100 protein-coding genes and 5 pseudogenes (1 of these 105 cut by a window edge) are annotated in these 114,199 nt (G+C 63.5%); 46 read left to right on the top strand and 59 right to left on the bottom strand.

Annotation, left to right across the window (positions count from 1 at the left end):
• Positions 1-981 carry the 3' portion of a DUF1835 domain-containing protein gene (locus tag CKW40_RS13535; RefSeq protein ID WP_095200413.1) on the top strand. The gene continues 9 nt to the left of window position 1, outside the view, so only the last 981 of its 990 coding nucleotides appear in the window; its start codon lies beyond the left edge, outside the window; its stop codon occupies positions 979-981.
• Positions 982-1,111: 130 nt separating this feature from the next.
• On the opposite strand, the gene CKW40_RS13530 is transcribed toward CKW40_RS13535, so the two are convergent.
• Positions 1,112-2,113, bottom strand: coding sequence for an NADP-dependent oxidoreductase (locus CKW40_RS13530; protein WP_095200688.1), 1,002 nt, complete (start codon positions 2,111-2,113; stop codon positions 1,112-1,114).
• A 103-nt stretch (positions 2,114-2,216) separates the two neighbouring features.
• Positions 2,217-3,074 carry an oxidoreductase gene (locus tag CKW40_RS13525; protein WP_439330982.1) on the bottom strand — a complete coding sequence of 286 codons (858 nt, stop codon included), beginning with the start codon at positions 3,072-3,074 and terminating at the stop codon, positions 2,217-2,219.
• A 62-nt stretch (positions 3,075-3,136) separates the two neighbouring features.
• Here CKW40_RS13525 and CKW40_RS13520 point away from each other — a divergent pair, with 62 nt between their 5' ends.
• Both CKW40_RS13520 and CKW40_RS13515 read left to right on the top strand, forming a co-directional pair.
• Positions 3,137-3,703, top strand: a complete 567-nt coding sequence (locus CKW40_RS13520) for a TetR/AcrR family transcriptional regulator (protein ID WP_095200411.1) — start codon at positions 3,137-3,139, stop codon at positions 3,701-3,703.
• A gap of 627 nt (positions 3,704-4,330) precedes the next feature.
• A complete protein-coding gene (locus CKW40_RS13515; RefSeq protein ID WP_095200410.1) occupies positions 4,331-5,164 on the top strand; it encodes a methyltransferase domain-containing protein in 834 nt (277 codons plus the stop codon).
• Positions 5,165-5,383: 219 nt separating this feature from the next.
• On the opposite strand, the gene CKW40_RS13510 is transcribed toward CKW40_RS13515, so the two are convergent.
• The 10 genes from CKW40_RS13510 to CKW40_RS13465 form a co-directional block, all read right to left on the bottom strand.
• On the bottom strand, positions 5,384-6,370 hold the full coding sequence (locus tag CKW40_RS13510) for a branched-chain amino acid ABC transporter permease (RefSeq protein ID WP_095200409.1): 987 nt from the start codon (positions 6,368-6,370) through the stop codon (positions 5,384-5,386).
• Positions 6,371-6,375: 5 nt separating this feature from the next.
• A complete protein-coding gene (locus CKW40_RS13505) occupies positions 6,376-7,272 on the bottom strand; it encodes a branched-chain amino acid ABC transporter permease (RefSeq protein WP_095200408.1) in 897 nt (298 codons plus the stop codon).
• Positions 7,269-7,976, bottom strand: coding sequence for an ABC transporter ATP-binding protein (locus CKW40_RS13500; RefSeq protein ID WP_244571176.1), 708 nt, complete (start codon positions 7,974-7,976; stop codon positions 7,269-7,271). Before CKW40_RS13500 ends, CKW40_RS13505 begins: the two co-directional genes overlap by 4 nt.
• A gap of 1 nt (position 7,977) precedes the next feature.
• Positions 7,978-8,715: an ABC transporter ATP-binding protein gene (locus CKW40_RS13495; RefSeq protein ID WP_095200407.1), complete on the bottom strand. Its 738-nt coding sequence runs from the start codon at positions 8,713-8,715 to the stop codon at positions 7,978-7,980.
• A gap of 98 nt (positions 8,716-8,813) precedes the next feature.
• Positions 8,814-10,022, bottom strand: a complete 1,209-nt coding sequence (locus CKW40_RS13490; RefSeq protein ID WP_095200406.1) for an amino acid ABC transporter substrate-binding protein — start codon at positions 10,020-10,022, stop codon at positions 8,814-8,816.
• Positions 10,023-10,078: 56 nt separating this feature from the next.
• A complete protein-coding gene (locus tag CKW40_RS13485) occupies positions 10,079-10,468 on the bottom strand; it encodes a nuclear transport factor 2 family protein (RefSeq protein ID WP_095200405.1) in 390 nt (129 codons plus the stop codon).
• A gap of 17 nt (positions 10,469-10,485) precedes the next feature.
• Positions 10,486-11,280 (bottom strand): MoaF C-terminal domain-containing protein, encoded by a 795-nt coding sequence (locus tag CKW40_RS13480; RefSeq protein ID WP_095200404.1) that lies wholly within the window; start codon positions 11,278-11,280, stop codon positions 10,486-10,488.
• Between the two features lie 32 nt (positions 11,281-11,312).
• Positions 11,313-12,101 carry an SDR family NAD(P)-dependent oxidoreductase gene (locus CKW40_RS13475; protein WP_095200403.1) on the bottom strand — a complete coding sequence of 263 codons (789 nt, stop codon included), beginning with the start codon at positions 12,099-12,101 and terminating at the stop codon, positions 11,313-11,315.
• A 185-nt stretch (positions 12,102-12,286) separates the two neighbouring features.
• The gene (locus CKW40_RS13470; protein ID WP_244571189.1) at positions 12,287-12,868 is read right to left on the bottom strand and encodes a YceI family protein; all 582 of its coding nucleotides are present in this window, start codon (positions 12,866-12,868) and stop codon (positions 12,287-12,289) included.
• Positions 12,869-12,908: 40 nt separating this feature from the next.
• Positions 12,909-13,808: a hypothetical protein gene (locus CKW40_RS13465; protein WP_143748284.1), complete on the bottom strand. Its 900-nt coding sequence runs from the start codon at positions 13,806-13,808 to the stop codon at positions 12,909-12,911.
• 209 nt (positions 13,809-14,017) lie between these two features.
• On the opposite strand from CKW40_RS13465, the gene CKW40_RS13460 reads away from it, so the two are divergent.
• The 3 genes from CKW40_RS13460 to CKW40_RS13450 all read left to right on the top strand — a co-directional run bounded on the left by CKW40_RS13460 (position 14,018) and on the right by CKW40_RS13450 (position 18,118).
• A complete protein-coding gene (locus tag CKW40_RS13460) occupies positions 14,018-15,520 on the top strand; it encodes an aldehyde dehydrogenase family protein (RefSeq protein WP_198421147.1) in 1,503 nt (500 codons plus the stop codon).
• A 4-nt stretch (positions 15,521-15,524) separates the two neighbouring features.
• Positions 15,525-17,111, top strand: a complete 1,587-nt coding sequence (locus tag CKW40_RS13455) for a GMC family oxidoreductase (RefSeq protein WP_095200685.1) — start codon at positions 15,525-15,527, stop codon at positions 17,109-17,111.
• Positions 17,112-17,305: 194 nt separating this feature from the next.
• Positions 17,306-18,118 (top strand): PfkB family carbohydrate kinase, encoded by an 813-nt coding sequence (locus CKW40_RS13450; protein WP_095200401.1) that lies wholly within the window; start codon positions 17,306-17,308, stop codon positions 18,116-18,118.
• Between the two features lie 73 nt (positions 18,119-18,191).
• On the opposite strand, the gene CKW40_RS45355 is transcribed toward CKW40_RS13450, so the two are convergent.
• Positions 18,192-18,314 (bottom strand): hypothetical protein, encoded by a 123-nt coding sequence (locus CKW40_RS45355; RefSeq protein ID WP_280175386.1) that lies wholly within the window; start codon positions 18,312-18,314, stop codon positions 18,192-18,194.
• Between the two features lie 31 nt (positions 18,315-18,345).
• Between CKW40_RS45355 and CKW40_RS13445 the strand changes: the two are divergent.
• Positions 18,346-19,564: pseudogene (locus tag CKW40_RS13445) on the top strand (alpha-D-ribose 1-methylphosphonate 5-triphosphate diphosphatase).
• A 126-nt stretch (positions 19,565-19,690) separates the two neighbouring features.
• Here the strand turns inward: CKW40_RS13445 and CKW40_RS13440 are convergent.
• Complete coding sequence (locus tag CKW40_RS13440) at positions 19,691-19,891, bottom strand: hypothetical protein (protein ID WP_095200683.1); 201 nt, start codon at positions 19,889-19,891, stop codon at positions 19,691-19,693.
• A gap of 396 nt (positions 19,892-20,287) precedes the next feature.
• On the opposite strand from CKW40_RS13440, the gene CKW40_RS13435 reads away from it, so the two are divergent.
• Positions 20,288-20,608 carry a hypothetical protein gene (locus tag CKW40_RS13435; protein ID WP_244571174.1) on the top strand — a complete coding sequence of 107 codons (321 nt, stop codon included), beginning with the start codon at positions 20,288-20,290 and terminating at the stop codon, positions 20,606-20,608.
• Between the two features lie 118 nt (positions 20,609-20,726).
• Positions 20,727-22,745 (top strand): amidase, encoded by a 2,019-nt coding sequence (locus tag CKW40_RS13430; protein WP_095200682.1) that lies wholly within the window; start codon positions 20,727-20,729, stop codon positions 22,743-22,745.
• Positions 22,746-22,965: 220 nt separating this feature from the next.
• Here the strand turns inward: CKW40_RS13430 and CKW40_RS13420 are convergent, their stop codons facing one another.
• Together CKW40_RS13420 and CKW40_RS13415 are read right to left on the bottom strand one after the other, a co-directional pair.
• Entirely contained in the window at positions 22,966-23,613 is a 648-nt protein-coding gene (locus tag CKW40_RS13420) for a ThuA domain-containing protein (RefSeq protein ID WP_095200400.1), read from the bottom strand.
• Positions 23,614-23,665: 52 nt separating this feature from the next.
• Positions 23,666-24,688, bottom strand: a complete 1,023-nt coding sequence (locus tag CKW40_RS13415) for an LLM class flavin-dependent oxidoreductase (protein WP_095200399.1) — start codon at positions 24,686-24,688, stop codon at positions 23,666-23,668.
• A gap of 105 nt (positions 24,689-24,793) precedes the next feature.
• Between CKW40_RS13415 and CKW40_RS13410 the strand changes: the two genes are divergently transcribed.
• Positions 24,794-25,891 (top strand): CaiB/BaiF CoA transferase family protein, encoded by a 1,098-nt coding sequence (locus CKW40_RS13410; protein ID WP_095200398.1) that lies wholly within the window; start codon positions 24,794-24,796, stop codon positions 25,889-25,891.
• Between the two features lie 89 nt (positions 25,892-25,980).
• On the opposite strand, the gene CKW40_RS13405 is transcribed toward CKW40_RS13410, so the two are convergent.
• Both CKW40_RS13405 and CKW40_RS13400 read right to left on the bottom strand, forming a co-directional pair.
• On the bottom strand, positions 25,981-26,283 hold the full coding sequence (locus CKW40_RS13405; RefSeq protein WP_095200681.1) for a hypothetical protein: 303 nt from the start codon (positions 26,281-26,283) through the stop codon (positions 25,981-25,983).
• A 125-nt stretch (positions 26,284-26,408) separates the two neighbouring features.
• Positions 26,409-27,905 (bottom strand): aldehyde dehydrogenase family protein, encoded by a 1,497-nt coding sequence (locus CKW40_RS13400; protein ID WP_095200397.1) that lies wholly within the window; start codon positions 27,903-27,905, stop codon positions 26,409-26,411.
• Between the two features lie 190 nt (positions 27,906-28,095).
• On the opposite strand from CKW40_RS13400, the gene CKW40_RS13395 reads away from it, so the two are divergent.
• Both CKW40_RS13395 and CKW40_RS13390 read left to right on the top strand, forming a co-directional pair.
• Entirely contained in the window at positions 28,096-30,198 is a 2,103-nt protein-coding gene (locus tag CKW40_RS13395; RefSeq protein ID WP_095200396.1) for an oxidoreductase, read from the top strand.
• A gap of 67 nt (positions 30,199-30,265) precedes the next feature.
• Entirely contained in the window at positions 30,266-31,804 is a 1,539-nt protein-coding gene (locus CKW40_RS13390; protein ID WP_095200395.1) for a trimethylamine methyltransferase family protein, read from the top strand.
• A gap of 72 nt (positions 31,805-31,876) precedes the next feature.
• Here the strand turns inward: CKW40_RS13390 and CKW40_RS13385 are convergent, their stop codons facing one another.
• From CKW40_RS13385 to CKW40_RS13375, 3 genes are read right to left on the bottom strand one after another with little or no spacing between them, the layout of a single operon-like run.
• Positions 31,877-32,500, bottom strand: coding sequence for an HD domain-containing protein (locus CKW40_RS13385; protein ID WP_095200394.1), 624 nt, complete (start codon positions 32,498-32,500; stop codon positions 31,877-31,879).
• 33 nt (positions 32,501-32,533) lie between these two features.
• Entirely contained in the window at positions 32,534-32,911 is a 378-nt protein-coding gene (locus tag CKW40_RS13380; protein WP_095200393.1) for a Rieske (2Fe-2S) protein, read from the bottom strand.
• The gene (locus tag CKW40_RS13375; RefSeq protein ID WP_095200392.1) at positions 32,911-33,996 is read right to left on the bottom strand and encodes an amidohydrolase family protein; all 1,086 of its coding nucleotides are present in this window, start codon (positions 33,994-33,996) and stop codon (positions 32,911-32,913) included. The genes CKW40_RS13380 and CKW40_RS13375 overlap by 1 nt, the downstream gene beginning before the upstream one ends.
• 175 nt (positions 33,997-34,171) lie before the next feature.
• Here CKW40_RS13375 and CKW40_RS13370 point away from each other — a divergent pair, with 175 nt between their 5' ends.
• Positions 34,172-35,017: a LysR family transcriptional regulator gene (locus CKW40_RS13370; protein WP_095200680.1), complete on the top strand. Its 846-nt coding sequence runs from the start codon at positions 34,172-34,174 to the stop codon at positions 35,015-35,017.
• 71 nt (positions 35,018-35,088) lie between these two features.
• Here CKW40_RS13370 and CKW40_RS13365 read toward each other — a convergent pair whose 3' ends face one another.
• From CKW40_RS13365 to CKW40_RS42885, 8 genes are all read right to left on the bottom strand, one after another.
• On the bottom strand, positions 35,089-35,727 hold the full coding sequence (locus CKW40_RS13365; protein WP_244571173.1) for a TetR/AcrR family transcriptional regulator: 639 nt from the start codon (positions 35,725-35,727) through the stop codon (positions 35,089-35,091).
• A gap of 88 nt (positions 35,728-35,815) precedes the next feature.
• Complete coding sequence (locus CKW40_RS13360) at positions 35,816-37,378, bottom strand: ABC transporter substrate-binding protein (RefSeq protein WP_095200390.1); 1,563 nt, start codon at positions 37,376-37,378, stop codon at positions 35,816-35,818.
• Position 37,379: 1 nt separating this feature from the next.
• Positions 37,380-38,408 (bottom strand): oligopeptide/dipeptide ABC transporter ATP-binding protein, encoded by a 1,029-nt coding sequence (locus tag CKW40_RS13355; protein ID WP_095200389.1) that lies wholly within the window; start codon positions 38,406-38,408, stop codon positions 37,380-37,382.
• Positions 38,405-39,370 (bottom strand): ABC transporter ATP-binding protein, encoded by a 966-nt coding sequence (locus CKW40_RS13350; RefSeq protein ID WP_095200388.1) that lies wholly within the window; start codon positions 39,368-39,370, stop codon positions 38,405-38,407. The genes CKW40_RS13355 and CKW40_RS13350 overlap by 4 nt, the downstream gene beginning before the upstream one ends.
• Positions 39,367-40,254, bottom strand: a complete 888-nt coding sequence (locus CKW40_RS13345; protein WP_095200387.1) for an ABC transporter permease — start codon at positions 40,252-40,254, stop codon at positions 39,367-39,369. The genes CKW40_RS13350 and CKW40_RS13345 overlap by 4 nt, the downstream gene beginning before the upstream one ends.
• Positions 40,238-41,188: an ABC transporter permease gene (locus CKW40_RS13340; protein ID WP_095200386.1), complete on the bottom strand. Its 951-nt coding sequence runs from the start codon at positions 41,186-41,188 to the stop codon at positions 40,238-40,240. Before CKW40_RS13340 ends, CKW40_RS13345 begins: the two co-directional genes overlap by 17 nt.
• A 130-nt stretch (positions 41,189-41,318) precedes the next feature.
• Positions 41,319-43,328 carry a CocE/NonD family hydrolase gene (locus CKW40_RS13335; protein ID WP_095200385.1) on the bottom strand — a complete coding sequence of 670 codons (2,010 nt, stop codon included), beginning with the start codon at positions 43,326-43,328 and terminating at the stop codon, positions 41,319-41,321.
• A gap of 127 nt (positions 43,329-43,455) precedes the next feature.
• Positions 43,456-43,686, bottom strand: coding sequence for a hypothetical protein (locus CKW40_RS42885; RefSeq protein ID WP_143748283.1), 231 nt, complete (start codon positions 43,684-43,686; stop codon positions 43,456-43,458).
• Here CKW40_RS42885 and CKW40_RS13330 point away from each other — a divergent pair.
• A complete protein-coding gene (locus CKW40_RS13330) occupies positions 43,670-44,884 on the top strand; it encodes a pyridoxal phosphate-dependent aminotransferase (RefSeq protein ID WP_095200384.1) in 1,215 nt (404 codons plus the stop codon). The genes CKW40_RS42885 and CKW40_RS13330 overlap by 17 nt on opposite strands.
• Positions 44,885-44,922: 38 nt before the next feature.
• On the opposite strand, the gene CKW40_RS13325 is transcribed toward CKW40_RS13330, so the two are convergent.
• The 4 genes from CKW40_RS13325 to CKW40_RS13310 are packed head-to-tail and all read right to left on the bottom strand — an operon-like array spanning position 44,923 to position 50,000.
• Positions 44,923-45,597, bottom strand: coding sequence for an aminomethyltransferase family protein (locus CKW40_RS13325; protein ID WP_095200383.1), 675 nt, complete (start codon positions 45,595-45,597; stop codon positions 44,923-44,925).
• Between the two features lies 1 nt (position 45,598).
• On the bottom strand, positions 45,599-48,493 hold the full coding sequence (locus CKW40_RS13320) for a glycine cleavage T C-terminal barrel domain-containing protein (protein ID WP_095200382.1): 2,895 nt from the start codon (positions 48,491-48,493) through the stop codon (positions 45,599-45,601).
• A 1-nt stretch (position 48,494) separates the two neighbouring features.
• Positions 48,495-48,746, bottom strand: coding sequence for a sarcosine oxidase subunit delta (locus CKW40_RS13315; protein WP_095200381.1), 252 nt, complete (start codon positions 48,744-48,746; stop codon positions 48,495-48,497).
• A gap of 12 nt (positions 48,747-48,758) precedes the next feature.
• A complete protein-coding gene (locus tag CKW40_RS13310) occupies positions 48,759-50,000 on the bottom strand; it encodes an FAD-dependent oxidoreductase (RefSeq protein ID WP_095200380.1) in 1,242 nt (413 codons plus the stop codon).
• 129 nt (positions 50,001-50,129) lie between these two features.
• Between CKW40_RS13310 and CKW40_RS13305 the strand changes: the two genes are divergently transcribed.
• A complete protein-coding gene (locus CKW40_RS13305) occupies positions 50,130-51,017 on the top strand; it encodes a LysR family transcriptional regulator (RefSeq protein WP_095200379.1) in 888 nt (295 codons plus the stop codon).
• A gap of 13 nt (positions 51,018-51,030) precedes the next feature.
• Here CKW40_RS13305 and CKW40_RS42880 read toward each other — a convergent pair whose 3' ends face one another.
• Positions 51,031-51,186: a YjiS-like domain-containing protein gene (locus CKW40_RS42880; protein ID WP_143748282.1), complete on the bottom strand. Its 156-nt coding sequence runs from the start codon at positions 51,184-51,186 to the stop codon at positions 51,031-51,033.
• Positions 51,187-51,421: 235 nt separating this feature from the next.
• Between CKW40_RS42880 and CKW40_RS13295 the strand changes: the two genes are divergently transcribed.
• A complete protein-coding gene (locus tag CKW40_RS13295) occupies positions 51,422-52,291 on the top strand; it encodes a LysR family transcriptional regulator (protein WP_095200377.1) in 870 nt (289 codons plus the stop codon).
• A 122-nt stretch (positions 52,292-52,413) separates the two neighbouring features.
• Here CKW40_RS13295 and CKW40_RS13290 read toward each other — a convergent pair whose 3' ends face one another.
• Positions 52,414-53,316 (bottom strand): GNAT family N-acetyltransferase, encoded by a 903-nt coding sequence (locus CKW40_RS13290; RefSeq protein ID WP_095200376.1) that lies wholly within the window; start codon positions 53,314-53,316, stop codon positions 52,414-52,416.
• A 238-nt stretch (positions 53,317-53,554) separates the two neighbouring features.
• On the opposite strand from CKW40_RS13290, the gene argE reads away from it, so the two are divergent.
• From argE to CKW40_RS13260, 6 genes are all read left to right on the top strand, one after another.
• Positions 53,555-54,679 (top strand): acetylornithine deacetylase, encoded by a 1,125-nt coding sequence (gene argE, locus CKW40_RS13285; protein WP_095200375.1) that lies wholly within the window; start codon positions 53,555-53,557, stop codon positions 54,677-54,679.
• 10 nt (positions 54,680-54,689) lie between these two features.
• Entirely contained in the window at positions 54,690-55,613 is a 924-nt protein-coding gene (locus tag CKW40_RS13280; RefSeq protein WP_095200374.1) for a 2-hydroxyacid dehydrogenase, read from the top strand.
• Positions 55,614-55,740: 127 nt separating this feature from the next.
• Positions 55,741-56,094 carry a cupin domain-containing protein gene (locus CKW40_RS13275; RefSeq protein WP_095200679.1) on the top strand — a complete coding sequence of 118 codons (354 nt, stop codon included), beginning with the start codon at positions 55,741-55,743 and terminating at the stop codon, positions 56,092-56,094.
• Between the two features lie 144 nt (positions 56,095-56,238).
• Positions 56,239-57,702 (top strand): aldehyde dehydrogenase family protein, encoded by a 1,464-nt coding sequence (locus CKW40_RS13270; protein ID WP_095200373.1) that lies wholly within the window; start codon positions 56,239-56,241, stop codon positions 57,700-57,702.
• 10 nt (positions 57,703-57,712) lie between these two features.
• Positions 57,713-58,756, top strand: coding sequence for a tartrate dehydrogenase (locus CKW40_RS13265; RefSeq protein ID WP_095200372.1), 1,044 nt, complete (start codon positions 57,713-57,715; stop codon positions 58,754-58,756).
• A 17-nt stretch (positions 58,757-58,773) separates the two neighbouring features.
• Positions 58,774-60,231: an NAD-dependent succinate-semialdehyde dehydrogenase gene (locus tag CKW40_RS13260; protein ID WP_095200371.1), complete on the top strand. Its 1,458-nt coding sequence runs from the start codon at positions 58,774-58,776 to the stop codon at positions 60,229-60,231.
• Positions 60,232-60,270: 39 nt separating this feature from the next.
• Here the strand turns inward: CKW40_RS13260 and CKW40_RS13255 are convergent, their stop codons facing one another.
• Together CKW40_RS13255 and CKW40_RS13250 are read right to left on the bottom strand one after the other, a co-directional pair.
• Complete coding sequence (locus tag CKW40_RS13255; RefSeq protein ID WP_095200370.1) at positions 60,271-61,545, bottom strand: NAD(P)/FAD-dependent oxidoreductase; 1,275 nt, start codon at positions 61,543-61,545, stop codon at positions 60,271-60,273.
• A gap of 16 nt (positions 61,546-61,561) precedes the next feature.
• Entirely contained in the window at positions 61,562-62,230 is a 669-nt protein-coding gene (locus CKW40_RS13250) for a haloacid dehalogenase type II (RefSeq protein WP_095200369.1), read from the bottom strand.
• 320 nt (positions 62,231-62,550) lie between these two features.
• Here CKW40_RS13250 and CKW40_RS13245 point away from each other — a divergent pair, with 320 nt between their 5' ends.
• The 7 genes from CKW40_RS13245 (at position 62,551) to CKW40_RS13215 (ending at position 70,945) form a co-directional block, all read left to right on the top strand.
• A complete protein-coding gene (locus CKW40_RS13245) occupies positions 62,551-63,390 on the top strand; it encodes a GNAT family N-acetyltransferase (protein WP_095200368.1) in 840 nt (279 codons plus the stop codon).
• 10 nt (positions 63,391-63,400) lie between these two features.
• Positions 63,401-64,774 carry an aspartate aminotransferase family protein gene (locus tag CKW40_RS13240; protein WP_095200367.1) on the top strand — a complete coding sequence of 458 codons (1,374 nt, stop codon included), beginning with the start codon at positions 63,401-63,403 and terminating at the stop codon, positions 64,772-64,774.
• 237 nt (positions 64,775-65,011) lie between these two features.
• The gene (locus tag CKW40_RS13235) at positions 65,012-65,734 is read left to right on the top strand and encodes an HAD-IA family hydrolase (RefSeq protein WP_095200366.1); all 723 of its coding nucleotides are present in this window, start codon (positions 65,012-65,014) and stop codon (positions 65,732-65,734) included.
• 63 nt (positions 65,735-65,797) lie between these two features.
• Positions 65,798-67,408: an ABC transporter substrate-binding protein gene (locus tag CKW40_RS13230; RefSeq protein WP_095200365.1), complete on the top strand. Its 1,611-nt coding sequence runs from the start codon at positions 65,798-65,800 to the stop codon at positions 67,406-67,408.
• Positions 67,409-67,494: 86 nt separating this feature from the next.
• Entirely contained in the window at positions 67,495-68,445 is a 951-nt protein-coding gene (locus CKW40_RS13225; RefSeq protein ID WP_095200364.1) for an ABC transporter permease, read from the top strand.
• A 2-nt stretch (positions 68,446-68,447) separates the two neighbouring features.
• Positions 68,448-69,293, top strand: a complete 846-nt coding sequence (locus CKW40_RS13220) for an ABC transporter permease (protein ID WP_095200363.1) — start codon at positions 68,448-68,450, stop codon at positions 69,291-69,293.
• Positions 69,290-70,945, top strand: coding sequence for an ABC transporter ATP-binding protein (locus tag CKW40_RS13215; RefSeq protein ID WP_095200362.1), 1,656 nt, complete (start codon positions 69,290-69,292; stop codon positions 70,943-70,945). Before CKW40_RS13220 ends, CKW40_RS13215 begins: the two co-directional genes overlap by 4 nt.
• Positions 70,946-71,076: 131 nt before the next feature.
• On the opposite strand, the gene CKW40_RS13210 is transcribed toward CKW40_RS13215, so the two are convergent.
• Positions 71,077-71,553, bottom strand: a complete 477-nt coding sequence (locus tag CKW40_RS13210; RefSeq protein WP_095200361.1) for an Lrp/AsnC family transcriptional regulator — start codon at positions 71,551-71,553, stop codon at positions 71,077-71,079.
• Positions 71,554-71,562: 9 nt separating this feature from the next.
• Positions 71,563-73,611: an oxidoreductase gene (locus CKW40_RS13205; protein ID WP_244571172.1), complete on the bottom strand. Its 2,049-nt coding sequence runs from the start codon at positions 73,609-73,611 to the stop codon at positions 71,563-71,565.
• Positions 73,612-73,710: 99 nt separating this feature from the next.
• Between CKW40_RS13205 and CKW40_RS13200 the strand changes: the two genes are divergently transcribed.
• A complete protein-coding gene (locus CKW40_RS13200) occupies positions 73,711-74,652 on the top strand; it encodes a LysR substrate-binding domain-containing protein (protein ID WP_095200359.1) in 942 nt (313 codons plus the stop codon).
• Positions 74,653-74,696: 44 nt separating this feature from the next.
• Here the strand turns inward: CKW40_RS13200 and CKW40_RS13195 are convergent, their stop codons facing one another.
• Positions 74,697-75,173 carry an Lrp/AsnC family transcriptional regulator gene (locus tag CKW40_RS13195; protein WP_027167818.1) on the bottom strand — a complete coding sequence of 159 codons (477 nt, stop codon included), beginning with the start codon at positions 75,171-75,173 and terminating at the stop codon, positions 74,697-74,699.
• A 223-nt stretch (positions 75,174-75,396) separates the two neighbouring features.
• Between CKW40_RS13195 and CKW40_RS13190 the strand changes: the two genes are divergently transcribed.
• Positions 75,397-76,722 (top strand): NAD(P)/FAD-dependent oxidoreductase, encoded by a 1,326-nt coding sequence (locus CKW40_RS13190; protein WP_095200358.1) that lies wholly within the window; start codon positions 75,397-75,399, stop codon positions 76,720-76,722.
• Between the two features lie 38 nt (positions 76,723-76,760).
• Here CKW40_RS13190 and CKW40_RS13185 read toward each other — a convergent pair whose 3' ends face one another.
• The 5 genes from CKW40_RS13185 to CKW40_RS13165 all read right to left on the bottom strand — a co-directional run bounded on the left by CKW40_RS13185 (position 76,761) and on the right by CKW40_RS13165 (position 83,497).
• Positions 76,761-78,128, bottom strand: coding sequence for an FAD/NAD(P)-dependent oxidoreductase (locus tag CKW40_RS13185; protein ID WP_095200678.1), 1,368 nt, complete (start codon positions 78,126-78,128; stop codon positions 76,761-76,763).
• Entirely contained in the window at positions 78,119-78,421 is a 303-nt protein-coding gene (locus tag CKW40_RS13180) for a (2Fe-2S)-binding protein (RefSeq protein WP_095200357.1), read from the bottom strand. Before CKW40_RS13180 ends, CKW40_RS13185 begins: the two co-directional genes overlap by 10 nt.
• On the bottom strand, positions 78,418-80,403 hold the full coding sequence (locus CKW40_RS13175; RefSeq protein ID WP_095200356.1) for a hydantoinase B/oxoprolinase family protein: 1,986 nt from the start codon (positions 80,401-80,403) through the stop codon (positions 78,418-78,420). Before CKW40_RS13175 ends, CKW40_RS13180 begins: the two co-directional genes overlap by 4 nt.
• Before the next feature lie 4 nt (positions 80,404-80,407).
• A complete protein-coding gene (locus tag CKW40_RS13170) occupies positions 80,408-82,486 on the bottom strand; it encodes a hydantoinase/oxoprolinase family protein (protein WP_095200355.1) in 2,079 nt (692 codons plus the stop codon).
• A gap of 105 nt (positions 82,487-82,591) precedes the next feature.
• Positions 82,592-83,497, bottom strand: coding sequence for a LysR family transcriptional regulator (locus CKW40_RS13165; protein ID WP_095200354.1), 906 nt, complete (start codon positions 83,495-83,497; stop codon positions 82,592-82,594).
• Between the two features lie 115 nt (positions 83,498-83,612).
• On the opposite strand from CKW40_RS13165, the gene CKW40_RS13160 reads away from it, so the two are divergent.
• The 7 genes from CKW40_RS13160 (at position 83,613) to CKW40_RS13130 (ending at position 93,208) form a co-directional block, all read left to right on the top strand.
• Positions 83,613-84,737 (top strand): NAD(P)/FAD-dependent oxidoreductase, encoded by a 1,125-nt coding sequence (locus CKW40_RS13160; protein ID WP_095200353.1) that lies wholly within the window; start codon positions 83,613-83,615, stop codon positions 84,735-84,737.
• Between the two features lie 168 nt (positions 84,738-84,905).
• Positions 84,906-85,931 carry an alpha/beta fold hydrolase gene (locus CKW40_RS13155; RefSeq protein WP_095200352.1) on the top strand — a complete coding sequence of 342 codons (1,026 nt, stop codon included), beginning with the start codon at positions 84,906-84,908 and terminating at the stop codon, positions 85,929-85,931.
• 291 nt (positions 85,932-86,222) lie between these two features.
• Complete coding sequence (locus CKW40_RS13150) at positions 86,223-89,309, top strand: ATP-binding protein (RefSeq protein ID WP_179297951.1); 3,087 nt, start codon at positions 86,223-86,225, stop codon at positions 89,307-89,309.
• Positions 89,310-89,338: 29 nt separating this feature from the next.
• Positions 89,339-90,496: a YcaO-like family protein gene (locus CKW40_RS13145; protein ID WP_095200350.1), complete on the top strand. Its 1,158-nt coding sequence runs from the start codon at positions 89,339-89,341 to the stop codon at positions 90,494-90,496.
• A 4-nt stretch (positions 90,497-90,500) separates the two neighbouring features.
• Entirely contained in the window at positions 90,501-91,229 is a 729-nt protein-coding gene (locus tag CKW40_RS13140; RefSeq protein ID WP_179297950.1) for a TfuA-like protein, read from the top strand.
• An 84-nt stretch (positions 91,230-91,313) separates the two neighbouring features.
• Positions 91,314-92,513, top strand: coding sequence for a gluzincin family metallopeptidase (locus CKW40_RS13135; protein WP_095200348.1), 1,200 nt, complete (start codon positions 91,314-91,316; stop codon positions 92,511-92,513).
• A 29-nt stretch (positions 92,514-92,542) separates the two neighbouring features.
• The gene (locus CKW40_RS13130) at positions 92,543-93,208 is read left to right on the top strand and encodes a hypothetical protein (RefSeq protein WP_095200347.1); all 666 of its coding nucleotides are present in this window, start codon (positions 92,543-92,545) and stop codon (positions 93,206-93,208) included.
• Positions 93,209-93,595: 387 nt separating this feature from the next.
• Here the strand turns inward: CKW40_RS13130 and CKW40_RS13125 are convergent, their stop codons facing one another.
• From CKW40_RS13125 to CKW40_RS13100, 6 genes are read right to left on the bottom strand one after another with little or no spacing between them, the layout of a single operon-like run.
• Complete coding sequence (locus CKW40_RS13125; RefSeq protein ID WP_095200346.1) at positions 93,596-94,267, bottom strand: VOC family protein; 672 nt, start codon at positions 94,265-94,267, stop codon at positions 93,596-93,598.
• Positions 94,264-94,698: a VOC family protein gene (locus CKW40_RS13120; protein ID WP_095200345.1), complete on the bottom strand. Its 435-nt coding sequence runs from the start codon at positions 94,696-94,698 to the stop codon at positions 94,264-94,266. The genes CKW40_RS13125 and CKW40_RS13120 overlap by 4 nt, the downstream gene beginning before the upstream one ends.
• Positions 94,695-95,951: an NADH:flavin oxidoreductase/NADH oxidase family protein gene (locus CKW40_RS13115; RefSeq protein WP_095200344.1), complete on the bottom strand. Its 1,257-nt coding sequence runs from the start codon at positions 95,949-95,951 to the stop codon at positions 94,695-94,697. The genes CKW40_RS13120 and CKW40_RS13115 overlap by 4 nt, the downstream gene beginning before the upstream one ends.
• 10 nt (positions 95,952-95,961) lie before the next feature.
• Positions 95,962-96,915, bottom strand: a complete 954-nt coding sequence (locus CKW40_RS13110; protein ID WP_095200343.1) for a fumarylacetoacetate hydrolase family protein — start codon at positions 96,913-96,915, stop codon at positions 95,962-95,964.
• Positions 96,916-96,944: 29 nt separating this feature from the next.
• Positions 96,945-98,879: an acyl-CoA synthetase gene (locus CKW40_RS13105; protein ID WP_095200342.1), complete on the bottom strand. Its 1,935-nt coding sequence runs from the start codon at positions 98,877-98,879 to the stop codon at positions 96,945-96,947.
• Between the two features lie 31 nt (positions 98,880-98,910).
• Positions 98,911-99,519 carry a TetR/AcrR family transcriptional regulator gene (locus CKW40_RS13100; RefSeq protein ID WP_210200199.1) on the bottom strand — a complete coding sequence of 203 codons (609 nt, stop codon included), beginning with the start codon at positions 99,517-99,519 and terminating at the stop codon, positions 98,911-98,913.
• A gap of 100 nt (positions 99,520-99,619) precedes the next feature.
• On the opposite strand from CKW40_RS13100, the gene CKW40_RS13095 reads away from it, so the two are divergent.
• Positions 99,620-101,254: a bifunctional 3-(3-hydroxy-phenyl)propionate/3-hydroxycinnamic acid hydroxylase gene (locus CKW40_RS13095; RefSeq protein WP_095200341.1), complete on the top strand. Its 1,635-nt coding sequence runs from the start codon at positions 99,620-99,622 to the stop codon at positions 101,252-101,254.
• A gap of 650 nt (positions 101,255-101,904) precedes the next feature.
• Here the strand turns inward: CKW40_RS13095 and CKW40_RS13090 are convergent.
• The 4 genes and pseudogenes from CKW40_RS13090 to CKW40_RS13075 all read right to left on the bottom strand — a co-directional run.
• Positions 101,905-102,485 (bottom strand): annotated as a pseudogene (locus tag CKW40_RS13090) (SDR family oxidoreductase); the annotation flags it as partial.
• A gap of 60 nt (positions 102,486-102,545) precedes the next feature.
• Positions 102,546-103,409, bottom strand: a complete 864-nt coding sequence (locus CKW40_RS13085; RefSeq protein ID WP_095200340.1) for an aldo/keto reductase — start codon at positions 103,407-103,409, stop codon at positions 102,546-102,548.
• 141 nt (positions 103,410-103,550) lie between these two features.
• Positions 103,551-104,663, bottom strand: a complete 1,113-nt coding sequence (locus CKW40_RS13080; protein ID WP_198421145.1) for an alcohol dehydrogenase catalytic domain-containing protein — start codon at positions 104,661-104,663, stop codon at positions 103,551-103,553.
• Positions 104,664-104,873: 210 nt separating this feature from the next.
• Positions 104,874-105,086, bottom strand: coding sequence for a hypothetical protein (locus tag CKW40_RS13075; RefSeq protein WP_095200338.1), 213 nt, complete (start codon positions 105,084-105,086; stop codon positions 104,874-104,876).
• A 207-nt stretch (positions 105,087-105,293) separates the two neighbouring features.
• Here CKW40_RS13075 and CKW40_RS13070 point away from each other — a divergent pair, with 207 nt between their 5' ends.
• The 5 genes from CKW40_RS13070 (at position 105,294) to CKW40_RS13050 (ending at position 110,908) form a co-directional block, all read left to right on the top strand.
• Positions 105,294-106,730 carry an FAD-dependent oxidoreductase gene (locus CKW40_RS13070; protein ID WP_095200337.1) on the top strand — a complete coding sequence of 479 codons (1,437 nt, stop codon included), beginning with the start codon at positions 105,294-105,296 and terminating at the stop codon, positions 106,728-106,730.
• A 4-nt stretch (positions 106,731-106,734) separates the two neighbouring features.
• Entirely contained in the window at positions 106,735-107,679 is a 945-nt protein-coding gene (locus tag CKW40_RS13065; protein WP_095200336.1) for a PDR/VanB family oxidoreductase, read from the top strand.
• Positions 107,680-108,068: 389 nt separating this feature from the next.
• Positions 108,069-109,169: an alpha/beta hydrolase gene (locus CKW40_RS13060; protein WP_095200335.1), complete on the top strand. Its 1,101-nt coding sequence runs from the start codon at positions 108,069-108,071 to the stop codon at positions 109,167-109,169.
• A 60-nt stretch (positions 109,170-109,229) separates the two neighbouring features.
• Positions 109,230-109,625 (top strand): (R)-mandelonitrile lyase, encoded by a 396-nt coding sequence (locus CKW40_RS13055; protein WP_095200334.1) that lies wholly within the window; start codon positions 109,230-109,232, stop codon positions 109,623-109,625.
• Between the two features lie 281 nt (positions 109,626-109,906).
• Positions 109,907-110,908: a LysR family transcriptional regulator gene (locus CKW40_RS13050; RefSeq protein WP_095200333.1), complete on the top strand. Its 1,002-nt coding sequence runs from the start codon at positions 109,907-109,909 to the stop codon at positions 110,906-110,908.
• A gap of 63 nt (positions 110,909-110,971) precedes the next feature.
• Here the strand turns inward: CKW40_RS13050 and CKW40_RS42875 are convergent, their stop codons facing one another.
• Positions 110,972-111,289 (bottom strand): hypothetical protein, encoded by a 318-nt coding sequence (locus tag CKW40_RS42875; RefSeq protein ID WP_143748281.1) that lies wholly within the window; start codon positions 111,287-111,289, stop codon positions 110,972-110,974.
• Between CKW40_RS42875 and CKW40_RS13045 the strand changes: the two genes are divergently transcribed.
• Positions 111,282-111,932, top strand: a complete 651-nt coding sequence (locus tag CKW40_RS13045; protein ID WP_095200332.1) for an NAD(P)-dependent oxidoreductase — start codon at positions 111,282-111,284, stop codon at positions 111,930-111,932. The two genes, CKW40_RS42875 and CKW40_RS13045, sit on opposite strands and share 8 nt — an antisense overlap.
• 56 nt (positions 111,933-111,988) lie before the next feature.
• Here the strand turns inward: CKW40_RS13045 and CKW40_RS13040 are convergent.
• Positions 111,989-112,944: pseudogene (locus tag CKW40_RS13040) on the bottom strand (PQQ-dependent sugar dehydrogenase).
• A 367-nt stretch (positions 112,945-113,311) separates the two neighbouring features.
• On the opposite strand from CKW40_RS13040, the pseudogene CKW40_RS13035 reads away from it, so the two are divergent.
• Positions 113,312-113,426: pseudogene (locus CKW40_RS13035) on the top strand (helix-turn-helix domain-containing protein); the annotation flags it as partial.
• 91 nt (positions 113,427-113,517) lie between these two features.
• On the opposite strand, the pseudogene CKW40_RS13030 reads toward CKW40_RS13035, so the two are convergent.
• Positions 113,518-114,003, bottom strand: a pseudogene (locus tag CKW40_RS13030) (MFS transporter); the annotation flags it as partial.
• On the bottom strand, positions 113,978-114,199 hold a 222-nt coding region (locus CKW40_RS44410; RefSeq protein ID WP_210200197.1), incomplete at its 5' end, for a hypothetical protein. The pseudogene CKW40_RS13030 and the gene CKW40_RS44410, both read right to left, overlap by 26 nt.

Genomic DNA, 114,199 nt, shown 5'->3' with positions numbered 1-114,199 from the left:
TTTGTTGGCCGCTGGATTGCCGGGAACGACCGGCACACGACCACGACGATCGAGATCAAGATTGTCGATGGCCACCTCGTCGTGCAGGCCATCGATGGCTCCAGCGGCGAACGCGCGGAAATCCAAGACCTGACCCATGGGAATGATGAAATCCGTTTCGTCGCCCATTGGTCGTCCGGCAAAACCACCGCGTACCGGCTTCTGCTGTCGGACGGACGGTTGATCGTCCATTTCACGTTTTCCGAAACCGACCATTTCAAGCGAGATTTGAACCCGGATGGGACGCAGAGGTGGCGCAGCGGCATACTGCACATCGCGCCCGGCCATTCGGCGGGTGGTTCGCTTCGCCGGGCGATCCGCACGAGCGGGCGTACCGACGATGTGATCAGTTTTCGCGACGATCTCAGCTGCGGCCCGATTGATTCCCAGGAGTCCTCGGCACGGGTGGGCTGGTGGGCGTCGATGTATGACGAATATGACGAGCACGACGTCGATCTCGACGGTTTCTGGAAGCAAATCATGTCGACCACGGACCGCCTCGTCGTCTGGTTCGGACGCCACAGCGCCCATGAGCATGCTTTCTTCCTGGCCCTGGCGGATCGCCTCGGTGACCGCCCCTACGACATCATCGACGTCACCGGGCTGCAAATGCCGATGACGCGGCCCGACAGCAAACCGCGATTGTCGAGCCCCAAACAGGCCGTTTCGCTCATGAGCGAAACGGAGCTTGCCTTGTTGTTCGGCACGGAACGCGCGATGACGAGCCAGGAACGAGAGGATGCCGCGCGACGCTGGCGAACGTTGAAATCCGAGAACGCACCGTTCCGCATCGTCACCGATTCTGGGCTCGTCTCGGCGCCCGCGGATGTCTTCGATGCGCTCCTGCTGGAGCGAGCTAGCAAGGATTGGCGCAAGATTGCACGGGTCATCCCGAGGTCATGGGACATAATATGGAGCCGTATATCCAGGTCGGCGACTTGATGCTGCTGAGCCGTGTCGTGGCCCTTGTCGATCAGGGAAAGCTCATGGCCCATGGTGATCCCTGGCTTATGCAAAAATGCGAAGTGCGGCTGCCGGGTTAGCAGGATAAGCGTCTGCTTCTTTTGGCCTTCTATCTGACCTTGATGACGACCTTGCCTTTGGCGCGACCGCTTTCGACGTAGGCCAGAGCCTCATTGGTCGCTTCGAAGGCAAAGATCCGATCGACAACCGGGCGGATCGCTCCGGATTCGATGAGCGCGGTGATCTTGCCCAGCTGGTCACCTTGCGCCCCCATGAAAAGGAACGAAAAACTCACGCCACGGCGCCTGGCTCTGGACCGGATGCCGCGGCTTAGCAGGCGAAGAACCAGCCTCAGCACCACGTTCAGTCGCTTTTCCCGGGCGAATTCGGGATCCGGCGGACCGGAGATGGAGATGAGCTTGCCGCCCGGTTTCAGCACAGTGAGCGATTTCTCAAGCGTTTTGGCGTCCTGGCTGTTCAGGACGACGTCGTAGCCCGACAGGATTTTTTCGAAATCGTCTTTCCGGTAGTCGACGACGACATCGGCGCCGAGCCCCTTGACCAGACCCGCACTCGCCGCGCTCGCCGTCGTTGCCACGATCGCGCCGAGGTGCTTTGCCAGCTGGATGGCGAATGTGCCGACGCCGCCGGAGCCGGCCTGGATGAAGACCTTCTGGCCTTTCCTCAAGCCCGCCCTTTCGACGAGCACCTGCCAGGCGGTCAGGCCGACCAGCGGAATAGAGGCCACCTCTTCCATACTGAGATTTTTGGGCTTCAACGCCACGTCGGCTTCATCCATGGCGATGAACTCCGCGAACGCCCCGATCCGGCCGTCGCGCGGCCGCGCATAGACATCGTCGCCGGGTTTGAACTTGCGGACCTTCGAGCCCACGCGGATGACCTTCCCGGCCACGTCGTGGCCCAGGATGAACGGCCGGCGATAGGGCAGGATGAGCTTGAACTCTCCGGTCTTGACCTTGGAATCGAGCAGGTTCACCCCAGCGGCATGGACCTCGACCAGGACATCGCTGTCCCCGACTTCCGGTTCCGGCATCTCGGCCAGCCGCAGAGTGCCCTTCTTGCTGTATTTATCGACGACGAATGCCTTCATGGCAGTGACTTTCTGAAAGTGATTTGGCGTGTCGCCCATGCGTGAAATCGTCTGCCTTCAGACCGGCAGACGGAACTGCTTGCGCAAGCCCATCCAGCCTGCTTCAGGCCGGCAGCTCGTTGATCTTCCGCAGGCTCTTGTCGACCACGGATTCGGGAAGGAAACGGCGCAGGAACCGAACCTGGCCCGCCTGTTTTCCAGCGGTGTAGCGCCTGCGCGGCATTGCATCCGTCGCGGCTTTCACCACCGCTCTTGCGACAATGTCGGGGGCATCGCCGCGTTCTATCCACTTTCGCATCAACGCTTCCATGCGAGGGCGCACCGTATCATAGACCGGAAGCAACCGATCAGGTCTCGTAACATTTTCTTCGAACGACGTTCGGGTAACGCCGGGCTCGACTAGCACCACCCGAATTCCGAACGTGCGTAGCTCGTGGTCGAGCGACTCGGAATAGCCTTCGATGGCATGCTTCGTCGATGCGTACAGCGCGTTAAAGGGAGATGGGATCAGACCCAGAATTGAACTCATGTTGATGATCCTGCCCTTTCCTTGACGTCGCATGATCGGCAAAACCGCGTTCGTCACCCGCAGGACACCGAAGACGTTCACGTCGAACAGCGCGTGAGCTTGGGTGCTTGAGGATTCTTCCGCACCTCCGAGCAAACCGATACCGGCATTGTTGACGAGCAGGTCAATGCGTTTGGCCTTGGCCAGCACCTCGTCGACCAGTTTTGCCACGGAGGCTTCGTCGGTCACGTCGCAGGCCAGCATGGTAACGCCGTCCGGGCCGTTGCCGGCCGCACGGCGACTCGTCCCGAAGACGGTGAATCCTGCTCGCGCCAAAGCCTCGGCGCTGGCGCGGCCGATGCCCGAGGAGGCCCCGGTCACAATGGCGGTCTTTCCGGAATTCATAGTCATGTCACGCTCCAAAGCCACGAGGGCTAGCTTTTTCTCATTGATTGAATTACGATCATAATATCAAATTACGACCATAATGCAATAGCAGAAAGGCAGGAGCAGCCATGCGCTACGAAAAGGGCCGCAAGGACGCGTCACGCGGTAGGATCATGGAAGTCGCCGCCGACCGTTTCCGGGGTGACGGCATCGCCGCGTCCGGACTGGCGACCATCATGAGCGACGCCGGACTGACCAACGGCGCCTTCTACCCGCATTTCCAATCCAAGGCGGAGCTTGTGCGTGAAAGCGTGGCGGCGGCCATGGAGCTTCAGGCGCAGCAATTGGCGCAAGCACTCGCCTCGGGAGGCCCAGAGGTGGCCATAGAGGCCTATCTGTCGGCCGAGCACCGGGACAATCCGGGACAAGGCTGCGCGTCCGCCGCGCTGTTGCCGGAGCTGGCGCGTCAGCCACCGGAAACACGCGCCGTCTATACCGACCGCTTGCTGACCCTGGCGCACCAGCTGGCCGCCGCAATTCCACAGGCCAAGGATCCGGAAGGCACGGCGCTGGCTGTCTTTGCGACACTCATCGGCACGCTGCAACTGGCCCGCGCCGTCGAAGGGACGGAGTTATCGGATCGCATCCTCGCGGCGGGCAAAGATGCGGCACGGACGCTGATGCAGTCGCGTTAGCGCGGCGCCAATCGCGGGCACATAAGGGACGCCTCAGGCGGATCGGGTAGGACCTCCAAAGTTCTGCATTACCCCCATTCGGCAAGACAGCTTTATCCGGCACGCGATGCGCGCCAATTCATCGGTATCCAGTGCCGCGACCGAAAGATCCGGCGGGGGGCCGCGATATCCGGAGGTGGTGGCAGTCCGAGATTTGCTGGTAGCGTTGGCGATGCGGTGGAGCAGGTTCACGATGAACATGCACGCGGCGGCTAGGGGGCCGAAAGCGGAATGGCGGCTTACGGCTACGCAACGATGATATTAGACCGTCAGCTAGGTCGCCTGGCGCGCTGACGTGGCATTCGGGCCAAAAAGGCGGGTTGGAAGCTCGGATCACAGTTGGGGCGCCTCGAAGCGGGTTGGAACCGTCTACCTGTGAGACAGCCTATATAGACGGAGGCCCCAAGGAGTGCAGGACTGTCCCCCGAGGTTGCTTCGTGGCTATCGGCCGAGATTGGGCGCACCTTGTCCATCAGCATCAAATGATGAGGGCAATGGACCGGCCCGGTTCCACATAGATTCGCACCGCCATTGCGCGGTGCGATTCGGTACGCTTTTATCTTCGATGCGCCATAACGGGGTAGTCATTTGTCTGGCAGAAACGAAACGTCCACCGGTCACGAAGCGAGCGACGCCAGCTGGCTCGATCTTCATTTCGAATCGTCGCGGCCCGAATACGAGGCGGCCTTGCTCGACGCCGGTATCCGCCCGGGCTGGAGCGTGCTCGACGCCGGATGCGGCAGCGGCGGCTTCCTGCCGCTCATCGCCAGAGCCGTCGGCCCATCCGGCTTCATCGCCGCGCTCGACCTCGCGCCTGAAAACATCGGCCGAGTCGAGGTGCTCGCGGGCACGCTGCCCGAGCCGCCGGAAATTGCCACGCGTGTCGGCAGCATCCTGTCGCTGCCATTCGCCGACGCATCGTTCGATTGCGTCTGGTCCGGCAATGTCATGCAGTATCTGACACCGGCCGAGTTCGAGCTTGCCGTCGGCGAGGCCAGGCGCGTGCTGAAGCCGGGCGGCATCTTCGCCGTCAAGGATTTCGATTCGACTATCCTGCAGATCCTGCCCATGGACCGGACCCTGCTGGCGCGCTTCATGGCCGCCAGGCTGCAGGGGTTTCGCGACCGGGGCGTGCTCGGCACCGATTGCGGTTCGACGCTTCCGGCGCGTCTGCGGCAGGCGGGCCTGGAGGTCGTCAGTCGCAAGGGCTGGCTGGTCGAGCGCTGGGCGCCCGCGCCTCGCTTCACGCGCGACTATGTTCGCGACCTGCTGGCCTATTTTGCCAGCGTCGCTTCGGGCTACGCTCTGCCTGACGCCGACCAGGCCTATTGGCGAGAGCTGAAGCAGCGGCCGGATCGCCTGCTCGACGATCCGGACTTCTGCTACCGCGAGTTCTTCGTCGTGGCGGTCTGCCGGATTTAGCGCTCTGCTGCCGCGACCGCTGACGCGGGCGGTTGCGCGGAATTTCATCGAAGATCGTGCGTGACAATTCAAGCATGTGGGCGTTGTAGTCCCGGTTGCGCATCGCGTTGACACCAGTGATGTCCGCTTCTGGAGGTCGGAGGGGCCGGCGGAAGGACCGAGATCAGGCGCATTGCTGACATCAGCAACCATTTTATTTGAGCCTACGCTGAGCCTCCCTCAAACCACCCGCACCCTCCCTCCAAAACTCCGCATCAGTCCCTTCGGCAGGAACAGCATCGCCAGGATAATCGTCAGCCCCGAAATAACCGGGTGATAATCCGGCACGACGATGCGCGCGAGGTCGAACACCGCGTACATGACGAAAGCGCCGAGGATCGGGCCGAGCAGCGTGCCGGTGCCGCCGACCACGGTCATCATCAGCGGCAGCAGCATCCAGTCGAGGTCGAAGACCGAGTCCGGCCCGACATGGAAGATGTAGTAGGTGTAGAGGCTGCCGGCGATGCCGGCGATGAAGGCGCTGCCGGCGAAGGCGGCGACCTTGACCCTCAGCACATCGATGCCGTTGGCCGACGCCGCCATCTCGTCGTCGCGCACCGCAATCAGCGCCAGGCCGTAGCGCGAGCGCATCAGCAGGCGGATGGCGAGTGCTACGCCCACCATCAGGCCGAGCCCGACCAGATAGTGCGGCAACAGCGTGTCGAAGGTGCCGGCGGGCGCGACGACGCCGAAGGCGCCACCGGTGAAGTCGCCGCCATTGATGAACATCACCTTGACGATCTCGCCGAAGCCGAGCGTGCCCAGCGCGAAATAGTCGCCGCGCAGTTTGGACAAAAGCGGCAGGCCGATGATGATGGCGGCGACGGCCGCGACCAGCCCGCCCAGCACCATCGTCACCGGGTCGAAATAATAGATGCGCGGATAGGCATCATAGAGCGAGCCCCAGAGATAGTTGCCGCTCCACAGGATGGCAGTGGTGTAGGCGCCGAGCCCGAAGAAGGCGTGGTTGCCCAGGCTGATCTGGCCACCGAAGCCGGCGACGAGGTTCCAGCCTTGCGCCATGATGGCGTAGATGAAGACGAAGAACAGGAACGAGAAGGCGTAGCTGTCGATCGCGCCGGGCAGCAGCGGCAACAGCGCGAGCGCCGCGACGACGGCAATGGCGATCCACATCCAGGCTTGTTTTGGCACGGCTTGCTTCAACATGGCGCTCAAGCCTTCTTGTAGGGCCGGCTGAACAGGCCTTCCGGCTTGAACATCAGCACCGCCAGGAACACGCCGTAGGCGATGGCGTTGGTCCAGCCGCCCGAGATGAAATACTGCACATAGGCCTCGATCAGACCGAGGATGATGCCGCCGGCGAGCGCGCCGGCGACATTGCCGATGCCGCCCAGCGCCAGTGCCACCAGCGCCTTGAGGCTGAAGATGAAACCGGCGAACGGGTTGAACGGGAAGGTGGTCGCCACCGCCACGCCCGCCGCTCCGGCAAGCGCAATGCCGATGGCGAAGGCAATCGCATTGACGCGGTGCGGGCTGATACCCATTAGCGTCGCCGCTTCCATGTCCTCGGAGGCCGCGCGCACCGCCTTGCCGACCAGCGTCTTGCGCAGGAACAGCACCACCAGCCCGGTGCCGGCAAGCGCGATCAAGAAACCCATCGAGCGCGTGAAGGAGGTGCGCACGCCCAAAATCTCGATGCCGCTCGCCGTGTAGGAGGTGACCACAGCGGCGGTGTTGCCACCCCAGACCACCGTCATCAGATTCTGGACCAGGAACATCAGGCCGACGGCGATCAAGAGCGAGATGTTGCGGTCCTCTTCGGCGGCCGCGCGGCGGAACAGGCCCTGATAGACCAGCCAGCCGACGCCGAGCCCGACTGGCACGACGATCAGCAGCGACAGGAACGGGTCGATGCCGAGCCCATAGAACAGCGCCCGCACGAAATAGGCGGCAAGGATGATCATCGCGCCCTGCGCCAGGAAGATCAGCCGCATGGTGCCGAAGATCAGGCTGAGGCCCACGGCGGCGACGCCATACATGGCACCGCCCAGCGCGCCATTGAGCGATAGCTGCAGCAGGATTTCGGGAGGCGGAATGGCCTGCATCATTGCACCTCCAACACGCCCATATAGGCCTTCTGGATTTCGGGGTCGGCGATGAGCTCGGCGCCCGTGCCTTGCATGGCAAGCTCGCCGGTCTTCAGCACGAAGCCATAGTCGGCAACCTTCAGCGCCTGATGGATGTTCTGCTCGACCAAGAGGATAGTGACGCCCTGTTTGTGCAAGGTCTCGATCAGCGCGAACATCTGCTGCACCACGATCGGGCTGAGGCCCAGCGACGGCTCGTCGAGGATGAGCAGCGATGGGTCCGACATGGTGGCGCGCGCGATCGCCAGCATCTGCTGCTCGCCGCCGGAGAGCGAGCCGGCCTTCTGCCCTGCACGCTCCTTCAGCCGTGGAAACAGCACGTAGGCTTTCTCCAGCGACTGCTTGAAATGCTTTCGCACCTTGGGCTGGAAAGCGCCGAGTTCGAGGTTTTCCAGCACCGTCATCTGCCGGAACAGGCCGCGCCCTTCCGGCACATGCGCAATGCCCATGCCGGCGATCTCCTCCGGCGCCTTGCCGGCCAGCGGCACGCCCGCAAGAAGGACCTCGCCGCGCCTCGGCTTCAACAGGCCGGAGATGGTCTTCAAGAGCGTCGTCTTGCCGGCGCCATTGGCGCCGACGATGGCGACGATGGTGCCGGGGTCGACATGGATCGACACGCCCCACAGCGCGCCGACATCGCCATAGGCGACTTCCAGGTTTTTCACGTCAAGCAGCCGGTTCGCCAAGATAGGCCTCGATCACTTTGCGGTTGGCGACGATGTCGCGGGGCGTGCCGTCGGCGATCTTCTCGCCATGGTCGAGCACGATCACCCGGCTGCACACTTTCATGATGGCGTCGACCTTGTGCTCGACCCACAGGATCGACACGCCCCGCTCGCTGCGCACCCGGCGGATGACATCGACCATGCGCTGGATCTCGGTCGGGTTCAGCCCCGCCATCGGCTCGTCGAGCAGGAGCAGCGCCGGGCTGGAGGCGACTGCCCGCGCGATCTCCAGCAAGCGCCGGTCGGACAGCGTCATATGCGCGGTACGGACATCGCGTTTTGCGGTCAGCCCGACAAGCTCCAGCGCTTCTTGCGCTGCCGCCGTCGCATGCTTGACGCGCCCGCCTGATCCATAGACCGCGCCGACCATGATGTTCTCGAACGCCGTCATGGTGAGGAACGTGCGCACCAGTTGGAAGGTGCGCGCAATGCCGAGCCGGCAGATGCGGTGCGGCGCCGTGCCGGTGATGTCCTGGCCACGGAAGCGGATGCGCCCTTGCGTCGGCGTGTAGAGCGCCGTGATCAGGTTGAACAGCGTCGACTTGCCGGCGCCATTGGGACCAATCAGCCCGATCAGCTCATTGGCGCCGACGGCAATGTCGATGTTGTTGAGCACGACAAGCCCGCCGAACCGCTTCTGGACCGCCTCGAGGCGAAGCAGGGTTTCGTCAGGCTGCATCGTGTTTCCGTTTCTCCAGTCAGGTTCTGTGGGTCGGCAGACGGATGCCTGGCTTCGCAATCAGGCACCCGCCTCCCCTGTCCGCTGTTTTCAGCCGCTCAGCGCTTGTCCCAGGCAGGAGCCGGCTTGTAAGTCCAGTTGCCGTCCGGGAAGATCAGCTGGTGCTTGCCTTGCCACCATTGCGTGGCGACGCTGGGGATGAGGGCAAAGCCGGTCTGGTCGAATTTGAGATCGCCGACCACCGTGTCCTTGAACTCCTGGCCGAAGATCGCGTCGTGGATCGCGCCGGCATCGGTGGAGCCGGCTTTCTCGATCGCCTGCGCCAGCACCTGCGCGTTGGCGTAGAAGGCGCCGACGGTCACCGAGTCCTTTTTGAACTCGGCCTCGTAGCGGTCGCCGAGTTCCTTGGCGCCCTTATAGGGATAGCTCGACGACCAGAAGCCGTCGGTCAGGATGTAGTCGGAATCCGCGCCGAGCGCTTCGTGGAACTCACCCGTCCAGGTACCCTTCCAGCCATGCAGGTAAGGCACGGAGAAGCCGAGCTCCTTCATCTGGCGCAGCAGCGTCACCGTGTCGGCCGGCGAGCCGAACACCAGCATGGCGTCGACGTCTGCCGCCTTGAGCTTCGTGATCAGCGCCGAATAGTCGGTGGCGCCGATCGCCCAGGGATCGTCGACGGCAAAGGTGTAGCCATACTTCTTGGCCGCCGCCTCGAAGGCGCCGCCAAAGCCCTTGCCGTCTGGCGAATCCTCGGAGACCAGCGCCGGGTTCTTCGGCTTCTCATTGGCCGGCAGCTTGTCCCAGATCTCGAACGGCACTTCCGCGCCCGGCCCCGGATGGAAGAAGAACAGCGCCGAATATTTCAGCTTCAACGGCTGCCATTCGAACGGAAAGGCCGTCGTGATCATGTAGAATTTCTTGTATTTTTCCGCGACGATGGCGCCGGCAATGTTCATCGGCCCGGAATGGGTCGACAAAAGCGCATCGACCTTCTGCACCTTGATCAGGTTTTCCAGCGCCGACGCCACCTTGCCTTCCGAGCTTTCATCGTCGGCGACGACGAGGCGCACCGGCAGCTTTTTGCCGGCCGACTTGACCATGATGCCGCCGGCCTTGTTGATGTCGGCCACCGCCTGCTCATAGGCCCATTTCTGTTCCTTGCCGTCGCCGGCCAGCGGCCCGGTCAAGGAGATCGGCGCGCCGATGACGATCTCGGTGTCGCCGGCATTCGCCAGGCTGGTGTCGCCGGCCGCGAACGCGGCCGACAGGGCCAGGCCCGCCAGCATTGCCTTCAGACTGTTTCCCATTTCATCCTCCCAGGTTTTTCGATCGGGCGGACACGGTCGTGCCCGGCCGCATGCCCTCAGACCGTCGCTGCCGCGACCAGGCTGGTGTCGGTGAACTGCTCGAAACTCAGTGCCTTGCCATCCTCCATTTCCCAGACATGGACGACGCGCGCCGACATCGGCTTGCCGGTCTTTTTGTAGACACCCGAATAAGTGCCGATGCCGACGATGGTGGTGCCGCCATCGACCAGTTTTTCGAGCTTCAAGGCGTAGCCGTCCCACTCCTCGCCGATGCGCTTGAAGACGCCATCGATGATGGCGTTAGGGCCGACATAGGTGCCGGCATAGGGAAAGCCCGCCATCTCGGTCCAGGCGGTGCGGCTGGTGACCGGCGCCATCATCGCCGCCAAATCCTTGGCGTCGGAGCCGGCATAGTGCGCCTTGATCGCTTCGTAGTTTTTATTCATGGCGTTCCCCCGCGCGGTCAGACCGGCGCCTTGCCTTCGTCGTAGGCGGTTCTGGATTTCTTCTCGATGTGGGCGCCGGCCGGCTTGTTCTCGATCTTGCCCTGGCTGGTCACGCCGAGGAATTTCCCCGTCGAGTGCATGACGTCCCAATTGTAGAAGAACAGCGAGGCGACCGGGATGATGAACTCGCGGAAGCCGAACACATACTGGTTCTCGGCGAACTTCCAGGTCGTCGCCAGATCGACGTCGCCATGGCCGCGCTGGATGCCGACGAGGTTCTGCCAGGCATAGCGCTCGGAAGAGAGATAGATGTGCTCGTAGACGTGGTTGGGGCTGTATGTGTAGTGCGCGGTGAGCCCGATCAGGTCCCGCGTCGGCGCCGGCGCGGTGCCGGTAGGCAGCACCGAGGGATCGCCGAGCACGCCGGCCGACCAGGTCTGCGCCACGCGCGGCTCGCCGGGTGCCTCGCCGGCTTCACGCACCCTTTCGCGCACCGACAGCACGCGGCGCGTGCTGGTGTTGATGATGAAGGCCTCGTCCTCATCAGGCCGGGCCGAGAAAATCATATTGATGAAGTACACGTTGGAGGCGACTTCGAGCGCCTCGTACCAGTCGGCGCCCGCCTCGCTGCCTTCGCTCCACGCCACCGTGTCGAGCGATGTGAAGGCGAGGTCGATGGTGCGGCCGGTGTCGAGCGTGACCTTGAAGGTCTGGCCGCGCAGCGCATCCGTCGTCGCCAACCGGTTGGTGGCGATGCCGGCCGCGAAATCGTCGAAGTGCTTCCAGTCCGCAGGTCTGTTCTGGTCGTTCATCGCACTCTCCACATCAATCGACAAAGCCCCAATCAATCCGCGAAAGCCAACGTCGGCAGGTCGACGACGGTGGCGCCGCCATCGACGGTCAGGATCGACCCGTTCATCATCGCCGCCTCGCCGGAGGCGACGAAGCAGATGACGTTAGACACCTCTTCCGGCGTCGCCGGCCTGCCAAGCGGTACGTCCTTGGTGACGAGGCGATAGGCCTCGTCGATCGAGCCGAGCCCGTGCTTTTCGACGATTACCTCCATCTGCTCGTCGGCCATGTCGGTCGACACCCAGCCCGGGCAGATGATGTTGGTGCGCACACCCTTGCGGCCATAGTCGCGCGCCAGCGATTTGCCGAAGCCGATGCAGGCATGTTTCATGGTGACGTAGCCTGCCGCATCCGGCCCGGCGAACAGGCCGGCGATCGAGGCGACGACGACGATGTTGCCCTTGCGCGCAATCAGGTCAGGCAGGCATTCGCGGGCGCAGACGAAGGCGGTGTCGAGATTGCTGCGCGTCGCCATGCTCCAGGTCTCATCGCTCATCGAAATGGTCGGGCCGACGCCATGACCGCCGGCATTGGCGACGAGGATGTCGACCGGTCCGATCTTGTCATGCACTTCGGCGAGCGCGGCGCGCACCGCTTGGGGATCGGCGGCATCGCCCTGCACCACCAGCCCGCCAATATCCCTGGTCACGGCTTCCAGCGGCTCGCGCCGCCGGCCCATCAGCACCACCTTGGCACCGTCGGCCGCCATGCGCTTGGCGACAGCCGCACCGATGCCGGTACCGCCGCCGGTGATGAAGGCCGTCTTTCCAAGAAATCGCATGGTTCCATCCCGATTGCTGAGCGCGCCGGCTAAGCGCCGATCTTCGCTGGGGATAGTGCGGCATCCCCGATTTCTCGTCTTGTCCGAGCGGGAACTTTGTTTTGACTGAGCGCGCACTTCGCGCCTGTCTGGTGAAATGCCGCGCGACCTTTCGGCCGCGCGGCGCCCCGCCAACTGCCGGCGGCCTATTTCTTCACCGCTTCAAGGTCGATGACGATGTCGACATCCGGGCCGAGGCCGAAGCCGGTGGCGGCCTTGGCCATCGGGAAGTCGGCGGTGCTGACTTTGCCGGTGGCGGTGAACGCCGCCTTGGTCAGCGTCGCATCCCACGGCGCCGGCGCTTCGTTGACCAGCGTCACGTCGAGCGTGATCTCCTTGGACACGCCGCTGATGGTGAGGTTGCCGGTGACCTTGCCGGTCTTGTCGTCGACCTTCTCGACCTTGGTGCTTTCGAAGGAGATCGCCGGGAATTCGGCGGCGTTGAAGAAGTCGGGGCCTTTGAGATCGCTGTCGCGCTGGTCATAGGCGGTGTGCACCGAGCCGACATCGAGCTCGGCCTTGACGCTGCTCTTCGACGGGTCGGCCTTGTCCATCACGATGGCGCCCTTCACCGCATCGAACTGGCCATGCGCGGTGCCATAGATGCCATGCTTGATGGTGAAGGTGACCCAGGCGTGCTGGCCGTCGATCTCGTAGTTCTCGGCGTGAGCCGCCGATGCGAAGGCGCACATCGAGGCAAAGGCAAGCGCGGCCGTCAGTTTTCTCATCGTCACGTCAGTCTCCCTATTGTTGGTTGTCATTCTCTGCTCAGGAAAAGCCAAGCGCGGCTCCGTGCGGCGCAAACAGCAGCGCCGTCAGGATCGCCAATATCGCCGGTAGGGCGATCAGCAGACCGGCAACCAGCGGCCGCAACGGCCGGGCACCGGAAACAAGGCCCCGCAGCGGACCGGGCACCAAGGCGGCCACGGCAAGCGGCAAGGGCGAAAGCATGAGCGCCACCGGGTTGGCCTTCGGCGCCAGCAGCGCCACCTGGATCAACACCGTGGCGGCGGCAAAGATGAGGATCAGCTCGGCGCCCTTGCTCCAGCCGGCGGCCGTGCCGCCGCGCAGCACCGCGATGTACTGGACGAGGCACCAGCCGCCGGCGAGCGCGGCCAGCGATCCCAGCAATTGCCCGGTGACGATCGAGGCGCCGAGCACCGAGATGATGGCGCCGGCCAGGCATAGGGCCAGCATGGCTGCAGGCGCCAGGAACGGCTCTTCAGCCGCAGGCGATGGCGAGGCGCGCAACGACAGCAGCATCGCGACGCCTACAATCGCCACCAGGCCGGCAATGAGGGCTGCGATCATCTGCAAGTCGAGCGCACCGCCGGCAAGACGGCGCCAGCCGAGCCACAGCAGCGCGGCCGCAAACATGGCGGCGACAAGCTTGCCTGCCACGGCAGCGCTGAGCAGGCGTTCAGGCAACAGCCCCGCGACAATCCCGGCAAAGGCAAGATAGATCAGCTTCTGGCTGGCGGCGACCGGCGGCACCACGGGCGGGCCGAGCGTGTCCCAGTAAAAGAACAGCAGCAGCGCGGCCACCACCAGCGAAAGCACGGGCGAGGACGGCGGCAGGGCAAACCGCGCCAACAGCGCCATCACCACGCCGAGCACAAACGGCAGCGCCGCCGTTGTGACCATCGGATTGCCCAGCAATGCGCTCAATGGCCGATACCTCTTTGACATCTGGCAGGCTCGCGCAAAACGCGCGGCTTGATGCGACCTTGGTCTAGGCCAACCGATCGCAAGGCGTCTTGTCCGAGCGGGAACTTTGTTTTGACTGAGCGCGCACTCGCGCCGTCTTCGGCTTGAAGCCGGCGGATGCGCTCCATAACCCTCGGCACAACTGTTCATCAGCAATCGAGGAGGATGGCGTGAACGAGAGAATTGTGCCGCCGATCAGCGCCGCAGCAGCCGCCTTCCTGGCGCGTTCGCACCGGCCCTTCATCAATGGCCGTTTCGTCGATGGTCTCGCCGGTGAAGGCCTTGCCGTCGACGATTCCGCTTCCGGCGAGATCGTCGCCCATGTTCCCGAAAGCGGCCCCGAACTTGTCGATCAGGCGGTGCGCGCCGCGCGTGCAGCACTCGATGGTCCATGGGCAACGATGCGGCCGGTCGACCGTCAGAATTTGATGCTGAAACTCGCCGACGCCGTCGAGGCCGACGCCGATCTGCTCGCCGAAATCGAAAGCATCGAGAACGGCAAGTCGCTCGGCGTAGCCCGCATGTTGAGCGCCGGCGGCACCGTCGACTGGCTGCGCTACTATGCCGGCTGGGCGACCAAGATCGAGGGTTCGACCTTCCAGGTCTCCATTCCCGTGCCGCCAGGCGCCAGGCACCAGGCGATGACGGTGATGGAGCCGGTCGGCGTCGTCGGCGCCATCGTGCCGTGGAATTTTCCGCTGCTGATCGGCATGTGGAAGATCGCGCCGGCGCTGGCCTGCGGCTGCACGGTGGTGCTGAAGCCGCCGCAGGAAACGCCGCTCGGTCTGCTGAGGCTTGCTGAACTGATCGAAGCGGTCGGTTTCCCGCCCGGCGTCGTCAACATCGTCACCGGCAGCGGGTCCATCACCGGCGAGGCGCTGATCCGCCATCCCGGCATCGACAAATTGACCTTCACCGGCTCGACGGAAGTCGGCAAGCGCGTCGGCCATGCGGCGGTCGACCGTGTTGCCCGCTTCACGCTGGAGCTCGGCTCGAAATCGCCGATGATCCTGCTCGCCGACATGGAGGACGGCGTCGAGCCGCTGATCGCCGGGCTCGGCATGTTCTTCAACCAGGGCCAGGTCTGCACCTCGGCCTCGCGGCTGCTCATCGAGAAGTCGATCTACGACCGCACGCTTTCGCGGCTGGCCGAGATCGCCGACAACATGACGCTGGGCGCCGGCCGCGACGCGGGAGCTGAGATCAACCCGCTGGTCTCGGCCAAGCATCGAAAAAGCGTCGAGGGCTTTGTCGAGCGTGGCCTGGCGGCAGGCGTTGAACGGGTCAGCGGCGCACGGCCGGTGCCGGCCAGGGGCCACTATGTGGCGCCCACCATCCTGCACAATGTTCGCCCCGACATGGAAATCGTACGCGAGGAGGTGTTCGGCCCGGTGGTGGCGGCAATGCCTGTCGCCGATCTCGACGAGGCGATCCGCATCGCCAACGACACGCGCTATGGTCTCTCGGCCTCGATCTGGACCCGCGACATGGGCAAGGCGATGACCGCCATCCACGGCCTCAAGGCCGGCACGGTGTGGGTCAATTCGCACAACACGCTCGACCCCGCGGCACCGTTCGGCGGCTTCAAGCAGTCCGGCATCGGCCGCGAGCATGGCCACGCCGCCATCGACGGTTATCTCGAGACCAAGACCGTCATCATGCGCTATGCCTGACACGATGAGCGCCGAGTACGACTATATCATCGCCGGCGCCGGTTCCGCCGGCTGCACCCTGGCCAACCGGCTGGTCTCTGCCGGCAAGCGCGTGCTGGTGGTCGAGGCCGGCCCGGCCGATAACACGCGCCTGATCGACATGCCCGCCACCTTCGCCAAAGTGATCGGCACGGCGCGCAGCTGGATCTACGAATCCGAGCCTGAGCCCAGCGTCGGCGGCCGCCGGCTGCCGGTGCCGCAAGGCCGCACGCTGGGCGGCGGCTCCTCCATCAACGCCATGCTCTACATCAGGGGCCAGCCGCAGGATTACGATGGCTGGCGCGACCTCGGCTGCCCCGGCTGGGGCTGGGAAGACGTGCTGCCGGTGTTCCGGCGGCTGGAGCGCAATGAGCGCTTGGCCGGCGAGCGCCACGGCACCGAGGGACCGCTGCCGGTCTCCGATCCCCGCCACCGCCACCCGCTCTCGCTGGCCTATGTCCAGGCAGCACAACAGGCCGGCTACCGTTACAATGACGACTTCAACGGCGCCGCGCAGGAGGGCGTCGGCTTCTACCAGACGACCACGGCGAATGGGGAAAGACAGTCGGCGGCAAAGGTGTTCCTGCGGCCGCTGGCCGGCAACGCCAACCTCACCGTGATCACCGATGCGCTGGTCACAGGCGTGACGCTGGAAAATGGTGCCGCCAGCGGCCTCGCCTACATCAGCTCGGACGGCCAAAACCATGCGGCGACGGCAAAGGCCGAAGTGATCCTCACGGCAGGCGCGCTGGCGACCCCAAAACTGATGATGCTGTCGGGGCTTGGCCCGGCCGAGCACCTCGCCGGGCTCGGCATTCCCGTCATCCGCGACATGCCTTCGGTCGGCCGCGACCTGCAGGACCATGTCGCCGCTCCCGTCTATGCGCTGACGCGGCAGCCGATCTCGCTGCTGGGCGAAGATCGCGGCTTGCGGGCGCTGCGCCACGGCCTGCAATATCTGATGTTCCGCACCGGCCTGCTCACCTCCAACGTGGTCGAGAGCGGCGGTTTCTTCGACACCGACGGCGACGGCCGCCCCGACATCCAGTTCCACGTCCTGCCGGTGATGATCGAAAGCGCCGAGCACGGCTCGATCGAGCGCCACGGCATGGAGCTCAACCCGTGTGTGCTGCGGCCAAAATCGCGCGGCACGGTCAACCTGCGCTCGCGCGATGCGGCCGACCCGATCCGCTTCACCACCGGCTTCCTGTCCGACCCTGACGATCTCGCTCTGCTGCTCGCCGGCATGAAGATCGCCCGCACCATCCTGCGCCAGCCGGCGCTGCGGGCGGTGGTCGCCGAGGAACTGTCGCCCGGCGAGGCCGCCGACCTCTCCGACCAGGCGATTACAGACCACATCCTCGAACACGCCAAGACCGTCTATCACCCCTGCGGCACCTGCCGCATGGGCAGCGATGACGACGCCGTGGTTGATCCGCAACTGCGCGTGCGCGGCGTCCCGCGCCTGCGCATCTGCGACGCCTCGATCATGCCGCGCCTGATCAGCGGCAACACCAACGCCCCGGTGATCATGATCGCCGACCGCTGTGCCGATTTTATTCTCGGCGGGTAAAGCGGCTGTTCAAGCCCTGCCGTTCGCAGCCTGTGCCGGCACGTTGAGCAACTGGCTCGTATTGTCGATCGAGAACTACACACGCCCGCTGGCGCTCCGATGGCCGCCAGCCTGCTGTCCCTGGTGCCGGTCATGGTGCTAAGCCTGCTCGCGCAGCGCTTCATCGTCGATATGCTGCGCGAAAAGCAGGGACCATGAGCACAGTCATCGTTGTCGGCCATGTCAATTACGATCAGGTCTGGTCGCTGTCCTCGCCCCTCGCCTCGGGCGCGCGCATCGTCTATTCCGGCCGCAACGTCAGGCTTGGCGGCGGCGGTTTCCACACCAGCACCCAGCTGGCCAGGCTCGGCAACCATGTCCGGCTGATCAGCAATGTAATGGACGACGACCATGGCCGGGCAGCGCTCACTACCTTACAGGCGAGCGGCATCGATACCGGCTACATCACCATTTGGCCCGGCGAAACCCGGTTCACCGAAATCCTGCTCGAGCCGAATGGCGAGCGCACCATTTTGAACCCCGGCGGCCAGATGCGCCCGCCCTTCGCCGCACCGGAGCCAGTCAGCGGCGACGCCGCCTATCTCAACGCCCTGGTGCTCGATGCCGGCCTCGTTGCCTCGCTACGGACGATCCCGCTTGTCATCTCGCAGTTTCCGCTGCGCAGCGCCTCGCCGCGCCCGGCCGACATCGTCATCGGATCGCGCGCCGACTTTCCCGGCGAGGACACGCCAGCGATCTGGGAGCGCGCCTCACTGATTGCCGGGCCACGCCTGAGGACGCTGGTGCTGACCGACGGAACGCGGCCGATCTCGCTCTATGACGGCAAGGTGCTCAATCACGTCACCCCGCTGAAGCAGGTCTCCGTGCCCGATACGATCGGTGCCGGCGACTGCTTTACCGGGATCTTCCTGCACGGCCTGCTGCAGGGGCTGAGCCTTGAGCTTTCCGCCGAACAGGCCAGCCAGCAAACCGCCGAATGGCTGTCACAACGATCCCGTACCGGCTGAGGCAAGCGTTCCGGCAAGGCCGGCCTTCATGAAAATGTCATAAAAATCAAATGGAAACCGGCATTCGGGTGAACTAGAAAACATGTCCTGGAGAGATCGTGACCGAGGCGGCGGCAAGCCGGCGCAATCGTCGCCATGGGTCGGCGTCCTCCATCACCCCGACGATGTCGCCGACCTTGTCGCCCGCGAAATCCATCTTGAAACCGCTGCCTTGCAAGAGACATGATATGTGGCTGAGTGAATTCGAAATCGTCCTGCGCGACCGCGTCATTCCGAACGGCGCCGTCAGGATCGAAGACGGCCGGATCGCCGAGATCCGCGACAAGCCGGTCGAGCACGCCGACATACAGGGTGGCGGCCGCCTGTTGCTCCCCGGCTTCATCGACATGCATGGCGACATGGTGGAGAAGGAAGTCGAGCCGCGCACCGGCGTCCACGTGCCGATGCGGATCGGCATTGCCGAGCTCGACAAGAAGCTCGCCTCCTGCGGCATCACGACAGCCTATGCCGCGCTTTCCTTCATCGGCGCCAGCGTCACCAGCGGCGTGCTGCGCTCGGAAGGTCATACGAATGCGATCATCGACACCATTGCCGGGATGAAGGACGATTTGCTGGTCGACCATCGCATCCATGCCCGCTTCGAAGTGACCTTCACCCCGGCGATTCCCAGGCTGCAAAAGCTGATGGACGCCGGCAGGCTGCATCTGATCTCGCTGATGGATCACACGCCCGGACAGGGGCAGTATCGCGACGTCGAACTCTACATCGCCCGCATCGCCAAGGAGCGCGGCATGTCCGTCGCGGACGCATCCGAGGTCGTCGGCAAGCGCATGGCCGGCCGTAACGGTCAGGGTGATGTGTTGAACGCCCTGCAGGATCTGTCGGCGCGTGCGCAGGCTGCCGGCATCGTGCTTGCCTCGCATGACGACGACACGCTGGAAAAGGTGGAACTGGTCCACGGCCTGGGTGCCGCGCTCTCGGAATTCCCGGTGACCCTGGAAGCGGCACAGGAAGCCCGCAGGCTCGGCATGCACACCGCCATGGGCGCGCCCAACGCGCTGCGCGGCGAGTCCTATTCCGGCAACCTTTCCGCCCGCCAGGCCTATGAGGCCGGGCTGCTCGACATGCTGGCCAGCGACTATCACCCGGCCTCGATCCTGCCGGCCGTGCTTGGCCTTTCGGAGTTGCGGGGCGATGGCCGCGGCGGCACTGACCAGCGCCAACCCGGCCGCGGCCCTGGGGCTCACCGATCGCGGCGCCATCGAGCCGGGGCTTTTGGCCGATCTCGTCGTGGCCGACCGCCATCCCGTGCCACGCGTGCGCGCCACCTTCCGCGCCGGTCGCATGATCTACGGCGATGGCACGCTTGCACAGGCGGGGAGAGTAGAACGCCTTGGCCCCGCCATGGCTGAACGGCTACCGGCTGCCTCCCGGGAAAGCGCGTAGCGCTTTCTCTGGGAATTGCGTCAAAACCAAGAGATGGAGCAAGAGCAATTCCAGGAAAGTATGAGCGGTTTTCCCGGGAAAAGTGTGAAACGGTTTTCGCACAGAAGTTGCGTCAAAACAAAGAGTCTAAACGTCGAGCACGACCATCATGCCGCGCACTTCGGCCATTTCCAGCAGCATGTCCTGCAGGGTTTCGACGGTCAGCGCTGCACCCGTTATGGCCACCAGCTCGGTGATACTCTCTCTCATGGAAATGACCGCGACTCCGGTTTTCTCGGAAAGCAGTCGTCCAATGGCTGCTCGGATCTGGGCATTCTGGTCAGGCATGATTCCCCCTTCATGCTGGATGACGATATAAGTTTTCTCCAACGGTATGCTTTTTTCGCAACTTCTGCGAGCTTTAGCCTAGGCTTGCAAGCCGTCTTGGCATGTCTGATCTCTATTATTTGTCCGACAGTTGCTTAGCGACGACAGTGACGGCGGCGCCCACGGCTTGCCGTCCGCTTCCATGACCGCAAGCAGGGCACTTCGTGCCGACTGAGCCCAATGAGGGTCTTGTCTTGCGCCGTTATCGGCAATTCCGTGGATGTGTCGAAAATGCAGCACATGCCTGTCGGCTCGTTCAGAATCTCAAAACGGTCCAATGCAAGCCTCTCCATCCCCGGGAGCCTTGTAACGCGCGCGTCCATCAGAGGTTGCATGAGGGTGGACGTTTTTTTTGCAGTGAACCGCGGATCGTACGGCATGCGGCCCGCCATGATCGAGGTTCGCTCCAACACCAGGCGCGTGCGCATCATCTACGACACGCCCTACATTCGCAGCCTGCCGACCCGGCTTGAGGTGACCGAAGCCGGCCCGCTCGGCCCGGTGACGAAAAGCTTCGGCCCGCTTTACGGCGACGCCTTCTCCAACGAACTGGAGATTTTCCATCGCCACATCGCGGAAGGCACCAAGCCGCTGACCGATCTAGCCGACTCGCGCCGCGACCTGGCGCTAATGGCCGGGATCATCGAGAAGATGAAGGAGAGCAGCGGAGACGCCTGAGCCCTGACGGCAAGGTGTGGGCAGGAGCAACGCGTTCCGACAAAGATTGACCGCTGGCTCTTGCCGAAGCTGGCGGCCTCGCTCATCCATGGCGGGCGACAACAGCCTGGGAGCAATGATGACCGACGCCAGCCTTCATCTCGTCGAAGCGACGATCGAGCAACTGCGCCGAGCGCTCGATGAAGGGACGATGACCAGCGTCGAACTGGTCGCGGCGTATCTCAGGCGCATCGCGCATTTCGACCGGCATGGCATCAGCCTCAACGCCGTCCCGGTGCTCAACCCTGATATGTTCGAGGAGGCCGCCGCCTCCGACCAGCGGCGCCGCGACGGCGCAGTACTCGGGCCGCTCGACGGCATCCCCTACACCGCCAAGGACAGCTACAAGGTCAAAGGCCTGACGGTCGCCGCCGGCTCGCCGGCCTTCGAGCGTCTCGTCGCCAATGAGGACGCCTTCACCATCGCCCAGCTGCGCGCCGGCGGCGCGGTGCTGATCGGCCTCACCAACATGCCGCCAATGGCCAATGGCGGCATGCAGCGCGGCGTCTATGGCCGCGCCGAAAGCCCCTACAATGCCGACTACCTGACCGCCGCCTTCGCCTCGGGCTCGTCCAACGGCTCCGGCACGGCAACAGCGGCCAGCTTCTGCGCCTTCGGCCTTGGCGAGGAAACCTGGTCGTCCGGCCGCGCGCCGGCCAGCAACAACGCGCTGGTCGCCTACACGCCGTCGCGCGGCGTGATCTCGGTGCGCGGCAACTGGCCGCTGGTGCCGACCATGGATGTCGTGGTGCCGCACACGCGGACCATGCCCGACATGCTGGAGCTGCTCGACGTCATCGTCGCCGACGATCCCGAGACGCGCGGCGATTTCTGGCGCGCGCAGCCCTGGGCCGCCCTGCCGAAGAGTTCTGAGGTACGGCCGCGGCGCTATACCGATCTGACGCTTGCCGGCTCGCTGAAAGGCAAGCGGCTCGGCGTGCCCCGCATGTATATCGGCCGCGACAGCGGAGCCGACCGGCCGATCGAAACCCGTGCCTCCGTGCTCGCCCTGTGGGAGCAAGCGGCAGCCGATCTGAAGCGACTTGGAGCGGAGGTGGTGGAGGTCGACTTTCCCGTCGTCTCCAATTACGAGCGCGACCGTCCCGGGGCGCGCACGATGATCGAGCGCGGGCTGGTGCCGCCGGATTTCGCCGACCGCGAACTCTGGGATCTCTGCATCTGGGGCTGGGACGATTTCCTGCGCGCCAATGCCGACCCGGCGCTGCCCGATCTCGCCTCGGTCGAAGGCCCGAAAATCTTCCCGCAGCCGCCCGGCACGTTACCTGATCGCTACGAAGGTGGCTTCGACCTGGGGGAGTATGTCGAACGAGCGAAATCCGGCGTCACGCCCTTCAAGGCTATCCCGACCATTGCAGAGGGCCTGAAGGGGCTGGAAGCGACACGGCGCATCGATTTCGAGGACTGGCTCGACGCGCAAGGCATCGACGCCGTGGTCTTGCCCGCCGCCGCCGATGTCGGCCCCGCCGATGCCGATGTCAACGAGGCGTCGGCTGATCTAGCCTGGCGCAACGGCACATGGGTCGCCAACGGCAACCTGGTCTGGCGCCATTTCGGCATCCCGACCGTCACCGTGCCGATGGGCACTATGGCCGACATCGGCATGCCGGTCGGCCTCACCTTCGCCGGCAAGGCGTACAGCGACGAAAGCCTGCTGCGCATGGCCGGCGATTTCGAGCGCGCCACCCGGCGCCGCACGAGCCCGGCACGCACACCGGAACTGGCTGATGATGTGTTTTCAGGTCGGTCAAGCCAAGCCGGTAACGGCAAGGCGCCACCACTGGCAATCGCGCTCGCTGCCGAGACGCGGGCTTCGGGCGATCAAGATGAGATCGCCATCACGCTCGACCTGGCGGTCAAGGCGGAGAACGCCAGCGTCAAGGTGCATGTCAACGGAGAAGCCGTCGCGATGCAGCGAACCGGCACGCGCTTCAGCGGGCGTGCGCTGGTGCCGGCCGCCGAGCATCGGCGCTTCCACAGTGTCTGGCGCGGTTCGTATGGTTCGATCGTGACGGCGGTGGCGCGGCTGGAGGATGGGCGCAGTGCTGGCGCCTATGTGGTTACGGGTGGGATTGGGTGAGCGGAGCGGAAAAGCCAACACCCACCGTCGAGTTCCGTCACGCCCCCCTCTGTCCTGCCGGACATCTCCCCCACGAGGGGGGAGATTAGCAGCTTTGGCGCCTCGCCTTTTCCTGCAACTTTGAAAATTCGCGAAGGCCGTGATGACAGCCGATCTCCCCCCTCGTGGGGGAGATGTCCGGCAGGACAGAGGGGGGCGCCGTAGAGCGCCAACATCGCTGCTACCCCCGCGCGGCCCACACCAACCCACGCTCCACCATCAGCGCCATCTCAGGCACCGCGAACTCATCCGCCGTGTGCCCAAGCGAACTGTAAAACACCTTCCCCGCGCCATACCGGCGCTTCCACACCACCGGCATGACAACCCCGCCAATGCCTGGGAAATGCGCGGCGCTGAAAGTCGTTGTCGCCAGCACCTCGTTGCTCGGGTCGACATGCATGTAATACTGCTCCGACCGGTAGGCGAAATCGCTGATGCCACTGGTGATCGGGTCGTCCGGTTGTGTGATCACCACACGATAGTCGATGATGTTGCCGGGATGCGCGACCCATTGGCCGCCGGTCATGAACTGGTAGTCGGGCTCGTTGCGGAAACTGTCGCCCATCGTGCCGTGGAAGCCGCCGAGCCCGCTTCCCCCGCGAACGGCCTGCGTCAGGTTCTGCAGCTCGGCCTTCTCGATCGTGGACATCGTAATGACAGGCACGATGAGATCGAACGACGACAGCTCCGGATCGGCGAACAGCGCCGTGCCTTGGCCCAGCGTGACATCAAACCCGTTGCGTTGAAGCAGCGCGCGGATGACATCGGCGCTGCGTTCCGGCGTGTGGCCTTCCCAACCACCCCAGGCAATGAGGGCCCTCTTCGCCATGCCGTGAACCTCCTGAATCGCCGCCGCGATCGATGGTTACATGGCGCGGCCGTCAGCGCCAGCCCAGCGCCGGCGCGACATGGGTCAGGATCGCCTCGATGACATGGGCGTTGTAGTCGACGCCGAGCTGGTTGGGCACAGTGAGCAGCAGCGTGTCGGCCTCGGCGATCGCCTCGTCCTGCGCCAATTCCTTGATCAGCACATCCGGCTCGGCGGCATAGCTGCGGCCGAAGATCGCCCTTGTGTTCTCCTCGATGAAGCCGATCTGGTCGCGGCTCTCATTGCCACGGCCGAAATAGGCGCGGTCGCGGTCGTCGACCAGGGCGAAGATGCTGCGGCTGACCGAAACGCGCGGCTCGCGCTCGTGGCCGGCCGCTTTCCAGGCCTCGCGATAGATCCGGATCTGTTCGGCCTGCTGGATGTGGAACGGCTTGCCGCTCTCGTCGAATTTGAGCGTCGAGCTCTGCAGATTCATGCCGAGCTTGGCCGCCCACTCCGAAGTGGCGTTGGTGGCAGCGCCCCACCAGATGCGCTCGCGCAGGCCCTCCGAATGCGGCTCGAGCCTGAGCAGGCCGGGCGGGTTGGGGAACATAGGCCGTGGGTTGGGCTGGGCGAAGCCGACCCCGCGCAGCGTGTCGAGGAAAACCTCGGCGTGATGCCGCGCCATGTCGGCGTCGCTTTTGCCTTCCTGCGGCTGGTAGCCGAAATAGCGCCAGCCATCGATGACCTGCTCGGGCGAGCCACGGCTGATGCCGAGCTGCAGCCGGCCGCCGGCGATGATGTCGGCGGCACCCGCATCCTCGGCCATGTAGAGCGGATTCTCATAGCGCATGTCGATGACCGCGGTGCCGATCTCGATGCGGCTGGTCTTTGCGCCCACCGCCGCCAGCAGCGGGAATGGCGAAGCGAGCTGGCGGGCAAAATGATGCACACGGAAATAGGCGCCGTCCGCACCAAGCTGCTCGGCCGCGACGGCAAGATCGATGGACTGCAGCAGAGCGTCGGAAGCAGAACGCACTTGCGATTGCGACGAGGGCGTCCAGTGCCCGAATGACAAGAAACCGATTTTTTTCATGGCCCTGAAGTATATGCGGGCGGCACGTGCTTCAATGCCAAAACAGCGGGGTTACACACCGTCACCTCGCGCCATACTCTGGGGTTGAACGCCGTGGAGGGTGGAATGCTGAAGGGGACGCGAATCGTCGAGATCGAGGCACTCGGGCCGGCACCCTTCGCCGGCATGCTGCTTGCCGATCTCGGCGCCGATGTCATCGTCGTGCACCGCAAGCAGGCGCCCATGCCGGGCCTGCCCGAACGCGCGCTGCTCGATCGCGGCAAACGCTCCATCGCGCTCGACCTCGGGGATGCCGAGGATGTCGCCCTGGTGATGCGCCTCATCGCCACCGCCGATGGGCTGATCGAGGGATTCCGGCCCGGCGTCATGGAGCGTCTCGGCCTCGGCCCGGATGCCTGCCTGGCGGCCAACCCAAAGTTGGTCTACGGCCGCATGACCGGCTGGGGGCAGCACGGACCGCTCGCCCACACCGCCGGGCACGACATGAACTATATCGGCGTGTCGGGCGCGCTCTGGTACGCCTCCTTGCCAGGCGAGCCGCCCATGGCGCCGCCGACGCTGGTCGGCGATATAGGCGGCGGCGCGCTCTATCTGGTGATCGGTATGCTCGCCGGCATCATCAACGCGCGCGCCGGCGGTCAAGGCACCGTGGTCGACGCGGCAATCGTCGATGGCTCGGCCCACATGATGAACCTGTTGATGGCGCTCGGCCAAATCGGCGGCCTCTCAGCCGAGCGGGGCACCAGCCTTCTCGACGGGCCGCATTGGTGCCGCGTCTACCGCACATCCGATGGCGGCTTCATCAGCGTCCAGTGCGTCGAGCCGAAATTCTATGCGCTGTTCCTCGCCATGCTTGATCTCACCGGCGATCCGCAATTCGCCAGGCAATTCGACCGCGATCTCTGGCCGGAGCTCGGCAATCGGCTGGCGGCGATCTTTGCCGAAAGACCGCGCGACGAATGGCCCAGCCTCTTCGAGGGCTCGGACGCTTGCGTCTCCCCGGTGCTCAATCCATGGGAGGCAGCGCTGCATCCGCACATGGCCGCGCGCGGCTCGTGGCTGACGATGGACGGCATTTTGCAAGCCGCCGCCGCTCCGCGTTTTTCCGTATGGGCGCAAAAGACGCCGGCGAAACGTCCGGCACGCGACGAACATGGCGCAGAGATTCGTGCCGAACTGGCGGATCCAACGGCACTCCGTTGAGGCCGCTCTGTCGGTTCCAGCCTTTCCATGATTCGCTGGCCTCATGGACAATTGCCCACGCCGGACCCTGCCCTCGAGCGGCCCGCTTCCTATTTCCCGCAATGGTGGTCGTTGATCTTGTTTATCGCATTCGCGTCCGGCCCCACCCGATTGTAGGAGCAGGCGCCGGCGGAGGTGGTGAACAGCTGCTGGTCATAATAGCGCGGGCCGCCGAACAGGAAGCCGATGAGATCGTCATCGGCGGGAACATAGCGTTCCGGCTCGGCCTGATTGTAGTAGTGGTTCTGAGTGTGGTGATGGTGGCGGTGCTTGGCCCCGGCGGATGCCGGCGCGGTCATGCCGCAGGCCGTCGCCAGGGCAAGAGCGCAGATCGCAAAGCGTTTCGTCGTCATCGGCAACACCCTCCTGGCCGTTCACACTTCCTATATAGGCAAAATCACCAGCCGAACAAAGGTTCCCTGGCAAGGGTTCGCCTGCCCCGCGATTTGCATGCCTCACCTGAATATCGGCATACCCCTCAGTCGGTCTGGATCCAGACCGACTTGGTCTCGAGATACTCGTGCAGATGCTCGATGCCGCCCTCGCGGCCATAGCCGGACATCTTCATGCCGCCGAACGGCACGGCGGGGTCGATGGCATGGTACATGTTGACCCAGACCGAGCCGGCCTTGATGCGGCGCGCGAGCTTGTGCGCGGTGCCGAGATGGGTGGTGAAGATGCCGGCGGCCAGGCCATAGGGCGTCGCATTGGCGCGCGCCACCGCTTCATCTAGCGTGTCGAAAGGCATGGCGGAAATGACCGGCCCGAAAATCTCCTCGCGCGCGATCGTCATCTTGTCCGACACGGCACCGAAAACGGTCGGCGCGATAAAGTTGCCGCCATCATAGAGCGCGCCCGTCAGCCGCGAGCCGCCGGCGACCAGTTTCGCGCCCTCCTCGCTGCCGGCCTTGATGTAACCCTCCACCTTGCCGGCCTGCCTGGCATTGATCAGCGGCCCGATTTCCGTCTCCGCCTCGATGCCGTGGCCGATGCGCAGCCTGCCGGCGAACTCGGCGACGCGGCGCACGAACTCGTCATGGATTTCGCGCGCCACGAACAGCCGCGAACCGGCAATGCAGATCTGGCCCGAATGCACGAACACCGCCATCGCCGCGACCGGCACCGCCTTGTCGATGTCGGCATCGCGGCAGACGATGATCGGCGACTTGCCGCCGAGCTCCAGCGAAACGCGCTTGAGGTTGGTCACCCCCGCCCGCGCGATCGCTTGTCCAGTCAGCGTCGAACCGGTGAAGACGATCTTGTTGACGTCGGGGTGTTCGGCAAGCCGCGCGCCGGCCTCGGCTCCCGTGCCGGTGACGATGTTGACGACGCCGTCCGGCACGCCGGCTTCCTGCATCAGCCGCGCGATCAAAAGCGGCGTCAGCGACGCATCCTCGGAGGGCTTCAGCACGACGGTACAGCCGGTGGCGAGTGCCGGCGCGATCTTCCAGATCGAGGCGGCGGTCGGCGCATTCCAGGGAATGATCGCGCCGACGACACCGACCGGCTCGCGCCTTGTGAAGGAGACGATCTCGCCGGGAATCGAATTGTCGATCGCCTCGCCATGCAGCGCCGTCGCCATGCCGGCGTAGAAGCGCAGCATGCCGATGACGCGGCGCCGATTGGCCAGCGTGCGGGTGATCGGCAGGCCCATGTCGAGCGTGTCGGAAACGCTGAGCTCTTCCCAATGCGTCTCGAACAGATCGGCGATGCGCAACAGCACGCATTGCCGCTCATAGGGCGAGAATTTCGACCACGGCCCTTCGAAGGCCGCGCGTGCGGCCGCTACCGCCACATCGACATCGGCCGCCCCGCCACGTGGCACCGTGGCCAGCACCTCGCCCGTTGCCGGGTTGAGCGCTTGCATCACCTCACCGGACTGGGCCGGAACCCATTTGCCGCCGATGAACATCGGCCGGAATTCGCCGTGGTAGAGCGTCGTGGCCTTCGCCCTCGGGTCGAAATTCAGCGTCATCGCGTCCTCCTCACGAATTCCGTGGCGACTATTACTCCCGCTAGCGACGACCTCAAACAAGGAAAGATAATCGGACTGTGCACTGCGCGCGCCGCCTGAACCACGCCAACGCTTTGGGCCATTGCGTTCTGCAATGTCTGCGAATATGCTTGTTGTACGATCGTTCAACAAGCGTGTTTGCGAAGCCCCGATGACCTGCAATCCCCGTTACGAAATCCTGTTCGAGCCGATGCGCATCGGGCCGGTCACCGCGCCGAACCGCTTCTATCAGGTGCCGCACGCCAGCGGCATGACCAACGCACTTCCAAGGGTGCGTGCGGCCTTTCGCGAAGCCAAGGCCGAGGGCGGCTGGGGGGTGATCTGCACCGGCGCCTGTTCGATCGACCCGAGTTCCGACGACTCACCGCTGCCTTTCGCCACCCTGTGGGACGACAACGATATCCGCGCCCATGCGTTGATGACGGAGGCCGTGCATCGCCATGGCTCGCTTGCCGGCGTGGAACTGTGGCATGGCGGCGCTTCCGTGATGAATCGGACAAGCCGCTTGCCGCCGCTGTCGCCCTCGGGAATTCCCTGGATGGCCACGCATGTCGGCTTCATGGGCAATATGCGGCCGAAGACGATGGACAAGGCCGACATACGCGAGGTGCTGCGCTGCCAGGCCGAGGCGGCGCGCAAGGCGCGCACGGCCGGCTTCGACGTTGTCTATGTCTATGCCGGCATGGGCTATCTCGGCTACGAGTTCCTGTTGCCGGAATACAATCACCGCAGCGATGAATATGGCGGGTCGCTCGAAAACCGCGTGCGCTTCGTGCGCGAGATGATCGAGGTCACCAAGGAGGCCGTCGGCAAGGATTGCGGCGTCGCGCTGCGCGTCAGCCTCGAGGAACTGCGTGGCCGGCCCGGCCGCAACCAGCCTTCCGAAGCGCACGAGCTGATCGAACTCTTGGCCGACCTGCCCGACCTGTTCGACGTCAAGATGGATTCCAGCCCGACCGACTGTTCGGCATCGCGCTTCATCGGCGAAGGCAGCCACGAGCCGGTGATCGATTTCGTCAAATCGCTGACCAAGAAGCCGGTGGTCGGCGTCGGCCGCTTCACCTCGCCCGACACGATGGTGTCGCAGATCAAGCGCGGCGTGCTCGACTTCATCGGCGGCGCGCGGCCGTCGATCGCCGATCCCTTCCTGCCGGCCAAGATCCGCGAGGGCCGCGAGGCCGAGATCCGCGAATGCATCGGCTGCAACATCTGCATTTCCAGCTGGCATGACGGCGTGCCGGTGCGTTGTACCCAGAACCCGACCGCCGGCGAGGAATGGCGGCGCGGCTGGCATCCCGAGCGCGTCGAGCGTGCCGACAGACCGGAGCGCATCCTGATTGTCGGCGGCGGACCCGCCGGGCTCGAATGCGCGCTGACGCTTGGCCGTCGCGGCCATGAGGTGACCCTTGCCGACGCGAGCCGCAGCTTCGGCGGGCGGCTGACCTTCGAGAAGACGCTGCCCGGCCTGTCGGCCTGGAATCGTGTCGTCGACTATCGGCTCGGCCGCCTCGGCGAGATGAGCAATGTCTCGCTCTATCCCAAGAGTGTTTTGGGCGTGGACGAGATCATCGATCTGGCACCGGAGCGCGTGGTGCTGGCGACCGGCGCGCGCTGGACCAACATGCTCTATTCCTCGCTCGAGATTCCGGTCGGCCGGCTCGACCATCCCGGCGTGTTCACCCCCGACGACATTGCCGCCGGCCGGGTCCCGCAAGGGCCAACCTTGGTCTTCGATTTCGACAATTATTACATGGGCGGCGTCCTCACCGAACATCTCGCCGCACAGGGCATTCCGGTCAGCTATGTCACCCCCGCCGGCCAGGCGTCGGCATGGACGATCATGACCAACGAGCTGCCGCTGGTGCATCGCGCGCTGGCACGGCGCAAGGTGCCGGTGACCACGCTGCATCTCTTGAAATCCTTCAATGGAGAAACGGCGACGCTGGCGCATCTGTTCACCGGCGAGGAGACCCGCACCGCTTGCCGCTCGGTGCTGATCGTCGGGCTGCGCTTGCCACGCAACGAGCTGTTCGAGGCGCTGACGGAACGCGCCAGCGATCTTGCCGCCGCCGGTATTCGCAGCGTCGATCGCATCGGCGACACGCTGGCCCCAGGCGCCATCGCCCATGCCGTGCACAGCGGCCACAAGCTCGCGCGCGAAATCGGCACGAAAGTTCGCTGGCAGCCCTTCCGCCGCGACACGCCGATCGTCGACGCGGTGGTGGATTTCGACATGCAAACGGCTGCTGAATAGGAGCAATTCCAGGAAAAGTGTGAAGCGGTTTTCCGTTCGGAATTGCGTCAAACAAGGAGTGGAAGCCATGGAACGCACTGCCGCACGTCGCAGACCCGGCCGCCCGCAGCGCGAGATCGGCGGCATCGAGCAGCGGCCATGGAAGCAGCTGACGCGGCCCTATCAGCCGATCGAGATCCTGTCGGCCGACCAGGTCCAGACGATCCACGAAATGGGCCTGACCATCCTCGAGGAAATCGGCATGCGCGTGCTGCAGCCGCGGGCGCGCCAGCTCTATCGCGCCGCCGGCTGCGATGTCGACGAAGGCGAGATGCGCGTGCGCTTCGACCGCGCCATGGTCATGGAGCGCGTCGCCATGGCGCCATCATCCTTCGAGCTGCGCGCCCGCAACCCGGCCAAGAACGTCAAGGTCGGCGGGCGGCACTGCATCCTGTCATCGGTCGGTGGGCCGGCCTATGTCATGGACAATGATCGCGGCCGCCGTCCCGGCACCTATGCCGAGATGTGCGACTATCTGAAACTCATCCAGTCGTTCAACGTGCTGCATCAGGAAGGCGGCGGCCCGTTCGAGCCGCTCGACCTGCACCAGAACACCCGCCATCTCGACCTCTACTATGCCGAGATCACTTTGCTCGACAAGAACTGGCAGCCGCAAACCCTCGGTCAGGGCCGCGCCATCGACGCGCTGGAGATGGTTGCGATTTCGCTCGGCACGACGCGCGAAAACCTTGCCCGGGAGATGCCTGTCTTCACCGGCATCATCAACACCAATTCGCCGCTGCAGCTCGATGAGCCGATGGCTGAAGGGCTGATCGCGCTGGCCGAGCATGGCCAGGTCAATGTCATCACGCCGTTCACGCTGGCTGGCGCGATGAGCCCGGTGACGCTTGCCGGCGCGCTGTCGCAGCAGCACGCCGAGGCGCTGGCCGGCATCGTGCTGACGCAGATCGTGCGTCCCGGCGTGCCGGTGATGTATGGCGGCTTCACCTCCAATGTCGACATGAAGACCGGCGCGCCGGCCTTCGGCACGCCCGAATACACGCAGGCCGCGCAGATCACCGGCCAGCTCTGCCGGCTGATCGGCGTGCCGTTCCGTTCCAGCAACGTCACCGCCGCCAATTCGGTCGACGCGCAGGCCGCCTATGAGAGCGCCATGTCGCTGTGGGGCTGTCTGATGGGCGGCGCCAACCTGGTGCTGCATGCCGCCGGCTGGCTCGGCGGTGGGCTCACCGCATCATTCGAGAAACTGGTCATCGACGCCGAGATGCTGCAGATGATGTCGGCCTATTTCGACCCGCCCGTGGTCGACATCGACACGCTGGCATTGGAAGCGGTGCGCGAGGTCGGACCGGCCGGGCATTTCTTTGGTGCGGCCCACACCATGCAGCGCTACGAGCGCGCCTTCTATTCGCCGCTGGTGTCGAACTGGGACAATTACGACACCTGGATCGAGCGCGGCCAGGTGACGGCGCGCGAGCGCGCCAATGTCGTGTGGAAGCGCATGGTCGCCGAATATGAACAGCCGCCGATCGATCCCGGCATCGACGAGGCCTTGCGCGACTATATGGAGCGGCGCAAGCGCGAGGGCGGTTCGCCGTTGAATTGAGGGGGGCACCCTTCGAGGGAGTAACCGGGCAGGACAGGCCCCTGGGAAATATCGCAGCCTCGTCGCCAGGCGCTATGTGCCTGATCGCTCGGCGGCCGCCGCGTCATCCGACATCGCAACGCGCATTCCGGGCCTGACGATGGCGGGATCGTAGCTCTTGCGGGCGAACACTTCCCGCACCAGCGGCGCGAAGAAGGTCAGCGGCCTGGTCGGATAGTCCGGATCGAAGCTCGACTGGTCCCATTTCTCGCAGAATTCGGCGCAGTCGTCGAAATAGGCGCTGTCCCTGAAGGCATCCCGCTTGTGCGGGTTCGCGCCGACATGTTCGCCATAGTAGATCAGCTGGAAATCGCCATGCTTTTCCACCACCCAGGCGCATTGCTCGCGCACGAAGGGACGCAAGATGGCGGCCGCGTATTCGTCGTGATTGTAGGGCGCGTAGATGTCGCCGATGTCATGCAGCAACGCCGACACCACCCAGTCGATATCGGCGCCGGCATTCCAGGCGCGCGTCGCGGCCTGCAACGAATGGCCGAGCCGCGTCACCTTGTAGCCCGACACCGATTTGTCGAGTTCGACCATGGCCGCCAGCAGCCGGTCGGCCGTGCCGGCGGCGTATTCGGTCTCATGCTCGGTCAGGAAGGCATAGTCCTCGCGGTCGCCATCCTTCATCTGGGTGAACTTCACGGTTTCCATCGTCCGGACTCCAAAATTTGCGGCAGGTGGCGGTCAGCGGCGCATTTCGAGATAGATGTCGTCGCCGTCGACATGAACGGGAAAAGTGCGCGCCCTGAGCTTCTCGTCGACAAGGCATTTGCCGGAGCGGATGTCGAACTCCCATCCGTGCCAGGCGCAGCGAATGAGCTCTCCGGCGCGCTCATAGACGAATTCCGCCTTGTCCGTTTGCCTGGTGGTGCCGGAGACCGGCCCCTCGCAGAGCTGGCCTGCCCGGTGCGGGCAGATGTTGAGCAGCGCGGCATAGCCATCCTCGAGCTGGAATATGCCGACCCGGATGCGACCGATGGTGACGATCGTGGGCTTGCCGACAGCGACCTCGGCCGCCTTGCAGGCAAAGGTCAGCGCCGGAGCGGTTGCGGCGGCGCTCATCAGGCGACCCTCGCGGCGGCGGCCGGAGCCTCGATGCGCTTGTAGACCTCCAGCGCATTCAGCCCCATCACCTTGTCGCGCCAGGCCGGTGGGATGTGCAGGTTGGTCGGCGCGTCAAAGTCCCAGTGCGGATAGTCGGAGGCGAACAGCAGCGTGTTCTGGCCGTCCATGTGCTCCAGCGTCTCCCACAGATGCCTGACGTTCTGGGGCTGCTCCAACGGCTGGGTGCTGAAGCGGATGTTGCGGCGGCAATATTCCGACGGCAGCATCTTCAGCCACGGCGTCTCCTTGCGCAGCGCCTTGAAATTGGCATCGAGCCGCCACATCAGCGAAGGCACCCACGACACGCCGCACTCGATGACGACGAAATAGAGGTCGGGATATTTCTCGAACACGCCGTTGGAGATCATGCTGACCACATGGGTCATCGCCGGCTGGGCGAGCAAAGCGTGCGTTTCCCAGTAATAGGTCGTCGGGCCGCTGGCGATGGCGTTGTGGTTGACGCCGCCCTGGCCGCCGAAATGGATGGCGAAGGGCAGCCCGACCTCGGCGCAGGCTTCGTGGATCGGATGGTAGAACGGATCGCCATAGGGGCGCTGCGAGCCGTGGCTGGCCAGGACCTGGACGATGTCCTTGTGGCCGCCGAGACGCCGGATCTCGGCCGCGGCGCCATGCGGGTCGGTCGGCGAAATGATGATCGATCCCTTGAAGCGGCTGTCCTTGGGCAGCCACCAGTCGATCATGTAATCATTGTAGGCTTTCACCAGTGCGTTGGCATAGTGATAGTTGGCCAGGGTCGAGGCTTCCAAGGGCTCGTCGGCGGTGAGGATCGCCACATCGATGTCATAGAGATCGAGGTGCTTCTCCTTCATGATCAGGTAATTGTCGTCCTCGGTCTCCGGGCGGATATCGTGCCGCGAGAACCCCTCCGGGTGCAGCCACGGGCGGTGGCCGTGTGGGAAGCTTCCCCTCGGCCCGGGCTTCTCGCCGCGCACCAGGAAATCGCGCCAGTAGGGTTCGAGATAGGGCAGCAGCACCTCGGCGCTGGACCAGTAATTGTGAACGTCGGTGTCGACGATGAACATGGATGTCTTGCCTGCCGTTGGGTGGGATCAGAGTTGCGGCAACCGTGCGCTTCCAGGGCATGGCCGGCAACGCAGCCAGCGGCGGGATGTTAATCGAAGAATCCGATTACCCGTTGTCGGACCGGCCCGAAAAGCGTTAGCCATTGCAGGGAATTCCTGGCGCTGGATGGCCGAGATGCAGATCGAACTCTTGGACACATTCCTGGACCTGATCGAAACCCGCAACTTCAACAGGACGGCGGAGCGCCTTGGCATCACCCAGTCGACCGTTTCGAGCCGCATCCGCACGCTCGAGACACTGCTGGACAAGCAGCTCTTCATCCGCGGCAAGAGCGGAACGGAGCCGACCGTCGCCGGCCTGCGGTTCGAGGAGCATGCGCGCGCTGTCAGGCTGCGCTGGCTCGACGCCCGCCGCGAAATCCAGGCGGTCGGCAAGTTCGACCAGCTGATCCGCATCGGCATCCAGTTCGAGCTCTACGAACGCGTGCTGGAAGGATGGCTGGAATGGGTGCGGGCGACGATGCCCAAACTGGCGATCTATGTCGAGATCGACTACTCCAACCAAATGATCCTCGATCTCACCACCGGGAGCCTCGATCTGGCGGTGCTCTATTCGCCGCAGCACCTGCCGGACATGCATTACGAGCAGATCGCCGAGGAGAATTTCGTCATGGTGTCGACACGCGGCCTTGCCTTCGGCGCGGTGACGCCGACCGACTATATCCGGGCCAACTATTCGGCCTTCTTCAACCGCGCCCATAGGCAGATGCTGCCGGAGCTTGAAAGCAGCCCGGTCTCGATCGGAAATGGCGGCGCTGTCGCCTATCTCCTGCGAAGCCGGGGCGGGACCGCTTTCGTCACCGAGACGGTGGCGACCAGGTTGCGGCAGGAGGGCGTGGCGGAGTTCGTCGCCGACGCGCCGAAGATTTCACATCCCATCTATTCGGCCGTTCATGTCAGGCACCATCATTCCCACACCCATATTCGCCTGCTCAAGGCGCTCAAGCAGATGACCGCATAGGAGCTGCCCAAGAAGCAAGAAGGGCTGAGGCAGCCTTGCTCGGCAAGGTGCGAAGCAGCGCTGCCTCGCATTCAACCGTCCCGCAGCGGCCCCACCTGCGCTTCCAGCATCTCGAACCCCGCCGCTTCCGCCGCCTGCGGCGTCACCACGCTTTCATCGAGGCACCATTCGAGCCATAGCCCGTCGACCAAAGCGATGAAATTGCGCGCCAGCGACGGAGCGTCGACTTGCCTGCCGCGTGGTATGGCGACCGCGGCGATGTCCTCGGCGAGTTCCGCCCGGTAGGCATCGTAGAGTTCGCGGTGCGCTTCCTTGAGGCGCGGGTTGACGGCGATCTCGCCCCACAGCGACAGCCAGATCAAAAGGTTCTCGCGGCTGAAATATTCGGGCGAAAAGTTGGAATGCACCAAAGCAGCGAGCGAGGCTTCCGGCGGCCAGTCGGATGCCTCGGCGCGGCGGCGCTTGGCTTCGGCGATCTGGTTGTTGACGCTGGCGTAGAGCGAGGATTTGTAGACCTCGACCAGCAGCCCGTCGAGGCTTTCGAAATGATGGTTGATGAGGCCGCGCGAAACGCCGGCCTCCTTGCAGATACGGTCGATGGTGAAGGCGCCGATACCGCCGTCCGACAGGCAGCGCGTCGCCGCCTCGATCAGCATGGAACGGCGCACGTCAGCCTGCTCGCGGCTGAAGCGCGGCGGAGCCTTCTTCACGCCGCGCTTCCTTTTTGCATCTTCTGGTTGGGTTTCCGTCATGGACCCCAGCTAATCGATTATGCACTTCCTGTCCATGAAAGCGCGTTCACGCCTTCTTCTTGAACAGCACGGGATTGGGATGGCCATCGGGATAGATAACCGGGTCGAAAGCGGTCTTGTGGATGGCGACCAGCGGCTGATGGCAGATGAAGACGAAGCCGCCGGACTGCTCCATCAGATCCTCCATGCGGTTGGACAGTGCGATGCGCCTGGCCTCGTCGCTTTCCGCCACCAGTTGCTGATAGCTGGTCTCGAATTCGGCGCTGTCGAAGCCGGACCAGTTGTAGGCGCCGATCTGATCGGGTCTGAACCAGACCAGGTTTTCCGACGGGTCGATGCCGCCGGCGAAATCCATCAGCGCCAGGTCGATGTTCTTGTAGCCGTCGCCTTGCGTCTTATCGCCGACGCCCCAGAAGGCGGCTTCGTCATAGGGTTGGATCTCGACCTTGATGCCGGCCTGTTCGAGGCTGGCCTGGATGATCTGCGCGGTCGCGGTGCGGATGGAATCGTTCATCACCGTCAAGGTCAGCGACAGGTCGCTGACGCCGGCCTCTTTGAGCAGCGCGGCGGATTTCTCATAGTCGGGCGCCGCGATCAGATTCGCGGCCCGCGCGAATTTGGTGCCGGGCTGGACGACGCCGGTGGAACGCTTGGTGAGATCGTCATAGACGCCGGTGAGGATCTGGCCGACATCGACGCCATACTGCACGGCTTGCCGCACCTTCAAATCCTTGAGCCGCGGGCTCAACTGGTTGATGGTCAGCCAGACATAACGGGTCGATTGCGCCTCGATCAGGGTGGTGTCCGCTGGCGGTTTCTCCTTGACCGCCTTGGTCGCCGAAATGGCGATCTTGGTGTAGTCGAAGGCATCGGCCTCGTAGGCAAGCTGGGCCGCCTGATCGTCCGACACGACATAGATCTCGACCTTCGAAAAGTCCGGCTTCGGACCCGGCCAGTCCGGGTTGGCCGTCAGCGTCACCTTCTGCTTCTGCTGCCAGTCCGAGAAGAGATAGGGTCCACAGGTTGCCGGCGGCTGCGTGGTGAACTTGCCGCCCGCCTTCTCAGTGCCGGCGCGGCTGATGATGTGGCCGCCATAGTAAGGCAGGCTGGTGACGAAGATCGGCTGGTAAGGTTCCTTCAGATGGATGATGCCGTTGCGGGCATCGACAACCTCGACGCGATCGAGTTTCTCGAATTGATAGGCCCAGGGCGATGCCAGCGCCTTGTCGGCGATGCGCTCGAACGAGAACTTCACGTCATCTGATGTGACCGCGCCGAAACCACCAGACCATTTCAGCCCGTCGATCAAGGTGAAGGCGATGGTTTTCGGGTCTTTCTGTTCGAGCTTTTCCGCGCCCCACAGCGACCAGGGCGAACCTTTCCTGATGTCGCCGAAATGGTTGAGCGAGACATAGATGCCGCGCATCATGACATCCTCGATGCCGCCATTCATGAAGGCGGGATCGAGGCACTGCAGATCGCCCTCCATGCGAATGCGCAACGTGTCGCCGGCGGCCGACCAGGCGAAGCCTGGCTTCATCGCCAGGCCGGCGCCGAGCACGCCCGCCGCTTTCAGGAATGCACGTCTGTCCATGGTCCATTGTGTCATGTCAGTTTCCCCTTTGGTTTATGGAAGCGCGTGAGAAGGCTTCCCGTTCTTGCCCGCTTGTCTCCAGCGGGAAATGGCAGCGCACCATCCGGTCGGCGCCCATCGGCCGATAGGCCGGCGCCTCGGTCTTGCAGCGCTCGCGTGCGATCGGACAACGCGTGTGGAATTCGCAGCCCGAAGGCCGCCGGAACACGCTCGGGATCTCGCCGGTGGCGGCAGGGTTGTGGCTGCGCCGGCGCGGATCGGGGATCGGCTCGGACTGGATCAGCGTCGCGGTGTAGGGATGCAGTGGCGCGGAAAACACAGCTAGCGTTGGCCCGGTCTCGACCAGCCGGCCGAGATACATGATGGCTAGCCGGTCGCTGACGTGACGGATCATGGCGAGGTTGTGGGTGACGATCATGGCGGCGAAACCGAGTTCGCGCTTCAGCTCGCCGATCAGGTTGAGCACGTCGCCTTGCACCGACACATCGAGACCGGCGGTCGGCTCGTCAGCGAGCAGCAGATGCGGCTTCATCGCCAGCGCCCGCGCGACACCGACGCGGCGTGCCTGACCTCCGGAAAGCTCGTGCGGGAAACGGTCGACGAAGGATGCCGGCAATCCGACCAGCGCCAGCAGTGCCTTGGCGGCGGCGCGGCGATCCGGCATCGGCACGCCCTGGATGATCTGCGGCTCGGTGAGCAGCGTGCCGATGCGCAGGCGTGGGCTGAGCGAGGCGACCGGATCCTGGAACATCATCGCCGAGCGCCGGCGCATGGCGCGGAAATCGGCCGGCGTCGCCACGTCTTTGCCCTCGAAGACGATGCGGCCGGCGGCGGCCCGGATGAGCCCGAGAATGGTGCGCGCCAGCGTCGTCTTGCCGGAGCCGGATTCGCCGACCAGCCCCAGCGTCTCGCCCGGCATCAGCGACAGCGTGACGCCGTCGATGACGTTGAAGCCCGGCAGCGGGAACGGATTGATCAGACGGTTAAGCAAGCCGCCGCGCACGAAGCTCACGGACAGATCCTCGACGGCGAGCAGCGGGCTCATGGCGTCACCGCATGACAGCGCGCAACATGAGACGCGGCGAGCTTCACCAGCGGCGGCGCGATAGAGCCGCAAGGCGCGAAGGCGCGGTCACAACGCGGTGCGTAGACGCATCCCGATGGCGGCTGGGTCAGGTTGGGCAGCGAACCGGGAATGGTCGGCAGCCTGTCCAGCCGCTCATGGAAACGGGCCGGATCGCAGGCGAGCAGCGCTTGCGTGTAGGGATGCCTGGCATCGTGGAAGATGGCGTCGACCTCGCCGCCCTCGACCACCTCGCCGGCATACATCACATAGACCCGGTCGCAGAGTTCGGCGATGACGCCGAGATGGTGCGAGACGACGATGATGATGCCGTTGTATTCGCGCCGGAGTTCACGCAGCAGATGGATGATCTGCGCCTCCATGGTGACATCGAGCGCCGTCGTCGGCTCGTCGGCTATGAGCAGGCCGGGATCGGTCAGCAGGGCGGCGGCGATGGCGACGCGCTGGCGCATGCCGCCGGACAGTTCATGCGGGAAGCTGCGCATGCGCCGTTCGGCGTCGGCGATGCCGACGCGGCCAAGCATGGCGGCAATGCGCGCCCGCTTCTGCGCCCGGCCAAGATCCTTGCGGTGATGCTGGAAGTCGACGAGCTGGTCGCCGATGGTCAGCACCGGGTTGAACGCCGTCATCGGATCCTGGCTGACCAGCGCGATCTCGTCACCGCGCAGCAGGCGCTGATGGTGCGCGTCGAGCTTTGCCAGGTCGACGCCGTTATAGTGGATTGACCCGTCGACATGGGCGTTGGCTGGCAGCAGATTTGCCAAAGCGGTGACCAGCGTGGACTTGCCACAGCCGCTCTCGCCGACAATGCCGATGACCTCGCCCGGATGCGCCTCGATGTCGACATGGCGCAAGGCGTGCACGCTGCCATGCGGCGTCTCGTAGCGGACGCTGAGATCGCTGGCGGCGAGCGAACCGGTCATGCCGGCCTCCGCAACTGCAGCCGCGGATCGAGATAGTCGCGCAAGCCTTCGCCGAGGAAGGTGAAGCCAAGCGTCGCCAGCACCAGCGGCAGCCCGCCGAAAATGACCATGAACGGTGCCGAGCGGATCGAGGTGTAGCCGTCATAGAGGATCGAGCCCCAGGACGGCGTCGGCGGCCGCACACCCAGGCCAAGGAAACTCAAGCCGGCCTCGACCATGATGACGACCGGGATGTCCATCGACAAAAGGATGATCAGCGGTCCGACCACATTGGGCAGAAGGTGGATGAAGATGATGCGCGCGGCACTGGCATCGATCAGGCGTTCGGCGAGGATGTAGTCGCTGTTCTTCAGCGCCAGCGTCTGCGCCCGGATCAGCCTGGCATAGCTCGGGAACGAGGTCGCGGCGATGACGATGATCAGCGTGCCGGTGCCGGCGCCGAGCACGGTGATGATGGCGAGCGCGAACATGATCATCGGTAGCGAGTTCAGGCTGTCGAAGCTCAGCACCAGGATGGCGTCGAGCCAGCGCGGGCCGTAGCCGGCGATGAGGCCGAGCATCAGGCCGATGGCGCCGGCGATGGCCACCGACACCATGGCGATGGTGAGTGCCGTGCGCGCGCCATAGATGACGCGCGACAGCAGATCGCGGCCGAGATGATCGGTGCCGAACCAATGCTCGACCGATGGCGGCTGCAGCTTGTGCAGCACGTCGATCTTGACCGGCGAATAGGGCGCCAGAAACGGCGCGAAGATTGCGGTGACGAGGAAGCCGGTGACCAGGATCAGCGCCACGCAAGTGAACGGATCGGCAAGCAGCGCGCGCAGCAGCACGAACCGTTGTCGGCCCGGAACGGATAACGAGGCGTCAGCCACGGAAGACATCGCGCACCCTCGGGTCGAGCCGCGCGATCAGTAGGTCGGCGGCAATGGTGATGGAGACGTAGATGGCGGTCATGATCAGCACCGTGCCCATGACGACCGGATAATTGCGGGTGTTGACGGCGTCGGTGATCAGCTTGCCGATGCCTGGCCGGGCAAACACCGCCTCGACGAAGACGGCACTGGACAGGATGCTGCCGAGGCCCACCGCGACCAGCGAAATGGTCGGGATGATGGCGATGCGCAGCGCGTATTTGGAGACGATCTTCCACTCGGGCAAACCGAACGAGCGCGCGGTGCGGATGTGCGGTTCGCCCATCACCTCCATCATCGAGGCGCGCACCATGCGGGCGATATAACCGATCCAGCCGAGCGCGATCGCCGCCGCCGGCATGACCAGCGCCTTGGCCTGGCTGACGAAATCACCAGCCTCGCCGGCGCCGATGGCCGGCAGCCAGCGCAGCGTCACGGCAAACAAGAGCAGCGAATAGATGGCGACGACGAAGGACGGCACGGCGATGACGCCGACCGAGAGCACGCCGATGACCGCATCGGCCGCCGTGCCGCGCCGCATCACCGACAGGCAGCCGAGCGGCACGCCGATGAGGAGCGCGACCGCAAGTGCCGTCAGGCCGAGGATCAACGTGTTCGGCAGCGCCTCCAGCACCAGCGTGGAGACGGGCCGGTTCGACCAGACGTCGTAGCCAAGATTGCCGGTCAGCGCGTTGCGGAAGAATTCGATGATCTGCCACCAGACCGGCTGGTCGAGCCCCATGCGCTCGATCAGCAGCCGCTTCAGTTCTGGCGTGGCACGCGGACCAAGCGCTACGGTTGCCGGGTCACCCGGGACGAGGAAGACGGCCGCATACATGGCAACCATGACGAGGACGAGGATCAGGAGGCCGAGACCAATGCGCTTCACTGCATATGCGAGCATGGCCTCCCTCTCCTCCCTAGAACATGATGCCGAAAAGTGTGAAGCGGTTTTCGGACGACATCATGCTCTATCTCTTTGATTTAGAGCCGGATTCAGATTTCAGGTCGAACAGACCTGAAATCATCCGGCTCTATGCGAAATCGCGCCTGATGCGCCGGCTTGCCGAGGCGCTGTAGACGAGCGTGCCCCGTTCTCGCGCCTCGAGCCGCCAACTCAGGTTGAAATGGGTCTCGTCCGCTGTCAGTTCGGTGACCGCTCTGGCTTCGGTGTCGGCGTCGCCACTGGCAATCGCCCAGCGATATTCGGTGACGAGTTTGGCTGACAGCGGATCGTCACTGCTGATGCGCATCGTGTCGCTGTTGGCCGAGGAGACGGTGATGCAGCGATCGTCATAGCGCCGGCGACCATGATTGGATGTCAGCGCGATGGTCTGCACGCCCGAGCCGACATCGTCGGTGACGATGCGGCGGTCGAAGCCTTCGTCCAGCGTCGTGGTCGGAACGGGCGGCGCGGTTTCGGCCGGCTCGAAGCGGACGTCGCGGTCACGCTCCGACGGCGGCCGCACCGGCAGCACGACCACACTGTCGCCGGTCGTGACCGACAGCGTCGACAGTTTCGGCTGCGGCCACAGGATCGGCCAATGCTGGTTGGCCAGCGCCAGCCGGATGCGATGGCCCTTGGGTATGGTGCGGGCGAAATCGTTGAGCTTGAGCTTGACACGGAAAGGCGTTCCGACCGGACAGGGTGTCGGATGCTCATGACTGTCGCGGTGGCTGAGATTGAGCACGCCATAGGTCATCAGCGCCGAGGTGCCGTCGGGATAGACATCGCAGAGCCGCGCAGCGAGATTGACATCCGGCTGGTCGACGCTGACGAGCAGGTCGAGTTCCGGCGCGCCGAGCAAGGTCAGGTCATCGTCGAGCGGCAACGTGTCGAAGCACAGCGCCATGCCGTCTTCGCGGCGCTGGTCGATGGGCATGTCCGGACAGGCGCCGCCATAGCCGCCCCAGCGGCCGCAATCGCGCCCGGCGGTGGCGGGCGAGCAGACCGAAAGCGTCGCACCCCGCGCGGCCTCGCTGCTCAACCCGCCAGCGTTCAGATGCAGAGCGCGCCGCTCGATGCGCGGCGACGGCCACTGATCCTCGGCGGCCCAGCTTCCGGCATGATCGGGCAGATAGAAAGGTTGCGGCCGTTCTTCGCCAGTGATCCAGACGCGGTAGAGCGGCTCGCCCATGATGCCGGTGTCTTCGCCGCACAGCCAATGGCGCCACCAGCGCAGCGCCTCCTGCAGATAGCCGATCAGCGGTCCCGGCGCGCCACGGCAAGGATAGGCATGCGACCACGGCCCGACAATGCCGAGTTTTGGACCCGGCAGATGTTCGAGCAGGCGGGGGACAAAATTCGAATAGCTGTCCTCCCAGCCGCAGACGGCCATGACAGCGCATTCGATCGCCGCGTGATCCTCGCAGACGGAACCCTGCCGCCAATAATCGTCGCGGCGCTGGTGCGCGAGCCAGACTTCCGAAAGCGAGCTTGTCTTCGCAAGGCGGCTCATCCACATGGCGTGCCAGGCGTCGCCGACGATCTGCGGGTCGGGCGCCATCGCCTTCTTCACCAGCATGAAGTTCGACCACATCTCCTGCTCGGTCAGCAGCGCGCCGCCCATATAGTGGATGTCGTCGGCATAGCGGTCGTCGGTGGCGCAGTTGGCTATGATGGCTTTCAGGGCCGGCGGCCGCCGCGCCGCGACCTGCAGCGCATTGAAGCCGCCCCAGGAAATGCCGGTCATGCCGACAGCGCCGTTGCACCAGGCCTGGGCCGCCAGATGGGCAATGATCTCGCAGGCATCTTGCTGCTCGCGCGGCAGATATTCGTCGGCCAGGTCGCCGTCGGAATCGCCGCTGCCGCGAATGTCTATGCGGGCGCAGGCGATGCCGTGGCCGGCAAGCCAGGGATGGATGTCGATGTCACGCGCCACGGTGCCGTCACGCCGGCGATAGGGCACCATCTCGACGACGACCGGCACCTTGCCCTCGCTGCGCGGACGCCAAAGTGTGGCGGCAATGCGGGTGCCGTCGGCCAGCGTGATCCACAGCGGATCGACGGTTTCGACGGCAAAGGGAAACTCGGTTCGTGCCACGGCAGATACCCGCAAATGCTCTTGTTGAACGTTCGTACAACAAGAGCATTTGCGGCGCAATCCCGCTTCGCTTTTTTAACGCCGAATGCGAACCGTTCTTCGACCGCCGTGTTGCGCCGGCAAGCTTTCAGGCAGGGCAGAGGCCGGTTTTGGTCATCGAACCAAGGCTGTCGAGCCACAGCCGACATGCCTTCGCGATCGAACCAAGAGGGTGAGCAAGCTCTGCAGAAATCCGATGGCCATAGTCACTTTTTTCATCTTCCAAATTTTGTTTCTTCGCGCGCGCTGCTACTGAGCGTCGCATTCCAGCGGCGGCGGCGCCTTCAATTAGGAATTTTCCGATGACGATCCAGAGCAAATTCAGCGGCCTCGGCACCGATGCCGCCCCCGGACAAGAAGTCCGCCAGCTGGCCGGCGGCATCGACACGATGTTGCGCGGTGACGCGATCAGCGGGCGGCCGATGGACTTTTCGCATGGCGACGTCGACGCGTTCACCCCGACGCCAGGCTCGTTCGAGGTCTTTTCAGCCGGCGTCGAAGCCGGCGGCAAGCAGGCCTACACGGAATACAGCGGCGACCTCGGCATCCGCGAGGAACTCGCCGGGCGGCTGGCAGGTTTCACCGGAGCGCCTGTCGATGCCCGCGACGGAATGATCATCACGCCGGGCACCCAGGGCGCGCTGTTCCTGGCCGTCGCCTCGACCGTGTCGCGGGGCGACAAGGTGGCGATCGTCCAGCCCGATTATTTTGCCAACCGCAAGCTGGTGGAATTCTGCGAAGGCGAGATGCTGCCCGTGCGCATGGATTATGCCACGACCGAGGGCCGCTCGGGCCTCGACCTCAGCCAGCTGGAAGACGCGTTCAAATCGGGCGCGAAAATCTTCCTGTTCTCCAACCCCAACAACCCGGCAGGCGTCGTCTACTCCCGCGAAGAGATCGAAACGATTGCCGCTCTGGCAAGCCGGTACAACGCCACCGTCATCGTCGATCAGCTTTACGCCCGCCTCCTCTACCCAGGTGTCGACTACACCCATTTGCGGGCGCAGAAACTGGATGCGGAAAATATCGTCACCATCATGGGGCCGTCCAAGACGGAATCGCTCAGCGGCTATCGGCTTGGGGTGGCCTTCGGATCGAAAGAAATCATTGCCCGGATGGAGAAGCTGCAGGCGATCGTTTCCCTGCGCGCCGGCGGCTACAGCCAGGCCGTTCTGCGCACATGGTTCAACGAACCGGCCGGTTGGATGGAGCAGCGCATTCGCCAGCACCAGGCGATCCGCGATGATCTTTTGAAGGTTTTCCGCGCGACACCCCGAATCCAGGTCCGCACGACCGAGGCGGGCAGCTACATTTTTCCGGCGCTGCCCCGTCTGTCCGTCACAGGTGGTGATTTTGTCCGGATCCTGCGCCTGCAGGCCGGCGTCATCGTGACACCGGGAAAGGAGTTCAGCCCGTTCTCCGAAAACAGCGTGCGCCTGAACTTTTCGCAGGACCACGCCGCCGCCGTTGCCGCCTGCGAGCGCCTGGTGGCTCTCGTCGACCGGTACCGCGCATAAGCGGAAATGACCCAGTGCGGGAACCAGGCGAGGCCGAACTATTCAGTGGCGTGAAGAGCCGCAAATTGAAAGCCGGAATTCGTTCCCGCCGCGGTCTCGGTCAGGACATCCAGTGCAAACGCCGCCGAGGCGATGTCGATGAAGATGTCGTAGGACACCGCGCCGAAATGGTCGAAACGAGCCACGACCGCGTCCAGATGCAAGGCGCGGGTCTGGGCGAGATCACCGGGCTTCAGGCTTTCCGGCCTCAGATCGGCCATCGAAATCCGCCGCATCAGCGCGGGTGCCGTCGGACCCGATATCACGAACCATGCCCAACCCTCGTCGCGATATGCGTCGTAGCCCTTGGCCGGAAGCGCGCTGTCCTGCCATGCCTTGCGCAACTCGCGCAATCGCGCCCCGCTGTCGCCGGGAGGTGCGGCCAGCAGAACCTCCTGCTGGCCAAGCCGCAGCACCGACGTGCCGCAAGCCAAGGTAAGGGCGGTGTTCACCGCTTCCGGTGCGGATAGGCCTGCTTCCTCGAGCCAGGCAAGCGTACCGGGGCCACGCAGCCCGAAGCGCCCGGTCTGCGTGCAATCGAAAACGACGTTCTCTTGGGCTCCGACGGGACCATCCTTCCGGCTCAGGCGGTGGGCGATGGCATTGCGGCGTAAGCTCGGATCGACATGGCCGGAATACCCGATCGATGTCCTGCTATGGCTGACCGGGACCATCCTACATCTCCTGCCGTTGGTTTTCGGGATCGTAGAAAGGCGTGGGCATCACTTTGGCCTGCACTTCCTTGCCGCACAGGCCGCGTATGCGCAGGCTGGATCCCGGCGTCGCGTCACGCGGGTCGGCATAGGCCAGCCCGATCCATTTGCCCAGCGTCGGCGAAAAACAGGTCGAGGTGACGAAGCCGACCGGGCGTCCGTCCCGCAACACGAGGCAGGATTCCGCCAGCCGGATACCATGGCCCTCGGGCAGTTCGAAACCGCAAAGCTTGCGCTTCAGGCCCAGCCGGCCGCGTGCCTCGATGGCAGTCTTGCCGACATAGCGCGTCTTGGCCTTCGACAGCGCCCAACCCATGCCCAGTTCGTCGGGAGTCGAGAGCGCGTCGGTATCCTGGCCGATGATGATGTGGCCCTTTTCCAGGCGCAGGATGCGCGAGGCTTCCAGCCCATAGGGTTGCAGCCCGTGGGGCGCCCCCACCTCCAGCAGCTTTCGCCAGAGCGCCGCGCCGAAGGATTGCGGCACGTGCAGCTCATAGCTCAGCTCGCCGGTGAAGCCGATGCGCATGATCCGGGCCGGGCATCCGCCGGTCACGCCGCTGCGGCCGTTGAGATAAGGAAAGCCGTCCGGGGAGAGATCGATGTCGCCGCCCAGCGCCTCGAGCACCTTGCGCGCCGAAGGGCCGGTGACGTTGATGGCGGCGAAGGCGGCGGTGACGTTCTGGATATCGACCCGCATGCCCCATTGCGTGTTCAGAAACAGCATATCGGTGAAGACGCGGGCGACGGCGCCGGTGGTGGCGGTCACATAGAATTCGGTCTCGGACAGCCGGTAGGCCACGCCGTCATCGATGACCGATCCCATCTCGTTCAGCATCAGGCAGTAGCGCGCGCGCCCCACCGGCTGCCTGGCATGCGCCATCGTATAGATGCGGTCAAGGAAGGCGCCGGCATCCGGCCCGCGGATCGCCAGCTTGCCCAGGGTCGAGACGTCAAGCATGCCGACCTTGTTGCGCACCAGCCTGACCTCGTCGGAGATAGTCCTGCGGACATCGCGATCTCCGCCGTAATGCAGCGGTCGCCACCACGCACCGACCGGTGTCAGCTTCGCGCCGGCGGCGACATGTTCGGCGTGGATCGCCGTATGTCGGTACGGCACATGGTTCGGGCCGGCCAGCAGTCCCAATTTTTCCGGACCGAACGGCGGCCGCGAGGTCGTGATACCGACCTCACCCACTGTGCGGCCCGTTTCCGCCGCGACGATCCTGGCCGTTGCCAGTGCGGAATGCCGTCCCTGCGACGGCCCCATGCCGACAGTGGAATAGCGCTTGACCAGCTCGAACTCGCTATAACCGTCGCTGACGGCGTTCTTGATATCCTTGACCTGCAGATCCTCGTCGAAATCCACGAAATCCCGCCCCTTGGCGTGGGCGGACAGTGGCTGAAAATGGTTCATCCCTGCCGCGCTGGCATCCGGGAGGATAGCCGGCAGGCCGGCATCATACCCCGCCCCTCGTGCCGCGGCCGCACCAGCGATCTCGCCGCTGCGCAGCACCGAGTTCAGTTCGAAATAGCCTGCCGCCGAACCGGCGACGTGAAACGCCTCCGGCAAATTGCTCAGCACGAATTGCCGGCTTGTCTCGTCAAATCCGAGCTTCGCGCCGGCATGCAGCGGCAGCTGGTAAGACGGCGTGTAGCCAGCTGCGACGACGAGATGATCGCATTCCAGCAGCTCCGTGCCATGTTCGGGCGTGCTGAAGCGGATGGCTCGGATATGACGATTACCTGCGCTCCCCAACGCTTCCGTGACAGTGACATTCGGGATGATCCGGACGCCGCGCTCGACGAGGTTTTTCGCGAGGGTTTTGTCGGACGCATCGGCGGCGGGGTCGAGAATGGCGACCAGCGGCACGCCTGCATCGAGAAGGTCGAGAGCCGTGAGATATCCGTCCCGGTTGCCGGCAAACACGACGGCGCGCCGGCCAGGGCGAACCGCATAGTGGCGCATCAGCCGCTGCGCGGCGGACGACAGGAGGCTGCCCGGCAGGTCGTTGTTGCGGAACACCAAGGGCTGTTCATGCGACCCCGCGGCCACCACGACCTGTTTGGCGCGAACACGGTAGAGAGTCTCGCCCTGCAGCACCGGAAGCCAGTTGTCGGCAAACCAGCCATTGCAGGTCGCACCGGTGAGCACCCGCAGATTGCCGAGCTTTCCGGCAGTGTCGCGCAGCGCCTGCAAAGTCGCCTGCGCCTCCGCCGTCTCGAGCCCGAAGCGTGCATAGGTCAATGCGCCGCCGAGCTCCGGGTTCAGATCGACCAGCAGCACCTGCGCACCCGCTTCAGCTGCCTTGATGGCGGCCGAAAGCCCGGCCGGGCCAGCGCCCACGACCAGCACGTCGGTGTGCAGATTTTCCCTGATGTAATGGCCATGATCGGCGGCGAGATCGACTTTGCCGAGACCGGCCGATCTGCGGATCATCGGCTCCCAGAATTTCAGCCAGCTCTTCGCGCCGGGGCCAAAGAAGCTGCGGTAGTAGAATCCGACCGGCATGAAACGGCCCAACCTGTCGAGCACCGCGCCGCGGTCGCGCTCGGCCGTGCCGTTGACGTTCTGGGCCGTGACCTTCAAGCCTTCGGCGATCGGGCGCAGATCAGCCCGCACATTCGGCTCGTCCGGCAGTTGCACCAGCGTGTTGGCGTCCTGCCCCGCCATGGTGAGGATGCCGCGCGGACGGTGGTACTTGAAGGAGCGCGACAGGATCCAGCGATCGCTGCCGGCCATGGCGGAGGCAATGCAGTCGCCGGCAAAACCTTCGAGCGCTCGGCCGTCGAAACCTAAACGGATTTTTTGGGTGCGATCGAGACGCGATCCCCAGGGAAATGGCAGCCTTTCGGTCATGTCAGGCGGGCTTTCGATTGGGAAGATAGGTGGCGACGATCTGGTCGCTGACAGTGTGGCGTTCGGCGATCAGCACGATGTTGGACGGCGTGTGCCGCCACCACTCCCGCATCACGCCGAGCGGGTTCTCGGCATAGAACAGGGCTTCGATCAATTGCTCGGGCTGGTCGGCGCTGGCCGCGCGGACCGGTCCGAGATACTGGAATTCGGTGATGTTGCGTGGCCCGTTCACCGGGCAGGTCAAAAGCTTCATCGGGAGCACTCGTCAGTGGCTGGCAGCCGTGGCGCCCATCTCGTTCAGCAGCGCGAAGCTGTCGAACCGGCTGAGGTCGAATGGTTTCAGGACATCGGGCACGCGCCCGGTGGCGATGGTCTCGGCCATGCGCTTGCCGGCCACGGGCGTCGCCTTGAAGCCCCAGGTGCCCCAGCCACAGTCGAGCCAGTAGTTCTTCAGCGGCGACGCCCCCATGATCGGGCTGTAGTCCGGCGTCATGTCGGTAATCCCGGCCCATTGCCGCAACAGCTTGACCTTGTACAGGAACGGGAAGAGATGCAGCGCGCCTTCGGCGAGATGTTCCTTCTGGTCCAGCGTCGAGCGGGTCGATGCCAGTTGGTAAGGATCGGAGCCGCCGCCGATGACGACCTCGCCCCGCGAGGACTGCACCAGGTAGGTGTGCAGATTGGCGGATGAGACGAGTATGTCCAGGAATGGCTTCAGCGGCTGCGTCACCATCGCCTGCAGCGGGAAACAGCGGATCGGCAGCCGGATGCCCGCCATGGCGGCGACCTGGCCATTGAGCCCGCCGACGGCCTGCAGCACTTGGCCCACGGCAATCGTACCACGGTTCGTCCTGACATGGGTGACCCGGTCGCCCGCCTGCTCGAAGCCGGTCACCTCGGTGCGTTGATGGATCTCCACGCCGCGCGCGCCGGCATGCCTGGCGTAGCCCCAGGCCATGGCATCATGGCGGGCGGTGCCGCCATCGGCATGCCAGAGCCCGCCCATCACCTCATGCTGGCCGCCAAGATCAAGGTTGAGATGCGGGCAAAGTTCCTTCACCGTCCGGACATCGACCACTTCGATCCTTGTGCCCATATGCTTGCCCATCTCGGCACGCAGATGGAAACTGCGCAGCGTCGCCTCGGAATGCGCGAGCGTCAGCTGCCCGCGCTGCGAAAACATGACGTTGAAGCCGAGATCCCGCGACATCGTCTCGAACAGTTCGACGCCTTCCTTGTAGAAGCGCACCGATTCCTCGGTCATGTAGTTCGAGCGGATCGTGGTGGTGTTGCGCGCCGTATTGCCGCCGGCCAGATAGCCCTTTTCCAGCACGGCGACATTGCGGATGCCATGCACATTGGACAAATAGTAAGCCGCCGCCAGGCCGTGACCGCCGCCGCCGATGATCACCACATCGTAGGATCGTTTCAGGTCGGGCGTTGGAGGGATGTCGCGAAAGGGAACATGCCTCGAACGCAGGCCGTATTTCAGCAGAGAGAAAGGCATGGTTTCCTGCGGTTCAGCGGCTGGGAATGGATCTGAGAAAACCCGCCGGGCGGACCTGGCGCAAGAAATCGTTCTTTACCCAGTGACCTCGTTTTCGTAATGCATGAGAAACCTGTATGAGGTCTCGCCATGCGAAATCTGCCGCATCTCATTTACCTGGAAGCCTTTGAGGCGGCGGCCCGGCATCTGAGCTTCACCCGGGCCGCCGAGGAGTTGAACTGCACCCAGGCGGCGATCAGCCAGAGGGTCCGGGCGTTGGAGCAATTCTTCGCCAGGCCGCTGTTCCACCGGAGGAGCAACGGTTTGGAGCTCACCGAAGTCGGCACGGCCTATCTGCCGGGAATAGCCGACGCTCTGGATCGGGCCGAGGCCGCGACCGAAGGGATGCTGGGCGCGCAGGCGCAGACCAGCGTGACCGTTTCAGCCCCGCTCAGCTTCGTTACGCTGTGGCTCGCACAGCACCTGGCTGGTTTCTCCGCTGCCCATCCGCGCATCGAGGTGCGGCTGAACAGCACGATCTGGACCGACCCCAACGTGGAATTGGCGGATCTGAGCATTCTGGCGCTCGATCCGTTGCAGCCGGTATCGGGTGCCGTGCAATTGGGACAGGAACGGCTGATGCTGCTTTGCGACCCCGAGACCGGTCGCCAGGCCGCAGCGAAGCCCAGCGCGAACTGGCTCAACGCCTCACGGCTCATCTATGTGCAGGGCAGGATGCAGCTGCTGGACCTTTGGGCGAAGAAGGAAAACATCGGCATCGCGCCGCAAAAGGCGCCGATCAAGGCCGACAATGCGGCAGCGGCATTGGAGATCGCGGCATGCGCCGGCGGCATCACCGCCGTCATGTCGACCTATGCGGCAAGCTACCTGGCCTCGGGGCGGTTGGTGGCGCCCTTCGGCCCGGGGGAAATCCTGCCCGTCGCCCTGCATGCGGTCCCCAATCAACAGCGCCGGCTGTCGCGGCCCGCAGAGCTGTTCCTGCAATGGCTGTCAGCGGAGATTCCACTCCACCGCTAGATCGAGCATTGCTTCAGCGGCGCCGGCTCGCGTGGCGGGCATGTTGGCGGATCTCCGAACGAGAAATGCCGGCATCCGCCAGTGTGCTGTCCGGAACCCGCCGCAAGCTTGCAAGCGTCTGGCGATAGACGAGCCAGCGGGTGAAACGGTCTCGAAGTTCGTACAACATGATCGTCTCCTTCGGCGCACGGAATGTCCACGGGCTCGGGCTGAACGAAAACGCAAAGCATCTGCGCAAAGCGCATGCGTGATCGAAAGGGCTGCACTGGCTTCCCGGCCAGCTGGGGCGCTTACCAGTGTCTCGGCAGGCAGGATTGTCCAATTCCGCCAACGCCTGCATACTTGCGCATCATGCCCGCTTCGCGCTACAGCCAAGGTCGCAAGGTATTTTTCATTTCTGCAAAATGGATATTGGCTGGGACGATCTGAGGTTGTTTCTCGACGTTGCGCGGCTGGGTGGCCTGAGCGCGGCGACGGCAACCACGCGCCTCAGTGCGGCCACGCTTGGACGACGCGTCACCGCGCTCGAGAAGCAGATCGGCGAACCGCTCTTCGTGCGCCAGCAGACCGGCTACCGGCTGACGCCGGTCGGTGAAGAATTGCTGCGTCGCGCCGAAGACGTCGAGGCGGCGATGCAGTCGCTGACGCGCTGGCGCGAAGGCACCCTGCCCGACCGCATTGTCCGCGTCTCGGCCGGGCCATGGACCTCGGCTTTCATATCAGCCCATATCGGCGAGGTCTGGACGGTCGATGACGGCATAAGGGTGGAGTTCGTCACCACCACCGACCGGGTCGACATTGGCCGCCGTGCCGCCGACATCGGCATCCGCAGCGAGCGCCCGACCGAGCAGTGGCTGGCCGGCCGTCAGAGCGGCAAGGTCGCCCACGCGCTTTATTCCGGACGCCACCTGGTGAACGGCATCGCCGCCGGCCTGTTCGTCGGCGTCACCGGCGAAGGGGCAAACATCGCCTCGGCGCGCTGGCTGCAAGCCCATCACGGCGACCGCATCGCCGTGCGCGGCAACAACACCCATTCGGTGCGCGAACTGGTGGCCGCCGGCGCCGGCCTTTCGGTCTTTCCATGCTTCGTCGGCGACAGCGATCCGCGGCTGGTCCGCGTCGCCCAGCCCATCCCCGAACTCGAAACCGACCAATGGATCGTCACCCATCACGAGGAACGTCATGCCCCGCCGGTTCGAAAAGTCGCCAACCGGATTGCGGCCCTGATGCAAGCGCACCAGCCGCTGTTTCGTGGCGAAACACCGATCCGGTAGGCTCACGCAATGAGTCGGCCCGCGGCAGTCCGCAGCAGCGCTCCGTATTTCTTGCTTCTCCGCGTCGCCGTGAGTGGGGTGGCGGCAACCTTGCAACGGGCGGGCCCGCCAGCGGGGCTGAACTACCCGAGCGTTTGACTGGCCAGCGCATAGGTCACCGGCGCAGTTGCACCGCCGACGGCAAAATCGGTGAGGCGTTTGCCCAGCGACATGGTGAGCACTGTATCGAAAACCGGCATTCCACTGTGCGACAGAAAGGCGGCGAACTCGCCACTGTCCATGTGGGTGTCGATCCGCAGGAAAGACCCCGAATGCTCGGCCACGTGCGGCCGGACGACCGCCAAGGCGTCGGCGTCGCTTTGCGCCACGACCGGCCCCACGACATGGCCCCGCCCGAACGGCCGGCAGAGCGCGAAAGCGGTCAGCGTATCGTCCTTGAAAAGCCCATAGCCGGCCGAGTGCGCGAAAAGCCTTTCGATGAGCGCCGCCCGCCTCACGCCAAATCCTGCCGCGTCGAGCGCGATTATCGCCGGAATATCACTTGCGTCCAAAATCCGGACATCGCCTCGAATATTTGCCGGCCGACCTGTCGTCTGCAAGCGGGCGATTCCCTGGCATTGATAAACGGTCTTCTCCGGCTGGAAGTCGAGCGAGAGATAGAGCCGCCTTGCCGCGCGCGTTGCATTGAGGCGCAGATCGCGCCCGGCGACCTTCTCGAAGACCCGCTTCATCAGCCATTGCCCCGCCCCCAGCGTCTGCAGTCGCGGCGAGGTGATGACCATGCCCACGGTGGCGAAATCGGCACCATGCGCGAACCACATTGCCGAACCGAGAACTCGACCGATCTCGTCGAGCGCCACGAACCCCTCTCCCGATTCACGCAGGAATTGCCAGTCCTCGGCGCGATGCGGCCATCCCACGGCGAGCGAGTGCGCGTGCAAGCGGTCCAGTTCGACGCCTTCGATGTCGCCGATCCGCATCGAGAAGGTATCGATTTTCAAGCTCCCGGACGGCTTCAAGTCCATGCCTCTGAAAGATTCCCGAAAATTGACTGGCTACACGCCGCAGCCGCCCTCTACCACCAACGCTAAACAAACAGGCCCATACGATTTGCTCGAAAGCCGCGTGCTTACGCAAGATTCAACTGAAACATTTCCGCTTTCGGCATGCAATCGCGTCGGAACGCGCACATTCTTTCCGGCAATGTTGCAACTATGGTCGACGGCACCGATCCCGGCGAACCCGAACGTTTTGAGGGCTGGAATGGACGTCTTCGACATCCTCGATCGTCTCGTCGCCTTTCCATCGGTCGCCGGCAAACCGAACGGCGACATCGCTGGCTGGATCGAATCCTATCTGGCAAAGCACGGAGCGCAGGTCACCCTGCTTCCAGGGCCGGAAGGCGACCGCACCAATCTTTTCGCAACGATCGGCCCCGCCAACGTCCCGGGCTATATCCTGTCCGGCCATATGGACGTCGTTCCCGCCAGCGAGCCGCAATGGAGTTCGAGCCCTTTCGCGCTGCGCAAGGAGGGCGAACGGCTCTACGGACGCGGCACCACGGACATGAAGGGGTTTCTGGCCGCGGTGCTCGCTTCCGTGCCTGCGGTGCAGGGACTGCGCCTTGCCAGGCCAATCCACCTCGCCTTCTCCTATGACGAGGAGGTAGGATGCCGAGGCGTGCCGCATCTGATCGCCCGCCTTCCCGAACTTTGCGCGACGCCGCTCGGCGTCATCGTCGGCGAGCCGAGCGGCATGCGCGCCGTGCGCGGCCATAAGGGCAAGGCGGCCGCCCGCGTGGTCATCAACGGGCGCTCCGGCCATTCCTCCCGCCCCGATCTCGGGCTCAACGCCATCCATGCCATGGCCACTGCGCTGAGCGCGGCCGTGAGCGAAGCCGAGCGACTGACACACGGTCCGTTCGACGCCGCCTTCGAGCCGCCCTACTCTTCGTTGCAGGCGGGCGTCGTGGCGGGCGGACATCAGGTCAACATCATCCCCGGCACCTGCAGTCTGGACCTGGAAGCACGCGCCATACCCGGCATAGACCCGGCCAGCCTGCTCGCACCCGTCAAGGCGCGGGCCGAGGCCCTTGCGGCCGATGGCTTTCGTATCGAGTGGACACCGATGAGCGCCTATCCGGCACTGTCGCTGCCGCAGGGTGCGGCACTTGCGACATTGCTGGCCGAACTGACCGGCGAAGCGCCACTCGCCGCCGTCAGCTACGGCACGGAGGCCGGACTTTACCAGGCCGCCGGGCTCGATGCGATCATTTGCGGCCCCGGCGACATCGACCGCGCCCACAAGCCCAACGAATACATCCTTGCCAGCGAGCTCACCGCCTGTCAGCGATTGATCGAGGCCCTGGGCGCCCGCTGCGCGGCATGAAAGGAACGGAATGACATTCCTGTTCAATTCCGACGCGCGCCGCGGGGCGATCTTCGCCGATGCCTTCGCGAGAGAACTGCCGGACGTCCCCTTCACGATGGATGCCGCGACGGTCGCTCCCGATGCCGTGCGTTATCTGATCAGCTGGACCGTGCCAGATAACCTTGCCCGCTACGGCAAACTGGAAATCCTGTTTTCCATCGGCGCCGGCGTCGACCAGTTTCGCCTCGATGCGGTGCCTGCGAATGTGAAGATCGTGCGCATGATCGAGGAAGGCATCGTGCGCATGATGCAGGAATATGTGACGCTTGCCGTGCTCGCGCTCCACCGCAACCTGCCGGGATATCTGGCACAGCAGCGCGCCGGCGAATGGGCTGACATCGCGCAGCTCCAGGCCGGATCGCGCCGGATCGGCGTGCTCGGCCTCGGGCAGCTCGGCCAAGCCGTCCTCGACCGCCTGAAGCCCTTCGGCTTCCCGCTCGCCGGATGGAGCCGCTCGCCCCGGCGGATCGAGGGCGTGACCTGTCATCATGGCGAGCTCGGGCTGAACGAGATGCTCGCGGCCAGCGACATAGTGATCTGCCTGCTGCCGCTGACCGAGGAGACACGCGGCTTCCTCGATGCCGAGCTGTTTGCGAAACTGCCCAAGGGCGCGGCGCTTGTCCACGCCGGCCGCGGGCCGCAGCTCGACCATGAAGCCCTTGTCGCCGCGCTCGACAGCGGCCATCTTTCTGCGGCGATGATCGACGTCACCGACCCCGAACCGCTGCCGGCGGGCCATCCGTTGTGGTCGCATCCGAAAGTCATCCTGACCCCGCATGTTGCCAGCGTCACCCAGCCCGCCAGCGCCGCGCAAGCCGTTGTCGAAAACATCCGGCGTTACCGCGCCGGTCTCGATCCCATCGGGCTCGTCGACCGGTCGCGCGGCTATTAGAGCAATTCCAGGAAAAGTGTGTGCGGTTTTCCGTCCGGAATTGCTTCAAAAACAAAGAGTTAGAGCAGTTCGCCGTTTCTGTGAAACGGTGAACTGCTCTCTAAAGTCCAACATGAAAGGCCATCCCTTGTCCCTGCTCAAGACCGTCGATACCAGCCCTGCCTTCCAGCCGCGCGAATCCGCGGCGCTGCCCGAACGGCTGATTTCCGGCACCCCCGCCTTCAAGACCTGGGCGCAGGATGTCGCCAAGGACGACCTCGTCCATACCGGCGTCTGGGAAGCGACGCCGGGGGAGACGCGCTCGATCAAGGGCGAGACCTTCGAGTTCTGCCACATCCTCTCCGGCGTGATCGAAATCACGCCCGACGGCGGCAAGCCAGTGACCTACCGCGCCGGCGACAGCTTCGTGATGAAACCCGGCTTCGTCGGGGTTTGGAAGACCATCGAAACGGTACGCAAGATCTACGTGACCGTAGGGTAGCGCGCGAGGCGCGTGCCCTCCGCAACAGATTTTGCCGTCGCCTATCGCCGGCACACAACAATCATCCGCGACCGATCGTCGAACGGTGCATGCTGCGCCGTTGCTCGCGCTAGGCTTCTCCGGAACAACTGCGAGTGAGCGCCCATGGGCCTGAGCTTCGATCCGGATACCGTCTCCCTTCCCGTCGGCCATTTCATTGGCGGGGAGCTGATCGCGGCCGAGGGTGCCATCGAGATGCGCCGCCCGTCGGATGGTAAGGCATACACCGCCTGTCCGATCGCAGGCCCCGAGGTGATCGATCGTGCGGTGGACAGCGCCAAGGCAGCGCTGAAGTCCAGCAACTGGGGCGGCGTTCGGCCGCGCGAGCGCACCAAGGCACTCCAGGCCTGGGCCGACCTGATCGAGGCGGAGGCGGAAACACTGGCGAGGATCGAGGCGCTGTGTTCCACCCGTCCCGTCGGCCAGCTCGTTGCCGGCGACATCGCCATCACAGCCGAGCAGATCCGCTTCTTCGCCGAGTTCGCCGACAAGGAAGGCAGCGAGCTGGTGCCGACCGACGACACCACTCTCGGCATGATCATGAGCGAGCCCTATGGCGTGGTCGGCGCGATCACGCCGTGGAATTTTCCGATCTCGATGGCCGGGTGGAAGCTTGGACCGGCGCTCGCTGCCGGCAATGCGGTCGTGCTGAAGCCATCGGAAATGACGCCCTTTTCGGCGGTCTACATGGCACAACTCGCCGTCAAGGCAGGCTTGCCGGCAGGGCTCATAAACGTGGTGCTTGGAGACGGTCCGACGACCGGCACGGCGTTGACCGGCCATCCCGAGATCGCCAAGGTCAGCTTTACCGGCTCGACCCGCGCCGGTTCGGCGATCATGGAGAATGTCGCCCGCACCGGCGTCAAGCCGATGACACTGGAACTCGGCGGCAAGAGCCCGCAGATCGTCTTTGCCGATGCCGATCTGGACAAGGCGGCGACGGCAATCGCCGGCAGTGTCACCTTCAATGCCGGCCAGGCCTGCGTCGCCGGCACGCGTCTGATCGTCGAGAGGAGCGTGGCCGACAGGCTGACGGCCGCGATCCTGGAGAAGATGAAGACGGTACGGCCCGGCCTGACCTGGGACGAGGCGACGCAGTATTCGCCAATCATCTCGGAGCGGCAGCGGGCGCGTGTCGACGGCATCGTGCGCGCCGCGGTCGAAGCCGGCGGCGAATGCCTGACCGGTGGCCACACCATGGACAGCCCAGGCTATTTCTACGAGCCGACGCTGATCACAGATGTCGACCAGGCCAATCCGGCCATCGTCGAAGAAATCTTCGGCCCCGTGCTGACCATCCAGACCTTCGAGACCGAGGAAGAGGCGCTGGCGCTGTCCAGCCACCCGACCTACGGACTGGCTTCCGGCCTGTTCACTTCAGACCTGTCCCGCACCATCCGCTTCGCTCGCGAGCTCGAGGCGGGCACCGTCTGGGTCAACCGCTACAGCCGCTCGCGCGACCATATCCTGCCGACTGGCGGCTACAAGCGCTCCGGCATCGGCAAGGACCTCGGCCGCGAGGCCTATCTCGCCAACCGCAGGACCAAGAGCGTCCTGATCAGCCTGTGAAGGGATGCCGATGAAATCCTATTCGATCGCCCTGATCCCCGGTGACGGCATCGGCAGCGATGTGACCGCCGCCGCCTGGACGGTGCTGGAGACCGCAGCCAAACACGCTGGCTTTGCGTTGGCCGGAACCGAATTCCCCTGGTCCTGCAAATTCTACAAGGAGACCGGCCGCATGATGCCGGAGGACGGCATCGAGACCTTGCGCGGCTTCGACGCCATCCTTCTCGGCGCCGTCGGCTGGCCGGCGGAGGTGCCGGATTCTGTTTCGCTGCATGGCCTTTTGCTGCCGATCCGCAAGGCATTCGTGCAATACGCCAACATCCGGCCGCACCGCCTGCTGCCGGGCGTCACCGGACCGCTGCGGGCGGAGAACTTCGATATCCTCTGCATCCGCGAGAACACCGAAGGCGAGTATTCGGGCGCCGGCGGGCGCGTGCATCAAGGCACGCTGGACGAGGTCGCCGTGGAAACCTCGATCTTCACCCGCGCCGGTGTCGAGCGCATCCTGCGCTTCGGCTTCGAGCAGGCGCGGACACGGCGCGGCAAACTGGCCTCCGTCACCAAGTCCAACGCGCAGAAATACTCGATGGTGTTCTGGGACGAGATCACGCGCAAGCTGGCTGCGGAGTACTCTGACGTCGCCGTGACCAGCTATCATGTCGATGCGCTCGCCGCCCGCATGATCATGGCGCCGGAGAGCCTCGACGTGGTCGTCGCCTCCAACCTGTTTGGCGATATCCTCACCGACATCGGCGCGGCCATCCAGGGCGGGCTCGGCTACGCCGCCTCCGCCAACATCAATCCCGACCGCTCGGCGCCGTCCATGTTCGAACCGGTGCACGGCTCGGCGCCCGACATCGCGCATCTCGGCATCGCCAATCCGATCGCCACCATCTGGTCCGGCGCCATGATGCTCGATCATCTCGGCGAAAAGGCTGCGGCCGACCGCGTCATGAAGGCGGTCGAGGCCACAACCGCCAGAGGCATAGGCACCATTCCCGGCAAGGACCGTACGGAAGCCATCACCGCCGCCGTCGTTGCCGCACTCACCTGATTGCAAGGTCGTTTTCGATGAAAAACCTGAAAGACAAAAAACTCTTCCGCGAAGCCGGCCTGATTGGCGGCGAATGGGTCGCCGCCGGCTCCGGCAAGACCGTCGATGTCATCGATCCGGCGACGCAGTCTGCCATCGGCACGGTGCCCGACATGGCCGGTCCGGAAACCCGTGCGGCGATAGAGGCCGCGGCGTCCGCCTATGGCGGCTGGAAGAAGAAAACCAACGCCGAGCGCGCTGCCCTGCTGGAGGCCTGGCATGGCCTGATGCTGGCGCATCTGGACGATCTGGCGCTGATCCTGACGACGGAACAGGGCAAGCCGCTGGACGAGGCCAAAGGCGAGATCCGTTACGGCGCGTCCTTCGTCAAATGGTTCGCGGAGGAAGCGCGCCGCATCAACGGCCACACCATCCCCTCGCCCACGTCCGACCGCCGCATCATCGTGCTGAAAGAACCGGTCGGCGTTTGCGGCATCATCACGCCGTGGAATTTTCCCAATGCGATGATCACCCGCAAGGTCGCGCCGGCGCTGGCCGCCGGCTGCACCGTGGTGATCAAGCCGTCCGAGTTCACGCCCTATTCGGCGCTGGCGCTCGGCGTGCTTGCCGAACGAGCGGGCATCCCTGCCGGCGTCATCAACATCGTCACCGGCATGCCGGCCGAAATCGGCAACGAGATCATGGCGAACGAGACCGTTCGCAAGATCTCCTTCACCGGCTCGACGCGCGTCGGCTCGCTGCTGATGCGCGGCGCGGCCGACAGCGTGAAGCGGCTCAGCCTCGAGCTCGGCGGCAACGCGCCCTTCATCGTCTTCGACGACGCCGATCTCGACCTCGCCATCGAGGGTGCGCTGGTCTCGAAGTTCCGCAATGGCGGCCAGACCTGCGTCTGCGCCAACCGCATCCTCGTCCAGGCCGGCGTCTATGAGGCCTTCGCAGCAAAGCTCAGTGCACGCGTCAACGCCATGACGGTGGGGCCGGGAACGCAGCCCGGTGTCGCCATCGGGCCGATGATCAACATGGCGGCGGTCGAGAAGATCAACCGCCACGTCGAGGACGCGCTCGCCAAGGGTGCCGCGATCATCACCGAGAAGCCGGTGCTGCCGGAGGGCCCGCAGTATGTCGCGCCGCTGGTGCTGAGCGGCGCCACAAAGGACATGCAGCTCGCCGGCGAAGAGACGTTCGGCCCGGTCGCGCCGCTTTTCCGGTTCGAGACGGAAGAGGAAGCGATCGCGCTGGCCAATGGCACGCCCTATGGACTTGCCTCCTACTTCTACACCGAGAATTTGAAACGCGCCTGGCGCGTCGGCGAGGCGCTGGAGTTCGGTATGGTGGGCTTGAACACCGGCTCGGTCTCGATCGAGGTCGCCCCCTTCGGCGGCGTCAAGCTGTCCGGCCTCGGCCGCGAGGGCGCGCAGGCCGGCATCGAGGAATATCTCGAGATGAAAAGCTTTCACATCGGCGGGCTCGGCTAAGGCAATTCTGCTGAAGCCCCGACCGGGCTGGATCGACGATCACTGAATCCGGTCGAGCGCCTTGTAGTAGAGGCCGACCATCGGCAGGAACCAGGGCTTGCCGGAATAGCCGGGAATGGATGGCCATTCGAGGCCCTTGAGCGGATTGCGGTCCTCGCGGCCGAGCATGGCATCGGCCAGGATCATGCCGAGATGGGTGGAAAGCTGCGCGCCGTGGCCGGAATAGCCCATCGCGTACCAGACACCGTCATGATAGCCGGCGCGCGGAAAGCGGTCCTTGGTCATGTCGACCAGCCCGCCCCAGCAATAGTCGATCTCGACCTTGGCGAGCTGCGGGAACATCGCCGCGAGGCCCGCCTGCAGGATCTGTCCGCTCCTGGCGTCGGAGCGCTGGTCCGATGTCGCCGAGAAGCGTGCGCGGCCGCCGAAGATCAGGCGCCTGTCCGGCGAGAGCCGGAAGTAGTTGCCGATGTTCATCGAGGTCACGCAGGTCCGGTTGCCCGGCATGGTGGCAGTGATCTCGGCGTCGCTCAGCGGCCGCGTGGCGATGATGAAGCTGCCGACGGAGATGATCCTGCGGCGGAAATAATTGAAATTCGGCGTGGTGTAGGCGCCGGTCGCCACCAGCACATTGTCGGCGCTGATCCGGCCGCGCGAAGTGGTCAGCTCATGCCTGCTGCCGGCCTGCTTGCGGTCCGTCACCGCCGCGTTCTCATGGATGACGGCGCCATGGCGGGCGGCTGAAGTGGCGAGACCCGCCACATAGCGGCCCATATGCATCATGGCGCTCTTCTTCGACAGCATCGCGCCGTGGAAGGGCGAGCCGATCTCGGATTTGAGATCGGCCGCCGACAGCAGCGCCGTGTCCGGATCCACCTCGGCATGAAGGGCTTCGAAGTTGCGGGCGATCGCTTCGAAATGTTGCGGCTTGGAGGCGAGCTTCAGCTTGCCGGCGCGGCGGAAATCGCAGTCGATGCCTTCCTCGGCGACCAGCGCCTCGATGGTATCGACGGAGTCGTCGAGCGCGCGATAGAGCGCGATAGCGCGCTCCTTGCCAAGCTCCGCCTTGGCGGAGAGATAGCTGTGGGCGAGGCCGTTGTTGAGGTGTCCGCCATTGCGGCCGGATGCGCCCCAGCCCACGTGCTCCGCTTCCAGCACGACCACCTTGGCACCGGCCTTGGCCAGCTGGCGCGCGGCGGCGAGACCGGTGAAGCCGCCGCCAATGACGGCGGCATCATAGTGCCCCTCGACCGGGCCTTGCGCGCCGCCGGAAAAGACCGGGGCGGTGTCGTGCCAGTAAGAGACGAACTTCATCGGCAATCCGCCTGTTTCAGAGCCCAACGACGCCGGCAAGACCGGAAATGTCCGATATCTCGACATAGCCATAATACGGATTGGCCGGTTCGTGGCCGCGATTGACCCAGACCTTGTTCTTGATGCCGAGATCGTGCGCCGACATCAGGTCGTAGCGGAACGAAGACGAGCAGTGAAGGATGTCCTCCGGACCACAGCCCAGCATATCGAGCATGTATTCGAACCCCTTGAAGCGGGGCTTGTAGGACTGCGCCTGCTCGGCCGTATAGACGGCATGGAACGGCGCGCCGAGCTTCTCCACATTGGACATGATCTGCGCGTTCATGGCGTTTGACAGGATGACCAGAGGAATTTCCTTGGCGACTTTGGCCAGGCCAGCAGGAACGTCCGCATGTGGCCCCCAGGTCGGGACACGCTCATAGACCATTTTGGCATCGTCGGGGCTGAAGGCGACGCCGTTGCGCTTGCAGGCCCGCTCAAGTGAATTGTGGACGACCTCGGCATAGGGCTTCCAGTCGCCCAGGATCTCGTCGAGCCGATAGGCCGCGAAGTTCTTGATGAACGCCTGCATGCGCGGTTCGTCGAGCCGGTTGCCATAGAGATCGCGCGCCGCTTCCGCCATCTGGAAATTGGTCAACGTGCCATAGCAGTCGAAGGTGATGTATTTGGGCCTGAAGGAAGCCATAGCAGTCGATCTCCGGTGGAAGCACATCCGCGCTGGGATGTATTTCATCATAGGACGGCAGGCAGCGGCCCACCTGACCGAAATCGCCCTCCCGAAAGCAGAAAGTTCCGTATCCGCCATCCGGTTTGGCACGCTGTAGCATCTGGCGTGCCGATTGCGGGGCCGCGCGCGGCGTGAAGCGCGTCCGCCACGGACGGTGCCAGCACAAGATGCGGCGCACCCCTCGTGCTACGGCGAAAGATACTGTCCAAGCCAAAGCCTTCAGACGATCTGCGGCGCGCCGATGCCCGAGACTTGGGCTCTAGACGGAAGGATGCCTCATGCCGCAGGGCGAGATCGAACTCCAGGCCTTCGGACCGCACCATATCGAGGGCGCCGTGGCGCTTTCCCGCCAGGAGAATTGGCCGCATCGCCCGCAGGACTGGCAGATGGCGCTGCAGCTATCGAATGGCGTGGTCGCACTCGACGGTCAGGGCCGCGTCACCGGAACCATCCTGGTCACGCCCTACGGCATGGATTGCGCCATGATCAACATGGTGATCGTCGACAGGGACGCGCGCGGCAAGGGGCTTGGGCGCCGGCTTATGGATCAGGCATTCGCGCTTGCCGGCAAACGTCCGCTGCGGCTCGTCGCGACGGCGGACGGCATGCCTCTCTATGAGAAACTGGGCTTCGTGCCCTCCGGCACCATTTTGCAGCACCAGGGCAAGGTCGCGGCGCTTGGCGCGCCCGATGGCGTGGAAGCAGCCGGTCCTGACGATCTGCCTAACATCAAGGCGCTGGACCGCGATGCCTATGGCGTCGACCGCGAGGCCCTGATCGATGCGCTGGCGGAGCGCGGCCAATTCGCGGTCATCCGCCGCGACGGCGCCATCGAGGCCTATGCCGCGATCCGCCCGTTCGGACGCGGCGAGGTGATCGGTCCGGTCATCGCGGGAAGTACCGACGAGGCTAAGGCCCTGATCGGCTTCTTCGCCGCATCACGCCCCGGCGCCTTCCTGCGCGTGGATACCGGCAGCGGGACCGGCATTGCCGGCTGGCTCGAGGACATCGGCCTCGCCCATGTCGGCGGCGGCGTGGCCATGGACCGTCCACCCAAGACGGGCGCGGAACAGATCAGGCCAAAAATTTACGCCCTCGCCAACCAGGCGCTCGGCTAGGAGGATAACAATGCTCGCCAATTCGCTGATCGAACTCGACCGCGCCCATCTCATCCACCCAGTCGCTTCATATCGTGGCCATGAGGCGCTTGGCGTCCGCGTCTTGAAATCGGCGAAGGGCGCGACCGTGACCGAAGCGTCCGGCCGGCAACTCGTCGATGGTTTCGCGGGGCTGTGGTGCGTCAATGCCGGCTACGGCCACGACAGCATCGTCGAGGCGGCGGCCCGGCAGATGCGCGAGCTCCCTTATGCCACAGCCTATTTCGACCTCGGTTCGGAGCCAGCCATCCGGCTCGCCTCGGAACTGGCCGAGCGCGCGCCAGGCGACCTCAATCACGTCTTTTTCACGCTTGGCGGGTCGGACGCGGTCGACAGCACGATCCGTTTCGTCCGCTACTACTGGAATGCCAAGGGCGAGCCGCAACGCGACCAGTTCATTTCCATCGAACAGGGTTACCATGGGTCGTCGGTGGTCGGCGCGGGCCTGACCGCGCTCCCCGCCTTTCACGCCGGTTTCGGCATTCCCTTCGAATGGCAACACAAGATCCCTTCCCCCTATCCCTACCGCAACCCGGTCGGCGAGGACGGCAATGCGATCATCGCCGCATCGCTCGCCGCGCTGACGGGCAAGATCGAGGAGCTCGGACCGGAGCGGGTCGCCGCCTTCTATGCCGAGCCGATCCAGGGCTCGGGCGGCGTCATCGTCCCGCCGAAAGGCTGGATCAAGGCCATGCGCGAACTCTGCCGGGAGTACGGCATCCTGTTCATCGCGGACGAGGTGATCACCGGTTTCGGTCGCACGGGCCCCCTGTTCGCCTGCACCGACGAGGAGATCGTTCCCGACTTCATGACGACCGCGAAGGGGCTGACCTCGGGCTATGTTCCCATGGGCGCCGTGTTCATGGCCGATCATGTCTATGACGTCATCGCCGATGGCGCGGGCGCCTCGGCCGTCGGCCACGGCTACACCTATTCCGCCCATCCCGTCAGCGCCGCCGTCGCGCTCGAAGTGTTGAAGCTCTATGAAGACGGCCTTCTGGAGAATGGCATCAAGGCCGGTGCCCGCCTGATGGCCGGATTGAAGGACCTGAGCGGCCATCCGCTGGTCGGCGACGTGCGCGGCCGCGGCATGCTTGCCGCCATCGAGCTTGTGGTTGACAAGGACAAGAAGACGCCGCTTCCGGCGTCGGCGATGCCGGCGCGGCGCATCTTCGACCGGGCCTGGGACAACGGCCTGATCATCCGTGCCTTTGCCAACGGGGTTCTCGGCTATGCTCCGCCGCTCTGCTGCACCGATGCCGACATCGATGCGATCATCGAGCGCACACGCCGGACGCTCGACCAGACGCTGGACGATCCCGATGTCCGCCAGGCTCTGGCATGACGGCGGCGGAATATGTCGTGTCTCGAAATATCGCCGGGGCGGACGATTTCGCAATTTTGTGCCGCCCCCTCACGCCTTTTCGGCGAATCCAGCGCGGGGGAAGTGCCAGACTGCCGTTAAGACAAGGCCAGAAAGCCCGGATTTCCGGGCCTTCGAAAAGGGCCGACGCCCCGGACAGCACGGAATTTTGTTCTGTTCAACACATGCAATTCGGCCGCGCGCAGAGGAGAGCCAGTCTTGGCCAGGGGCTTTAGCGAATTCAAATACTTGACCTTCGATGTCGTCGGCACGCTGATCGACTTCGAAGGCGGCATCACGACCTGCCTGACGGGGATTGCCGCCGAGGCCGGTGTTTCGATCGATGGCGAGGAAGCACTGAGCCTCTACCGGCAGGCCCGCTACATGCCCGATGCCGGCCTGTTCCCCGACGATCTCGTGCGTGTCTACACAGTCATCGCGCCGCGGCTCGGCCTGCCCGCCGAGGAAAGATACGGCGTCCGCCTGCGGGATTCGGCCAGTGTCTGGCAAGGCTTCCCCGACAGCGCGGCGGCATTGGCGGAGCTTGCGAAGTCGCACAGGCTGATCGCCATGACCAATGCAAGGCGCTGGGCGCTCGATCATTTCGAAAAGCAGCTCGGATCGCCCTTTTTCGCCACCTTTACGGCCGACGATACAGGCACGGAGAAACCGGACCCGGCCTTCTTCCAGAAGGTCTTCGATTTCGTGGCCTCCCGAGGCGGCAGCAAGGACGACATACTGCACGTCGCGCAAAGCCAGTACCACGACATTGGCATATCCCGGGCGCTTGGCTTGACCAATTGCTGGATCGAGCGCCGGCACGCCCAGAAGGGCTATGGCGGCACGATCGAGCCCGAGCGTTTCACCACGCCGGACTACCACTTCACCTCAATGGCCGCATTGGCGGCGGCCGTGCGGGAAAGCCTGAAGGAACGAACCTGAGCCCAAGTCCGGAAAGCCGCAGCAAGACGAGCAAGCCGGAAAACAAACCGAAAGGGGAATGATATGACCGACAAGATCACGAACTGGACCAGCGCAGACGATGCCATGGTCGAAACTGCCATTCGGCGGGGCGCGAGCCGCCGCGAACTTCTCAAGATGCTGTTGGCCGGCGGCGCCGCGGTTGCCGCGGGAAGCGTGGTGCTCGGCCGTGCCACCCAGGCCGTCGCCGCCACGCCGGTTTCCGGCGGCAATTTCAAGGCAGCCGGCTGGTCGTCCTCGACCGCCGACACGCTCGATCCAGCAAAGGCGTCGCTCTCGACCGACTATGTCCGCTGCTGCTCGCTCTACAACCGCTTGACCTTCCTCGACAAGGATGGCGTCACGCAGATGGAGCTGGCCGAAAGCTTCGACAGCAAGGACGCCAAGACCTGGACCGTGAAGCTGCGCAAGGGCGTCACCTTCCACGACGGCAAGGACCTCACCGCAGACGACGTGGTCTTCTCGCTGAAGCGCCACCTCGACAAGGCTGTCGGTTCCAAGGTCGCCAAGATCGCCGCGCAGATGACCGGCTTCAAGGCCGTCGACAAATCGACGGTCGAAATCACGCTCGCCGACCCGAATGCCGACCTGCCGACCATCCTGGCGCTGCATCACTTCATGATCGTCCAGGACGGCACCACCGACTTCTCCAAGGGCAACGGCACCGGCGCGTTCGTGCTGCAGACGTTCGAACCGGGCGTGCGCTCGGTCGTCACCAAGAACAAGAACTACTGGAAGTCGGGCAAGCCCTATCTCGACTCCTTCGAATTCATCGCCATCAGCGATGACAGCGCCCGCGTCAACGCGCTGCTGTCTGGCGACATCAATTTCGCTGCCTCGATCAATCCGCGTGCGATGAAGCTCATCGGCGGCCAGCAGGGCTTCGAACTGTCCAAGACGACCTCGGGCAACTACACCGACCTCAACATCCGGCTCGACATGGATCCGGGCAACAAGGCCGACTTCGTCGCCGGCATGAAATATCTCGTCAATCGCGAGCAGATCGTCAAATCGGCGCTGCGCGGCCTCGGCGAAGTCGGCAACGACCAGCCCGTCTCGCCAGCGAACATCTTCCACAATGCCGACCTCAAGCCGAAGCCCTTCGACCCGGACAAGGCCAAGTTCCACTTCCAGAAGGCGGGCCTGCTCGGCCAGTCCATTCCCGTGATCGCCTCCGATGCCGCGACCTCGTCGATCGACATGGCGGTGATCATCCAGGCCGCCGGCGCCGATATCGGCATGAAGCTCGACGTCCAGCGCGTGCCGTCCGACGGCTACTGGGACAATTACTGGCTCAAGGCGCCGATCCATTTCGGCAACATCAATCCGCGTCCGACGCCGGACATCCTGTTCTCGCTCCTCTACGCCTCCAACGCGCCCTGGAACGAAAGCCAGTACAAGTCGGAGAAGTTCGACAAGCTGATGATCGAGGCGCGCGGCTCGCTCGACCAGGCCAAGCGCAAGGAGATCTACGGCCAGATGCAGACCATGATCTCCGAGGAGGCCGGCACCATCATCCCGGCCTACATTTCCAACGTCGATGCCCTCTCCAGCAAGGTGAAGGGTTTGGAGGCGAACCCGCTCGGTGGCATGATGGGCTACGCAATGGCGGAATATCTCTGGCTCGAAGCCTGAGAGGCGCCTGCCGGGGACCGGACAGCCGGTCCCCGGCACCTATTGCGCAACATGGCTTGGCCGAACGCAACCGCAGGAGCGCTTCAATGACGTCTGGGGTTCTAAACCTCGTGCTGAAGCGGCTGGCGATCGCGGTCGTCACGCTTCTGATCGTTCTGTTCGCCGTGTTTTTCGCCACCAGCATGCTGCCCGGCGACACCGCGTCGATCCTGCTCGGCCAGGCGGCCACCCCGGAAGCCGTCGCCGGCCTGCGCGAGGCCATGCATCTCAACGATCCGGCAATCCTGCGCTTCCTGCTCTGGGTTGTCGGCCTGCTCCACGGCGATCTCGGCACCTCCTATGCCAATGAGATGCCGGTCGCGGCGCTGATCGGCGGGCGCTTCGTCAACACCATGGAGCTTGCCGGCATCACCACGCTGCTCTCGGTGCCGCTGGCGCTGACGCTCGGCATCACCGCCGCGATGCTGCGCGGTTCGCTCTACGACCGCGCCGTCACCATTCTTTCGATCGGCGTCATCTCGGTGCCGGAATTCATGGTCGCGACGCTCGCGGTTCTGCTTTTCGCTGTCTATCTCAAATGGCTGCCGGCACTGTCCTCGGTCAATGAGGCGCATACGCTGACCGACCTCGTGCGCATCTATGCCATGCCGGTGATCACACTGACCTTCGTCATCTCAGCACAGATGATCCGCATGACCCGTGCCGCGGTGATCGAAACGCTCTCCACGCCCTATGTCGAGATGGCGCTTCTCAAAGGCGCCTCGCGCGGCCGCATGGTGCTCAAGCACGCGCTTCCCAATGCGCTCGGGCCGATCGTCAACGCGGTCGCACTGTCTTTGTCCTATCTGGTCGGCGGCGTCATCATCGTCGAGACGATCTTCAACTATCCCGGCATCGCCAAGCTGATGGTCGATGCGGTCGCGACCCGCGACCTGCCGCTGATCCAAAGCTGCGCGATGATCTTCTGCCTCGGCTATCTCTTGCTCATCACCGTCGCCGACATCATTGCCATCATGTCCAACCCGAGGCTCAGGTGACGATGGCGCGCGTGGCAGCTTCCCGACGGTCCTTGCTGGGTCACAGTTACAATCTCGTGGGTGTCGTGGCCGCGCTGGTCATCCTGGCGTGGACGCTGATCGCCATCTTCGCGCCCGCCATCATTCCCCATTCGATCGGCGACATCGTCGACGACGATTATTTCGGCCCGATGCGTCAGGGGCTGTGGCTCGGCTCGGACTATCTGGGGCGCGACATGCTCTCGCGGGTGCTGATGGGCGCACGCTACACCGTCGGCATATCGCTCGCCGCCGTCGTCATCGCCTGCTTCTCGGGCGTGGTGCTGGGGATGATCGCGGCCGTCACCGGCGGCTGGCTCGACACTTGCCTCAGCCGCTTCCTCGACGCCATGAACTCCATCCCCAGCAAGCTGTTCGGCCTTGTGGTCGTCGCCGCGGTCGGCTCGTCGATCCCGGCGCTGATCCTGACGCTCGCCGTCATCTACATACCGGGCGCCTACCGCTTCGCGCGGGCGCTCGCCGTCAACATCAACACCATGGACTTCATGACCGTCGCCCGCGTCCGCGGCGAAAGCATCGCGTACCTCATCGGGTCCGAGATCCTGCCCAACATCATCCGCCCGGTGCTGGCCGACTTCGGCCTGCGCTTCGTCTTCATCGTGCTCTTGCTCTCCGGCCTGTCCTTCCTCGGCCTCGGCCTGCAGCCGCCGCTTGCCGACTGGGGCGCGCTGGTGCGCGAGAACATCGGTGGCCTGCCCTTCGCGGCGCCCGCCGTCATCGTTCCCTCGCTGGCGATCGCCAGCCTCACCATCAGCGTCAACCTGCTGATCGACAATTTGCCGCAGAAGATCAGGGATCGCGACGCATGACCAATCTCGTCGAGGTCAGGAACCTGAGGATCGAGGCGACGACCGACTCCGGACGCGTCGTCGAAATCATCAAGGGCGTCAGCCTCGACATCGCCGATGGCGAGATCGTCGCCCTGATCGGCGAGAGCGGTTCCGGCAAGACGACGGTGGCGCTCTCGCTCATGGGCTATGCGCGGCCCGGCTGCCGGATCATCGGCGGCGAGATCAATGTGAACGGCAAGAACATGGCCGCACTTTCCGAAAAGCAGCGCGCCAAATTGCGCGGCACCGACATTGCCTATGTTCCGCAAAGTGCTGCCGCCTCGTTCAACCCGTCGTCCACCATCATGGAGCAGGTGATCGAGGTCACGCGCATCCACGGCCTGATGCCGCCCGAGCAGGCGCGAAAGCGCGCGGTCGAGCTGTTCCGGGCCTTGTCGCTGCCGGACCCGGAAGGGATCGGCGCGCGTTATCCGCACCAGGTTTCAGGTGGGCAATTGCAGCGGCTGTCGGCGGCCATGGCGCTGATCGGCGATCCCAAGCTGATGATCTTCGACGAGCCGACCACGGCACTCGACGTGACGACGCAGATCGACGTGCTGAAGGCATTCAAGTCGGTCATGCGGGCGGGTGGGATAGCGGGTGTCTATGTTTCGCACGACCTCGCCGTCGTCGCCCAGATCGCCGACCACATCGTTGTGCTGAAGGGCGGCGAAGTGCAGGAGACCGGCACCACGGCTCAGATCCTTTCGGCTGCCCAGCACCCCTATACGCGTGAACTTTTGGCTGCCTTCGAGCCGAAGCCGCGGCAAGCGCATGCGGACGCGGATGCCGGCGCCAAGCCGTTGCTGCGCATCGACAATGTGACGGCCGGCTATGGTGCGGTGCGGGCTGACGGACTGCCGCTTATCCGCGCCGTCGATACCGTCAGCCTGGTCGTCGAGAAAGGGCGCAATCTCGGCGTCATCGGCGAATCCGGCTGCGGAAAATCGACGCTGGCGCGCGTCATCGCCGGCATCCATCCGGCGGCGGCCGGCGACATCATATTCGACGGCAAACAACTGGAGCGCGGCGCAGGCAAACGCAGCCAGGACCAGCTGCGCGAGATGCAGATCGTGTTCCAGTATGCCGATACCGCGCTCAATCCGGCCAAGCCGGTCGAAGACATCATTGCCCGGCCGCTGGCCTTCTATCACCAGCTCGACAGGCAGGCGCGCTCGAAGCGCGTCGACGAACTGCTCGACATGGTTCGCCTGCCCAGGACGCTGCGCTACCGTCGCCCGTCGGAGCTCTCGGGCGGCCAGAAGCAGCGCGTGAATTTCGCGCGCGCGCTGGCGGCCGGACCCAAGCTGATCATCTGCGACGAGATCACCTCGGCGCTCGACACGGTGGTGGCGGCCGCCGTGATCGAGCTGCTCAAGGAGCTGCAGCGCGAGCTGGGCCTTTCCTACATTTTCATCAGCCACGACCTCTCCGTCGTCGAAGCGATCTGCGACGAGATCATGGTCATGTACAATGGCGAGCGGGTGGAGCAGATCACGCCCGACAGACTGATGGCGCCCATCCATCCCTATTCGAAGCTTCTGTTCTCCTCCGTGCCGAAGCTTGACCCGACGTGGCTCGATGGCCTCGTCCGCGACCCCGAGTTGGTCAGCCAGTACGGCCATCGCTAGAGCAATTCCAGGAAAAGTGTGAACGGTTTTCCGTCCGGAATTGCGTCAAAACTAATGCATGTCGCCCAGAAGTGTGCAGCGGTTCTGGGGCAACGACATGTATCAAAACAAAGACTGAAAACGGTGGAGCCTCACCTCGGAAACAGGCTGGGAAGCGGCATGTGCGCCTTGACGATGGGCGACTTCAGCACCACGAAGCTGAAACACTTGTCGATGCCGATCTCCATGTCGGTCAGCCGCTCCACGATCGCCTGATATTCGGCAATCCCACCTGTGACGAATTTCAAGAGATAATCGTAACGAGCGGAAACGCGGTGGCATTCGACGGCCGCATCAACCCTGTCGATGGCGGCAAGGAAACGCGCGAAGTCGATCTGACGATGGTTCTTGAGCGTGATTTCCGTGAAGACGGTGAGCGTCCGCCCGAGCTTAGCGATGTCGATCTGCGCCGAATAGCGCACGATATAGCCTTCGGCCTGCAGCTTCTTTACCCGCATCAGGCAGGGGCTGGGGGAGAGATTGACCAGTTCCGCCAGCTCCACATTGGTGATGCGGCCGTTCTTCTGCAGCTCGTACAGAATCTTGATGTCGATCCGATCGAGTTTCATGGGCCCTGCCTACAATTGCGAGCAGAGCCGGTAGGCCTCGTAGATCGACGAATAGATGTCCCTGCTGGCAACGGCGTCTCCTATGCGGTGCAGGACGAACGATCCGGCAGCCTGGGGACCATTGTCCCGCATCGGTTCCATTCCCGTCATAAGCGATATGTCGGTGACGCCGTTGTTGGCGGAGCGCGCCCGCAATTCCTGGTAGGTATCCTCCATGGGCACCGTGCCGCGCTCGACGATGAGTTGGGCCGCAGTCATTTCCGTTTCCGCGCCGGTGAGTTCATGCCGGAACGTCGCGGCGATGCCGTTGCCCTGGCGCGCAGCCTTGACCAGGCGCACATCGCTGACGACCCGGATGCCGCGTTCCGCGGCGCGCTTGCGAAAACTCACCCGGTCCGGATAGGGCGTCTCGATCGCCAGCGTGTCATCCGCTATGGCCAGGCTGACCACACGCCCCGGACGGGCAAGATGCAGGGCGCAGGAAATCGCGGCCTGGCGTCCGGTCTCGTCATAGATGAGCACGTCGTCCTTCGCCGGCACGACCCCGGTCAGGACGTCCCAGACGCTGTCGCAATGCTCATCGCCCTCCAGCCATTCCATGTCCGGAATGCCGCCGGTGGCGATGATGACCGCGTCCGGTTTTGCCGCAAGGACGATCTCTGCGTCCGCATAGGTATTGAGACGGACGTCCACGCCCAGGCGAGCGAGCTCGCCGGTACGCCAGTCGACGATGCCGATCAGATCCTTGCGATCGGACGCCGAGGCCGCGACGAGCACCTGCCCACCAAGCCGCGCCCCGGCTTCGAGCAGGCTCACTCTATGGCCGCGCTCGGCGGCCACCCTTGCCGCTTCCATCCCGCCCGGACCACCGCCGACCACGACCACCCTTATCGGCGTTTCGGCCCGGTCAATGAGATGGTTGACGATCGTTTCATGGCCGCTGGCCGGGTTGTGGATGCATTGCACCTTCTTGTACAGGCAGTAGGACGCGCCGACGCAGGGGCGGATGCGTTCTTCTTCGCCGCGCATGATTTTGTTGACGATGTGCGGGTCGGCGATATGGGCCCGCGTCATGCCGACCAGGTCGACAAGGTTCTCGCGGATCGCATGCCGGGCCGTGGCGACATCCCGGATGGCCGCGGCGTGGATCACGGGCAGCCTGGTTTCCCGTTTGAACTGCCCGACCAGCGGCAGAAACGGCGCGCTCGGGCTGAACATGCCGGGCATGTTCTGCTCGGCCAGTGACAGGTCGGTGTCCATGCGGCCGAAGATGCAATTGAAGAAATCGACATGGCCTTCGCGCTCAAACAGCCTGGCGAAGGCAAGGCATTCCTCGAAATCTGATCCATCGTCGACCGCCTCGTCGATCACCAACCGGATGCCGACGGCGAAGTCGTCGCCCACAGCGCGGCGTATCGCCTCGTGAACCATCAGGCCGAAGCGCGCGCGGTTTTCCAGCGAGCCGCCGAAGCCATCCGTGCGTCTGTTGGTTCTGCGCGAGAGGAATTGCCCGATCAGATGGCCGCCGGTGACGGTTTCGACGCCATCCAGACCGCCGTCCACGCAACGCCTTGCGGCATTGGCGTAATCCCTGACGATCCTGTCGATGTCGGCAGCGTCCATCTCCTTCGGAAAATTCCGGTTTCGAGTCTCGCGAACGCGTGACGGCGCCACTGGCGGCAGCCAGTTCCCGGCATAGGCGGTGGCGCGCCGGCCAAGATGTGAGACCTGGCACATGACGGCGGCGCCATGGCGATGAATGCGCTGCGACAGCGACTGGAGATGAGGGACGATGCGATCGCTCGAAAGGTCCAGCTGACCGCCGCCCCAACTGGAATCGGGCGACGTCATGGCCGAACCGCCCGCCATGGTCATCGCCAGGCCGCCGCGCGCTTTCTCCTCATGGTAGCGCTGGTAGCGCTCGAGCGGCAGGCCGCCCTCGTCCAGCATCGAGGCATGGCTGGTGCTGACGACACGGTTGCGCAGCGTCAGGCCCTTGAGCCGAAACGGCTGCAGCAGAGGATCACTGGATGTGCCGCCTGCTTGAGATGCCGCCATCGTCACGTCCTGCTCCACCCCATTCATGAAGCTTATAGTTCGCCATTTGCGAAGCCGGAGAAAGCTTGAAAATTGTTGGGGTGGCTATACGCTGGGCGTATGGCTGGTTTCGCAAAACTTGTTCCTTCCGCGCGCGGACTGCTTGTGTTCGAAGCTGCTGTCCGGTCAGGCAGTTTCACCGCCGCCGCGCGCGAGTTCAACGTCACGCAACCATCGATCAGCCGCAGCATCGCCCAGCTAGAGGCCGATTTTGGCGTTGCTCTTTTCACGCGGGGTGCAACGGGGTTGACCCCGACTTCGGAGGGACGTGCCCTTTATTCGGCTGTGCGGGAGGGATTTGACCGCATCGAGGAGGTGATCCGGACAATCAAGCGGAACGGTGATGCAAAGCCGGTGGTCACTCTTTCCCTTTCGAGTTCTCTGGCAACCTATTGGTTCGTTCCGAGGTTAGGGGCGTTCAACGCAAGATTTCCCGATGTGGACCTGAGGTTCGAACTGATCGCGGGCGTCCTGCGCGGACCCGCCGAGACCGTCGACCTGGCCACGAGAATCCTGGCCGACGACGACACCCACTATCACCACTGGGCATTCTCGCCGGAGATCATCGTTCCGGTGTGCAGCCCATCCTATCTGTCGGCCCATGGCCGGCTGATCCATGCCGGAACCGGAGAGGGTCATGCCCTGCTGCACCTGACCGACGCCAAGGAGCAGTGGCTGGACGCCTGGGGCAGTGTGGCGGACCGCAAGACCAGCAGGGCAAAGTGGCTCGAATTCTCGGATTACGCGGTCGTGCTTCAAGCCGCGATGAACGGGGAAGGCGTGGCGCTCGGCTGGCTCAGCAACGTTTCAAGGGCGTTGCTTCAGGGAACCCTTGTCCCGGCTTCGGACAGGCAGATCAAGACGGGCCGGATCCATCAGTTGATTGCCCCGCGCTCAAGGCCGGTACGGCCTGTCGTCTCCGATATCCGCGCCTGGATGATCGCCGAGATGCAAGCCGAATTGAAAGCACTGCGGCCGATCTTGCGGCCTGACATCTGGTAGCGGGCCGCAGTCGACAATGCAGCGCCCGGCGTGGCCACGGCTGACTACCTTGGAAACAGGCTGGGCAGCGGCATGTGCGCCTTGACGATGGGCGACTTCAGCACGACGAAGCTGAAATACTTGTCGATGCCGATATCCATGTCGGTCAGCCGTTCCATGATGGTCTGGTACTCGGCGATGCCGGCGGTCACGAATTTCATCAGATAGTCGTAGCCGCCCGACACGAGGTGGCATTCGATGACCTGGTCGATCTTCTCCACGACGGCGAGAAAGCGGGCGAAGTCGACCTGGCGATGGTTCTTCAAGGTGATCTCGGTGAACACGGTCAGCGTCTGGCCGAGCTTGCCGATATTGACCTGTGCGGAATAGCCTTCGATGTAGCCCTCCGACTGGAGCTTCTTGACCCGCATCAGGCACGGGCTTGGCGACAGATGCACCAGATCGGCCAGTTCCACATTGGTGATGCGGCCGTTCTTCTGCAATTCGTATAGAATCTTTATGTCGATCCGATCCAGTTTCATGGTCGTCTCCGCAGAACGCATGCCACAGCACAAAATGCTGCCTTGCTTATAGACATTGACACTACCACAGCCGATTGGCCTGTCCATCCAAGTGGATACCGCTTTGAAACGCAGTGACTCCCGATTTCGACCGCGCTGCCGGAATAAAATTCTGCTTCGGCCGCAACTGCGGCAGCGGCTGCCTGCGCAACACGGTAGATTGGCGCTTCAAGGCAGAGAGACCATGCGCGCGCCGCTTCAGCAAATCGAGACATCTGGTGACCTGCCAAAGTCCGCGGACGCGGTGGTGATTGGCGGCGGCATCGTCGGTGTCTTCACGGCCTATTATCTGGCAAGGCGCGGCATGCAGGTCGTGCTCGTCGAAAAAGGGCGCATCGGCGCCGAGCAGTCCTCGCGGAACTGGGGGTGGTGCCGCCAGCAGAATCGCGACGCCCGCGAGCTGCCGATGGCGACCCGAAGCCTCGATTTGTGGGACAGCTTTGCGGCGGAAACCGGCGAAGACACCGGCTTTCGCCGCTGTGGCCTGCTCTATCTCAGCAATGACGAGGCGGAACTGGCCGGCTGGGCGCGCTGGCGTGACTTCGCCAGGACGGCCGGCGTCACCACGCATATGCTCGACAGCGCCGAGGCCAGCGAGCGGGGCCGCGCCACGGGCCGGACCTGGAAGGGCGGCGTCTTCTCGCCGACCGACGGCACCGCCGACCCGTCGCGGGCCGCGCCCTCGGTCGCCCGCGCCATCCTCAAGCTCGGCGGCTCCGTGCACCAGAATTGCGCCGCGCGTGGCATCGAAACCGAAGGCGGCCGCCTGAGCGGGGTGGTCACCGAAAGCGGTACGATCCGGACGAAGTTGGCGGTCCTGGCCGGCGGCGCCTGGGCGTCCTCCTTTTGCCGGCAGTTCGGTTTCCGTTTTCCGCAGGCGTCGATCCGCTCCTCCATCCTGGCCGTCTCGCCAGGCGCGGAGGGTCTGCCGGATGCGCTGCACACGGCAAAAATCTCGGCCACGCGGCGCGGCGACGGCGGCTACACGCTCGCCATAAGCGGACGCGGCCGCGTCGACGTGACGCCACAGCAACTGCGCTTCTCCTCGCAGTTCCTGCCGATGTTCCTGAAGCGCTGGCGAAGCCTCGCGCCCGGCGGGCTGCAGGGCGCGCGCTCGGGCCACGAAACGCTCCGACGCTGGCGGCTCGACCAGCCGACGCCGATGGAGCGGATGCGCATTCTCGATCCGGTCCCGGACCAGGCGACAATCCGCCTGACCCATGCCCGGGCGCTCGAACTTCTGCCCGACCTTCGCAAGACCAGGATCAGCGCGGCCTGGGCCGGCTACATCGACAGCACGCCGGACGGTGTTCCCGCCATCGGCGAGATCCATAGCGTTCCGGGTTTCTTCCTGGCTGCCGGATTTTCGGGACACGGCTTCGGCATCGGCCCCGGCGCCGGCCACCTCGTCGCCGATCTGGTGACCGGGTCGCAGCCGATCGTCGATGCGACATCCTACGATCCGCGGCGCTTCGATGCTTCCGTGTGGGGGAAGGTTGCCGATTTCTAAGACGTGACAGATGCCGAGGCGCTGTCTTCGCAATCGCATCAGCCGTCCCGCAGAAATGCGCCGATGGGCGCAGGCCGTACAGGCACCTGCCCGCGAAACCGGCCGATGGCGTCGGGCGTGCAGCCGGCCTGCACTGCCGCGAGTTCGACGGCAGCCAACTGGCAATAGCGCCCCTGGCAGCGCCCCATGCCGACGCGCGACAGCGACTTCACCCGGTTGGCCTCGCCGCCGCCGAAATCCACACTTTGACGTACGTCTCCGGCAGTGACGTTCTCGCAGCGACAGACGATCGCGTCGTCGGGAAGTGCCCGCACCATCGCCGCCGGCCAGGGAAAGGCGCAAGCCAGGCCACTGGCAAAGCGCTCAAGCCGGGCAAGCTTGCGCAAATCGGCTGCCGTAGAGGGCGCTGGAAATCCAAGATCGGCAAGGCACGCTGCCGCCGCCAGACGCCCCGCGATCTCCGCGCCATCCGCCCCGAGGAGACGAGCGCCGTCACCCGCAAGATACACTCCGTTGCCGGCGCGACCCATCTCATCGCTCTTTGGCAGCCATTGCCGCCACTGCTCATCATAGGTGAAGGCGCATCCCGCCAGGTCCGCGAGATGCGTTTCAGCCCGCAGGTGCCAGCCCATGCCGATCGTATCGCATTCAGTGAGGCGCTGCCTTCCGCCGGCGTCGCGCCAACACATCGCCGTGACGCCTTGCCCGTCTGCCTCGATCCGTTCGAGGCTCACGCCTGCATGATAGCGACTGCCGAGCTTCGCCCGCAGGGCCAGACCGCGCAGCGTGACGAGCGGCCGGGCGGCAAGCTTCCAGAAGCCTCGCATCTGCTGATGCCAGGGAGCGGTGTCGAGCACCGCTGCCACATCCGCTCCGGCCTTGACGAGCTGGGCGCCGACCAGCGTCAGCAAAGGCCCCGATCCGGTCAGGACGATGCGCCGCCCGAGCGCCACGCCTTGTGCCTTGAGCGCGATCTGCGCCGCGCCAAGGCTGTAGACGCCGGCGCTCTGCCAGCCCGGGACCGGAGCGACACGGTCGGACGCGCCGGTGGCAAGGATCAGGCGGTCATAGCTGACCAGTTGCACACCGCCCTCCCCCAGCACATGCAGCCGCCCCTCCTGCAAGGCAATAACCGAGCTGCCGGCGCGATGGGTGAGTCGCCCGTCTGCCGCCAACCGGTCGAAGAGCGCATGCAGCGCGCGCGCCTTCGCCGCCTCCGACCCGTAGAGCTGCTCCGGCGTACGGACGAACCCGTCAGGCGGGCGACGATAGATCTGGCCGCCGGCACGATTGCCTTCGTCGATCACAACCGGATGGAGCCCCGCATCGACCAGCGCCGCCGCCGCCCTTATGCCGGCGGGGCCGGCGCCCACGATCACGATCCGCGGCGTCTTACTCACGGCCAGCTCTCCCGCGGCGTCGTGCGTAGCCGCATGCCTTGCGTGACAAGGGTCGAGCATGCCCGCAGGCGCGGTCCCTCCTCCTGCCACACCCAGCAATCCTGGCAGGCGCCCATCAGGCAGAAGCCGGCACGCGGCTCGGGTCCGAACTCGGACATTCGCAAGGCCTGTCCTGACGCCAACATCGCGGTCAGCACGGTGTCGCCTGCGAGTGCGCTACGTATCTGCCCGTCGAGACAGAAATGCAGCTGCGCTCGGTCGCGCTCAGCCAGCCGGACGATGCGGCCGGCGGTGATCATTCGGCCGCCTCTCGCACCGGGCTAGGACGAGGCAGTTCTGGGAACCGCTCGCAGACCGCATCGAAAGCCGCCTGGACACCTTCCGGCCCCGAGCGCCCCTTCATGCGGCGGAAGATCTCCGTCTTGGTGAAGAACCGCCAGTGGATCGGCAAATCCCCCAGTATCGCGGTGAGCCGGTCATAGGCGGCCGGCGTCCACTGCGCTTCGTAGCCGTCGCGCTCCGGACCGAAATGGAAATGGCCGGCGCCCGGCTCGTGATGCGCGCGCCGCCTTTCCGTCGCCTGCTCATCGACCTCGCCGTCGCTGATGACGACGCCATAGTCGCGCTCGGCAGCCGTTGGCGAAACGTAGCCGCGCCGCACATCCTGCGCGACCCGCCAGGGCTCGCGTTCGTACGGATCGCCGCGCCCGCCGCCTCCGGCGGAGCGGATATCGAGCACGTCGCCGGGCTGCAGCACCGCCGTGTCGATGTTGCCCAGCCGCCGTTCGTGCTCGGTCCCCGGATTGACGATCATGTCGGACAGGCCGGCCGCCTTGCCGCCCAGCACGCCCCAGGGACGGAAGAAGCTGCGGTCGCGATTGCGCGCGGTGATTCTGGAGTCGGGAGCAAAGACGCGGAAGGCCATCTCGGTCGCCAGTCCGCCGCGCCAACGCCCCGCCCCGCCGCTGTCCCGGGCGAGCCCGTATTTCAGGAATTCGACCGGGGTCTCGGTCTCGGTGATCTCGATCGGTGTGTTCTTCAGATAGGCGGCATCCGCACCCGACCCGTTGGTCCCGTCGCGATGCGGCATCGCCCCGCCGCCGCCTACCACCGGGTTCACCGCCGTGATGACGGTTCGGCTGGTACGCTCGTCCGTGGTCATGACGTTGACGATGCAGTTGTTGCCGGCCGGTGCCGCGGGCAGGCGCTCCGGCACCGCTTGCGAGAAGGCGCCGAAGATGACCGACCGCAGCCGGGCGCAGGTGAGCGAGCGCATGCCCACAGCGGCGGGGTGGACCGGATTCAGCACCGAGCCTTGCGGCGTGATGCAGGTGAAGGGCCGGGTCAGGCCCGTGTTGAGCAGGATCTTCGGGTTCAGCGTATAGAGCACGTAGTAGACGCCCACCAAAAGCATGGTGTGGCGCGGGTCGCCGCCCGAGGGCACGTTGAGCGAGGAACCGAGCTGCGGGTCTGAGCCGGTGAAGTCGAGCACCGCCTCGTCGCCCCTGATCGTCAGCGTCAGCTTCAGCCGGCACGGATTGGCTTCGACGGAATCCTCATCGGCGTAATCGGCGAATTCCCAGGTGCCGTCGGGCATGGTGCGCAGCACGTCGCGCGCCTGTGCCTCGGCGTGGTCGAGAAGTGCTGAAACACCTTCGACGAAGCCGGCCTTGCCGAACTTCCGCACCATCGCCTGGATCTTGCGCTCGCCGGTGTTGAGCGCGCCGACAAGCGCCTTGATGTCGCCGATGTTGAGGTCGGGCTTGCGCACATTCGTGCTCATGATCCGCAGGATCATCTCGTCGAAGACCCCTTCCCGCACCAGCTTCATCGGCGGAAAGCGGATGCCTTCCTGATGGATTTCGGTCAGCGCCCGGCTAAGCGAAGCCGGCACCGCGCCGCCCATATCGGTGTTGTGGATGTGCCCTCCGGTCCAGGCGACGATCTCGCCATCGACGAAGACCGGCTTCCACAGATGTGTGTCGGGCGCGTGCGTGGCGACGTGGCCGGAATAGGGATCGTTGGTGAAGGCAACGTCGCCCGGCCGGTAGTCGTCGACCATCGCGATCGCGCGGTGATAGGAAAGCCCCGGATACCAGGTGGCGCCGAGTTCCATCGGCACGGCGAAGGTCGCTCCCGATCGATCCATCAGCATCACCGTGAAATCCTGCGTCTCCTTGACGAAGGCGGAGTGCGCGGTACGGTGCAGCGTGTGGGCCATGTTCTCGGCGGCCGCGCGGGCATGGTTGGCCAGAACCTGGAGGTTTGTGCGGTCGAACATGGCGTCACTCCGCGAAGGTAAGCAGAAGGTTGAGATGGCGGTCGACCCGTGCCTGCGCTCCAGCGGGAATAGCGAAGGTGGTGTCTTCCTGAACGACCACGGCAGGCCCGTGGAACGTGCTGCCCGGCACGAGGGCTTGGCGGTCGTGGAGGTCGACGGTTTCGACGCTCGCGCCCGTGTAGACCGGGAGACGGCGCGCCGGGATGGCCGCGATTTCCACTTCCTCGGTCACCGGGAGGGAGAGTTTCGGCCCGGCGCCTACGGCGGACAACCGGACGTTCACAAGCTCGATCTCGCCATCCGGGTCGTGGAAATCGTAGAGCTGCTGATGGGAGAGGTGGAAGGCCTGCTCGATGGCGGCCAAATTGCCGTCCACCAGCCATTCCGGCAGAAGAACGACCTCGATCTCGTAACTCTGTCCGACATAACGCATGTCGCAGGAGAGGTTGAGTTCAGCCGCCGCATCGTGCCCCTGCGCCGCGAGCCAATCGCGACCCTCGCGCGCCAGGGCCTCGAAGGCCTCGCGAATTCCGCCAAGTGCCACGGCCGACAGTGGGCTGAAGATGGTGCGGATGAAATCGCCGCGCAGATCCGCCACCAGCCCACCGAGCGCCGACACAACACCGGGGCGACGGGGCGCCATGACGCGCTTCATGCCGAGCTCGCGGGCAAGAAAGGCGCCGAGCATCGGGCCGCCGCCACCAAAGGGCATTAGCGTGAAATCGCGCAAGTCGACGCCGGCGCGCGAGGCAAGCTTCTCGACCTCGACGAACATTTCCGACACCGCGATATCGAGGATCGCCTGCGCGGTCCGCTCGACCGGGCGGCCAAGCCGGGCGGCAAGGTCGCCGACCGCGCGATGCGCCAGCTGCGTATCGATCCGCAGCTGGCCATAGGCCATCTCGCTGTGGCCAAGCCATCCGCACACCACCATGGCATCCGTCACCGTCGCCCGTTCGCCGCCACGGCCATAGCAGGCCGGCCCTGGCGTCGAACCGGCCGATTCCGGCCCGACCCGCAGTACCCCTTGCGCGTCGACAGTGGCGATCGAACCGCCGCCGACACCGATCGAACTCACCGATACGGAGGGGATATGCAGCGGGAATTCGCCGATCAGCTCACCTGTCCCAAACTGCGCCTCGCCGTCGATGATGAGCGCGAAATCGGCCGAGGTCCCGCCGATGTCGAGGGTAAGGATCTTGTCCTCACCGGCCTGGCGCGCCAGCCACGAAGCGCCGATGACGCCGGAGGCCGTTCCCGACAAAAGCATGTTGACGCAGGCGCGCTTGCCTTCGGCGGCGTTCATCAGCCCGCCATTCGACTTCGTCAGCATTGGGCGGGCCGGCACGCCACGGCCCTTCAGCCGCTCTTCCAGCGCCGTCAGATAGCCCGACACGCGCGGATGGACATAGCCGTTGAGGATGGCGGTCGAGCTGCGCTCATACTCGCGGATGACCGGCCACACCTCGGCCGAAGAGAAGACGAACAGATCGGGCGCGAGACGGGTGATCGCCGCCTTGACCGAGGCTTCCTGCGCGGCGTTGCGCCAGGCATGGAGGAAGCAGACGATGATCCCCTGCGCCCCGTTCGCTTTCGCCACCCCCACCGCACGCTCCACCGCCGCCATATCAGGCGCCTGGGATTCGCTGCCATCGGCGCGCATGCGCGCCGGGATGCCGAACACCATGTCGCGCGCGATCAGCGGGTCCGGCCGCGAACAGAACAGCGAATACATGTCCGGCATGCGCAGCCGCGCCAGTTCGATCACGTCCTCGAAGCCGGCATTGGTGAACAGCGCGAGCGGCGCGCCCTTGCGCTGGATGATGGTGTTGATGCCGACAGTCGTGCCATGCACGAAACGCGTCATGCGTTTGGGATCAAAGCCTTCGCGCTCGGCGAGAAGGGTAAGGCCCGTCATCAGCTCGGCACCCGGATCTTCCGGCGTCGTCAGCACTTTCAGCGAGGCGACGCGCCCGGAATTTGCTTCCAGCGCGCAGAAATCGATGAATGTGCCGCCGATATCGACGCCAACCTTCCAGTCGGCTTCGTTCCGCGCTTCGTCCGCCGCGATGGCACCGTCCATGATGCGTCCCTTCCTGTCTGCCAACCAAAGCTGACACGACAGGATGGCCGGGTCCAAGACGGATGACGCGGAACGATATAAGTCTTGCTTATGCCCCCGTCTTGCTCATGCCCTTGTCTTGTCACCGCCCAGTACGACGGAACAGGCTACGCGGATCTGGTCGCGCATCATCTCATCGGCCCGCGAAAGCGCCCGTGTGCGCGACGTGAGCAGCGCGATCGGAAATTCCGGCCCATTCGCCAGTGGCCGGACGGCAAGCCCGGCAAACTGCTGCCAGGGCAGCAGCGCGTCGACCAGCGCGACACCCAGGCCGGCCTGGACGAAGCCGACCGCCGAGATGGAAACATCGATCTCGAGCGACGGCGAAAGCGCCACACCCTGCGCACGCGCCGCATGAGCCAACTCGTCAGCGGGGCGGGTGTTGCCGCGATAGGATATCAAGTCCTCGCCGGCGAGATCGGCGAGCGTCAGCTCGGTTTTCCCGGCCAATGCATGCCCGGCGGGCAGCAGGCAGGAGAAGCCGACGCTGCCGATTACTTCCGCCTCGATGTCGGGAGGCAGGCGGTCGTCCAAGGCGACGCCGAGACTGGCATCGCCGGCACGCAGCATGTCCACGATGGCGGCGATCGGCGCCATGTGGGAGCGCAGCAATATATCGGGATGCTGCGCCCGGAAGCTGGTGAAAGCGCGCGGCAAGATCGCCATGGCCGGCGGCGGCGAGGCCGCCACCCGCACCAGCCCGGTCCGGCCCAGACGCAGGTCGGTGGTCTTGCGGCGCAAGCCCTCCAGCCCTGCCGACAGCCGCTCGGCATCGGCAAAAATCTCGAGCGCCTCCGGGGTCGGCCGCAGCCGGCCCTTCACCCGCTCGAACAGCGTGAAGCCGAGTTCGTCTTCGGTGTGAAGCAGGATCTGGCTGAGCGCGGGCTGGGAAATGTTCAGCATCCGCGCCGCGGCGGTCACGGTGCCCGCGCGCATCACGGCGATGAACACTTCGAGCTGACGCGCCCGCATTGCCACTCCATAGGCTGAGCTTATGGTTATTCTCCAAACCCATCTTTGACGCAATCCCGCGGTGCCGACAAGATCGGCGCTGTCAGGGATTGTCCGCTCGGCGCAAGGAATAACCATGGATGTGATCGTGCTGGGCGGTGGACTGATGGGGACGGCTTCGGCCTATTTCCTCGCCAGGCGCGGCGCGCGCGTGACGCTGATCGAACGCAACCGGGTCGGTACTGGCGCGACCGTCGCCTCCTTCGGCAACATCCGGCGCACGGGACGCCATCTATCCCAGCTTCCGCTGGCCCACCGCTCGCTCCGGCTATGGGCCGAGGCCGACAAGATGCTCGGCCGCGACGTCGAGTTCCGCGCCACCGGCCATCTCAGGCTGATCTTCGATGAAGGAAGCCTTGCCGACATGCGGGCCTATGCCCAGGCCGCGCGGCCGTGGGGGCTCGAGCTGGAGGAACTTGGCCCACGCGAGATCCGTTCCCGCTTTCCCGGCCTCGGCCCTGACGCGATCGCCGCATCATTCTCGCCGCAGGACGGCAGCGGCAATCCGCGCTTGATCGCGCCCGCCTTTGCCGAAGCCGCCCGCAAACTGGGGGCGCAAATCATCGAGGGAGCCGAGGTCGAGAGGATCACCCACACGGGCTCCGGTTTCCTTGTCACCAGTTCGAAAGGTGCATTCGCCGCCGAATGCCTGCTCAACACAGCCGGAGCGTGGGGCGCGCGCATTGCCGCACAGTTCGGCGAAGACGTCCCGCTCGACGCCTACGGCCCGCAAATGGGTGTGACCGAGCCATTGCCGCATCGGATTCTGCCGGTGATCGGCATCTGGACGCGCGACAAGGACCATGGCGCCTATCTGCGCCAGGTCGAGCGAGGCAACATCGTCTTCGGCGGCGCCGCCGAAAGGGTCGCGGTGGACCTCGATCCGGGCCACGCGGTCGCCGACCCGATGCGGCTGCCGATGCAATTGCGCGCGGTCGCGCGGCTGCTGCCGGCAATTGCAGAGGTCGCGATCATCCGCACCTGGTCTGGCTGCGAGGGCTATGTGCGGGACATGCTGCCGGTCATGGGAGCCTCGGTGACGACGCCCGGCCTGTTCCACGCCTTCGGCTTCTGCGGGCACGGCTTCCAGCTCGGTCCGGGCGTCGGCGACGCCATGGCCGAGCTCATCATGGCCGGTGGTTGCGAGACACCGCTCGATGATTTCAGGATCGATCGTTTCGCCCGCGCAGCTTCGCGATGAGTGCTCTCGCGAAGGACGGTTCAGTTCGAGCCTCCGGCTGCGCCGGACCTGGCAAAGCGTCTGGTTGGCCGGCGAAAATCTGACTGGTGTGGCGTTTCGACCAAGCGCATAGTCGCCGCCGAGCCTGCGCAGCGTTGAGCTTGCGCCGCAAGGACAGGAAGCCGGCAAATGAGCACAGCTCGCGAAAAGGTCGACCATCAGCGCCGCCGGCTGCTCGGCGCGGCCGCTCTTGCCGCCGCCGGCCAGTTCGCCATGCCGGTCGTGTTCGGCGCGCAGGCGACCGGACAACCGGACGCGTCCTTCGGCCCGCTGAAGCAGGTCGATGCCGGCGTGCTCAAAATCGAGTATGCCGAGGCCGGCCCGTCCGATGGCCCGCCGGTCGTGCTCTTGCATGGCTGGCCGTACGACATTCACAGCTTCGTCGACGTTGCGCCAATGCTTGCATCGGCGGGGCATCGCGTGCTGGTACCCTACCTGCGCGGCTATGGGGGGACGCTCTTTCGTTCCACCGGGACATTTCGCAACGGCGAGCCTGCGGCGCTCGCCGTCGATCTCACTGCCTTCATGGATAGTCTCAAGATCAAAACCGCGGTCCTGGCGGGCTTCGACTGGGGCGCCCGGACAGCTGACATCGTCGCCGCGCTCTGGCCCGAGCGCGTCAAGGCGCTGGTTGCAGTCAGTGGCTACCTTATCGGTAGCCAAGAGGCCGGCAAGATGCCCCTGCCGCCGCAGGCCGAGTTCGAGTGGTGGTACCAGTTCTACCTCGCGACGGAACGCGGCCGTCTTGGCTACGAGAAAAACCGGCGCGATTTCAACAAGCTGATCTGGCAACTCGCTTCGCCGAAATGGGCATTCGATGACGCCACCTACGCGCGCAGCGCGGCGGCCTTCGACAACCCTGATCACGTCGATATCGTGGTCCACAACTACCGCTGGCGGCTCGGTCTGGCCGAAGGCGAGGCCGAGTACGCCGAAATGGAGAAACAACTGGCCGCCGCTCCGACCATCGGGGTCCCGACCATCACGCTGGAGAGCGACGCCAACGGCGCGCCGCATCCAGCGCCGAGTTCATACGCCAAGATGTTCACTGGCAAGTACGAGCATCGGCAGATCGGGGGAGGTGTCGGGCACAACCTCCCTCAGGAGGCGCCGAAGGCCTTCGCCCAAGCCGTTCTTGACGTCGCCGGTTCGTGAGACCGTCGGGCCAGCCATGATGGCGTGGCTGAGCTGGACGAACTGCGAGAGACTCATCCTGCTTTCGGCAATCTCGTGAGATTGGGCGGTCAGGGAGCGTGACGTACGTCGTCCGAAGTATCGCTTGTGATAAGATGAGGGTCGCCCGAGCGCTCTGGTGAATATTAGCGCATTTGATAGTATCGCTCCCACGCCGCCAGCCAAGGCACCCGTAGCATGTCGGAAAAGCCTCGAGTAGAGCCTCCAATCGTGGCCCTTACCAACAGCGTCGTGAGCAGGGACGACAGTAGTGTGTCCGACGTTCGCAGCGAGCGGCGCGTTATGACAGCTCTCTGTTATGATCTGGTCGGATCGACCGACCTGCTCGCAGCTCTGGATATCGAGGACTATGACGAACTGGAGTCGGCCTTTCGGCGTGAGGCAAGACAGGCAATCTCATCGTACTCGGGCGTTGTCGTGATGGAAGCCGGCGACGGCGGTGTCGCACTTTTTCCAGCAGAGATGGAGGCAAAGGACGCGGCATCGCAGGCGATACGGGCCGGGCTCGAAATCATTGAAGCGTGCAAGCGGGTCGGGCTGGAGAAAGACCATACGGACCTACATGTCCGGGTCGGGATCGCTACATCCATGACCCTCGTCCACGAGGACGGCGGTAACACCGCGCATGCCAGCGTCACGGGCCCTGCTTTGGCCATGGCGACGCGGCTTCAAGCTATGGCTCAGCCGGATGCAATATTGGTGTCCGACGAGACCCGAAATCTGGCGCGGCGGTCCCACGTTTTCAGTTTTCGTGGCACTCACGTTATTAAGGGTTTCGCGGAGCCGGAGCGAACTTGGCGTGCCATCAGCCACAAGCGGGACGTCGACCGCTTCTTCGCCTTCGGGCGCTTGAACAATACGTTTATAGGCCGTGGGGACGAACTGGCCACCATCGCCGCATGTTGGCGCGATGCTGTCGCCGGCAAGGGCGGCGTCGTTTTGGTTCAGGGTGAGGCCGGTATCGGCAAGTCCCGCCTGCTTTATGAAGTCCGCAAGAGGACACGCTTTCAGCGGGCAAAATTGCTGCTTTTTCAATGTCAGCCCGGCGGCTCCCACTCGGCCCTTTATCCTCTGCTGCAAAATGTTCGCAGTGAACTGGCTGGCAAAGAGGGTCGGCTGGAGACTTCAGACGTAGCGAAGGTCTTCGGAAATCAAAGCGTTCACGATGACGAAGTGGTCGACATCTTCTCGTTTCTGCTTGGGGCTGAGGGATCGAACCCCACTCTGAAAGAGGCTGATCTCAAGGTCATCTGGGAGAAAGCCACCTGGGCGGCTCGCAGAAGCATCGAAGCCATATGCAAACGCGGACCACTCATCCTGGTGGTCGAAGACATACATTGGATCGACCCCACATCGAGGCAATTGCTGGCGGAACTTGCGCTCTTCATTCATCGGCTGCCCGTGCTTCTCATAATGACTGCACGACCTGGGTCTGAGATTTATTCAGTGTTCCGGGACTTGTCGCATATCACTCTGAAGCCGCTCGACCGCGAGGAAACGCGACAGGCAATCATGGCCATGCGGCCGGAAATCGGGTCAGCCACGCACTCGGAACTCGTTAGCATGGTGGAGGAGGTAACCGGGGGCGTGCCTCTTTTCATCGAGGAAATCTGCCAATGGATCGCCGAAAATGCAGCCTCCATAACGGATCGCCTTGCGCCAGCCGGCTCATCCAGCCGAATATCGGTGTTTGAAGGCATCGTTGAAGCCAGGCTGGAAGCCTTGGGCCCCGCAAAGGATGTGGCACGAGCGGCGGCCGTCGCCGGCAATCGTTTCAATCTGGAATTGCTCCGGAAGCTGTTGCCGGAATACAGTGACGAGACGATCAGGAACGCACTGGACACCCTCATCGAGGCGGAATTCCTGATCCGGGTCAGGCCTTCCGGCGAGCCCGACTATGGATTTCGTCATGCCCTGATCCGGGAGACAATCTACAATGCACTGCTGCGGAGGAGACGGCAGACCCTTCATCAGTCGCTTTTCTCCACTGTCGGCCGCGACCGAAATCTGGCTCCATGGCTGGGTACGGCTGAACTGGCAGAGCATGCTGAACGCGCTGGCCTTATCGAGGAAGCGATCGATCAGTTCATCGCAGCCGGTCGGGAAAGCTACGTCCGCTCTGCAATGGCCGAGGCGAGACAGATTCTTGACCATGCCATGACCCTTTGCCAGCGAGTGAGAAGGCCGGACAAGCAGGACGTCTTGCGCCTCGCCGCGATGATGCCGCTGGGGCCGATACTTACAGCCACGGAAGGTCCAAACTCGCTGCCGGCCCGCAAACTTTACGAGGACGGGGTAGAGATCGCCAGGCGGCGGCCACTCGCCGAGCGTGCGAAGTGGTTTCCGATCTACTGGGGTTGGTGGTTCACCGACTCCACCATCGACGGGGAACGCGCACGGACCGTCCTGACCGACCTGAGGGATGTCGACGACCCCGAAGTGCAGTTTCAGGCTAGACACTGTGTTTGGGCAATCGAATTTAATCTTGGGCATCACAAGAACTGCATCACGGCGGTCGACGAAGGACTTGCGCTCTATGGGACAGGCCAGAGGGCAGGAAATGCCACGCTGTTCGGCGGCCATGACGCTAGGGTCTGCGGCCTGTCGCATAGGGGTCTCTCTCAATGGTTTATCGGCCGGGCCGCAAGCGCAGTTCGGTCGTTGGCTGAAGCCAGGCGCTGGGCAATGCAAACGGCGCATGTTGGTAGTATCGCCCATGCCTACATCAACGAAGCGATGCTTGATTGCTATCGCCGCGATTTCTCGGCGCTGCGAGGCGTCATCGCCGATATCCGCGAATTGACGAAGCGCCACCATCTGCCCTCCCTTGCCGCCTTAGCGCAGATTCTCGAAGGCTGGTGCGAAGGAAATGCTGCTCGGGTTGAGCAAGGCAGGGACCAGATCAAGGAGGGTCTCGCGATCCACGGCGAACTCCAAACGCCGGAAGACTATCCCGTCTACTACGGCATGCTGGCGGAGCTTCTGGCCCGGACAGGCGAGACTGACGAGGCCCTCAGGCTTGTCTCTTCCGCGGCTGCGGAAGCCGAAGCAGGTGGCAGTCTTTCTTGGCTCGCCGAACTCTATCGGCGAAAGGCACATCTGCTTCTACTTAGAGGCTCCTCGGGCACGGATGTTGTTGCCGCGCTCTCCAAAAGCCTGGCTACCGCCGATGAGCAAAATGCGGTGCCAATCCTGCTCAATGCATATGAGATGCTCGGGACATGGGGCGTATCAGAGGAATTATCCCGGCAGTACCGTAAGCGTGTCGTCTTGGCGAAATCAGCCATCGAGCAAGGCGCGGCGTTGTTCGTCAATCTAGAACCAAGCCTGCGCCACTAGCCGCGCGGCTGGGAGATCGGGAAGCCTCCATGCTGGAACGGTACGAGCGCTCGGGTCCTCCGCCGCGCGAAGCTCTCATGCAGCTAATGACGATGCGCGAGCTCTTGGGCATCACACGGATTGCAGACATCACAGGCCTCGACGTGCTCGACATACCCGTGGTTCAGGCGGTCAGGCCTTTCTCCCTTTTAAATTCCGTTTCGCAAGGCAAGGGGCCGACCATAACCGAAGCTGCGGTATCGGCCATTCTCGAGGCCGCGGAGTCCTGCTTTGCCGAGCGCTTGACGCACTATGACCCCATCGCGGCCTCCGCAGACTCCCTGAATATTCCTCCTGAAAGATTCCAAGCCCATCTCCAGCCTGGTGTCGACGCGGGCTGGCGCAGCAGGGACATAGCTTGGATTCATGCCGAGAATATCCTCAAGGGTGGCCTGCAGGATTGGGTCCCATTCGAGCTGGTACACACTGCCTACGTGTTCCCGCCGCGGCCCCACGAGGAAATCTTCGCTTCATCGACGTCTGGCCTGGCGGCCTCCTTCAAGGAAACGGACTCTATCCTGCACGGGATAATGGAATGCATCGAGCGCGACGCACTCACGCGGGCGGAGCGAATCCATGGCTTTTTCCAGCGCCATCGAATTGACCCAAGAACGATCGACGATCCGACAGTTGCGGGCCTTCTCGAAAGCCTGGAAGCCAAAGGCCTGCTGGTGGGGCTTTGGCACGCCCCCTCACCGCTGGGACTGCCGGTGATCTGGTGCCATCTCATGGAGGATCGGCCACCGGAAACTGCCATTCTTCACCATCCGGCAGAGGGCTCGGCGGCAGGTTTCGATGCCGCGTCCGCGATCGTTCATGCAATCTACGAGGCGGCGCAGTCGCGACTGACGGCGATCTCCGGCGCCCGTGATGACCTGACGCGTGCGTCCTATCCAAGATATCCCGATTGGCAAAAAATTGCGGCGCACCGACGCCTCCTGTCCGACGGCCCTCGCGACGTCCATTTCGGTGCGATTGCCGGGCAGAACTACACCAGCGCGGGAAATAGGATGTCCGCTCTTCTCGCACAGATCGAGGGCGCAGGAATCGACGCGGTGTACATGATTCAGCTCGATACCAGGCCGCTCTGCGACCTGTCGGTCGTCAGGATCGTCATACCGGCCTTGACGCCTCTGTTGCATGGCTAGGCAAATGCGTCCCAAGCTGGTCTTTGCCGGTCCCACCCTGTCACAGGGCGAAGTGCTGGAAGTCGTGGAGGCGATCTGCCTTCCGCCGGCTGTTCAGGGTTCGATCATTGCGGCTGTGCAGCATTTTGATCCGAGCGCGATAGTCATCATCGACGGCGGCTTTCAGTCGGAGCCGGCGGTCAGGCACAAGGAAATCCTTTGGGCAATAGCGAAAGGTGTTCCGATAGTCGGCGCAGCGAGCATGGGGGCACTTCGCGCTGCGGAACTCTTTCCATACATGCAGGGCGTGGGGCTCATCTACCGGTGGTATCGTCGCTTTGCGTTTGCGCCTGACGATGCGGTGGCCGTACTGCACGGACCATGGGAGGTAAATTCCGCGCCCATAACCCACGCGCTGATCGATCTTCGCATGACGGTTCGCAGGGCCTGCCGTCGAGGCATTATTTCGGCTGAATACAGAACCAGCCTGGAGCGCGCCGCGCAAGCTCTCAATTTTCGCGAGCGCACGCTCGCCCGCATGGTCGGTGACGCCTTGTCTTGCGAAGGTGATCTCGTTGTCGAGAAATATCAGGAGATCCTCGCCGCAACTTTCGTTCAGCAGAAGAAGCAGGATGCGCGCGACGCACTCCGGCTATTGCATCACGGCTTATTCAAGGAGCCCGCATCCCTGCCGGATTTCCAATTGACGGCGGCTTTCTTTAAGGATCTCGACGAAGCCGGGTTAGAGATTTGAGGGCATCAGGGCGAGAAATCTCAATCTCAATTTACGATACGTTTGGCATTTTGCTAATGTATTAAAATTTGCTAATGTATTAAAATGAGAGGGGCTGAGCTACTAGGAACGCTCGATCGATCCAGCGACCAAAGTCGTTCCGTCGGCACGCGCTTCCTTCTGTTTCCCCAGGTGCCCCACCTTGCCGACTACGGCACACCAGAGACCGTCTGGATATCGACCCCGCCGGGCCGGTTACGCGCCGGGCCGGAGGACCACCGCATCTATGTCCGCGATCCGCTTCTCGACAAGGAACCTTACGAGTATCCCTATCTACCGCCCTTCGTTGGCGAGGCCTTCCCGCCGGCGGAACCCGCCTACGACGGTCACTTCGACCAGATTTCATTGAATTCACGTCAGTTCCTGGCGGCACACGCCTTCGGGACAGTCAGCCGGGTCCTGGACATCTGGGAAAGCTACCTTGGGCGGCCGATTACCTGGTACTTCGCCGAAACCTATGAGCGGCTGGAGATCATTCCGTGGGTCGACTGGAACAACGCCCAATCTGGCTACGGTTATCTGGAACTCGGCGTGGACAGGGCGCCCGACGGTCGAACTTATCCCTATGCCCTCAACTTCGATACGATTGCGCATGAGGTCGGCCATGCGATTCTGTTTTCCCTTTTTGGGGTGCCGGCAAACGGCTTGAAGACCGGCGACTTCGCATCGTTCCATGAGGCGAGCGCCGACATAACGTCGCTTCTGTCCTTCCTGCATTTCGACAGCGGTCTCGACCGGCTGCTCCGCCACTGCGACGGTAACCTTCTCGTCCTGAACGAGCTCAACCGCATTGCCGAACTGATCGGCGACCGGCAGATTCGCCTCGCCAGCAATTCGCGCCGCATGTCTGAAGTCTCCGACGAAATCCATGACAGGTCGCGGCCCTTCACGGGGGCCGTATTCGATACGATCGTCGACATCTACCACGCGAATCTCGTGGGTGATGGACTAGCCGATGAGCGGCTTCTCGATGTCGACATCAGAGATATCGACGAGGCCGCCATGCACCGCATCTCGAATTTCACGGCGCTGGCCTTCCGTGCCAGGCCGTTCCTGTTCAAAAGCGCGCTTACCCGGGCGCGCGACGATGTGGCGCTGACCCTTGCTCGGACCTGGTCCAGCCTCGACGCAGACGATCTGACATTTGAGAATGCCGCGATGGCCATTACCGAAGCCGGCAGCCGCATCGCGCCAGTGCTGGGCGCGAAGTTCGAGGAAAACTTCAGGTGGCGAGAAATTTCATGAACTGAATTGCCGAAGCGAGGAGAAGCATCATGAGCGATGACTATCACCGTCCTACATATACGACGACCGATTTGCACGGAGCGTTCAATGCAACGCAGGTGCGGCTCTACGGGGTTCCTGGACTACCAAAGCCAGAAGACAAAAATGAATTTCGAGATATAAACACCATTGTAAAAGAGGGGCAGTACGCCATAACTTTTTCCAAATTGGCAGAAAGTACTCCTGACAATAATTATGAAGAATTACTGCAATTGGTAAGAACAATGTTTGAAAGTCAAGGAGACAATAAGCAAGAAAGCTCGTATGTCTTTATCAAATCTGTATTGGACAATTATATGTTATTGTTAAGTGCGATCGATGTACAACCAAACAAGAAAGATAAGAAGAAATATAGCTCCGGAGTAATTTTTGGATACGCGTATGAGGGGCACACATACGATCTGCCAAAACCAAAGATTATGTTGATACCGGCGCCTCCGCTACAGATAGTCAGCGATGATTCCGGATATGACCTTAAGAAAGACTACTACAGGGTCTGGATTGTCGATAAGCTTGACCAATGCGTCGAATTCGAAATGAACCAGGGCTTTGTCGAACAGCTTGTTCTGGAGGCGAACCTTCCCGGCAAGCGCTCGCCGACCATGTATGCTGCGAAGCAGGCGCTCGGGCACCGCAGTGGCAGGCTGACTGAGTAGGGATAGATCCTGCTACTTCGCGGGCCGTCGAGGGGTTGTGTCAGCCGGCCCGAGCCTGGTGCAGTCGGAAACGATAACCTCGCGGAGCTTGGGGCGTCGAGCTGGCTGCGGCGCTGCCCAATCAACTTCGGGCTCGGCACCATGGGCTCGGTCCGGGCCGCTTCGCGGCAACAACCGACCGCAATTTTCATCAACAAAATCAAAGGTTATGGTGGGCCCGGAGGATGTCGTCTTTTCAACAAAAACAATTAGTTAGCGGGTGGTTCGCCCAACCATATCCTTCGTATGTTCTCGTATTCGGTGGCGAACCTTATGGCAAGGACTCCGAATGAGGTTCGCCCTGGGAGTCGTGATGTCCAAAGATGGCTCAATCAAATAGGCGCTTCGCTACGCGCGCTCGCTACCTTTTGTGTCTCCATAGCGAGCACGATAATTTTGGATGGTATCCATAGCTCCGCAGAACTCGACATTGTTCCAATCCGGGTCGTAGAGATAACAGGCGACGTTGCCGCCCGTCTCGCCATCACCGAGCGGCGGCTCGCTGTTGTGGCGAACCGGTCCATAGTTGGGGCGAAAGCCGCTGTCATGCCGTTGCCTGGCGAATGCCAGGACGTCCTCCAGCCTGTTGCCTTGTACCTCCAGGGCAAAGTGAAAGAAGCTCATTCCGGACGGGGTGCTGATGTTGCCGGTGGGATCGAATTCCTCGACCAGCACAAGGCATTCATCGTGTTCGATCGCACTCATGTAGCAGCAGCGAATCTGCCAACCCGATTTGGCTGGGTGCGGCTCGCGCTCGGCCGTCCGGCTATGGACCATGCCGGCAACCTGTTCGTACCATTGCCGGCTTCGTGCAATGTCGCGCACATAGATAGACAATTGCCCGATATGCGAAACCAGCGACGGTTCGAAGACGCCATAGTCCTCCGTCTTGTTGGAAAACCGCCTGCGCGTGATGGTGGGGACAAGCAACACCAGCTCGCGGAACCATTTGCGCTTCAACAGCCCGCCAAATTTCTGGGCAAGCGGCGGAATGACATTGGGCGGAACGGCTTTGCTCATCTCGACCTCTCCTCGATGATCTCGATCCAGTGCCTGTCGGGATCCTGAACCCTGAAGGCGCGGACAACGGGCTTTGCCGAGGCCAGCATCCGACCGTCGCGGACAGCCAGACCCATCGCAGAGGCGCGGGCACGCACGGCGTCGAACCCGGCGCCTTCGCGCAATGCAAGCGTGAAATGCAGCATGGAGTTGTTGTCCATGGCGAGCTTGTGATGCTTCACCAGACAAATGTCGTGATGGTGAAACCCGAAGGAGAAGAAATGCATCTCCTGTTTCGACAGGCGCATCGCAGCACTTGAATCGGGATGGTTGAGCGCCGAGAATTGCAGGTCGAACAACCGCGTGTAGAAGGCTTTGGACCGGTCCAGATCGGTGACGTAAAAGACGTGATGCTGCAGCTTGGTAACCGCAATGTCGGCGTGAACGGTCATCGGCCTGCTCCCTGACTTGGGCGTTTCTCGACCCAGGCGACATATTGCCGGGTGCGACGACTCTGTCTGATCTGTGTTTGGATCAGGGCCAATGCCGGCGACACGCAATGCCGGGGTGCGCGACCCTCAGCCAGCCGCAGCATCTGCGTCTTGACGACCGACTGGACGGCGAGCGAGGCCAGCGGCTTGCTTCTCCATCTGACCGCTGGAGCGGTGATTTCGATGTCTTCGCCACGCGCCCAGGCGTTGGGCAGATCGGGACGGATCGCCAGTGCGGTGGCGAGGCCCACCATCGCGATACCGTCGGTGATCGCCGTTTGCGCCACCTTCTTGCGGCGAATCCCTCCGGTCAGCATCACCGGCATCCTGGCGACAGTGATGATCTCGCGGGCAAAGTCGAGGAAATAAGCCTCCCGCGCCATGGTGCGCTCGTCTCCTGCTCGTCCCTGCATGGCCGGGCTCTCGTAGCTGCCGCCGGAAATCTCCACCAGGTCGACGCCCAGTTCGTTCAACTGGCGCACCACGGCGATCGCGTCGTCCTTGCCGAAACCGCCGCGCTGGAAGTCGGCCGAATTCAGTTTGACGGCGACGCAGAAGCTCGGCTGAACGGAGGAGCGGACCAGCCGCACGATCTCGATCAGCAGCCGCGCGCGGTTTTCCGGCGACCCGCCCCATTTGTCGGTGCGGCGGTTGGTCAGCGGCGAGAGGAACTGGCTGAGCAGATAGCCATGCGCGGCATGGATCTGAACACCCGAGAAGCCGGCCTCCTCAGCGATAAGCGCAGTCTCGACATAACGCGCCGCCACTTCGTCAATGTCGCGGCGCGTCATTTCACGGGGCATAACGAAGAGCTTCGAGAACCTGCCAAGCTCCAAGGCGACCGCCGATGGGGCCATTGGCTGTTGCTTCAGGCTTGCCATCATCTGGCGGCCAGGGTGGTTGATCTGCATCCAGAACTGCGCGCCTGTCGAGCGGCCGGCTTCAGCCCATTTGCGCAGCGCCGGCAGGTTTGCCCGATCCTCGACGACCACACCGCCCGGCCCGGTCATGTATCGCCCGTCGATCATCACGTTGCCGGTCAGGATCAGCCCTGCGCCGCCTTCGGCCCAGCCGCGATACATGCGCCACAACGCCTCGCCCGGGGCCTGGTTCACGTCGGCGAGGTTTTCCTCCATCGACGCCTTGGCGATGCGGTTCTTGATCACAGCGCCGTTGGGTAGGATGAGCGGCTGGAAAAGCGGATCGTCGATCATGGCTAGCTCCTCACGCTGCGATGGTGACGCGCTGCTCGCCGAGGTCGACGACGCCGTCCTTGCTGGCGATATGCGCGCTCACCACGTCGCGGGGTTTGAGATATTGCGGCCGCCTGGCCTGCCCTTTGCGAAACGCCTCCCAAAGCTTCCGTTCCGGCAGGATCAGTTGCAGGAATTTGCGCAGCAAAGGTGGGGGAACGCGCAGCGCGCAGCCCGAAGGCGTACCCGTCAACAGCACGTCGCCCGGCGCGATGTCGGAGAAAGTGGACAATTCGCTGATTGTCTCAGCCGGCTTGAACACGAGGTTCTTCGTGTTGTCCTGCTGGCGCACCGAGCCGTTCACCGACAGCGTCAGATCGAGTTGGTCGAGATAGCGAAACTCGTCGCGGTCGAGCACGGTCAGATACGGCCCCATCGGGCAGAAGCCGCGATAGCTCTTGCCCTTGAAGAACTGCGTCTGCGGCAGCTGGATATCGCGCGCCGACACGTCGTTGGCGATGGCGATCGCGAACACGTAGTCGGCGATGTTTTGCGCGGTCACCGCCACCGGCGCCGTGATTGCCTTGCCAAAGACGAGAGCCAGTTCGATCTCGTAGTCGAGCAGTTCGACATGACCCGGCTTGATGACCCGCCCATTCGGCTCGTTGAGCGAACAATCCGATTTCTCAAAGAACATGTTGAACGTCTTGGCATCGGGATTCATGCCGGACTCGATCATATGCTGGCGATAGTTCGCACCCTGGCAGATCAGCCGTGCCGGTGCGGTGACCGGCGAGAGCAGTTGCACGTCCGCGAGCGCGACACTGGCGGGCTGTGCAGCTGCTGCCTGCCAGTCCTCTCTGCCGCCGTCGATCAGCGCGGCCGTGGTTTCGTACGGCTTGTCGAGCGGCGAGAGAACGTCGCCCTTGACGACGCCCCAATGCGTTCGTCCAGCGGCTTCGTAGCGGGCGAGATTGGTCGGCATGGCATTTTTTCCTTCTGCGCTTTGGCGCGTCAGTCGATGTCGAACTGGAACGTGTAGTGACCCAGCAGCTGCCGCAGTCTGTCCGCGTCGCCGGCGACGGCGATCTTCGCCAGCAGGCCACGGCTGGCGTCCTGCACGACGTCGACTGCCTTGATCTCGAGCCCGGCTCCGGCGGCCTCGCCACGCACCACATCGGCGATTTCAAGCATGGACAGTGCCGGCTTGAATATTTTGCCGACCGGCGTCAGGGGCAATGCAGCAAGCACCTTCACGGCCTTGGGACGGGCCGCGCGCTCGGAAATGTTTGCCGACGCATGCGCAAGCAGGTCGGTTTCGGTGGCAGCGGCGTCCTGGCGCAGTTTGACATAGACAACCGGCACTTCGCCGACGTGCGGGTCGGGGCGCCCCACCGCGGCTGCGAGTGCGACGGCCGGATGGCTTTGCAGTGCATCTTCGATCGACTTCGGATCGATGTTGTGGCCACCGCGGATAATCAATTCCTTCCTGCGGCCGGTCAGCCAGAAATAGCCATCTGCATCCTGCCGCGCGAGGTCGCCGGTGTTTAGCCAGCGCTCGCCGCCGAGTTCGATCCAGATGCCCTTGTCGTGGTCGGCATTGACATACCCGGCAAAGACATTCGGACCGTTGATCGCCAGAACGCCGACTTCATCGATGGCGGCGAAACGCTCGACGGCGCCGGAATCGTCCAAGACCATCACAGCCATCTTTTGATAAGGAAGGCGCAAGCCGATGGAGCCGATGCGGGCCTCGACAGCGGGCGGATTGACACTGGAAACGCAGGCACCTTCGGTCAGGCCATAGGCTTCGAGAATGCGAATGCCGGTGGCACTCTCGAAATTGCGGAACAGTTCAACAGGCATGGGCGCAGCGCCGCACAAGCCATATTCGACACTGGAGATGTCGCGTCCTGTCGTGGGAACCTGCAGCAGCGCCGCATAGACTGTCGGCACGCCGGAGAAGGCAGCAATGCGGTAATGCTCGACGATATTCCAGAAGGACTTGATCAGGCCGTCGCCGCGATAGCCTTGCGGCGTTCCGAGCACCACATGGGCAGCTTGCGACCAGGGTGCCAGGCCGGTGACGAGCTGGCCGTTGACGTGGAACAGCGGCAGGCCGCAGAAGATGGCCTTGCCCGGCCCGAACATATCGCCGACGAAGGCCTGCGTTGCCCAGGTGTCGAAGACTTCCGACGCGTGCGTACGCGCCGCGATCTTCGGCAGGCCGGTCGTGCCGCCGGTGCAGAAATAGGAAGAGATGTCCCCGGAGCGAGGCTCCTCGAAGTTCAGTTGCTCACCGCGTTCCTTCGACAGCTCCTTGCGCAGGTCGAGGATGGTCACCCGCAAATCGTTGGCCTTCGGTTTCTGGAAGTGGCTCAGAGCCTGGAACGCGACACCGGCGGCGCCATGGACATAGGGTGCCACGCTTACGGTGAGGATGCCTTGCAGGCCCGGAACCTGCGCTGCGGCCTTCGTCACCTTCTCCCAGATGTCGACGCCGGGCGTCGGCGCCAGCGTGACCAGCCATTTCGCCTTGCCGGCTCGCAGCAGTTCGGCGATCTGCGGCGTCTCCAGCAAGGGGTTTATGGCGAAGGCGATGCCGGCGGCCTCGCCACCCCAGATGACAAAATGCGTCTCGGGCAGGTTCGGCAGGACGAAGGCGATGACGTCACCGCGCTCGATTCCGAGCCTGCGAAAGACGTTTGCCGCGCGCGTGATTTCTGCGAACAGCGCGCGGTGGGTCCATTGGTGAGGCCGGCGAAAATCGCCGCTGAAAAGGAAGAAAGAGAGCGCTGGCGCATCGGGGGCTATCGCCGCACCCTGGCGCAGCATCTCATAAGTGCTCGACGGCAGGTCGCGTTCGCCAAGCGGCAGTCGCTCGAACGCCTCGATATCAGGCAAAGCGGTAACAGGGCGCTGGAGAGCGCCTGGTGCAGAGATCAGCATTGTGTTCCTCCCGGTGGGGTGCGACGCTTTGTTACTTCGACAGCGGCGGCAGCTCCGTATTGGCGATTGTACGCGCCTCGTCCTCGGCAATGCCGAGTGCGCGCAAGGCGAATTCGGCGGCGTCCGATCCGGCGTCGCGCCAGGTCCGATGGCCTTCCAGCACCATGAACATGGCCGAAAGCCCGCACCCGGCGATCATCGCCAGCATGCTCGGCGCCTGTGTGATGTCGAAGCGATAACGGCCGCTGGCTTGGCCTGCCAGCAGGTCGATGGCGGGCTGGCCATTCCACATTCCCTGCAACGCGCTGTTGGAGAAGGCAAATCGCAGGACAAAGCGGCCCCAGATGGGCTCCTCATGTGCCTGGCGCACGAAGTAACGTAGCCCGTTGGCCAGGCACCGCGCCGGATCGCGTGGCGTCTCACCCGCCATCGCAATACGCTCGTGCATATCCTGGGCCAGCCGCGCGACGATTTCGTGGAACAGATTCTCAGGTGCAGGAAAATTGTTGTAGATCGTTCCACGCGCCACGCCGGCGGCTTGCGACAGTTCGCTGACGCTTACCTCTGCGGTGCCGCGCTCGGCAAATAGCCGCTTCGCCGCTTCGATAATCCTTGTTTGGGCTGAGGTGCTCTCTGGCACATTCATCTCCTGCACAACTCTTGACATAATTGAACACCACTGTTCAAATAATGTCAACACTGTCCAAAACGGGCGCCCGGGTGGCGAAGGGAGAAACGAGATGAACCGGACGTTGCCTCTGTCCACGGACGTGCTGATCGTTGGCTGCGGGCCGGTCGGGGCAACGCTCGCCAACATGCTCGCCATGCGCGGTGTGCACACGCTCGTCGTCGACAAGGCCGAGCAAATCTATGCCGCGCCTCGCGCCATCGCCTTCGACAGCGACGCCTTGCGGATCCTGCAATCGGTGGGGCTGACCGATAGTGATTTTGGGCAGACGGTGATCCCCTATGTTCGAATGCGCTCGCCGATCTTCGGCGAGTTCGCCCGCGTCAATACCGCAAGGGAAGTCGACACCCACCCTTTGCAGATCACCTTCCACCAGCCGAGCCTGGAAGCTGCGCTGCGCCGCAAGCTGGAAGGTCAGGATGGATTTGCGCGCTTGGCGCTCGGTGTCGAGCTGGTCGACCTCACGCAGGACGCCGAGTGCGTTACCGTGCGATTGACTTCAGATCGACGCGAGCCAGTGCTGATTCAGGCAAAATTCGTCATCGGCGCGGATGGCGCCAGTTCGGTCGTGCGCGGACTCATCGATCAGGAGTTTCGGGGAAAGAGCTTCTTCGAGGATTGGCTAATCATCGACGCCAAAAATGTCCGCGATCCCATCGACCATGTCGAATTCCTCTGCGATCCCGCGCGGCCGACACCGCACATGGTGGCGCCGGATGGGCGCGAGCGCTGGGAGTTCATGTTGGCGAAAGGCGAGACCCGCCAGAAGATGGAAAGCGATTCCGAGATCGACAGGCTGCTGACCCCGTGGGGCGGACTGGCGGCCATGGAGATTGAGCGCCGTGCTGTCTACCGCTTCCATGCGCGCTGCGCTGGCTCATTCCGGAAGGGTCGGGTGTTTCTGGCCGGCGATGCCGCTCACATCACGCCGCCGTTTGTCGGACAGGGCCTGGTGTCGGGGCTGCGCGACGCCGCCAATCTCAGCTGGAAGCTTGCCATGGTCGTCAAAGGGCATGCTGATGCCGCTATCCTGGATAGCTACAACGTCGAACGACAGCCCCACGCCAAGGCAATGATCAATGTGGCCCGCCTGATCGGCAAGCTGATCATGCCACGCAATCGCGCTGCGGCTTTCGTCAACCATGGCGCGATGCGCCTGATGCGAATGGTGCCACGCCTGCGCGGCCTGTTGGAGGATCAGGGCATCCGTCCACCCAACCTGTTCAAGCACGGTCTGTTTCTGCAGGGGGCGCGGCGCGGAACACTTCGTCCAGGTGCGCTGCTGCCGCAGGTCTGGCTGACACACCCCGTGCACGGGCGTCGGCGTAGCGACGACGTCCTGGGTCCAGGCTTCGCGCTGGTCGGCTTCGGTGTCAACCCTGCTGCTCATGTTGGCCCGAACACGCGTTCGATGCTGGAGCGCATTGGAGCAAAGTGTTACGAGATCACTTGGGATGGAAAACGCGAGGGACACGCCGACCATAGGTGGTCCGCTCTTGGCGATATCTTCGTCAGATCTCGTGATTTCGGAACAATAGCGTTGATCCGGCCGGATCAAGTAATCATGTGCTGCAGTGGAGCCTTGTCAGCTGACCGGAACATCGCTGCGGCTTTTCGGCTGATCACAGGCTTGGGCGAGTGTGCAGAGAACGGCAGATGCCGCAATCGAGTCGAAGCGACCTCTTAAATCAGGCGGCGTAGCACCTTGACGTGCTCGATCTCATCGGCACGCGCCTATTCCGAACGCCCGTCAGCTCGCCGAATAGCCACGGACATTCCGCGGCAGGCGGCTGCCTGAGTCCGCGCTTGGCCGCGTCCATGGCCATCTCACGCATTCTGCGGCGTACTCCACCAACCTCGTCAGGCAGGTAGAGCCGCTCGTGACCCCAATAGGCTGTGCAGGGCATGGACCGAGTCGTACGGCTGGTAACGCGCAAACCGCTGCTTGGCGAACCTCGTGGCGAACCAGCCACGTAAACCATTGATAAATAACGATAATGGTGGTGGTGGCAGTCTGGAGCGAACCCGTCTCTTGCTGCGTTTCCCTGATAGCCCACCCAAAACAGGGAAATCTAGCAAGAAAGAGCGAAACAGGCCAAAAATCCACCGATATTTGGCAATGATTCCAGTCATTTAGATCTCAAATTCCCTATCGCATCTATCAGGGAGTTGAGTTTGGCAAGCAGGGAAGCGGTTGGCGCTGCAAGCTACCGTCGGGGTCGCTCGGCGAAGGCGCAGCAACGAGATATTCAGCGTATTCTTCGGAAGCATGGAGCCGCGTGTAAAGATACCCGGTGGGGCAATTTCCGAAAATGCCAAGTACCTGCTTCGCTTCTGCTACCAGCAGACGAAACCGCCATCGACGATGAGGTCGACCCCCGTAACGAAGGATGCGGCGCGGCTGGCCAGGAAAACTGCCGGACCCACCATCTCCTCGGGCATCGCGAGGCGACCCATCGGCGTATCGCGCTCGAAGTTCTTCACTTGCTCGGCCACTTCGGGTCTCCGGTTCATCAGAGTTAATGTATAGCCGGGGCTGAGCACGTTGAGCTGCAGTCCGCGGTCCGACCACTCCATTGCCACGCTCTTCGTCATGTGAATGACCGCAGCCTTAGACGAGTTGTAGTGCGTCTGGAGGAGGCCACGTTGATAATCGATCCTTTGCGGCGCGGCAGCATCACGCGAGCCTCGGCCTGGCAGGACAGGAACACACCGCCAACGTTGATGCTGTAGAGCTCTTCCCACGTTGCCAGCGGCAAGGTCTCGGCCGCATGCGCGCCGCCAAGCCAGCATTGTTGACGGCAACCGTAAGCGCGCCAAGTTCCTTTCGATATGTTCGACAGCGGCGGCGAGATCGGCTTCCGACGTGTCACCGAGCCGGTTATCGCGAGCGCCTTGCGGCCGAGCGCGGTGGTCCTTCCCAACCATGCGAGCAAATACGTATGGACTCAATGCATCGTTAACGACCTAATCCTCAGTCAGTGCAAGGAGCTCAGCGCCGTGAAATCCTCGTCGCTGAGAGTGATCGAGGCAGCCGCGGTGTTTTCCTCGAGATGGGCGACCTTGCTTGTTCCCGGGATCGGAAGCATCACCGGCGAACGCTTGAGCAACCAGGCAAGGACGAGTTGGTTGCGCGTTGCGCCGTACTTCGCCGCCAACTGGTCAAGGACCGAGTTGGATGCCTTGCTGACATCGAGCGGTCCCCAAGGAACAAAGCCGATGCCTTCGGCCTCGCAGTATTGGAGGACGTCTTCGCTCGTATCGTTGAACAACGAGTACTGGTTCTGCACGGTCGTGACGGGGAAGTATTTCTGGGCTGCCTTGATGTCGTCGACCGAGACGTTGCTGAGCCCCGCATGGCGGATGAAACCCCGCTCGCGGATCGCGGCGATTGCCTCAAAGGACTCTTCGCGCGGCGTCTTGGGGTCGATCCGGTGGTATAGCCACAAATCGATCCGCTCGACTTTGAGATGCCGCAAGCTGAGCATCGCCGCCTGGTGCAGATACTGGGCGTTGCCAACCCTGCCCCAACCCGAAGGTCCCGGCCCGGAGCGAACGAGTCCACCTTTGGTCGCGACCTTAACTTTGCCGTAGGGATGCAGCGTTTCGGCGATCAACTCCTCCGAGACGAATGGCCCATAGGAATCGGCGGTGTCGATAAAGTCGATGCCAAGCTCGGGGATCCGGCGCAGGGTTCGGCGCGCCTCCTCGAGATCCTCAGGCGGACCCCAGATACCGCTGCCGCCGCCCGTGATGCGCATGGCACCGAAGCCGAGCCGGTGGACAACCATGTCGCCGCCAATCGCGAAGGTTCCTGAAAGCGTAGCGTCGGGTTTTAGCATGAAGAGACTCCTTTAGTGAGGCAGATTGATGGGTGATATTTTGTCGGCAATTGACGATGGAAGGTATGCAGTCTGGTCAGGTAGGGTTGGCGGACAAGTGCTCGACACCGGCGATGGAGAGCTGGCCAAAACCTCACCGCTTCATCCGGCCATGTTGTCGATCACCACGTAACCCGAGGTTTGGAACTCGTCCATTTGGTGCAAGACTGTCTCCACCTGGCTGAGGCCGACCGTGCGGCTCACGAGCCTCTCGGGGTGCAGGCGTCCTTGCGACACCATTCTCAGCAGGCCCTCATAGGCCCATTGAGGATTGCCGACCGATCCGCGGATTTGCAGCTCCTTGATAACAATCACGTCGAGCGGCAGTCGAGCGTAGCCCTTCTCGGCCTGTGAGGTGAGGCCGATCTGGGCGTGGCGACCGCCCCGGTTCAGCGACAGGATGGCGGCGGTCGCAGTCTGTTCAAGTCCAAGGGCGTCCACCGAGATGTCGCTGCCGCGTCCCAGCGGCGTCAACCTGGCGACTTTGGCAGCTACCTCTTCGGGGCTCAGGCCTTTGGAGTTGATCGTCGCGCGTGCGCCAATCCTTCGGGCCCACTCCAATTTGCCCTCGTCGATGTCCACCGCGATGACGTCCGCCCCGAGGCATGTGGCGATCTCGATGGCGGCCAGTCCGACGCCGCCACATCCAACGACGGTCGCGTAATCGCCGCCCTTGACAGCGACTTGATCGTGGACGCCATGCCAGGCGGTCATGTAGCGGCAGCCGAGAGCTGCGGCTGTCAACAGATCGACGTTGTCGGGCAGGCTGACGCAGTTGAGGTCCGCATTGGGGACGCGCATGTATTCTGCCCAACCGCCTGTGCCAGCATACAGGTTGCTGTTGGCGCCATCCTCACACAGATTTTGGCGGCCATGCTTGCACGAGGCGCAGTGGCCGCACGACAGATGAAACGGCACGGTCACGCGCTGCCCCACCTTCGCGGTCTTGCACCGGTTGCCGACAGCTTCGACGATGCCCCCAATCTCATGGCCCAGGACGTGGCGTTCAGGCAGCGCGACGCCAAACCAGCTCCAGTCGCCATTCCACAAATGCCAATCCGAACGGCAGATACCGGATTTCTCGATGCGGACGAGCGCGTCTTCCTCATCAATCTCCGGGATGGGCATGTCGGCCACCGTGACGTGTGACCGTTGACCAGAAATCTGGGCGGCCCGCATGGTCTGGGTTGACCACCTTGTCGGCGCAAATGGCATCACCAATTCCTCCCCGCGTTGCTTGGTTTATGCACGAGGCCGCCCAATTTCCGGTAGGCAAATCCGTGCGGGAGCAACTCGGGGTATTACTTTCGTTAATGGAGGAGGACGCTCGTCACCCTCACAAGCGTTGAACACGCAGAGTGGTCCGCCATAGGTTCATGCGCATTGGAGGAGATGTTCATGGACTTAAAGTTGCCGGACAATCGTCTAGGCGCTTCCGCTGCAAGCTTCTTGTCGAGCAAGCATCAGATGCAGATCGGTCGTGATGCGGTAGAAGGCCGTTCCGGCAAGCGTTTCGACGGCGTCCGTCCAGCGACCGGGCAGCCCGTCAAACAAGGTTCCGGAAAGCGACAAGGACGATGTCGACGCCGCAGCGGCCGCAGCGCGGGACGCCGTCGAGAGCAGGCCCTGATCGCGCATGAAGCCACTCGACTGTGCGGTCACGGGGCCAGGAAATGGGATACGAAGCCAGCGAGCGCTACACGCGAGTCAAATCGGTAGCGATACGGCTTTGAGGATTCAGTGACCGTCAGGGCGGGCGCGGTTACCGCCTGATGCTCGACCCAATGAAGCGACGCTGACACCCCTTGGCGCAACGCTTTGAACTCACAATCAAAGAGGACGAAAATGCCTGAAAGGCTAAGCACAGCCGTCATCATTGGCGGCGGGATGGCCGGTCTGCTCACGGCCCGCGTCCTATCGGACCACTGTAACCATGTCACGATCCTCGAGCGGGATCAGTTCGTTGACGCTCCCGTGCCAAGGGCCGGGGTGCCTCAAGCCTCCCATTCGCACGCGTTGCTGACGCGGGGCCAGCAATTGTTCGAGGAGTTCTTTCCGGGCATTCTCGGAGAGGTTGTCGCAACCGGCGCGCGCGTGATCGATCACGTCAATGACCGCAGGAGGCTGGTTTCCTATGGGTGGCAGCCGCGCTTTCCATCGGAGTTGCGGATGCTTCTCGTGTCGCGGGCGACGCTCGAACTTTACGTGCGCCGGCGCGTCCTTGCCATTCCCAATGTGTCACTCGAGCAAGGAGTGCAGGTCGACGAACTGCTCGCGGATGGTCGCAAAATCGTCGGCGCCAGTCTGGCCGACAGTGAGAGCGATCAGGTCAGGGAGATATCTGCAGATCTCATTGTTGACGCATCGGGCCGAAGCTCAAACACGCCCGAGTGGCTTGAGAACTTGGAGTTCGGGAAGGTCGAGGAGCAAGTCGTCGACGCGAAATGGGCATATGCCAGCCGATTTTTCAAGCATCCCGACAAGTGGCCGCATGACTGGCTGAACACGATCATGTGGCCGCAGTTGCGCCGCTCCGACGCGCAAAGGACCCGCGGTGGCATCCTGTCTCCCCTTGAAGCGAACAGATGCATGGTCACGCTCGTCGGTAACTCGGGGGATTTTCCGCCCCGTGACGAGGCGGGTTTCCTGGCCTTTGCTGAATCCCTCATCTCACCTGTTATCGCCGACTTCATCAAGTCATCGCTCCCGGTGAGCCCAATCACCTTCTCGCGGTCGACAGGCAACAGGTGGCGGCGCTATGACAGATTGGTGGGAATGCCTGACAACTTCGTCGTCGTCGGCGACGCCGTCGCGGCTTTCAATCCAGTCTATGCTCAAGGCATGTCTTGCGCGGCACTCGAGGCCAAGGAGCTTGGTACCGAGCTGGGGGCTTGGCTAGCGCTAGGACAAGATCTCGCCGGGTTTTCAAAGCTGGTTCAGGAGAAGATCGTCGCCTCGGGAAATTTCGCCTGGGCGATGTCGACACAGAGCGACTCTGCCATCGAAGGGGTCATTGGCATCCAGCCGCCGTCCCAGGCTGCTCTCGCTTACTACGAACGAGCAATGGCGCTGGGATCGATCGATCCGAACTTCGTCGTCAATTGCGAAAAGATGGCCAATCTGGTCGGCGACAACAAATGGATGGTCGACCCCGAAGTCGAGCAATTGGTGATCGACAATTGGGACAGGCTCGGCGCCGCCGCGGGGGCTCCGCAATGGCCTGCCCCCAAGATCGGGCAGCAGGCATCGGCTCGCCAACCCGACGGTCATCAGGTCGGGTGACATCATGAGTCCGGCTGTCCTGCTGCTGACCATCGAGCGTGTTAAAGAGGAAGCGCTCGGCGTCCGATCCTACACTTTAGGGGACGCCAGTGGCGGCGAACTCCCCTTCTTCACCGCTGGAGCCCACATCGATTGTCATTTGGACAATGGCCTGGTTCGCAGCTATTCGCTCTGCAACAATCCGGACGACCGCCTGCAGTATGCGATAGCCGTTGCGCGAGATGACAAGGGGCGCGGCGGGTCTATCTTTATCCACGACAACTGGCGGGTTGGCAGCCAGGTGGCGGTAAGCCTGCCCCGAAACAACTTTCCGCTGGCGGCCAATGCGGCGGCGACGGTCCTCGTTGCTGGCGGAATTGGGATCACACCTATGCTCTCCATGATCCGCACGCTTGAGGGGAAGAAGGCTCCCTGGACGCTTGCTTATGCGAGTCGAAGCCGCACCCATGCCGCCTTCAGAGACGAATTGTCGACCTATGGCGACCGCGTGCGATTTCACTACGACGACGAAATGCGCGGAGTGCTCGACATGGCCGAGGTCGTCGCGCGAACAGACCAGGATGCGCATCTCTACTGCTGCGGACCTGCTCCGATGCTGGCTGCGTTTGAGTTGCAATGTCGGGAGCGAGCCCCGAGCACCGTGCATGTGGAATATTTCGCCAACGAGCAGTCGAGCGCCGGCAGGCAGTTCCAAGTATATTTGCGCAGGTCGGATCTTACTCTCGACGTCGGGGCGGAACAAACCATTCTGCAGGCGGTCCTTGCCGCTGGCGTCGATGCGCCGTTCTCGTGCATGGAGGGTACGTGTGGTGAATGCGTCACCAGGATCGTCGCTGGAGTTGCGGACCACCGCGATCGAGTGCTGACGCGGCGCAAGCGCGCCGAGAACAAAGTGATGATGATCTGCTGCTCGCGCTCGATGACCGATGTCCTGACCCTCGATCTGTAACGCTCATAAAGGAAGATGACCCCGGGGTACGATCGTGCCCCGGAAACAATCAGGACGGCCGAAAAGCCGCTAGTGACCGAGCGCCTGTCAATCCTGCGGGGGGCGCCGGCGACAAACGGCTCGTAAGCACGGCAAAAGCGCCGGAGACCGAATCGCCTGTCCTGTCACCCGGAAATGCCGAGGTCCGCGGCGAAAGAAGACTCCCCGGTATGCATCGCTCCTCGCCGACCGCCCAGCTTATGGTAGGACCTCCCCAGTGCTTGGTCGTTGGATTTATATCACACTTGGATAAGTCCATCCTAATTCCAACGCCTAATCAAAGGCACGGAGAGACCTACCTATGTCGTGAACGCCCACCCCTGCGTCATCGACTAGAAAAGGAGCCTCTTATGCAAACACAACTCGGAAATGGCCACACCGTGGACAATCAGAGCGTCGTCGATGGAAATCGGCGCAATCTTCTGAAGATGACCGGCGTCGGCATTGCAGCAATGAGCCTCGGCTCCTTGGCCGATACGCCGGCTTTCGCCCAGTCGAGTGGAGTTTGGGACAAAGTTTTCCCAAAAAGCGAGACCGTCGATCATCAGAAGGTCTCCTTCACGAACCGGTACGGCATTACGCTAGCGGGCGACCTCTATTCGCCGAAGGGCCGTTCGGGCGAGCGCCTAGCCGCCATTGCCGTTGGCGGTCCATTCGGGGCGGTTAAAGAACAGTCGTCGGGACTTTACGCTCAGACCATGGCCGAACGCGGCTTTGTTACGCTCGCCTTCGATCCGTCCTATACCGGCGAAAGTGGCGGCGAGCCCCGCAACATTGCCTCTCCGGATATCAACACTGAGGACTTCAGTGCAGTGGTGGACTTCCTCGGGCTGAGCCCGTCTGTGGACCGCGAACGGATTGGCATCATCGGCGTTTGCGGTTGGGGCGGCATGGCATTGAATGCCGTCGCGGTCGACAAGCGCGTGAAGGCCGTCGTGGCCAGCACCATGTATGACATGACCCGGCTCATGTCCCGGGGCTACAACGACAGCGTGACCCTCGAACAACGCACACAAACGCTTGAGCAACTGAGCCAGCAGCGTTGGCAGGATGCGGAAAAAGGAACCACCGCGTACGGTCCGCCCTCCAACGTGCTGAAAGGGGGTGAAGCGCAGTTCCTTGTTGACTATCACGACTATTACATGACGCCGCGTGGATATCACAAGCGCGCAGTCAACTCAGGCAACTCGTGGGCTCAGACCACGCCGCTGTCGTTCATGAACATGCCTATCCTGACCTACATCGCGGAAATCTCGCCGCGCCCCGTTCTGTTGATCCATGGCGAGAAAGCCCACTCGCGCTACTTCAGCGAGACTGCGTATGCGGCTGCGGCGGAGCCGAAAGAGCTCGTGATCATACCGGGCGCCAGCCACACCGATCTGTACGATAAGGTGGACGTGATCCCGTTCGACAAACTGCAGTCCTTCTTCGAACAACACCTGACCGCATAAACCTGAAAGTGGCGCCGGTGTTTACGCACCAGTGCCACTTCAAAAATCGACGGACTAAAGATGATCATAAGAAACGCAGGTACACAGGCGTCTGTAAAAGGTCCTAGTGACTGGTTCACTGGCACGGTGCGTATCGACCCGCTCTATAGTTCGACTGCTCCTGGCAGTGCGGCTGGCAATGCTGTGACGTTCGAGCCAGGAGCGCGGACCGCGTGGCACACCCATCCTGCTGGGCAGGCTCTCATCGTGACGGCCGGCCTTGGGCTGGTACAGCGTGAAGGAGGGCCGATCGAACAAATTCGTCCTGGTGATACGGTTTGGTTCGAACCGGGTGAAAAACACTGGCATGGTGCTAGTCCGAGCATAGCCATGACCCATATCGCCATCCAGGAGGCGGTCGACGGAAAGCAAGTTGACTGGATGGAACACGTTACGGACCAAGAATACAGGCGCTGACCAGGGCGCCTTGGGCGCAGGCCAGCAACCAGCTTGAGCGAGGAATACAACTTGCAATCTGATGCTTGATCGGGGTTTGCGCGAAGCGCGTCTAAAGTCGTTACCTGGCGCGCCGCTGCCCCAGGCGGAACGGCGCTTCGGGGTGTTGGTTTCCCCTGTTGATTGACCGCGTTGGCCTTGCCTATGTAGACTGACGGATTGATCGAGGCTGGTAAGTAAATGCGTGTCAAAAAGCGTCGGGGCCTTAGCGCCTTCGAACGAGATCGCCTGCGGCGCGCGCCATGACAGAACCTCACCGGATGTCGCACGGCCGTCGCTACGCAACAGACGCTGCTGAGCTGAGCGATGACGTGCGGCTGCGTACGCGCGACATCGATCCCAAGAAGCTGATTTATTACGCGACGGTGATCGACCAAGGAAGCTTCACCAAGGCAGCGAAGATCCTTGGTGTCAAACAGCCCGCCCTTTCCATCTCCATGAACCGGCTGGAAGCCATGCTGGGGGTAAAGATTATGGAACGGGGCTCGCAGGGTGTAGCCACCACGCCGCAGGGCGATTTGCTGTATTCGCATGCCCGCAGAATCCGCGACGAACTATTTCTGGCGGACCGCAACCTGCACAGCGAGGTCGTCCACGAAAAATCCCCGATCCGGCTGGGGTGTCTCATGAGCCTGACGAGCAATGTCGTGCCCTCCGCGATTGCCCGGTGGCGTTCTGGGTTTCCCGACACCGAACTTCACGTCGCCGACGCGACGCAGTTCGACCTGATGAATGGGCTGCTTTGCCGCGAACACGACTTCGTCCTCGGGTTCACGGAACGCCACCAGTTCTCCGGCGGGCTGCGCCAGCGGGTTCTCTTCCGCGACCGGCTATGCGTCGTCGCGCGCCCCGGCCACCCGCTGTTCACCGAGCGCGAACTGACTCCGTCATCGCTGGTGAATTACCCTTGGGCATCTCTGCCCTCGGGGCCGTTCGACGTGAGGTTCGAGAATATTTTTGAATCCGCTGGCATCAGCCTGGTCGGCGGCGTCACAATATGCGTTTCCATTGCCCTGATGAAGACGCTCATGAGTTGCAGCGATCACTTGGGTCTGCTTCCAAGGCACGCGGTGCAGACTGAAATCGCCGACGGAAGACTGACCGTCCTACCCATCACAATGCCCGAATTCTCGCGCAGCATCGCGATCTTCTTTCGGGAAGGCTCGACAATCGAAGGACCCAGCCGGGCCCTCGTGGATGAAATACAGCTATTCGGATCCCAGTGTTACAGGGCCGACGGCTGACTGGAACAGGCATGAATATGAAGAAGCCCCAGTGGCGATGATCGCCGCATCGCGCAGGCTTGGTCACCGATGATGCAGGCGACAACACAGAAAACTGGACGACAGTGTTCTTGCCTTCGTACGACGGTAACGACGTTGAATTTTGCCCTCACCTGGATAGCCGTTTCCGCGGAAATTCATATGAATCCAAACTAAGAATTGCGTCAAATGGGGCTCGTCAGTCACCGGAAAAAGCAAATTTGTGCTTCTGATGCGCGAGCATGGCCACGAGGCGGTCCGGTGCTCGCTCAGTGCAATGCGCGCAATGTCGCCGCCGGCTCGGCGCTCACGACCGTCGCGGCCGAATAAGTCATTGATCGAAAGGGAAGCATCCATGTCCATCGTCGTCTTCGGCGCCTCCGGAAACATCGGCAGCAATATCCGCAAGGAGGCACTGTCGCGCGGCCACCGGGTCACGGCGGTGACCCGCGCCACAAAGCTTGATGCCGAGCCGAATCTGACCGCCCATACGGCCGACATTTCCAATGCGGACGATGTGGCCCGGATCGCCAGCGGCCATGACGCGGTGATCAGCGCCTATAGCCCCGGACTGCGCAACTATTCGGCTGAGGAGGCCGCCGAACTGATCCGCAGGGCGCATGAAGCGCTGTTCGAGGGGGTGCAACGCGCGGGCGTCAAGCGCATCATTCTCGTGGGCGGCGTGGGAAGCCTCGAGGCCAGCCCCGGCGTCGACGTGGTGGACAGCGATTTCTATCCGGGTGACTACAAGGCCCACACGCTGCGCAATCGCGAAATCCTGCGCGGCCTGAAGCGCGGCGAATACGACCTGGACTGGACCTATGTGTCGCCGCCGCTCACCATCAAGGCCGGCGATCGCACGGGCCAGTTCCGGCTGGGCGAAGACCAGTTGCTTCGCGATGCCAATGGCGAGAGCTGGATTTCGGAGGCGGATTTGGCGGTGGCCATTCTCGACGAACTCGACAGGGGCCAGTTCATCCGGCGTCGCTTCACCGCAGCCTATTGAGTGACCCGGCGGCTCGACAACAATTTCCATGCACGTCCGTGGGCCAGCTCTGGAAGTCACCTCGCAGGCGTCAGCCGAACCAGACCTCCGTGCGAACTGTCCTCGATTACCCAGACCGCTCCGTCAGGCGCTACCGCAACGTCACGGATACGCGCGCCCATATCCCAGCGTTCGACCTCATCGGGCTGTCCACCAGCGTGAAACCCAACGCGCACCAGGGACTGGACGCGCAGGCCGCCTATCAGCGCCGATCCGCGCCACTGCGGGAACAGGGCGCCTTCGTAAAAGGCGAGTCCGGCCGGCGCGATCACCGGCGTCCAATAGACGGCCGGCGCCGCAATTCCGGCCGTGTGGCGTGACGCGGAATCGACGTGCCACTGTAATTGTCGCCGTTGGAAACGACGGGCCAGCCATAGTTGAGATCCGGCTCGATCAGGTTGAATTCGTCGCCACCGCGCGGGCCCATCTCGTCGAGCCAGAGCCGGCCGTCCGGCGCGAAGGCGAGGCCATAAGGGTTGCGGTGGCTGATCGTCCAGGTTTGCGCCCGAACGCCGCCCTCAGTCGCACGCGGGTTGTCTGTCGGGGTGGAGCCGTCGAGGTTCAGCCGCAACAGCTTGCTGCGCGCCTGGTCAGGGTCCTGCGCGCTGGTAGGCTGCATCCTGTCCCCAACCGTCAGGAACAAATGGTTTCCCGCCGGATCGAAGGCAATGATGCCACCGGGTTGGCCACCACCACCGGCTGGCGTCTGCCGCCAGATCGCGGTGCGATCCATCAGGGTCGCGCCGCTTGCTGATGCGGACAGCGTCGCCCTCGACAGCACAAGGCGGCCGCCGTCACCTGGTTCGACATAAGTGAAGTAGATGTGCGAACTCGTCTCGAAATCTGGTGCGACGGCAATGTCGAGAAGGCCGTTCTGACCAGAGGCAAGCACGTCGGGCACATTGGCCACCGGCGTCTTCTGGCCGCTCTGGGTCACAAGCAAGATGTGACCTGGCTTCTCGGTAATGAGCATCCTGCCATCTGGGAGAAAGGCGATCGCCCACGGCGTATCGAACTCGGCGACGCTCTGCGTGCGGAAGGGCTGCGAGGATGTCGCAACACGCCCGCCGGCATTGATACTCTCTGCATGGGCCGCAGCATTGGCGAAAAAGGCGACTGCCACTGCCGCCGATGCAAGGAGTGTCTTAGCCAGGGACGTCTTAGGTCGTACCATTTGAGTCTCCGATCGATGGGCCTTCCTCAGGCCGGCACAGATGTTCAGCACGACTTTCCTGATCGGTCGGCCTGCTTGGTTTCTCCGTCTTGCTGAGGATCTTCGGAAATCCGGCGCGGCTCCTTGATCACCATGGGTAGAACATAGGAACAGTGCGGGCTATTGAATTGTAGCGGTCGCGCGGGAGCGCGGTTTCACGCGAGCCGCCTCCAAAGTCGGTGTGCCGCAATCGGCCTTGAGTCATATTATCCGCGAGCTTGAGGGCGAAGCTCGGCGTCCGGGATGAGCCATCCCTCGTGAGGCCGCCTCTAGCGTCGCCTCGGGCTCCAAAGCCTCGAGAGATCGCTGGTTGGTCTCGATCCCCGCGACAGCAAAAAGAAGACCCACCAATAGGTATAGCCCCGACAGGGCACCCACCACACCGCCAATCCCGAACTTATCAAATAAGGTGAGAATAATGAACGGGGAGACAATCAACCCAGCACGACCCACCATCTGAGCCAAACCGGCGCCACGGAAACGATACTCAGTTGGGAAGAGCTCAGGTGTTCCTCCCAAGGCCAGGGTCAGGAAGGCCGCCACGCCAGCGGTAAGGAGAAAGCCACAGATGACAATTGCCGACGACGATGACAAGAACGGATAAATGGCCCCCAAGGCGGCGCAGATTACGCCAAAGACGACGATCCCCCAGCGACGGCCCAGGCGATCGGAGATAAAAACGCAAACCAGCGTTCCGATGGGAAACCCAGCCATCATTGCGGCGTTAAAGCCGAGCGAGTGAGTGACGCTCATTCCTTGCTTGACGAAGAAGGTCGGCATCCAACCCGTCATACTATAGGATCCGAATAGGGCAATCACGTTCACGACTATCGCCAAGAAAGTCCGCCGGATCACGGAACTTGAGAAAAGCACGAGAAACGAGGATGCTGTGAATCGGCGTGCAAAATTGACCCCATAAGCTGGGGAATCGGCGTCCAATTTTGACCCCCCTGATGCTTTGATTTGCGACCATCAGCTCGTCGTGGCGAGCTGATGGTGTGGGGATGAAGTCGGT

The sequence above is a fragment of the Mesorhizobium carmichaelinearum genome, assembly GCF_900199455.1.
Classification (GTDB): domain Bacteria; phylum Pseudomonadota; class Alphaproteobacteria; order Rhizobiales; family Rhizobiaceae; genus Mesorhizobium; species Mesorhizobium carmichaelinearum.
This window is presented reverse-complemented; position numbering and strand designations above follow the sequence as displayed.

What these genes read in the sequence shown, in the direction of transcription:
- CKW40_RS13055 (WP_095200334.1), top strand. Translation starts at nt 109,230, where the DNA reads ATGATCATAAGAAACGCAGGTACACAGGCGTCTGTAAAAGGTCCTAGT.
- CKW40_RS13060 (WP_095200335.1), top strand. Translation starts at nt 108,069, where the DNA reads ATGCAAACACAACTCGGAAATGGCCACACCGTGGACAATCAGAGCGTC.
- CKW40_RS13140 (WP_179297950.1), top strand. Translation starts at nt 90,501, where the DNA reads ATGCGTCCCAAGCTGGTCTTTGCCGGTCCCACCCTGTCACAGGGCGAA.
- CKW40_RS13270 (WP_095200373.1), top strand. Translation starts at nt 56,239, where the DNA reads ATGGGCCTGAGCTTCGATCCGGATACCGTCTCCCTTCCCGTCGGCCAT.
- CKW40_RS13415 (WP_095200399.1), bottom strand. Translation starts at nt 24,688, where the DNA reads ATGAAAAAAATCGGTTTCTTGTCATTCGGGCACTGGACGCCCTCGTCG.
- CKW40_RS13315 (WP_095200381.1), bottom strand. Translation starts at nt 48,746, where the DNA reads ATGAAGCTTTTGACCTGCCCGGTGAACGGGCCACGCAACATCACCGAA.
- CKW40_RS13130 (WP_095200347.1), top strand. Translation starts at nt 92,543, where the DNA reads ATGAGCGATGACTATCACCGTCCTACATATACGACGACCGATTTGCAC.
- CKW40_RS13355 (WP_095200389.1), bottom strand. Translation starts at nt 38,408, where the DNA reads ATGAGCCCGCTGCTCGCCGTCGAGGATCTGTCCGTGAGCTTCGTGCGC.
- CKW40_RS13380 (WP_095200393.1), bottom strand. Translation starts at nt 32,911, where the DNA reads ATGAGCGCCGCCGCAACCGCTCCGGCGCTGACCTTTGCCTGCAAGGCG.
- CKW40_RS13280 (WP_095200374.1), top strand. Translation starts at nt 54,690, where the DNA reads ATGACATTCCTGTTCAATTCCGACGCGCGCCGCGGGGCGATCTTCGCC.
- CKW40_RS13095 (WP_095200341.1), top strand. Translation starts at nt 99,620, where the DNA reads ATGAACCGGACGTTGCCTCTGTCCACGGACGTGCTGATCGTTGGCTGC.
- CKW40_RS13475 (WP_095200403.1), bottom strand. Translation starts at nt 12,101, where the DNA reads ATGCGATTTCTTGGAAAGACGGCCTTCATCACCGGCGGCGGTACCGGC.
- CKW40_RS13330 (WP_095200384.1), top strand. Translation starts at nt 43,670, where the DNA reads ATGACGATCCAGAGCAAATTCAGCGGCCTCGGCACCGATGCCGCCCCC.
- CKW40_RS13240 (WP_095200367.1), top strand. Translation starts at nt 63,401, where the DNA reads ATGCTCGCCAATTCGCTGATCGAACTCGACCGCGCCCATCTCATCCAC.
- CKW40_RS13245 (WP_095200368.1), top strand. Translation starts at nt 62,551, where the DNA reads ATGCCGCAGGGCGAGATCGAACTCCAGGCCTTCGGACCGCACCATATC.
- CKW40_RS13175 (WP_095200356.1), bottom strand. Translation starts at nt 80,403, where the DNA reads ATGTTCGACCGCACAAACCTCCAGGTTCTGGCCAACCATGCCCGCGCG.
- CKW40_RS13080 (WP_198421145.1), bottom strand. Translation starts at nt 104,663, where the DNA reads ATGCCATTTGCGCCGACAAGGTGGTCAACCCAGACCATGCGGGCCGCC.
- CKW40_RS13155 (WP_095200352.1), top strand. Translation starts at nt 84,906, where the DNA reads ATGAGCACAGCTCGCGAAAAGGTCGACCATCAGCGCCGCCGGCTGCTC.
- CKW40_RS13125 (WP_095200346.1), bottom strand. Translation starts at nt 94,267, where the DNA reads ATGAGCAAAGCCGTTCCGCCCAATGTCATTCCGCCGCTTGCCCAGAAA.
- CKW40_RS13120 (WP_095200345.1), bottom strand. Translation starts at nt 94,698, where the DNA reads ATGACCGTTCACGCCGACATTGCGGTTACCAAGCTGCAGCATCACGTC.
- CKW40_RS13210 (WP_095200361.1), bottom strand. Translation starts at nt 71,553, where the DNA reads ATGAAACTCGATCGGATCGACATCAAGATTCTGTACGAGCTGCAGAAG.
- argE (WP_095200375.1), top strand. Translation starts at nt 53,555, where the DNA reads ATGGACGTCTTCGACATCCTCGATCGTCTCGTCGCCTTTCCATCGGTC.
- CKW40_RS13220 (WP_095200363.1), top strand. Translation starts at nt 68,448, where the DNA reads ATGGCGCGCGTGGCAGCTTCCCGACGGTCCTTGCTGGGTCACAGTTAC.
- CKW40_RS13085 (WP_095200340.1), bottom strand. Translation starts at nt 103,409, where the DNA reads ATGCTAAAACCCGACGCTACGCTTTCAGGAACCTTCGCGATTGGCGGC.
- CKW40_RS13420 (WP_095200400.1), bottom strand. Translation starts at nt 23,613, where the DNA reads ATGGCGAAGAGGGCCCTCATTGCCTGGGGTGGTTGGGAAGGCCACACG.
- CKW40_RS13160 (WP_095200353.1), top strand. Translation starts at nt 83,613, where the DNA reads ATGGATGTGATCGTGCTGGGCGGTGGACTGATGGGGACGGCTTCGGCC.
- CKW40_RS13405 (WP_095200681.1), bottom strand. Translation starts at nt 26,283, where the DNA reads ATGACGACGAAACGCTTTGCGATCTGCGCTCTTGCCCTGGCGACGGCC.
- CKW40_RS13070 (WP_095200337.1), top strand. Translation starts at nt 105,294, where the DNA reads ATGCCTGAAAGGCTAAGCACAGCCGTCATCATTGGCGGCGGGATGGCC.
- CKW40_RS13360 (WP_095200390.1), bottom strand. Translation starts at nt 37,378, where the DNA reads ATGACACAATGGACCATGGACAGACGTGCATTCCTGAAAGCGGCGGGC.
- CKW40_RS13485 (WP_095200405.1), bottom strand. Translation starts at nt 10,468, where the DNA reads ATGAATAAAAACTACGAAGCGATCAAGGCGCACTATGCCGGCTCCGAC.
- CKW40_RS13395 (WP_095200396.1), top strand. Translation starts at nt 28,096, where the DNA reads ATGACCTGCAATCCCCGTTACGAAATCCTGTTCGAGCCGATGCGCATC.
- CKW40_RS13180 (WP_095200357.1), bottom strand. Translation starts at nt 78,421, where the DNA reads ATGATCACCGCCGGCCGCATCGTCCGGCTGGCTGAGCGCGACCGAGCG.
- CKW40_RS13310 (WP_095200380.1), bottom strand. Translation starts at nt 50,000, where the DNA reads ATGCCTTTCTCTCTGCTGAAATACGGCCTGCGTTCGAGGCATGTTCCC.
- CKW40_RS13450 (WP_095200401.1), top strand. Translation starts at nt 17,306, where the DNA reads ATGAGCACAGTCATCGTTGTCGGCCATGTCAATTACGATCAGGTCTGG.
- CKW40_RS13200 (WP_095200359.1), top strand. Translation starts at nt 73,711, where the DNA reads ATGGCTGGTTTCGCAAAACTTGTTCCTTCCGCGCGCGGACTGCTTGTG.
- CKW40_RS13190 (WP_095200358.1), top strand. Translation starts at nt 75,397, where the DNA reads ATGCGCGCGCCGCTTCAGCAAATCGAGACATCTGGTGACCTGCCAAAG.
- CKW40_RS13510 (WP_095200409.1), bottom strand. Translation starts at nt 6,370, where the DNA reads ATGTTGAAGCAAGCCGTGCCAAAACAAGCCTGGATGTGGATCGCCATT.
- CKW40_RS13215 (WP_095200362.1), top strand. Translation starts at nt 69,290, where the DNA reads ATGACCAATCTCGTCGAGGTCAGGAACCTGAGGATCGAGGCGACGACC.
- CKW40_RS13400 (WP_095200397.1), bottom strand. Translation starts at nt 27,905, where the DNA reads ATGACGCTGAATTTCGACCCGAGGGCGAAGGCCACGACGCTCTACCAC.
- CKW40_RS13230 (WP_095200365.1), top strand. Translation starts at nt 65,798, where the DNA reads ATGACCGACAAGATCACGAACTGGACCAGCGCAGACGATGCCATGGTC.
- CKW40_RS13115 (WP_095200344.1), bottom strand. Translation starts at nt 95,951, where the DNA reads ATGATCGACGATCCGCTTTTCCAGCCGCTCATCCTACCCAACGGCGCT.
- CKW40_RS13105 (WP_095200342.1), bottom strand. Translation starts at nt 98,879, where the DNA reads ATGCTGATCTCTGCACCAGGCGCTCTCCAGCGCCCTGTTACCGCTTTG.
- CKW40_RS13195 (WP_027167818.1), bottom strand. Translation starts at nt 75,173, where the DNA reads ATGAAACTGGATCGGATCGACATAAAGATTCTATACGAATTGCAGAAG.
- CKW40_RS13375 (WP_095200392.1), bottom strand. Translation starts at nt 33,996, where the DNA reads ATGTTCATCGTCGACACCGACGTTCACAATTACTGGTCCAGCGCCGAG.
- CKW40_RS13455 (WP_095200685.1), top strand. Translation starts at nt 15,525, where the DNA reads ATGAGCGCCGAGTACGACTATATCATCGCCGGCGCCGGTTCCGCCGGC.
- CKW40_RS13470 (WP_244571189.1), bottom strand. Translation starts at nt 12,868, where the DNA reads ATGAGAAAACTGACGGCCGCGCTTGCCTTTGCCTCGATGTGCGCCTTC.
- CKW40_RS45355 (WP_280175386.1), bottom strand. Translation starts at nt 18,314, where the DNA reads ATGGATTTCGCGGGCGACAAGGTCGGCGACATCGTCGGGGTGATGGAG.
- CKW40_RS13390 (WP_095200395.1), top strand. Translation starts at nt 30,266, where the DNA reads ATGGAACGCACTGCCGCACGTCGCAGACCCGGCCGCCCGCAGCGCGAG.
- CKW40_RS13370 (WP_095200680.1), top strand. Translation starts at nt 34,172, where the DNA reads ATGCAGATCGAACTCTTGGACACATTCCTGGACCTGATCGAAACCCGC.
- CKW40_RS13345 (WP_095200387.1), bottom strand. Translation starts at nt 40,254, where the DNA reads ATGTCTTCCGTGGCTGACGCCTCGTTATCCGTTCCGGGCCGACAACGG.
- CKW40_RS13075 (WP_095200338.1), bottom strand. Translation starts at nt 105,086, where the DNA reads ATGCGCGATCAGGGCCTGCTCTCGACGGCGTCCCGCGCTGCGGCCGCT.
- CKW40_RS13110 (WP_095200343.1), bottom strand. Translation starts at nt 96,915, where the DNA reads ATGCCGACCAATCTCGCCCGCTACGAAGCCGCTGGACGAACGCATTGG.
- CKW40_RS13290 (WP_095200376.1), bottom strand. Translation starts at nt 53,316, where the DNA reads ATGGACTTGAAGCCGTCCGGGAGCTTGAAAATCGATACCTTCTCGATG.
- CKW40_RS42875 (WP_143748281.1), bottom strand. Translation starts at nt 111,289, where the DNA reads ATGGACATGGATGCTTCCCTTTCGATCAATGACTTATTCGGCCGCGAC.
- CKW40_RS13045 (WP_095200332.1), top strand. Translation starts at nt 111,282, where the DNA reads ATGTCCATCGTCGTCTTCGGCGCCTCCGGAAACATCGGCAGCAATATC.
- CKW40_RS13340 (WP_095200386.1), bottom strand. Translation starts at nt 41,188, where the DNA reads ATGCTCGCATATGCAGTGAAGCGCATTGGTCTCGGCCTCCTGATCCTC.
- CKW40_RS13135 (WP_095200348.1), top strand. Translation starts at nt 91,314, where the DNA reads ATGAGAGGGGCTGAGCTACTAGGAACGCTCGATCGATCCAGCGACCAA.
- CKW40_RS13065 (WP_095200336.1), top strand. Translation starts at nt 106,735, where the DNA reads ATGAGTCCGGCTGTCCTGCTGCTGACCATCGAGCGTGTTAAAGAGGAA.
- CKW40_RS13050 (WP_095200333.1), top strand. Translation starts at nt 109,907, where the DNA reads ATGACAGAACCTCACCGGATGTCGCACGGCCGTCGCTACGCAACAGAC.
- CKW40_RS13255 (WP_095200370.1), bottom strand. Translation starts at nt 61,545, where the DNA reads ATGAAGTTCGTCTCTTACTGGCACGACACCGCCCCGGTCTTTTCCGGC.
- CKW40_RS13350 (WP_095200388.1), bottom strand. Translation starts at nt 39,370, where the DNA reads ATGACCGGTTCGCTCGCCGCCAGCGATCTCAGCGTCCGCTACGAGACG.
- CKW40_RS13530 (WP_095200688.1), bottom strand. Translation starts at nt 2,113, where the DNA reads ATGAAGGCATTCGTCGTCGATAAATACAGCAAGAAGGGCACTCTGCGG.
- CKW40_RS13145 (WP_095200350.1), top strand. Translation starts at nt 89,339, where the DNA reads ATGCTGGAACGGTACGAGCGCTCGGGTCCTCCGCCGCGCGAAGCTCTC.
- CKW40_RS13265 (WP_095200372.1), top strand. Translation starts at nt 57,713, where the DNA reads ATGAAATCCTATTCGATCGCCCTGATCCCCGGTGACGGCATCGGCAGC.
- CKW40_RS13305 (WP_095200379.1), top strand. Translation starts at nt 50,130, where the DNA reads ATGCGAAATCTGCCGCATCTCATTTACCTGGAAGCCTTTGAGGCGGCG.
- CKW40_RS13320 (WP_095200382.1), bottom strand. Translation starts at nt 48,493, where the DNA reads ATGACCGAAAGGCTGCCATTTCCCTGGGGATCGCGTCTCGATCGCACC.
- CKW40_RS13430 (WP_095200682.1), top strand. Translation starts at nt 20,727, where the DNA reads ATGACCGACGCCAGCCTTCATCTCGTCGAAGCGACGATCGAGCAACTG.
- CKW40_RS42880 (WP_143748282.1), bottom strand. Translation starts at nt 51,186, where the DNA reads ATGTTGTACGAACTTCGAGACCGTTTCACCCGCTGGCTCGTCTATCGC.
- CKW40_RS13325 (WP_095200383.1), bottom strand. Translation starts at nt 45,597, where the DNA reads ATGGTCCCGGTCAGCCATAGCAGGACATCGATCGGGTATTCCGGCCAT.
- CKW40_RS13480 (WP_095200404.1), bottom strand. Translation starts at nt 11,280, where the DNA reads ATGAACGACCAGAACAGACCTGCGGACTGGAAGCACTTCGACGATTTC.
- CKW40_RS13250 (WP_095200369.1), bottom strand. Translation starts at nt 62,230, where the DNA reads ATGGCTTCCTTCAGGCCCAAATACATCACCTTCGACTGCTATGGCACG.
- CKW40_RS13260 (WP_095200371.1), top strand. Translation starts at nt 58,774, where the DNA reads ATGAAAAACCTGAAAGACAAAAAACTCTTCCGCGAAGCCGGCCTGATT.
- CKW40_RS13495 (WP_095200407.1), bottom strand. Translation starts at nt 8,715, where the DNA reads ATGCAGCCTGACGAAACCCTGCTTCGCCTCGAGGCGGTCCAGAAGCGG.
- CKW40_RS13165 (WP_095200354.1), bottom strand. Translation starts at nt 83,497, where the DNA reads ATGCGGGCGCGTCAGCTCGAAGTGTTCATCGCCGTGATGCGCGCGGGC.
- CKW40_RS13490 (WP_095200406.1), bottom strand. Translation starts at nt 10,022, where the DNA reads ATGGGAAACAGTCTGAAGGCAATGCTGGCGGGCCTGGCCCTGTCGGCC.
- CKW40_RS13520 (WP_095200411.1), top strand. Translation starts at nt 3,137, where the DNA reads ATGCGCTACGAAAAGGGCCGCAAGGACGCGTCACGCGGTAGGATCATG.
- CKW40_RS13440 (WP_095200683.1), bottom strand. Translation starts at nt 19,891, where the DNA reads ATGCCTGACCAGAATGCCCAGATCCGAGCAGCCATTGGACGACTGCTT.
- CKW40_RS13170 (WP_095200355.1), bottom strand. Translation starts at nt 82,486, where the DNA reads ATGGACGGTGCCATCGCGGCGGACGAAGCGCGGAACGAAGCCGACTGG.
- CKW40_RS13225 (WP_095200364.1), top strand. Translation starts at nt 67,495, where the DNA reads ATGACGTCTGGGGTTCTAAACCTCGTGCTGAAGCGGCTGGCGATCGCG.
- CKW40_RS13385 (WP_095200394.1), bottom strand. Translation starts at nt 32,500, where the DNA reads ATGGAAACCGTGAAGTTCACCCAGATGAAGGATGGCGACCGCGAGGAC.
- CKW40_RS13505 (WP_095200408.1), bottom strand. Translation starts at nt 7,272, where the DNA reads ATGATGCAGGCCATTCCGCCTCCCGAAATCCTGCTGCAGCTATCGCTC.
- CKW40_RS13410 (WP_095200398.1), top strand. Translation starts at nt 24,794, where the DNA reads ATGCTGAAGGGGACGCGAATCGTCGAGATCGAGGCACTCGGGCCGGCA.
- CKW40_RS13205 (WP_244571172.1), bottom strand. Translation starts at nt 73,611, where the DNA reads ATGGCGGCATCTCAAGCAGGCGGCACATCCAGTGATCCTCTGCTGCAG.
- CKW40_RS13295 (WP_095200377.1), top strand. Translation starts at nt 51,422, where the DNA reads ATGGATATTGGCTGGGACGATCTGAGGTTGTTTCTCGACGTTGCGCGG.